At 71.9% G+C, this 101,347-nt stretch carries 93 protein-coding genes; 56 read left to right on the top strand and 37 right to left on the bottom strand.

Annotated features, from left to right (window positions below):
* Positions 1 to 216: transposase (locus AB0M08_RS19615; RefSeq protein ID WP_364494872.1), on the bottom strand; the 216-nt coding region annotated here is incomplete at its 3' end.
* Between the two features lie 412 nt (positions 217 to 628).
* Here AB0M08_RS19615 and AB0M08_RS19610 point away from each other — a divergent pair.
* The 4 genes from AB0M08_RS19610 (at position 629) to AB0M08_RS19595 (ending at position 7,821) form a co-directional block, all read left to right on the top strand.
* The gene (locus AB0M08_RS19610; RefSeq protein ID WP_364494870.1) at positions 629 to 1,144 is read left to right on the top strand and encodes a sigma-70 family RNA polymerase sigma factor; all 516 of its coding nucleotides are present in this window, start codon (positions 629 to 631) and stop codon (positions 1,142 to 1,144) included.
* Positions 1,141 to 3,087: a hypothetical protein gene (locus AB0M08_RS19605; protein WP_364494867.1), complete on the top strand. Its 1,947-nt coding sequence runs from the start codon at positions 1,141 to 1,143 to the stop codon at positions 3,085 to 3,087. The genes AB0M08_RS19610 and AB0M08_RS19605 overlap by 4 nt, the downstream gene beginning before the upstream one ends.
* A 54-nt stretch (positions 3,088 to 3,141) precedes the next feature.
* On the top strand, positions 3,142 to 3,435 hold the full coding sequence (locus AB0M08_RS19600; RefSeq protein WP_364494865.1) for a WXG100 family type VII secretion target: 294 nt from the start codon (positions 3,142 to 3,144) through the stop codon (positions 3,433 to 3,435).
* Positions 3,436 to 3,510: 75 nt separating this feature from the next.
* Positions 3,511 to 7,821: an FtsK/SpoIIIE domain-containing protein gene (locus AB0M08_RS19595; protein WP_364494863.1), complete on the top strand. Its 4,311-nt coding sequence runs from the start codon at positions 3,511 to 3,513 to the stop codon at positions 7,819 to 7,821.
* A gap of 43 nt (positions 7,822 to 7,864) precedes the next feature.
* On the opposite strand, the gene AB0M08_RS19590 is transcribed toward AB0M08_RS19595, so the two are convergent.
* Together AB0M08_RS19590 and AB0M08_RS19585 are read right to left on the bottom strand one after the other, a co-directional pair.
* The gene (locus tag AB0M08_RS19590) at positions 7,865 to 8,452 is read right to left on the bottom strand and encodes a hypothetical protein (RefSeq protein WP_364494860.1); all 588 of its coding nucleotides are present in this window, start codon (positions 8,450 to 8,452) and stop codon (positions 7,865 to 7,867) included.
* Positions 8,449 to 8,733, bottom strand: coding sequence for a hypothetical protein (locus tag AB0M08_RS19585; protein ID WP_364494858.1), 285 nt, complete (start codon positions 8,731 to 8,733; stop codon positions 8,449 to 8,451). The genes AB0M08_RS19590 and AB0M08_RS19585 overlap by 4 nt, the downstream gene beginning before the upstream one ends.
* A gap of 132 nt (positions 8,734 to 8,865) precedes the next feature.
* Between AB0M08_RS19585 and AB0M08_RS19580 the strand changes: the two genes are divergently transcribed.
* From AB0M08_RS19580 to AB0M08_RS19570, 3 genes are read left to right on the top strand one after another with little or no spacing between them, the layout of a single operon-like run.
* Positions 8,866 to 9,843, top strand: a complete 978-nt coding sequence (locus AB0M08_RS19580) for a hypothetical protein (RefSeq protein ID WP_364494855.1) — start codon at positions 8,866 to 8,868, stop codon at positions 9,841 to 9,843.
* Positions 9,840 to 11,114 (top strand): hypothetical protein, encoded by a 1,275-nt coding sequence (locus AB0M08_RS19575; RefSeq protein ID WP_364494853.1) that lies wholly within the window; start codon positions 9,840 to 9,842, stop codon positions 11,112 to 11,114. The genes AB0M08_RS19580 and AB0M08_RS19575 overlap by 4 nt, the downstream gene beginning before the upstream one ends.
* A gap of 26 nt (positions 11,115 to 11,140) precedes the next feature.
* Positions 11,141 to 12,487: a ferredoxin reductase family protein gene (locus tag AB0M08_RS19570; protein ID WP_364494850.1), complete on the top strand. Its 1,347-nt coding sequence runs from the start codon at positions 11,141 to 11,143 to the stop codon at positions 12,485 to 12,487.
* 67 nt (positions 12,488 to 12,554) lie between these two features.
* Here AB0M08_RS19570 and AB0M08_RS19565 read toward each other — a convergent pair whose 3' ends face one another.
* A complete protein-coding gene (locus tag AB0M08_RS19565) occupies positions 12,555 to 13,544 on the bottom strand; it encodes a hypothetical protein (RefSeq protein ID WP_364494848.1) in 990 nt (329 codons plus the stop codon).
* Here AB0M08_RS19565 and AB0M08_RS19560 point away from each other — a divergent pair.
* Together AB0M08_RS19560 and AB0M08_RS19555 are read left to right on the top strand one after the other, a co-directional pair.
* On the top strand, positions 13,543 to 16,464 hold the full coding sequence (locus tag AB0M08_RS19560) for an AAA family ATPase (RefSeq protein WP_364494845.1): 2,922 nt from the start codon (positions 13,543 to 13,545) through the stop codon (positions 16,462 to 16,464). The genes AB0M08_RS19565 and AB0M08_RS19560 overlap by 2 nt on opposite strands.
* An 84-nt stretch (positions 16,465 to 16,548) precedes the next feature.
* Positions 16,549 to 16,785 carry a hypothetical protein gene (locus tag AB0M08_RS19555; RefSeq protein ID WP_364494842.1) on the top strand — a complete coding sequence of 79 codons (237 nt, stop codon included), beginning with the start codon at positions 16,549 to 16,551 and terminating at the stop codon, positions 16,783 to 16,785.
* On the opposite strand, the gene AB0M08_RS19550 is transcribed toward AB0M08_RS19555, so the two are convergent.
* Positions 16,764 to 16,991, bottom strand: a complete 228-nt coding sequence (locus AB0M08_RS19550) for a hypothetical protein (RefSeq protein ID WP_364494839.1) — start codon at positions 16,989 to 16,991, stop codon at positions 16,764 to 16,766. The two genes, AB0M08_RS19555 and AB0M08_RS19550, sit on opposite strands and share 22 nt — an antisense overlap.
* Before the next feature lie 63 nt (positions 16,992 to 17,054).
* Between AB0M08_RS19550 and AB0M08_RS19545 the strand changes: the two genes are divergently transcribed.
* Positions 17,055 to 17,714: a TetR/AcrR family transcriptional regulator C-terminal domain-containing protein gene (locus AB0M08_RS19545; protein ID WP_364494836.1), complete on the top strand. Its 660-nt coding sequence runs from the start codon at positions 17,055 to 17,057 to the stop codon at positions 17,712 to 17,714.
* Positions 17,715 to 17,741: 27 nt separating this feature from the next.
* On the opposite strand, the gene AB0M08_RS19540 is transcribed toward AB0M08_RS19545, so the two are convergent.
* Positions 17,742 to 18,749: a LacI family DNA-binding transcriptional regulator gene (locus AB0M08_RS19540; protein WP_364494834.1), complete on the bottom strand. Its 1,008-nt coding sequence runs from the start codon at positions 18,747 to 18,749 to the stop codon at positions 17,742 to 17,744.
* Between the two features lie 236 nt (positions 18,750 to 18,985).
* Here AB0M08_RS19540 and AB0M08_RS19535 point away from each other — a divergent pair, with 236 nt between their 5' ends.
* Genes AB0M08_RS19535 through AB0M08_RS19505 form a run of 7 tightly spaced genes read left to right on the top strand, consistent with a single transcriptional unit; the run spans position 18,986 to position 27,524 of the window.
* Positions 18,986 to 19,993, top strand: a complete 1,008-nt coding sequence (locus AB0M08_RS19535) for an ABC transporter substrate-binding protein (RefSeq protein ID WP_364494832.1) — start codon at positions 18,986 to 18,988, stop codon at positions 19,991 to 19,993.
* 5 nt (positions 19,994 to 19,998) lie between these two features.
* On the top strand, positions 19,999 to 20,820 hold the full coding sequence (locus AB0M08_RS19530) for an ABC transporter permease (RefSeq protein ID WP_364494829.1): 822 nt from the start codon (positions 19,999 to 20,001) through the stop codon (positions 20,818 to 20,820).
* Positions 20,817 to 21,590 (top strand): ABC transporter ATP-binding protein, encoded by a 774-nt coding sequence (locus tag AB0M08_RS19525; RefSeq protein ID WP_364494826.1) that lies wholly within the window; start codon positions 20,817 to 20,819, stop codon positions 21,588 to 21,590. The genes AB0M08_RS19530 and AB0M08_RS19525 overlap by 4 nt, the downstream gene beginning before the upstream one ends.
* A gap of 30 nt (positions 21,591 to 21,620) precedes the next feature.
* The gene (locus tag AB0M08_RS19520; RefSeq protein ID WP_364494823.1) at positions 21,621 to 23,687 is read left to right on the top strand and encodes a hydantoinase/oxoprolinase family protein; all 2,067 of its coding nucleotides are present in this window, start codon (positions 21,621 to 21,623) and stop codon (positions 23,685 to 23,687) included.
* On the top strand, positions 23,684 to 25,432 hold the full coding sequence (locus AB0M08_RS19515; protein WP_364494821.1) for a hydantoinase B/oxoprolinase family protein: 1,749 nt from the start codon (positions 23,684 to 23,686) through the stop codon (positions 25,430 to 25,432). Before AB0M08_RS19520 ends, AB0M08_RS19515 begins: the two co-directional genes overlap by 4 nt.
* Positions 25,429 to 26,289, top strand: a complete 861-nt coding sequence (locus AB0M08_RS19510; RefSeq protein WP_364494818.1) for an ornithine cyclodeaminase family protein — start codon at positions 25,429 to 25,431, stop codon at positions 26,287 to 26,289. Before AB0M08_RS19515 ends, AB0M08_RS19510 begins: the two co-directional genes overlap by 4 nt.
* On the top strand, positions 26,289 to 27,524 hold the full coding sequence (locus AB0M08_RS19505) for an amidohydrolase family protein (RefSeq protein WP_364494816.1): 1,236 nt from the start codon (positions 26,289 to 26,291) through the stop codon (positions 27,522 to 27,524). Before AB0M08_RS19510 ends, AB0M08_RS19505 begins: the two co-directional genes overlap by 1 nt.
* Positions 27,525 to 27,692: 168 nt before the next feature.
* Here AB0M08_RS19505 and AB0M08_RS19500 read toward each other — a convergent pair whose 3' ends face one another.
* From AB0M08_RS19500 to AB0M08_RS19425, 16 genes are all read right to left on the bottom strand, one after another.
* Positions 27,693 to 29,168 carry an FAD-dependent oxidoreductase gene (locus AB0M08_RS19500; protein ID WP_364494813.1) on the bottom strand — a complete coding sequence of 492 codons (1,476 nt, stop codon included), beginning with the start codon at positions 29,166 to 29,168 and terminating at the stop codon, positions 27,693 to 27,695.
* Positions 29,165 to 30,673, bottom strand: coding sequence for a GMC oxidoreductase (locus AB0M08_RS19495; RefSeq protein WP_364494810.1), 1,509 nt, complete (start codon positions 30,671 to 30,673; stop codon positions 29,165 to 29,167). The genes AB0M08_RS19500 and AB0M08_RS19495 overlap by 4 nt, the downstream gene beginning before the upstream one ends.
* Positions 30,673 to 31,893: an MFS transporter gene (locus AB0M08_RS19490; protein ID WP_364494807.1), complete on the bottom strand. Its 1,221-nt coding sequence runs from the start codon at positions 31,891 to 31,893 to the stop codon at positions 30,673 to 30,675. Before AB0M08_RS19490 ends, AB0M08_RS19495 begins: the two co-directional genes overlap by 1 nt.
* Positions 31,890 to 33,446: a GMC oxidoreductase gene (locus AB0M08_RS19485; protein ID WP_364494805.1), complete on the bottom strand. Its 1,557-nt coding sequence runs from the start codon at positions 33,444 to 33,446 to the stop codon at positions 31,890 to 31,892. Before AB0M08_RS19485 ends, AB0M08_RS19490 begins: the two co-directional genes overlap by 4 nt.
* Complete coding sequence (locus AB0M08_RS19480) at positions 33,443 to 34,450, bottom strand: TIM barrel protein (protein WP_364494802.1); 1,008 nt, start codon at positions 34,448 to 34,450, stop codon at positions 33,443 to 33,445. Before AB0M08_RS19480 ends, AB0M08_RS19485 begins: the two co-directional genes overlap by 4 nt.
* Positions 34,447 to 34,830, bottom strand: coding sequence for a DUF6379 domain-containing protein (locus AB0M08_RS19475; protein WP_364494800.1), 384 nt, complete (start codon positions 34,828 to 34,830; stop codon positions 34,447 to 34,449). The genes AB0M08_RS19480 and AB0M08_RS19475 overlap by 4 nt, the downstream gene beginning before the upstream one ends.
* Positions 34,830 to 35,222: a DUF6379 domain-containing protein gene (locus AB0M08_RS19470; RefSeq protein WP_364494797.1), complete on the bottom strand. Its 393-nt coding sequence runs from the start codon at positions 35,220 to 35,222 to the stop codon at positions 34,830 to 34,832. Before AB0M08_RS19470 ends, AB0M08_RS19475 begins: the two co-directional genes overlap by 1 nt.
* An 11-nt stretch (positions 35,223 to 35,233) precedes the next feature.
* Positions 35,234 to 36,217 carry a TIM barrel protein gene (locus AB0M08_RS19465; RefSeq protein WP_364494795.1) on the bottom strand — a complete coding sequence of 328 codons (984 nt, stop codon included), beginning with the start codon at positions 36,215 to 36,217 and terminating at the stop codon, positions 35,234 to 35,236.
* Complete coding sequence (locus AB0M08_RS19460) at positions 36,214 to 37,182, bottom strand: oligopeptide/dipeptide ABC transporter ATP-binding protein (RefSeq protein ID WP_364494793.1); 969 nt, start codon at positions 37,180 to 37,182, stop codon at positions 36,214 to 36,216. The genes AB0M08_RS19465 and AB0M08_RS19460 overlap by 4 nt, the downstream gene beginning before the upstream one ends.
* Positions 37,179 to 39,164, bottom strand: coding sequence for a dipeptide/oligopeptide/nickel ABC transporter permease/ATP-binding protein (locus AB0M08_RS19455; RefSeq protein ID WP_364494790.1), 1,986 nt, complete (start codon positions 39,162 to 39,164; stop codon positions 37,179 to 37,181). The genes AB0M08_RS19460 and AB0M08_RS19455 overlap by 4 nt, the downstream gene beginning before the upstream one ends.
* Positions 39,161 to 40,102, bottom strand: coding sequence for an ABC transporter permease (locus AB0M08_RS19450; protein ID WP_364494787.1), 942 nt, complete (start codon positions 40,100 to 40,102; stop codon positions 39,161 to 39,163). Before AB0M08_RS19450 ends, AB0M08_RS19455 begins: the two co-directional genes overlap by 4 nt.
* A gap of 120 nt (positions 40,103 to 40,222) precedes the next feature.
* Positions 40,223 to 41,758: an ABC transporter substrate-binding protein gene (locus AB0M08_RS19445; RefSeq protein ID WP_364494785.1), complete on the bottom strand. Its 1,536-nt coding sequence runs from the start codon at positions 41,756 to 41,758 to the stop codon at positions 40,223 to 40,225.
* Positions 41,759 to 41,889: 131 nt separating this feature from the next.
* Positions 41,890 to 42,912: a TIM barrel protein gene (locus AB0M08_RS19440; RefSeq protein WP_364494782.1), complete on the bottom strand. Its 1,023-nt coding sequence runs from the start codon at positions 42,910 to 42,912 to the stop codon at positions 41,890 to 41,892.
* A complete protein-coding gene (locus AB0M08_RS19435; RefSeq protein ID WP_364494780.1) occupies positions 42,909 to 43,295 on the bottom strand; it encodes a DUF6379 domain-containing protein in 387 nt (128 codons plus the stop codon). Before AB0M08_RS19435 ends, AB0M08_RS19440 begins: the two co-directional genes overlap by 4 nt.
* Before the next feature lie 16 nt (positions 43,296 to 43,311).
* Positions 43,312 to 44,223: a sugar phosphate isomerase/epimerase gene (locus AB0M08_RS19430; protein ID WP_364494778.1), complete on the bottom strand. Its 912-nt coding sequence runs from the start codon at positions 44,221 to 44,223 to the stop codon at positions 43,312 to 43,314.
* Position 44,224: 1 nt separating this feature from the next.
* Positions 44,225 to 45,325 (bottom strand): Gfo/Idh/MocA family oxidoreductase, encoded by a 1,101-nt coding sequence (locus AB0M08_RS19425; protein ID WP_364494776.1) that lies wholly within the window; start codon positions 45,323 to 45,325, stop codon positions 44,225 to 44,227.
* 245 nt (positions 45,326 to 45,570) lie between these two features.
* Between AB0M08_RS19425 and AB0M08_RS19420 the strand changes: the two genes are divergently transcribed.
* Together AB0M08_RS19420 and AB0M08_RS19415 are read left to right on the top strand one after the other, a co-directional pair.
* Positions 45,571 to 46,857 (top strand): ROK family protein, encoded by a 1,287-nt coding sequence (locus tag AB0M08_RS19420; protein WP_364494773.1) that lies wholly within the window; start codon positions 45,571 to 45,573, stop codon positions 46,855 to 46,857.
* A 753-nt stretch (positions 46,858 to 47,610) separates the two neighbouring features.
* Positions 47,611 to 49,224 carry a hypothetical protein gene (locus tag AB0M08_RS19415; RefSeq protein WP_364494770.1) on the top strand — a complete coding sequence of 538 codons (1,614 nt, stop codon included), beginning with the start codon at positions 47,611 to 47,613 and terminating at the stop codon, positions 49,222 to 49,224.
* A 474-nt stretch (positions 49,225 to 49,698) separates the two neighbouring features.
* Here AB0M08_RS19415 and AB0M08_RS19410 read toward each other — a convergent pair whose 3' ends face one another.
* Entirely contained in the window at positions 49,699 to 50,388 is a 690-nt protein-coding gene (locus tag AB0M08_RS19410; protein ID WP_364494768.1) for a nuclear transport factor 2 family protein, read from the bottom strand.
* A 71-nt stretch (positions 50,389 to 50,459) separates the two neighbouring features.
* Between AB0M08_RS19410 and AB0M08_RS19405 the strand changes: the two genes are divergently transcribed.
* Positions 50,460 to 51,005 (top strand): helix-turn-helix domain-containing protein, encoded by a 546-nt coding sequence (locus AB0M08_RS19405; RefSeq protein WP_364494765.1) that lies wholly within the window; start codon positions 50,460 to 50,462, stop codon positions 51,003 to 51,005.
* A 140-nt stretch (positions 51,006 to 51,145) separates the two neighbouring features.
* Here the strand turns inward: AB0M08_RS19405 and AB0M08_RS19400 are convergent, their stop codons facing one another.
* Together AB0M08_RS19400 and AB0M08_RS19395 are read right to left on the bottom strand one after the other, a co-directional pair.
* On the bottom strand, positions 51,146 to 51,952 hold the full coding sequence (locus AB0M08_RS19400) for an SAM-dependent methyltransferase (protein WP_364494763.1): 807 nt from the start codon (positions 51,950 to 51,952) through the stop codon (positions 51,146 to 51,148).
* A 154-nt stretch (positions 51,953 to 52,106) separates the two neighbouring features.
* Positions 52,107 to 52,565 carry a MarR family transcriptional regulator gene (locus AB0M08_RS19395; RefSeq protein ID WP_364494760.1) on the bottom strand — a complete coding sequence of 153 codons (459 nt, stop codon included), beginning with the start codon at positions 52,563 to 52,565 and terminating at the stop codon, positions 52,107 to 52,109.
* 192 nt (positions 52,566 to 52,757) lie between these two features.
* On the opposite strand from AB0M08_RS19395, the gene AB0M08_RS19390 reads away from it, so the two are divergent.
* Together AB0M08_RS19390 and AB0M08_RS19385 are read left to right on the top strand one after the other, a co-directional pair.
* The gene (locus AB0M08_RS19390; RefSeq protein ID WP_364494758.1) at positions 52,758 to 53,810 is read left to right on the top strand and encodes a DHA2 family efflux MFS transporter permease subunit; all 1,053 of its coding nucleotides are present in this window, start codon (positions 52,758 to 52,760) and stop codon (positions 53,808 to 53,810) included.
* 85 nt (positions 53,811 to 53,895) lie between these two features.
* Positions 53,896 to 54,717, top strand: a complete 822-nt coding sequence (locus AB0M08_RS19385; protein ID WP_364494755.1) for a YwqG family protein — start codon at positions 53,896 to 53,898, stop codon at positions 54,715 to 54,717.
* A 6-nt stretch (positions 54,718 to 54,723) separates the two neighbouring features.
* On the opposite strand, the gene AB0M08_RS19380 is transcribed toward AB0M08_RS19385, so the two are convergent.
* The 3 genes from AB0M08_RS19380 to AB0M08_RS19370 are packed head-to-tail and all read right to left on the bottom strand — an operon-like array spanning position 54,724 to position 57,025.
* Positions 54,724 to 55,101 carry a RidA family protein gene (locus tag AB0M08_RS19380; protein WP_364494752.1) on the bottom strand — a complete coding sequence of 126 codons (378 nt, stop codon included), beginning with the start codon at positions 55,099 to 55,101 and terminating at the stop codon, positions 54,724 to 54,726.
* A complete protein-coding gene (locus tag AB0M08_RS19375; protein ID WP_364494750.1) occupies positions 55,098 to 55,784 on the bottom strand; it encodes a response regulator transcription factor in 687 nt (228 codons plus the stop codon). Before AB0M08_RS19375 ends, AB0M08_RS19380 begins: the two co-directional genes overlap by 4 nt.
* Positions 55,781 to 57,025: a histidine kinase gene (locus tag AB0M08_RS19370; protein ID WP_364494748.1), complete on the bottom strand. Its 1,245-nt coding sequence runs from the start codon at positions 57,023 to 57,025 to the stop codon at positions 55,781 to 55,783. The genes AB0M08_RS19375 and AB0M08_RS19370 overlap by 4 nt, the downstream gene beginning before the upstream one ends.
* A gap of 61 nt (positions 57,026 to 57,086) precedes the next feature.
* Between AB0M08_RS19370 and AB0M08_RS19365 the strand changes: the two genes are divergently transcribed.
* The 10 genes from AB0M08_RS19365 to AB0M08_RS19320 all read left to right on the top strand — a co-directional run bounded on the left by AB0M08_RS19365 (position 57,087) and on the right by AB0M08_RS19320 (position 67,561).
* Positions 57,087 to 58,202, top strand: coding sequence for a pectin acetylesterase-family hydrolase (locus AB0M08_RS19365; RefSeq protein WP_364494746.1), 1,116 nt, complete (start codon positions 57,087 to 57,089; stop codon positions 58,200 to 58,202).
* A 112-nt stretch (positions 58,203 to 58,314) separates the two neighbouring features.
* Positions 58,315 to 58,842, top strand: coding sequence for a hypothetical protein (locus AB0M08_RS19360; protein ID WP_364494744.1), 528 nt, complete (start codon positions 58,315 to 58,317; stop codon positions 58,840 to 58,842).
* Between the two features lie 27 nt (positions 58,843 to 58,869).
* Positions 58,870 to 59,715 carry a DUF4097 family beta strand repeat-containing protein gene (locus AB0M08_RS19355; protein WP_364494741.1) on the top strand — a complete coding sequence of 282 codons (846 nt, stop codon included), beginning with the start codon at positions 58,870 to 58,872 and terminating at the stop codon, positions 59,713 to 59,715.
* A 677-nt stretch (positions 59,716 to 60,392) separates the two neighbouring features.
* On the top strand, positions 60,393 to 61,388 hold the full coding sequence (locus AB0M08_RS19350) for an ATP-binding cassette domain-containing protein (protein WP_364494738.1): 996 nt from the start codon (positions 60,393 to 60,395) through the stop codon (positions 61,386 to 61,388).
* Positions 61,385 to 62,146: an ABC transporter permease gene (locus AB0M08_RS19345; protein WP_364494735.1), complete on the top strand. Its 762-nt coding sequence runs from the start codon at positions 61,385 to 61,387 to the stop codon at positions 62,144 to 62,146. Before AB0M08_RS19350 ends, AB0M08_RS19345 begins: the two co-directional genes overlap by 4 nt.
* A gap of 30 nt (positions 62,147 to 62,176) precedes the next feature.
* Positions 62,177 to 62,851 carry a hypothetical protein gene (locus tag AB0M08_RS19340; protein ID WP_364494733.1) on the top strand — a complete coding sequence of 225 codons (675 nt, stop codon included), beginning with the start codon at positions 62,177 to 62,179 and terminating at the stop codon, positions 62,849 to 62,851.
* A gap of 135 nt (positions 62,852 to 62,986) precedes the next feature.
* Complete coding sequence (locus tag AB0M08_RS19335; RefSeq protein ID WP_364494730.1) at positions 62,987 to 63,382, top strand: hypothetical protein; 396 nt, start codon at positions 62,987 to 62,989, stop codon at positions 63,380 to 63,382.
* Position 63,383: 1 nt separating this feature from the next.
* Complete coding sequence (locus AB0M08_RS19330; RefSeq protein WP_364494727.1) at positions 63,384 to 65,999, top strand: caspase family protein; 2,616 nt, start codon at positions 63,384 to 63,386, stop codon at positions 65,997 to 65,999.
* A 7-nt stretch (positions 66,000 to 66,006) separates the two neighbouring features.
* Entirely contained in the window at positions 66,007 to 67,359 is a 1,353-nt protein-coding gene (locus AB0M08_RS19325; protein WP_364494725.1) for an extracellular solute-binding protein, read from the top strand.
* Positions 67,360 to 67,411: 52 nt separating this feature from the next.
* Complete coding sequence (locus AB0M08_RS19320; protein ID WP_364494722.1) at positions 67,412 to 67,561, top strand: hypothetical protein; 150 nt, start codon at positions 67,412 to 67,414, stop codon at positions 67,559 to 67,561.
* Positions 67,562 to 67,586: 25 nt separating this feature from the next.
* Here AB0M08_RS19320 and AB0M08_RS19315 read toward each other — a convergent pair whose 3' ends face one another.
* Positions 67,587 to 67,883 carry a hypothetical protein gene (locus AB0M08_RS19315; RefSeq protein WP_364494720.1) on the bottom strand — a complete coding sequence of 99 codons (297 nt, stop codon included), beginning with the start codon at positions 67,881 to 67,883 and terminating at the stop codon, positions 67,587 to 67,589.
* Positions 67,884 to 68,149: 266 nt separating this feature from the next.
* Between AB0M08_RS19315 and AB0M08_RS19310 the strand changes: the two genes are divergently transcribed.
* Positions 68,150 to 69,268, top strand: coding sequence for a TetR/AcrR family transcriptional regulator (locus AB0M08_RS19310; protein WP_364494717.1), 1,119 nt, complete (start codon positions 68,150 to 68,152; stop codon positions 69,266 to 69,268).
* Here AB0M08_RS19310 and AB0M08_RS19305 read toward each other — a convergent pair.
* Positions 69,240 to 70,448 (bottom strand): oxygenase MpaB family protein, encoded by a 1,209-nt coding sequence (locus tag AB0M08_RS19305; protein ID WP_364494714.1) that lies wholly within the window; start codon positions 70,446 to 70,448, stop codon positions 69,240 to 69,242. The two genes, AB0M08_RS19310 and AB0M08_RS19305, sit on opposite strands and share 29 nt — an antisense overlap.
* Before the next feature lie 233 nt (positions 70,449 to 70,681).
* Between AB0M08_RS19305 and AB0M08_RS19300 the strand changes: the two genes are divergently transcribed.
* The 5 genes from AB0M08_RS19300 to AB0M08_RS19280 all read left to right on the top strand — a co-directional run bounded on the left by AB0M08_RS19300 (position 70,682) and on the right by AB0M08_RS19280 (position 74,494).
* On the top strand, positions 70,682 to 72,136 hold the full coding sequence (locus tag AB0M08_RS19300) for an FAD-dependent monooxygenase (protein WP_364494711.1): 1,455 nt from the start codon (positions 70,682 to 70,684) through the stop codon (positions 72,134 to 72,136).
* Positions 72,137 to 72,626: 490 nt separating this feature from the next.
* Positions 72,627 to 73,160: a hypothetical protein gene (locus AB0M08_RS19295; RefSeq protein WP_364494708.1), complete on the top strand. Its 534-nt coding sequence runs from the start codon at positions 72,627 to 72,629 to the stop codon at positions 73,158 to 73,160.
* A 33-nt stretch (positions 73,161 to 73,193) separates the two neighbouring features.
* Entirely contained in the window at positions 73,194 to 73,958 is a 765-nt protein-coding gene (locus AB0M08_RS19290; protein WP_364494705.1) for an arginase family protein, read from the top strand.
* 23 nt (positions 73,959 to 73,981) lie between these two features.
* The gene (locus tag AB0M08_RS19285) at positions 73,982 to 74,200 is read left to right on the top strand and encodes a hypothetical protein (protein WP_364494702.1); all 219 of its coding nucleotides are present in this window, start codon (positions 73,982 to 73,984) and stop codon (positions 74,198 to 74,200) included.
* Between the two features lie 12 nt (positions 74,201 to 74,212).
* Entirely contained in the window at positions 74,213 to 74,494 is a 282-nt protein-coding gene (locus tag AB0M08_RS19280) for a hypothetical protein (RefSeq protein WP_364494700.1), read from the top strand.
* Here AB0M08_RS19280 and AB0M08_RS19275 read toward each other — a convergent pair.
* On the bottom strand, positions 74,480 to 75,346 hold the full coding sequence (locus AB0M08_RS19275) for an alpha/beta hydrolase (RefSeq protein WP_364494697.1): 867 nt from the start codon (positions 75,344 to 75,346) through the stop codon (positions 74,480 to 74,482). The genes AB0M08_RS19280 and AB0M08_RS19275 overlap by 15 nt on opposite strands.
* Before the next feature lie 131 nt (positions 75,347 to 75,477).
* Between AB0M08_RS19275 and AB0M08_RS19270 the strand changes: the two genes are divergently transcribed.
* The 4 genes from AB0M08_RS19270 (at position 75,478) to AB0M08_RS19255 (ending at position 79,766) form a co-directional block, all read left to right on the top strand.
* The gene (locus tag AB0M08_RS19270; RefSeq protein WP_364494694.1) at positions 75,478 to 75,822 is read left to right on the top strand and encodes a hypothetical protein; all 345 of its coding nucleotides are present in this window, start codon (positions 75,478 to 75,480) and stop codon (positions 75,820 to 75,822) included.
* A gap of 213 nt (positions 75,823 to 76,035) precedes the next feature.
* A complete protein-coding gene (locus tag AB0M08_RS19265) occupies positions 76,036 to 78,141 on the top strand; it encodes a glycosyl hydrolase (RefSeq protein WP_364494691.1) in 2,106 nt (701 codons plus the stop codon).
* A 22-nt stretch (positions 78,142 to 78,163) separates the two neighbouring features.
* The gene (locus AB0M08_RS19260) at positions 78,164 to 78,583 is read left to right on the top strand and encodes a hypothetical protein (RefSeq protein ID WP_364494688.1); all 420 of its coding nucleotides are present in this window, start codon (positions 78,164 to 78,166) and stop codon (positions 78,581 to 78,583) included.
* Between the two features lie 181 nt (positions 78,584 to 78,764).
* Complete coding sequence (locus AB0M08_RS19255) at positions 78,765 to 79,766, top strand: carbon-nitrogen hydrolase family protein (protein ID WP_364494685.1); 1,002 nt, start codon at positions 78,765 to 78,767, stop codon at positions 79,764 to 79,766.
* Positions 79,767 to 79,814: 48 nt separating this feature from the next.
* On the opposite strand, the gene AB0M08_RS19250 is transcribed toward AB0M08_RS19255, so the two are convergent.
* A complete protein-coding gene (locus tag AB0M08_RS19250; protein ID WP_364494682.1) occupies positions 79,815 to 80,306 on the bottom strand; it encodes a hypothetical protein in 492 nt (163 codons plus the stop codon).
* 135 nt (positions 80,307 to 80,441) lie between these two features.
* Between AB0M08_RS19250 and AB0M08_RS19245 the strand changes: the two genes are divergently transcribed.
* On the top strand, positions 80,442 to 81,689 hold the full coding sequence (locus AB0M08_RS19245) for an FAD-dependent monooxygenase (RefSeq protein ID WP_364494679.1): 1,248 nt from the start codon (positions 80,442 to 80,444) through the stop codon (positions 81,687 to 81,689).
* Complete coding sequence (locus AB0M08_RS19240; RefSeq protein WP_364494676.1) at positions 81,682 to 82,347, top strand: helix-turn-helix domain-containing protein; 666 nt, start codon at positions 81,682 to 81,684, stop codon at positions 82,345 to 82,347. Before AB0M08_RS19245 ends, AB0M08_RS19240 begins: the two co-directional genes overlap by 8 nt.
* Here AB0M08_RS19240 and AB0M08_RS19235 read toward each other — a convergent pair.
* From AB0M08_RS19235 to AB0M08_RS19225, 3 genes are read right to left on the bottom strand one after another with little or no spacing between them, the layout of a single operon-like run.
* On the bottom strand, positions 82,294 to 83,145 hold the full coding sequence (locus AB0M08_RS19235) for an SDR family NAD(P)-dependent oxidoreductase (RefSeq protein ID WP_364494673.1): 852 nt from the start codon (positions 83,143 to 83,145) through the stop codon (positions 82,294 to 82,296). The two genes, AB0M08_RS19240 and AB0M08_RS19235, sit on opposite strands and share 54 nt — an antisense overlap.
* Positions 83,142 to 83,882 (bottom strand): SDR family NAD(P)-dependent oxidoreductase, encoded by a 741-nt coding sequence (locus tag AB0M08_RS19230; RefSeq protein ID WP_364494670.1) that lies wholly within the window; start codon positions 83,880 to 83,882, stop codon positions 83,142 to 83,144. Before AB0M08_RS19230 ends, AB0M08_RS19235 begins: the two co-directional genes overlap by 4 nt.
* A complete protein-coding gene (locus tag AB0M08_RS19225) occupies positions 83,879 to 85,540 on the bottom strand; it encodes an amidohydrolase (RefSeq protein WP_364494667.1) in 1,662 nt (553 codons plus the stop codon). Before AB0M08_RS19225 ends, AB0M08_RS19230 begins: the two co-directional genes overlap by 4 nt.
* 212 nt (positions 85,541 to 85,752) lie before the next feature.
* Here AB0M08_RS19225 and AB0M08_RS19220 point away from each other — a divergent pair, with 212 nt between their 5' ends.
* The 3 genes from AB0M08_RS19220 to AB0M08_RS19210 are packed head-to-tail and all read left to right on the top strand — an operon-like array spanning position 85,753 to position 89,236.
* Positions 85,753 to 87,099 carry an aspartate aminotransferase family protein gene (locus tag AB0M08_RS19220; RefSeq protein WP_364494875.1) on the top strand — a complete coding sequence of 449 codons (1,347 nt, stop codon included), beginning with the start codon at positions 85,753 to 85,755 and terminating at the stop codon, positions 87,097 to 87,099.
* A complete protein-coding gene (locus AB0M08_RS19215; RefSeq protein WP_364494665.1) occupies positions 87,096 to 87,821 on the top strand; it encodes a sulfite exporter TauE/SafE family protein in 726 nt (241 codons plus the stop codon). Before AB0M08_RS19220 ends, AB0M08_RS19215 begins: the two co-directional genes overlap by 4 nt.
* Positions 87,818 to 89,236, top strand: a complete 1,419-nt coding sequence (locus AB0M08_RS19210) for a PLP-dependent aminotransferase family protein (protein WP_364494662.1) — start codon at positions 87,818 to 87,820, stop codon at positions 89,234 to 89,236. The genes AB0M08_RS19215 and AB0M08_RS19210 overlap by 4 nt, the downstream gene beginning before the upstream one ends.
* Positions 89,237 to 89,244: 8 nt before the next feature.
* Here the strand turns inward: AB0M08_RS19210 and AB0M08_RS19205 are convergent, their stop codons facing one another.
* The gene (locus tag AB0M08_RS19205) at positions 89,245 to 90,648 is read right to left on the bottom strand and encodes an MFS transporter (RefSeq protein WP_364494659.1); all 1,404 of its coding nucleotides are present in this window, start codon (positions 90,646 to 90,648) and stop codon (positions 89,245 to 89,247) included.
* 101 nt (positions 90,649 to 90,749) lie between these two features.
* Here AB0M08_RS19205 and AB0M08_RS19200 point away from each other — a divergent pair, with 101 nt between their 5' ends.
* The 8 genes from AB0M08_RS19200 (at position 90,750) to AB0M08_RS19165 (ending at position 97,766) form a co-directional block, all read left to right on the top strand.
* A complete protein-coding gene (locus AB0M08_RS19200; RefSeq protein WP_364494656.1) occupies positions 90,750 to 91,700 on the top strand; it encodes an Lrp/AsnC family transcriptional regulator in 951 nt (316 codons plus the stop codon).
* Positions 91,701 to 91,760: 60 nt separating this feature from the next.
* Positions 91,761 to 92,996: an amino acid ABC transporter substrate-binding protein gene (locus AB0M08_RS19195; protein ID WP_364494653.1), complete on the top strand. Its 1,236-nt coding sequence runs from the start codon at positions 91,761 to 91,763 to the stop codon at positions 92,994 to 92,996.
* The gene (locus tag AB0M08_RS19190; RefSeq protein ID WP_364494650.1) at positions 92,989 to 93,864 is read left to right on the top strand and encodes a branched-chain amino acid ABC transporter permease; all 876 of its coding nucleotides are present in this window, start codon (positions 92,989 to 92,991) and stop codon (positions 93,862 to 93,864) included. Before AB0M08_RS19195 ends, AB0M08_RS19190 begins: the two co-directional genes overlap by 8 nt.
* A 17-nt stretch (positions 93,865 to 93,881) precedes the next feature.
* Positions 93,882 to 94,847 (top strand): branched-chain amino acid ABC transporter permease, encoded by a 966-nt coding sequence (locus AB0M08_RS19185; RefSeq protein ID WP_364494647.1) that lies wholly within the window; start codon positions 93,882 to 93,884, stop codon positions 94,845 to 94,847.
* A 22-nt stretch (positions 94,848 to 94,869) separates the two neighbouring features.
* Positions 94,870 to 95,610: an ABC transporter ATP-binding protein gene (locus tag AB0M08_RS19180; RefSeq protein ID WP_364494644.1), complete on the top strand. Its 741-nt coding sequence runs from the start codon at positions 94,870 to 94,872 to the stop codon at positions 95,608 to 95,610.
* Positions 95,594 to 96,298: an ABC transporter ATP-binding protein gene (locus AB0M08_RS19175; RefSeq protein ID WP_364494641.1), complete on the top strand. Its 705-nt coding sequence runs from the start codon at positions 95,594 to 95,596 to the stop codon at positions 96,296 to 96,298. The genes AB0M08_RS19180 and AB0M08_RS19175 overlap by 17 nt, the downstream gene beginning before the upstream one ends.
* A 126-nt stretch (positions 96,299 to 96,424) precedes the next feature.
* On the top strand, positions 96,425 to 97,147 hold the full coding sequence (locus AB0M08_RS19170) for an isochorismatase family cysteine hydrolase (protein WP_364494639.1): 723 nt from the start codon (positions 96,425 to 96,427) through the stop codon (positions 97,145 to 97,147).
* Positions 97,140 to 97,766 carry a GNAT family protein gene (locus AB0M08_RS19165; RefSeq protein WP_364494636.1) on the top strand — a complete coding sequence of 209 codons (627 nt, stop codon included), beginning with the start codon at positions 97,140 to 97,142 and terminating at the stop codon, positions 97,764 to 97,766. The genes AB0M08_RS19170 and AB0M08_RS19165 overlap by 8 nt, the downstream gene beginning before the upstream one ends.
* A 142-nt stretch (positions 97,767 to 97,908) precedes the next feature.
* Here AB0M08_RS19165 and AB0M08_RS19160 read toward each other — a convergent pair whose 3' ends face one another.
* Complete coding sequence (locus tag AB0M08_RS19160) at positions 97,909 to 99,039, bottom strand: class I SAM-dependent methyltransferase (RefSeq protein WP_364494633.1); 1,131 nt, start codon at positions 99,037 to 99,039, stop codon at positions 97,909 to 97,911.
* A 136-nt stretch (positions 99,040 to 99,175) separates the two neighbouring features.
* Here AB0M08_RS19160 and AB0M08_RS19155 point away from each other — a divergent pair, with 136 nt between their 5' ends.
* Positions 99,176 to 101,125: a hypothetical protein gene (locus tag AB0M08_RS19155; protein WP_364494630.1), complete on the top strand. Its 1,950-nt coding sequence runs from the start codon at positions 99,176 to 99,178 to the stop codon at positions 101,123 to 101,125.
* The last annotated feature ends 222 nt before the right edge of the window (positions 101,126 to 101,347 follow it).

Raw genomic sequence — 101,347 nt, 5'->3', positions numbered from 1 at the left:
GGTGCCCTCGACCCCGGCACGACACCACGCGCCGTGGGCCCGGGCCCACGCCACGAGCTGCCGGTAGCCGTCCGTGGTGGTCACGAACGCGGCGTCGTCCAGGACCCGGCCCGTCATCGACAACGCGACCGCGACGTGACGGTCTTTATGGGTGTCGACGCCGATCACGGCTTCCTCGGCCGGGCCGGGCTGTTGCTGGATATGAGGGTCAGGCATCCTGGTCACGGTCATGTTCGCTGCTTCCTTTCCGGGGGGGGCACGGGATGGCCGGCCCCGGACCGGCAGCAGCAGTCAGAACTGTGACGGTGCCCTTGTTCACGGCAAGGCCCCTATCGGGACACACTGCACCGGTCCGGGATCAGCACGCACCGTTCCAAGCCGTAGTCGACAGATCCAGCTCAGGACATCGACGTCAGCGTTCAGGCGAGTCAAACCACGACTCAGAACAGCACCCCATCATCCTCACAGTGTTCAGGGGTGTCTCGGGGCCTTGAGGGACCTCTCAGTACCAGCCAGGAGAGTCCTCACAACTTCCTCAGATCTTCCTCAGGTGTCGACCCGGTGGTGGCCCGCATTCTCATCACCGGGTCCGAATGGCGGGCCCGGATCGAGGAAAGGGCCGCCGCGCATGGGTACGGGCCAACATGCTGTCGCCGAAGACGCCGACGAGGCGTACTCCGAACTGGTCGCACAGCATCGCGAAGCCGTCCGGGCCTACGCCCGGCGGCTGACCGGTAGCTACGGCCTGGCCGACGACGTTCTCCAGGAGACCCTGCTGCGCGCCTGGCGGCACCGGCACTCCCTGCACGAGCGGGACGGGTCGCTGCGCGGGTGGCTGCTGACCGTCGCGCACAACATCGCCGTCGACCAGATGCGCCGCCGCCGGCCCTGCCCGGTCACCGACGAGGTGTGGAGCAGCTTCCAGCCTCCGGTGCCGGACCACGCCGACGCGGCTGCCACCAACGCCCTGCTGCGCCCGGCGCTGCGCCGGCTCACCGCCGAGCACCGGCTGGTGCTCTTCGAGCTGTACTACCGGTGCAGCACCGTCGCGGAGACGGCGAAGAGGTTCGGGGTGCCGCCCGGAACCGTCAAGTCCCGCGCCCACTACGCGGTCCGGGCCCTGCGCGCGGAGCTGGCCGCATGACCAGGCGGTTCACGTCGGGGTTCGGCATTCTGGGGATGAGCGCGGATCCGACACCCGGCGACCCGGAGCAGATCGAGCGACTCGCCCGCGACTACGAGGAGATCCGGGACGACGCGCAGACCGCGCTCACGGTACTCGGCCGGGGCGGTTCGCTGTCCCAGGCCCGCGGTGACGCGATGACCGCGCTGCGCGGCATGCTCGACAAGCTGCCCGGCAAGCTGCAGCGCACGGTCGACTCGTTCGACACGGCCGCGAACGCCTACCGGACGTACGCCCAGGCGTTGCGCGATCAGCAGACGCGCGTGGACACCGCGATGGACCAGGCCGGCGAGGTCGCGTCGATCGCGCGTACCGCACCACCCCGGCCGGCCCCGGATGCCACCCCGGAGGAGTTCGCCGACGCACGGAAGGCGGCCAGCGACATCCTCGACGCGAAGGCCGGCCTCTCGGCGGCGCGGCAGCTCGCCGAGGACGCCCGGCGGCTGCGCGAGGCCGCCTCCGCGCGCTGCAACCGGGAACTCGACGACGCCGCCGCCCAGGCGATCAAGCCACCGCCGAAGCGGAACTTCTTCCAGCGCATCGGGGACTTCTTCCGGAACAATCCGATCGCCCGCCTGATCGTCGACATCATCATCGCGGTGGTCGGGGTGGTGCTGCCGGTCGTCGGCCTCGTGCTGGCCGCCGTGTCGATCGTGGTGACGGCGGCCGTCCAGGCGGCGAACCACACATTCGAACTGGGCACCCTTCTCGTCGGGCTGGTGAGCCTGGTCCCGGCCGGGGTGCTCTTCGGACCGGTGGTCAAGTTCGCGGACGGGGTGGCGCCCACACTGGTGCGCTCGCTGAAGAGCACGGCGAAGGCGTTCGGCGAGCTCGGCGAGGGGAACACCGTCCTCAAGGGCCTGATCAACACGACGGCCGAGTTCGGCCGGAACTCCGCGGAGGAGCTCGCCACCGCGGGCCTGAACCGGGCCGCCGACCCGAACGCCGGCTTCAACGCCGCCGCGATCTTCGCGGGGGCGGCGGCGGGGACCGCGGTCTCGGGCGGGGTCGACGCCTTCCGCAAGGTCGCACCCAGCCGCTCCGACCTCGGCTTCTCCTCCGCCGGCAAGCAGACCGGGGGCACCTCCGCCGACGCCGCAACGCCGGACACCGGTGGCAGCACGCCCACGGCGTCTCCCGACGCGTCGCCGTCGGCCGCCAAGGCTCCGGACGCCCCGCCACCGGCCACCACCGATCCCTCCCCGGCGGGATCGACGGACGGCACCGCACCTTCGGGCACCGCTGCCGCGGACTCGGCGGCTTCGCCGCCATCGGCCGATCCTCCGGGAACGCCGGGTTCTGCCACGCCATCTTCGCCGCCTCCGCCGGCCGATTCTTCAAGCCCGGCAGTTTCCGGTACGCCCTCCGCCCCCGAGACGTCGCCCGCCCCGCAGGTTCCGGACGCGCCCACCGCTCCGGAGGCTCCGGCGGCACCGGTCGTCCCGCAGGCTCCCGACATCCCTCCCGCGTCGTCTGCTCCGGATGCATCGACGGCCCCGCCCGCACCCGCCGACACCGCCGCCACCAGCACGCCGACCGCGGCGCCGGAGAGCGGCACGACGAACGCAGCGCCGGAGAACAGTGCGGCGACCGTTGCGCCCGAAGATGGCGCGGCGACGGCCGTACCGGAAAAGGATCTGTCGGAGGTGGAGGCGGACGCCGAGGCTGAGCCGCAGCCGTCCTTCGCCGACGGGGTGAGCGAGCGCGCGAAGGACGCGGTGGGCGGTGCGCTCGCCGGCGCGGCGCAGGGAGCCGCCAAGGGGGCCGTCGCCGGCAAGGAGGACGACGAACTCGGCCGGGCCACGCTCACCGGCGCGGCGCAGGGAGCCTTCAAGGCCGCCGTGAAGGGCGAGGAGAAGAAGGACCCGCCGGCGACCGGGATCCCCCGCAAGTCGCGCGGATAGAACCGGCGCCGGCGACCCGCCGGTGTCGCCACAAGGAACAGAGGAGTCATCACCATGCCCGATTTCGCCGTCAACAGCGACGAGACCGCGCGGACCTCGGCGGCCCTGCTCAACGACTTCGCCCAGCTCCAGGACAAGCTGACCGAGGTACGCGGCAAGGTGCAGAACCTGCTCGCCCAGGGCTACCGCACGCCCGCCGCGCAGCAGAAGTTCCAGCCGTTCTTCGACGAGTTCGCCAAGGGCTTCGACCAGGTCAACCAGGGCCTGCAGGGCATCGGCACCTACGTGCGCACCGTCGGCGAGGCGTTCAGCTCCACCGACCAGGACCTCGGGTCCCGCCTCGGCTGACCGGCCGGCGACAGGAGAACGCACGCCCGGGGCCGGCAGGCGCCGGGCGTGTTCCGTGAAGGAAGGAGAATCGCAGTGCGTATCAACGTCAGCCTGACGTCCGATGTCGCGACGGCCGCGGAGCCGTTGATCGTGGACGCGGATCCGGGCGCCTCGGTGGGTGCGCTCACCGCCGAGGTGGCGGCCGCGCTCGGCCGGCGACCGGGCACGCTGTTCCACGGCCGTACCCCGCTGGATCCCCGGATGTCACTGGCGGACGCCCGGCTCGGCGCGGGGGCGGAGCTCGGCCTGGACCGTCCGGTGCGCCCGGCCGCCGGTCAGGTCGGCGCCGTCGAGGTCCGGCTGGTCGGCGGCTCCGGTGCCGGGGGCATCGTGCTGCTGCCGCCCGGCGAGTACGACGTCGGCGGCGCGCCCCGGTGCCGTGTCCGCCTCGTCGGTGACGCGCCCCCGGTCGCCGCCCGGCTGCTGGTCACCGCCGACCGTACCGTCGAGGTGACCGCCTCGTCGCCGGCGGAGATCGACGGGGTGGCGCTGGACGGCCCGGCGGACTGGCCGGCCGGGCGACAGCTGTCGATCGCCGGCAACCTGCTGGAGCTCGCCGTCGGGGTGCCGGTGCGCGCACCGCTGACCCGGTCCGCGAACGGGTTCACCTGGGAGTTCAACCGGCCGCCCCGGTTCTTCCCGCAGATCCCGGGTGGACGGTTCCGGCTGCCGACCGCTCCGGCCGTGCCCGAGAGGAACACCCTGCCGCTGGCGTCCCTGCTGCTGGCCCCGGCGGTCGGTGCGCTGGTCGGCATCCTCACCACCGGCAACTGGCAGTTCCTGTTCCTCGCCCTGGTCTCCCCGGCGGCGGCGCTGTTCACCCAGTTCGGTGCCGGGCGCCGGAAGCGGCAGGACTACGACGAGCAGGTCCAGGCGTACGAGGAGACGTCCGCCCGGGTGCGGGAGGAGATCGACGAGGCGGTTCTCGAGGAGCAGCGGGCCCGGCGGTACGCGTACCCGGATCCGGCGTTCATCGGGCGGATCGCCACGCTTCCCGGCGAGCGGCTGTGGGAGCGCCGTCCGGGCGACGACGACTTCCTCGCCCTCCGCGTCGGTACCAGCTCGGTGCCGTCCGCGGTACGGGTGGAGGACCCGGCGCTGGAGGAGCACCGGCGGATCGTCGTCCCCGAACTCGGCCAGGTGCCGGTCGCGGTGGACGTACGGGAGAGCGGTGTGGTGGGTGTGGCCGGCGACCGGCTCGACCGGCTCGCGCCGTGGCTGGTCGCCCAGGCGGCCGCCCTGCACAGCCCGGACGATCTGCGCATCCGGGTGCTCACCGATGCCTCCGGTGAGCGCCGCTGGTCGTGGCTGCGCTGGCTGCCGCATGTGCGCGCGGAGGGGGAGGAGGCGTACGCCCTGATCGGTACCAGCGCGGAGTCGGTGTCGCGGCGGATCGCCGAGCTGAACCGCCTGATCGCCAACCGGTCCGAGGGCGAACCGGCCGTCCTGGTCGTCTTCGACGGCGCGCGCCGCCTGCGCTCCCTGCCCGGTGCGGTCTCCGTCCTGCGCGACGGCCCGGCGGCCGGCGTCTACGTCCTCTGCCTGGACGCGGAGGAACGACTGCTGCCGGAGGAGTGCAAGGCCGTGGTGGTCTCCAGCGCCGCCGGTGCCTCGCTGCGGACCTCCGGCGCGGCCCGGACGAGCGGCATCCGGGCCGACGAGCCGGACCCGGGCTGGTACGAGCGGGTGGCCCGGGGCCTGGCGCCGCTGGACGTGACCGGTGACGGCGACGAGGCCGTGCTGCCCACGTCGGCCCGGCTGCTCGACGTGCTCGGCATCGAACCACCGGCACCGGGCACGATCGAGGCGGGCTGGTCGATCCGTCCGCGCAGTACGCACGCGGTGCTCGGCGTGGGGCTGGACGGCCCGTTCGCGGTCGACCTGGTCCGCGACGGCCCGCACGCACTGATCGCGGGCACCACCGGGGCGGGCAAGTCGGAGCTGCTGCAGACCCTGGTGGCGACGCTGGCGGTGGCGAACCGGCCGGACGAGATGACCTTCGTGCTCGTCGACTACAAGGGCGGCAGCGCGTTCGCCGAGTGCGCCGACCTGCCGCACACCGTCGGCATGGTCACCGACCTGGACACCCACCTGGTCGAGCGGGCGCTGACCTCGCTCGGCGCCGAACTGCGCCGCCGCGAGCACGAACTGGCCGCCGCCGGTGCCTCCGACATCATCCGTTACCAGGAGCGGCGCGCCCGGGACGCCGCGCTGTCGCCGATGCCGCGGCTGGTCCTGGTGATCGACGAGTTCGCGTCCATGGTCCGGGAGCTGCCCGACTTCGTCACCGGCCTGGTCAACATCGCGCAGCGGGGCCGGTCGCTCGGCATCCACCTGGTGCTCGCCACGCAGCGGCCGTCGGGCGCGGTGACCGCGGACATCCGGGCCAACACCAACCTGCGGATCGCGCTGCGCACCACCGACCAGGGCGAGAGCCGGGACATCATCGACGCGCCGGACGCGGGGGAGCTGTCGCCGCGGACGCCGGGTCGCGCCTACGCCCGGTTGAGCGCCTCGGCGCTGCTGCCGTTCCAGGCGGGACGGATCGGCGGGAAGCGGCCGGTGGCCGGTGCACGGTCCGACGAGACGACCGTCGAGGTGACCCGGGTCGACTGGATGCGCCTGGGCGAGCCCGTTCCGGCGCGCGCCCGGACGGCAACGGCGAGCGGCCCGGCCGAGACCGACCTGAAGGAGCTGGTCCGGGCGATCGTCGCGGCCGGAGAGCGGCTCGGCGTGCCGCGTCAGCCGAGCCCGTGGCTGCCGCCGCTGGCCGAGGTGGTGCAGTGGGCCGACCTCGCGCAGCCGCCCGCGCCCGAGGCGCCCGGTGATCTCGGCCGGGTCGCGTACGGCGTCGTGGACCTGCCCGCCCGGCAGAGCCGTGAGCCGTTGACGTTCGACCTGGACCGGACCGGGCACACCTTCGTCATCGGGTCGAGCCGCAGCGGCCGGTCGCAGGCGTTGCGGACGCTCGCGGCCGCGCTGGCCGTACGGTGTTCCACCGCCGACGTCCACCTGTACGCGATCGACTGCGGTAACGGCGCGCTGCTCCCGCTCGCCGGTCTGCCGCACTGTGGTGCGGTGGTGGACCGGTCGCAGCTGGAGCGGCTGGACCGGATGCTGACCTGGCTCGTCGCCGAGCTGTCCCGGCGGCAGTCGCTCCTCGGCGAGCAGGGGGCCGCGGACCTGGCCGAGCAGCGCCGGGCGGCTCCGGCGGAACGGCGGCTGCCGCATCTGGTGGTGATGGTGGACCGGTTCGAGGTGTTCGAACGGGACTTCGCCACCCACGACAACGGCAGCTACGTGGAGCGCCTGGCCCGGCTGCTGCGCGACGGTGCCGGGGTGGGGATCCACGTCCTGCTCGCCGGTGACCGGGTGCTGGCGGCGAGCCGGTTCGCCGGCGCCACCGAGGAGAAGCTGGTGCTGCGGCTCAACGACCGGTCCGACTACTCGCTGGTCGGCCTGAACCACCGGAACGTGCCGCCGGAGCAGGCGCCCGGACGGGCGATCCGGCTCGCCGACGGCGCCGAGGCGCAGATCGCCGTGCTGGGCCCGGAGACCTCCGGGCAGGGGCAGGCGGCGGCCCTGGCCGAGGGCGCCCGGCAGATCACCGAACGCGACGCCGGGATCGCCGGGTACGCCCGGCCGCGCCGGTTCGCCGCGCTGCCGGACCTGATCACGTACACGGAGACGCGCCGGCTCGCCGGCGAGAGCGGACGTCCGCTGACCGCCTTCGTCGGCGTGGGCGGCGACGAGGTGCTGCCCCTCGGGCCGGACCTCGCCGACATCCCGACCTTCGCGATCGGGGGACCACCGCGTTCCGGCCGCAGCACCGCGCTGCTCACGGTGGCGCGTTCCCTGCTGGATCGCGGCACCGGGCTGCTGGTCGTCGCGCCGCGGCGCTCGCCGCTGCGCGATCTGGCCGGGCTACCCGGGGTGTGCTCGGTGATCCAGGACGCCGGGGTGGCCGCCGTGGACTTCCGGAAGATGTTGCAGAGCATGCCGGAGGAGACCGGCGCGGTGGTGATCGACGACGCCGAGCTGATGGCCCAGTCGGACATCGACGGCGACCTGAACACCCTCGCCCGGGGTGCGGCGGACAACGGCTGGGGCCTCGTGGTCGCGGGCAACGCGGAGGCGCTCAGCCTTGGCATGGCCGGCTGGCTGACGCAGCTCAAGCGCAACCGGGCGGGCCTGCTCATCGCGCCGCAGAGCATCACCGACGGTGAGCTGATCGGGATGCGGATCCCGCGGGGCATCGTCGGCCAGGCCGCCGCGCCGGGGCGGGCCCACCTGCACCTGGGCGACGGGACGCTGACCGCGGTGCAGGTGCCCGTGGCGGGCTGATCCGGGGATCCGGGGTGACGCCGACGGCGTCACCCCGGGCCACTCACGCGAACCGGAAGGTGCCGGTGATGGCATCGAAGATGTCGTACAGGGCGTCGGCGAGCGGCAGGTTCGGGCTCATCCCGGTCACCACGAGGTACGACCCGGGCTGTCCGGGGATCGGGACGACGGTGTGCATGGCGACCATCACCGCCGAGGTGTCCCCGGTCAGCTCGACCACCTCGGTGCCGGTGATCCGGGCGACGGTCCCGACGCCGGTCAGGTCCACCGAGGTGACCACCCGATCGCCGTGACCGTCGGTGCCGGCCGGCCGGGACAGCTGCTGGGAGAGTTCGGCGAGGGACAGTTCCACACCCTCCGGTACGGTCACCCCGAACACCGCCACGAAGGCCATCAGCAGGCCGTCGCCGTCCCGGGAGATGGTGCCGGCCGCCGAGACGGCACCCCGCCGCCGTGCGGTGCGCAGCAGCCGCCGGGCCTGGCTCACCACGTCGTCGACGGCCCGCCGCTGCTCGGGAGTGGTCGTCCGGGCGCGCAGCTCGTCCTGTTGCCGGGCCAGGTCCTGGCGGGCCAGGTCGTAGTCGAACCAGGTGTCCGGCACCTGGAGGGTGAACGATCCGGGTACGGTCACCGGTCGCCCCCGAGGCTGTCGCCGCTCTGCTCGTCGACCGCGGTGAACGCGTCCAGGATGGTGTCGATCGCCTGCACGATGTCGTCGCACTCCTGGCGCAACTGCTTGCGGCCGGCGTCCCAGCGATCCTCGAAGTTCTCCGCCGACCCCCGGACCGGGGCGCCGACCACCTGGGTGAAATCCGCGGAGCTGCGTTTCACATTGATGTGCTGGAGCACGCGGCGCATCGAGGCCGCCGCCTCCTGAAGGTCCTCGCCGGGAACCACGATTGAACTGGCCATGGGTCCATCACGCGCGGGCCTCCCGGAGGGGTTCACATCATGTGACGTGCGGCACATTCGATGAACTCGATGTCGGGGCCGGAGCGTGCAGACCGCATCTGTCGATCCCGCTCGAACCCCGGAGGTGCCATCGTGGCCCGCGCCCTGGCCGCATCACTCGCCACCGTCGCGGCGTTGCTCGCCGCGACCGCCTGTGCCGCTCAGCAACCGGCCGGCTCCGTGGCCGCCCCGGCCGCCGGGCAGATCCAGCTGGTGGACGCCCCGGCGAAGAGCGCCGGCCTCACCGGCGACGGGCGTGCCGACACGCCCGCCACCGCGTCCCCCGCCGTCTCCGCGTCCGCGCCCGTCTCCGCGCCCGTCTCCGCGTCCGCCAAATGGGTGCAGCTCTCGGTCAACAAGGCGTCGATCGGGGAGACCGTCACCGAGGTACGCGGCTTCACGCTCTACACCTTCACCAAGGACGACACCGACCCGCCCGCCTCCCAGTGCACCGGCGACTGCGCGACGCGGTGGCCGCCGGTGCTCATCCAGGCCGGCGGACGGGTCTTCGTCGACGGGCTCGAGAACCCGGCGGTGAGCGCGATCCGCCGGCCGGACGGCACCGTCCAGGTGACCCTCGCCGGCCGGCCCGTCTACCGGTTCGCCGGCGACACGGTCCCCGGCGAGTTCAACGGCCAGGGCGTCGACGGCGCCTGGTTCGCCGTCAAGCCCGACGGCACGGCCAACGACGCGCTGATCGGCACTGAGGTCGCCGAACCCGCGGAACCGGACCGCACCGCCACGCTGACGGCGGCGACGACCGCCGACGGCGCCGTGGTCGTCGACGACGACGGCGCGACCCTCTACCGCAGCGACGCGGACGGCACTGACCCCGCCGTCAGCCGGTGCGACGACGCCTGCGCCCTGCTCTGGCGACCGGTGGTCGCCACGAACGGATCCACGGTGAAGGTCGACGGCATCAAGCAGAAACGGGTCTGGTGGATGCGGCGTTCCGACGGTACGAAGCAGGTCACGCTCGACGGCTCCCCGCTGTACCGCAACGCCGCCGACAGGAGCACGGCGACGATCATCGCCAGCGCCGCCGAGCAGGGCTGGACGGCGGCCCGATGACCCGCCGGATCCTGCTGCTGCTCGCGATGCTCCTGGTCGCCGCCGGCATCGCGCCCCCGGCCGCGGTCGCGGCACCGGACGGCGACGTGAAGGTCACCGTCGTGCGTACCGCCGAGGAGAACGGCGGCAACCCCGACTCACTGAGCCAGATCGCCGAACGGACCCTCGGGGACGCCGCCCGGGCCGACGAGATCCTCCGGTCGAACCTGGGCCGTCCGCAGAGCGACGGGGGAGCGCTGACCAGCTCCGGCGAGATCCGTCCGGGGTGGATCCTGCTGCTGCCCGGCGATGCCACCGGCGCGGACGTCCGCGCCGGCCGGATCGGTTCGGGCTCGGCCGATAACGCCCAGCCGTACCTCACCTGGCGGCTCATCCTGTCGGTGCTCGGCGCGCTGGCGCTGGCCCTGCTGACCGTCCTGGTCTTCTTCCGGCGCAGGATCCTGCGATGGGTGCGCGAGCGCCGCCGGGTGCGCGCCGAGAACGCCCGGCTGCACCGCGAGATCAAGCAACGGCTGCGCGAGCGAGCCGGGCTCGTCCACCAGTTCGCCGCCGACGGTTCCGGCCCCCGGCTGGCCCGGGACCTGATCGAGGAGCTGAGCGCCGACCGGGTCGAGGTCTACGCGCTGCGCCTCGGGGACCACGAGGTCAGCGCGTGGGTGACGGCCGGTGGGCAGCCGCGGCCGCCGTGGCGGGCCACGTCGGTCGGCTGCTGGACCCGCCCGATCGATGCGCCGCGGGGACAGGTCCCGCCCCAGCCGGTGCCGCCCTGCCCGGTCCGGATCGGTGGCGGCGAGGCAGGCTCGCTCTTCGTGGACCTCACCTGGCTCAACGGGGTGCTCGCGGTCGGCGGTTCGCTCGGCGTCGCCGCGGACGTGGTACGCACCCTGCTCACCGACCTGACCCGGTTCCGCCCGGACATCGCGGTGGTGTCGGTGCCGGGGCTCGGCGGCGAACCGGTCGGCGTACCGGCGAACGCCACCCGGCTGCGATCGATCACCGAACTGCGCCCGCCAGCGGTGCCCGCGGGGATCGACGACGGCATGCTGCTGCTGGCCGCCCGCCGCTGCGCGGTCACCACGGTGATCGTCGTCGGCGAGCCGCCGTCCGCCGAGGACGCGGAGCACCTGTTCGCCGTCTGCGGGCCGGGGAGCGGGCAGGTGGCGCTGGTGCTCGGCGATCTCCCCGGTGCCCACTGGCGGTGGCGGACCGGGGTGGACGGGGCCCTGCGCCTGCCCGCCATCGGCGTCACGGTGACCGCCCCGGCACGGTAGTGCCGACCCCGATCTCTGAGAGGCTCATGATGGACACCGCAACCCTGCCGCGCGCCGGCCGCGCCGGCTCGACCCGGGCGGCGCACCTGCTGCTCTGGGCGTTCCTCCTGGTCAACCTGGCGATCGTCCAGGTCCTGTCGGCCCACCCGGCGACACCGGCGTACAACACGCTCGGCGTCGTGGGCCGCTACCTCGGCCTGCACCTGGGCTTCGCGATGGCCGTCCAGGTACTGCTGATCGCCCGGCTGCCCTTCCTCGAACGCCGGATCGGCATGGACCGGATGACCAACTGGCACCGCTGGACCGGGTTCGCGGTGTTCTGGCTGGTCGTGCTCCACCCGACCTTCGTACTGCTGGGCTTCGCCGAACTGGACCGGATCTCGTTCCTCGCCGAGATCCCCAACCTGGCCGGGCAGACGCCGGTGCTGCTCGGCATGATCGCCGCGGGACTGGTCTGCCTGATGGCGGTCACCTCGGTGCGCGCCGCCCGCCGCCGGTTGTCGTACGAGACCTGGCACGGCGTACACCTGCTGGTCTACGTGATGCTCGTGCTCGCGGTGATCCACCAGGTCTACGAGGGGAGCTCGTTCACCGCGAGCACGCTCGGCCGGGTCTACTGGTGGGGGCTGTGGGCGTTCGCGATCGGCACCCTGCTGACGAACCGGCTCCTGGTCCCGCTGGTCCGCAACCGGCGCCACCGGCTGCGGGTCGTGGCGGTCGTACCCGAGACCGACGAGGCGGTCTCGGTCTACGTCGGCGGCCGCGACATGGAGCGGCTCCGCGCCCGGCCGGGCCAGTTCTTCTGGTGGCGGTTCCCCGGTCACGCCTCCTGGTGGCAGGTGAACCCGTGGTCGCTGTCGGCGGCGCCGGACGGCCGTACGCTCCGGCTGACCGCGAAGGCGATCGGCAGTACCAGCGCGGGGCTGCGGCGGCTGGAGGTCGGCACCCGGGTGTACGCCGAGGGCCCGTACGGCGCGCTCACCACGGTCCGCCGGACCCGGCACGACGCCCTGCTGATCGCCGGCGGCATCGGCGTCACCCCGATCCGCGCGCTGCTCGAGGACCCGAACCTGACCGGCGACATCGTGGTGCTCTACCGGGCCCGGACGCCGGCCGAGGCGGTGCTGCTCGGCGAGATGCGCGACCTGGCCCGGCGCCGGGGTGCGCGCCTGCACGTGCTGACCGGCCGCACCAGCCGGGAGAACCAGCCGTTCAGCCCGGAGAGCCTACGCGGCCTGGTACCCGACATCGCCGAACGGGACGTCTACATGTGCGGCCCGGCCCCGATGGCGGACGCCGTGCTCAGCAGCCTGCGTGCCCTGCGCGTGCCCCCGCGCCAGCGCCACGTCGAGGCGTTCCGGCTGGCGGTCTGAGCCCCGCACCGGGCGTCGGGCCGGACCGCCGTGGTGGCGGTCCGGCCCGGGTGGGTCCGGCCCGGGGTCAGCCCAGGGCCGGCGCGAGGTCGGTGCGGCGGTCGTTGAGCGATCGCTGCTGGGACCACTTCTTGTCGTCGAACTGGGACCACCAGACGTGGTTGTCGGTACCGGTACCCCGCCACGCCATGATCAGACGGCCGGTGGCGCTGCGGCTGAGGGCGGGAGCCGCGTCGGTGCGGCGGTCGCCCAGCACCTGCTGCTTCGTCCACTTGCTGCCGGTGAACGGGGACCACCAGATGTGGTTGTCATCGCCGGTGCCCCGCCACGCCATGACCACCCGCCCGGACCTGCTGACGCCGAGCGCCGGGGCGGCGTCGGTGCGGCGGTCGTCGAGGGACTTCTGCTCGCTCCACGCGCCGTCGTCGAACTGGGACCACCAGAGGTGGTTGTCGGTGTCCGCGCCGCGCCACGCCATCATCAACCGGCCCTTGCCGCTGCGGACGAGTGCGGGGGCGGCGTCGGTGCGGCGGTCGTCGAGTTGCTCCTGCTCGGTCCACGCGCCGTCCTCGAACCGGGACCACCAGATGTGGTTGTCGGCACCGGTACCCCGCCACGCCATCACCACCGACCCGTCGCCGTCGTAGCCGAGGGCCGGCGCCAGGTCGGTCCGGCGGTCGTCGAGGACCTCGGGGTCGGTCCACGTGCCGTCGTCGAGTTGGGACCACCAGATGTGGTTGTCGTCCTCGGCGCCGCGCCACGCCATGATCTGCTGCCCGTCGTCGTAGCGGGTGATCGCGGGAGCGGCCTCGGTGCGGCGGTCGTCGAGCACCTGCTGCTTCGTCCACTTGCCGCCGTTGAGCTGGGACCACCAGAGGCGGTTGTCGTCGCCGGTGCCCCGCCACACCATCGGAGGGTCGGTCGCCGTCGCCGTCGCCGCCGGCGTGACGGCCCCGGCAGGGGAGCCGATCAGACTGGCCGCGGCGCTCGCGACCAGCAGAAGCGTACCGAGAACGGTGCCTTTTGCTTTTCCGCTGTGCATTCTTCTCCTCCTCATGGGGGTCCTCCTCGCCGGTGACCGCCCTCGCTGCGGTCTCGCCGGTGGCCTCATCCTGGGTGGACTCGCACGGGCAGACATCCGGGCCTTCCCGGAGGCTCAACCTTCGGGGGGATCAGGCGTGGGAACTCCGTTTCGGCTTTTCGGGCGTCAGGCGGAGCGGGATCTCGTGGGGGCCCTCGTGGACCGGGTGCACGAGGGCCGCGGCGGCGTCGGCTTCATCTCCGGCGAGGCCGGTATCGGTAAGACGACGCTGCTGGACGCGGTGCTCGGCGGTTCGCCGGTGCGCGTGCTCCGGGGCGCGGCGGGTGAGTTGTCCGCGGGCCGCCCTTTCGGGGCGCTCATCGACGCCCTCTCCGGTTCCGCGGGCGCCGAGTCGCTGACCGGGAGACCGGACATGGCGCCGCCCCCGCACTCCGAGGGCCTTCACCACCGGCTGATCGACCGGTGCGTCGCCTTTCTGGAGCGGGAGGCGCTGCGAGCACCGCTCCTCCTCGTCCTCGAGGATCTCCACTGGGCTGATCCGTCGACGATCCAGGCCGTCTACGACGTCGGCCGGCGGCTCGCCCACGTGCCCCTGGCCGTCCTGGTGACGTTCCGGCCCTTTCCCAGCCCTTCTCCGTTGAGCCGTGTCGTCAGCGACCTGGCGGCCAGGGGCGCGGTGCGTGTCCCGCTCGGGCCGCTCGGCGCGGAGGCAGTCGCCGCGCTCCTGAGCCATCTCGTCGGCGCGACCCCGTCACCCGGTTTCCTCGCGCGCCTGGCGGGAGCCGGCGGTAACCCTCTGTACATCCGGGAGCTGGTCCGGGCCCTGGCGGCCGATGACGCCCTGCGGCTGATCGACGGCCGGGCCGAGATCGACGACCGGGCGGTCGTGCCGCCGTCGTTCCAGCTCTCGGTCGATCAGCAGCTGGGGGCGCTCTCCGACGGTACGCGTCACCTGCTCCGGGTCGCCGCCGTCCTCGGTGAGTCGTTCCCCCTCGCCGACCTGGCCACCGTGCTCGGCCGGCCGGCGAGCGCGGTGCTGGCGGAGATCGACGAGGCGGTGTGCTCCGAGGTTCTGCGGGTCGACCCGGACGGGCTGACCTTCCGTCACGCGCTCGTGCGGGAGGCCGTCTACCTGGCCCTGCCCGAGACCGTCCGGCGTGCCCTCCACGTGCAGGCCGGCCGGGCGCTGGGGGACCGGGGAGCGTCGGCGATCGCGGTCGCCGCGCATCTGGTCCGGGGTGCCTCGCCCGGCGACGACGACGCGGCCGCGTGGTTGCGGCGGGCCGCGAACGAGGCCGCCCCGAGGATGCTGGGCGCGGCGGTCGAACTGTTCGAGGGTGCCCTGGCGATCGCCTCGGCGGAGTACCCGTACCGGTTCGCGCTGATGGCGGAGCTGGTGGACGCGCTGATCTGGTCGGGCCGCCACACCGAGGCCGCCGACCGGACCCACGTGCTCCTGGCCCTCGACGGGGACACGGCACGCCGGCACCGGGTCCAGCGTGTGGTGGTGCGGGCCCTGGCGATCGCCGGGCGCATCGACGACGCGAGCCGGGAGATGGCCGCGGCGGCGGAGTCCTTCGAGGGCGACGACGCCGAGCGTCTCCGATTCGACGCCGACGCGGCCATGATCGCCGTCCTCACCGGAGACACGGAGACGGCGCTGCGATCGGCCGAGGACACGCTGCGGCGGGCCGGGGAACAGGAGAACGACGAGGTCCGGCAGTGCGCGAGCGCCACGATCTGCCTCGCGGCGACCTACACCGGCGAACTCTCGCGCGCGGTAGCGGCAGGCCAGACCGCCGTACGGCTCGGCGGCGCCTCCGCGAGCCCCGCGCAACGGTACTGCGCGCACATCTTCCTGGGCACCGCCCTGATGGAGGCCGACCAGCCGCAGGACGCGGACCGGGTGTTCCGCGCGGGCCGCCGCATCGCGGAGAACGCCGGCACGTTGTGGCAGACGGTGTGCTACCTGACCGAGACCGGCGTGCTGAAGTTCGACACCGGCCAGTGGGACGACGCGGTCGCCGAATTGGAGGCCGGTTCGGCGCTGGCGCAGGAGTCCGGGGCCTCGCCGTGGATCCTCCAGGAGGGGCTTCTCGCGGTGATCGCGCTCCGCCGGGGCGATCTCGCCCAGGCGTCCGAGCACGTCGGCCGCGCGCAGCACGCCTACGCCGGTGGACAGCGATTCGGCGCGGAGTTCGCCTTCTGGGCGACGGCGCTGCACGCGGAGGCCCAGGGGGACCCCGGCGCGGCGCTGGCGATCCTGTCGCGGACCTGGGAGCACTACGCGGCGCTGGGCTTCCTGCCGCACAGCGCCCGTGTCGCCCTCGACCTCACCCGGCTCGCGACGGCCGCCGGTGACCGTCGCCGGGCACGGGACGTCGCCGCCACCATGGACCTCCTCGCGAAGCGGGCGGACACGCCGGCCCGGCGCGCCCTCGCCGAGGCGTCCCGCGGGCTCGCCGAGGACGATCTGGACCGGGCGACGGAGGCCGTGGCGGCGTACGAGCCGACGCCGCGCCGCGCCGAACACCTGCACTGTGCCGTCGTGGTCGGGCACGCGTCGGCGGCGGCCACCGGCCACCGGGACCAGGCGATCGCCACGCTGACCCGGGCGCACGCCCTCGGCACCGCGATGGGCGCCGGCGCGCAGGTCACCGCGGCCGCCGCCACGTTGCGCCGGCTCGGGGTACGCCTCGGCCCACGAGGCCGCCATGTCACCGCCGCCACGGGATGGGACAGCCTGACACCGACAGAGCTGCGGGTGGCACTGCTCGCGCGCGACGGTCTGACCAACAACGAGATCGGTGCCCGGTTGCACATCTCCGGACGTACGGTGGAAACGCACTTCGCCCATCTCTTCGCCAAGCTCGGCATGTCCTCCCGGGTTCAGGTCGCCGCCGAGGTGGTGCGCCGCTTTCCGCGCGACCGCTGACCCGGCGTCTATGTCCCAGGGCATAGACCCGGGTCTGACCGCGGCCCGATCCGCCGGGGCCCGCCGGGCAGCAGACTTACCGGCATGGATGACACCAGCCTCCGGACCTGGCTCCGCCCCCTGATCATCGGCGTCTCGTGTGCCCCGCTCGCGGCGATCACCGTGCTGCACACGATGGGCCGCTCGGGCGACTTCGGCCTGCTGGGGAAGTGGTACGTGATGGTCCCGCTCGCCGTCGCGGGCTACTTCGCGTGGACGCTGATCGAGAAGGCGATCGCGTGGTCCACCCGCGAGAAGGGTCAGGACGCGGCGCCGGAGTAGACCTCGACGTCGTACAGCAGCCGGACCGGCTCGCCGTTGGTGACCCCGACGAAGACCGGCTCCCCGGCCGGCGTCCACCCCCGCCGCTCGGCCTCGGCGCGGGCCGCCTCCCGCGACGCGCGATGCGGCTTGTCCACCTGATGCAGCTCCATGACCCGGCGAGCGGTCCCGCGATCGCTCGCCACCTGAACCCGTAGCAACGGCATGACCTCAACTTAACGCCGTGCAGCTGCCTTAACAACGTAAAATGGGGGAGTAGGATCGGCGGTGTGGAGACCACCTCGATCTGGTTGCGGGACGACGCGCCGCCGACGCGCCCCTCGCCGCTGACCAGGGAACGCATCGTGGACGCGGCGGTGGTGCTCCTCGACCGGGACGGGGTCACCGGCCTGACCATGCGGCGTCTCGCGCAGGCGCTGGGCGTCACCGCGACCGCGCTGTACTGGCACGTCAAGGTCAAGGAGGACGTCCTCGACCTGGCGTTCGATCACATCTTCGACGAGGTGCCGCTGCCGGATCCGACGCCGGACTGGCGGGCGGACGTCCGTGCCCTGATCCGGGCCTGGCGCGACGTCATGCTCCGCCATCCCTGGTCACCGGGGCTGGCCGGACGTCCGGTGCCGGGGCCGCGCGTCCTCACCCGTACCGAATACTTGCAAGCGGCGTTGACCCGCGGTGGCCTCGCGGACCGCGACCTGGCGGTGACCACCCGCCTGCTGGCGAACTACGTGATCGGTGCGGCGCTGACCGAGTCGACCTACCACCGGAGCGCTGACCCGGGAGCGCGGGCCGACACGCGGCGGCACATCACGGTGAACGCGGCTGCCTATCCGGTGCTGACCGCTTCCGGTCATCTCGACGCCGATCGGTGGGACTCCGACGAGCTTTTCGGGCGCGGCCTCGACACCATCCTCGGCGCCGCGGGGTGACAGGGCGCAGAGATGGGGCGGGCGGTCTCACCGGGCCGTGGAGCCCCGGAGGTGGAGCTCGGGACGGACGTGGACCGGGGTTCGTGGTTTCGGGGCGCCGCTGAGGAGTTCGAGCATCAGGCGGACCGCGGTGGCGGCCATGCCCTCGTGGTTGAGGTCGATCGCGGTGATCGGGACGAGGGCCGACCGGGAGCCCTCGGTGTCGCTGAGCGAGGCGACCATCAGGTCGTCCGGCACCCGGATGCCGAGTTCGGCGGCGGCCGAGACGGCGAGCGCCGCGAAATCGCTGACGTGGACGACCAGGGTGTCGGGGCGGGCCGGGGCGGCGAGTAGGCGCCGGATGCGCTCACGGGCGTCGGTCAGGGTCAGGCCCTCACTCAGCACGTGGGTGCGGGACTCGTGGCCGTGGTCGGCGCACCAGGTCTCGACGAGCTCCCGCGTGCGTACGTTCCACGCGTTCTCCTCGGTGCCCGTCAGCAGGGCGAAGTTCCGGGCTCCCCGGTCGCCGAGCTCGGTCATCAGGGCGTTGACGCCGGTGGTGTAGTCCAGCCGCACGGTCCAGGGGTAGTCGGGAAGCGCCAGGTCCTCCTCGATCGCGACGGTGGGCATGCGGCGGGCGAGGAGTCCGTTGAGCACCGCGTCCTCGCGGTACGGGTGCGCGACGATGCAACCGTCCATCGGGACGGGCTGGATCCGGGGGTGGTCGAGGCTCGGCACGTGGACCACGCCGATGCCCTCACGCAGCACCTCCGTGGTGACGGTGCCCAGGAGGCGGTTGTAGGTCTCGACCCGTCCGGAGCCGCCGCTGACCGCGAACTTGGGCCGTAGCACCAGGCCGATCAGCCCGTGCCGGCCGATGCGCAGCGCGCGGGCCGCGGGGTTGGGGTCGTACCCGAGGTCCTGTGTCGCCTGGAGCACGCGCTCGCGGGTGGCCTCGGAGATGGTCCGCGCCCCGGAGAAGGTGTGCGAGACGGTGCTGATCGACACTCCGGCCCGCTCGGCAACGTCCCTGATGGTCACCTTGCGTGCGGCCATGGAGGCGTGGTCCCCGTTCTTCGCGCTCGTCGAGCCGCCATTGTCGCATCGGCCGGCCCCGGCAGGCCCCGCAGTCGCCCGCTGTTAACAGCGTGTGTCCCCTCTTGACGGTGGGAGCCGGGGCAAGTTTCATGATGTGCACTCTATCAAAACCTTTTGACAGAGGTCAGAGCCTTGCAGAGGCCCGTAGAGTTCGAGCGTGGTGCCCGGATTCTCCTGGAAAGGACCTTTTGGGGATGAAGTCGATAAGATCACTGGCCGTTGCCCTCGGGCTGGCCGGCGTGCTGACGCTGTCGGCCTGTTCGGGCGGCGCGGCGGAGAGCCCGGCCGGCGCCGGCAGCGCGTCCGGCCCGTCGCTGACGATGGCCGTCTCCCCCTGGATCGGGTACGGCCCCTGGTACATCGCCCAGGAGAAGGGCTACTTCGCCGAGGCCGGGCTGAACGTGACGCTGCAGAACTTCAGCGACTACAGCGCCGAGCTCGCGGCGATCTCGTCCAGCAAGGTCGACGCCGTGTCGTTCCCGGTCAACGGCGTGCTGCAGAACTTCGCCGACCTGCCGGTCACGGCGACCCTGCTGCTGGACTCCAGCACGAAGGCCGACGCCATCCTCGCCAAGGACGCCGTCGCCTCGGTGGCGGACCTGCGCGGCCGCAAGGTCGCCGTGGAGAAGGGCACGACCTCCGAGCTGCTGCTCTCCTCGGCGCTGGAGAAGAACGGCATGACCTTCGCCGACGTGACGGTCGTGCCGACCGCGTCCGACCAGGTGGCCGGGGTACTGGCCTCCGGGAGCGTGGACGCGGCGGTCGCCTACGAGCCGTACGTCTCGACCGCCCTCAAGAGCGACGGCGTCAAGGAGCTGTACACGGCACAGCAGAGCCCCGGCCTGATCAGCGACGCGCTCTACCTGGACAAGGCGTACCTGGCGGCGAACCCCGGCGCGGCGGCCGCGATGGCGCGGGTCTGGGAGAAGGCCGTCGCCGCCTACGAGGCCGACCCCGCGGCCGGGCAGAAGATCATCGCCACGGCGATCGGCGCCGACCCCGCCTCGCTGACCGCGGCCTTCGACGGCGTCCAGTTCTACGACCTGGCGGCCAACGCCGAGCAGCTCGGCGACGTCTTCGCCACCGAGACGCTGCCCGGTATCGCGAGCACGATGAAGCTCGCGGGGATGATCGACGCGGTGCCGGACCTGACCGGGGCCGTCGACGCCACCGGCGTCGCGACCGCGGCGAAGAGCGGCTGACCCGGGTGACACGATCCAAGGGCCGGCCGTTACGGCCCGAACTGCTGCGCATCGACGGCCGGGCGGGCCGGGGCGTCCACCTGCTCCTGAGCGCGCTCGCCTTCGGGGCGGTGCTCGCCGCCTGGGCGCTGACCACGGCCGTCGGCAGCGTCCCCGACATCTACCTCCCGTCGATCGGCGCGGTGGCCGGGGCGCTGCGGGACGCGGCCGCCGACGGCACCCTCGCCGGTGACCTGGGGATCTCGCTGACCCGGATCCTGGTGGCGTTCGCCCTGGCCGCGGTCGTGGCGGTGCCCCTGGGGCTGCTGGCCGGGCGGATCCGGCTCGCGGACGCGCTGATCACCCCGCTGGCCGAGTTCGCCCGCTACCTGCCGGTGGTGGCGTTCGTGCCGCTGACGATCATCTGGGCCGGCACCGAGGAGAGCCAGAAGTATCTGGTGATCTGGATCGGCACGTTCTTCCCGCTGCTGCTCATGGTCATCGACGACGTACGGCGGGTGGGCGCGGACCTGGTGGACTTCGGCCGGACGCTGGGCATGACCGACGGCCGGATCCTGCGGCGGATCGTGATGCGCGGCGCCCTGCCCGGCATCGTGGACTCGCTGCGCATCTCGCTGGGCTGGTGCTGGACCTGGCTCGTGGTCGGTGAGCTCGTCGCCGCCACCTCCGGCCTCGGATACCGGATCACGATCGGTCAGCGCTACCTGGAGACCGAACTGATCTTCGCGTACATCCTCGTCCTGGGCGTCGTCGGCCTGCTCAGCGACCAGGCGCTGCGGCTGCTGCACCGCACGCTCTTCCCCTATCTGAGAGAGAGTGGCCGGTGAAGCTCGAACTGGACCGGGTGACCAAGCGGTACACCCACCGCAAACGCGACGTGACCGCGCTGCGGGAGACCACCTTCGGTGTCGCCGAGAACGAGTTCGTCTCGCTCGTCGGCATCTCCGGCTGCGGCAAGAGCACGCTGCTCTCGCTGGTGGCCGGGCTGCACCGGCCCAGCGGCGGGACGATCCTGTTGGACGGCAGCGAGGTCCGCGGGCCCGGCGCCGACCGCGGCGTGGTGTTCCAGACCTACACGCTGCTGCCGTGGCTGACCGCCCGGCAGAACATCGAGTTCGCGCTGAAGGAGACCCGGTCGGGGGAGAGCCGCCCGGCCGAACGCGCCCGCGACCTGCTCCACGAGGTCGGGCTCGGCGACTTCACCGACGCCTACCCGCACCAGCTCTCCGGCGGGATGCGCCAGCGCGTCGCGATCGCCCGGGTGCTCGCCTACCGGCCCGAGGTGCTGCTGATGGACGAGCCGTTCGGCGCCCTCGACGCGCTGACCCGCACGCTCATGCAGGAGCTGCTGATGAAGGTCTGGGAGGAGCACAAACTCACCGTCCTCTTCGTCACCCACGACATCAACGAGGCGGTCTTCCTCTCCGACCGGGCGATCGTCATGTCCCGCAACGAGGACCGGTTCCTCACCGACGTCCGCATCGACCTGCCCCGGCCGCGCACCACCGACGTCCTGCAGACCCCCCGATTCAGGGAGCTGAGCGCCGAACTACTCGGCCTCGTCCGCGACGAGGCCCGCGCCGCCAGCCACTTCTGACACCTGAGTCCTCTCCGGAACGGAAAGCACATGTCCCACAACACCCCTCCCAAGTGGCGGCTGGCGGTCGACGTCGGCGGCACCTTCATCGACTACATCCTGTTGGAGGAGAACACCGGCGCCGTCGTCATCGAGAAGCAGTCGGCGACCGCCGGAACCCTGGCCGACGAGTTCATCGCCGGGGTGGAGCGGCTGCCGGCCGGGCTGCCCGAGGTCGACATGCTCATCCACGGCACCACGGTGGCGCTGAACACCCTGGTCCAGGAGCGCGGCGCCACCACGGGCCTGCTGACCACCGCGGGGTTCCGCGACGTCCTGGAGCTCGGCCGGGGCGGGCGCCCCGAGCTGTACAACCTGCGCTACCTGCCCGCCACCCCGCTGGTGCCCCGCTATCTGCGGCGGGAGCTGGACGAACGGGTGCTGGCCGACGGGACGGTACGGCGGCCGCTGGACCTGGACCAGGTACGCCGGGAGGTCGAGTACCTGATCGAGCACGGCGTCGAGGCGATCGGCGTGGTGCTGCTGCACAGCTACGCCCGCCCCGAGCACGAGGAGCGGATCGCGGCCCTGATCCGCGCGGAGTACCCGCAGCTGGCGGTGAGCATCTCCAGCGAGCTGATCCGGGAGTGGCGCGAGTACGAGCGCACCTCCACCACCGTGATCAACGCCTTCACCTCGCCGGTCTTCCAGGAGTACGCCGCCAAGATCGAGAGCCGGACGCAGGAGGCCGGCCTGCGCCACCCGATCGCGTTCATGCGCTCCAACGGCGGCGTCATCCCGATCGCGCAGGCGCAGATCCGTCCGGTCGAGACGCTCGGCTCCGGCCCGGCGGGCGGCGTGGTCGGCGCCAAGCGGCTGATGGGCCACGCCGGGTACCCGAACGTGATCTGCGCGGACGTCGGCGGCACCACGTACGACGTCGCGCTCATCGTGGACGGCGAGATCGTCGAGCGGGCCGACACCATCGTCGAGAAGCGGCCCATCATGGGCCAGGTCATCGACATCGTCTCGGTCGGCGCCGGCGGCGGCTCCATCGCCCGGCTGGACCCGATGACCGGCAGCCTGCGGGTCGGACCGGAGAGCGCGGGCGCCTTCCCCGGACCGGCCTGCTTCGGCCGCGGCGGCACGCTGCCGACCGTCACCGACGCCCAGGTGGTCCTCGGCCTGCTGGACCCGGAGAACTTCCTCGGCGGACGCCTGAGCCTGCGCGCCGACCTGGCGGAGACCGCGATCCGGGAGCAGTTCGGCGCGGATCGCGACCTCGTCGAGGCCGCCTCCGGGATCATCGCGGTCGCCCAGGCCAACATGGCCAACGCGATCCGCCAGATCACCACCCAGCGGGGCCTGGACCCGCGCGGGTTCGTGATGCTCTCGTACGGCGGCGGTGGCGGGCTCTTCGCCGCCGGGGTGAGCGAGGAGCTCGGCGTCGACACGGTCGTGGTCCCGCAGTCCGCGGCCGGGTTCTCGGCCTGGGGCATGCTGAGCGCCGACTACCGCGACGACACGTCCCGGACCGTGCGCTGTCCGCTCGACCTCGCCGGGATCGCCGACATCCGCGTCCGGCTCGCCGAGCTCGCCGCCGAGGCGTCCCGGACCCTGGTCGGCTACGGCTTCGACGCCGGCACGCTGAAGCCCGCGTACTCCCTGGAGGCCCGGTACCGGGGCCAGGAACACACGATCAGCACCCCGATCGACCCCGCCTGGCTGGACCTGACCGACGAGGACCTGCTGGCCGAGCTGCGCAGCGCGTTCGTGCTGCGGCACCGGCGGCGCTACGGCCACGGCGAGCAGGACGTGCCGATGGAGGCCGTGGTGCTGCGCTGCCGTGCCGTCGCCCCGGTGGTGGCGCCGCGGATCGCCGCGGCACACGCCGAGACCCCGCTCTCGTCCTCCGGCAGCCGGCGCATCCTCTTCCCCGGCGCCGGCTGGTGCGACGAGGTCCCGGTCTACCAGCGGCAGGCGTTCGGCGCCGACGACCGGGTCACCGGGCCCGCGGTGATCGACGAGTGGACCACCACCGTCATCGTGCCCCCGCTGTGGACGGCGCACGTGGACGGCGTCGGCAACCTCGTACTCGAGAAAGGATCTTCGAAGTGAGCGCCACCATCGACATCGTGAAGGCGGAGATCACCCGCAACGCGCTCGGCTCGGCGGCCGAGGAGATGCATGACACCCTCGTGCGCAGCGCCTACAACCCGCTGATCTTCGACGTGAAGGACTTCGGCGTGGCGATCTGCTCCGCCGACGGCAAGCTCTGGGCGGAGGCGCCGGGTCTGCCGGTCTTCCTCGGCACGCTGCCCGCCACGGTCCGCACCATCAACGACAAGTGGGGGCCGGACGGGCTGCGCGACGGTGACGTGATCATCTGCAACGACCCGTACCTGACCGGGACGCACCTCTCCGACGTCGCGATCTCGCTGCCCGTCTTCCACCGGGGGCGGCTGGTCGCGTTCACCACCTGCATGGCCCACTGGGCCGACATCGGCAGCGCCAGCGCCGGCGGCTGGTCCACCGCCTCCACCGAGATCTTCCAGGAGGGGCTGCGCTTCACCAACCAGCGGATCTTCCTCGCCGGTGAGGCCAACCGCGACCTGCTCGACCTGATCGAGGCGAACGTCCGGGTCCCGGAGACCGTGCTCGGCGACCTGCACGCGCAGGTCGCCACCTGCCGCACCGGCGCCGAACGGGTCCGGTCGATCTGCGAGCGGTACGGCGCCGACACCGTCGTCGAGCTGATGGACCACGTGATCGCCAGCACCGAGAGGTCGCTGCGCGCGGCGATCACCGCGCTGCCCGACGGCGTCTACCACCGTGCCGCCCGGCTGGACTTCGACGGCGTCGACCGCGACTACGAGCCGGTGATCTCGACCCATGTCACCGTCGCCGGCGACCGGCTGTCGGTCTCGTTCACCGGCACCTCCGGGCAGGCGCCCGGTCCTATCAACATCGGCCGTCCCGCCGTGCTCAGCTCGGTGGCGACCGCGGTCAAGGGCATCCTCGACCCGCTGGGCCGCACCAACGACGCGCACATGCTGATCAGTGACATCGAATGGCCCGCCGAGCCGACGATCGTCACCCCCGAGGAGCCCGCGCCGTGCGACTCCTACGGGTACGCCAACGTCACCATCACCGAGCTCGTCGCGTACGTCCTCGGCCGGCTCACCCCCGACCGGGGCCGGGCCAGCAGCTACCAGATGTGGGCACAGTACTTCCTCTGCACCAACGCGCCCGCCGAGAGGCGTTTCGTGCTCGCCGAACCCGTACAGGGCGGCCACGGCGCCTTCCCCGGCCACGACGGTGCGACCCTGGTCTACATGGGCGACGGCGACACCTGGAACACCCCGGTCGAACTGCTCGAGGCCCGCTATCCGCTGATCTGCGAGCAGTTCTCGCTCAACGCGGGCAGCGCGGGGGCGGGGGAGTTCCGCGGAGGCATGGGCGTACGCCGTGACTTCCGGGTCCTCCAGGAGAACAGCATGATCAAGACGGCGCTGGAGAGCACGAAGGACCCGCTCTCGCTCGGCCTCGCCGGGGGCGGTACGGGCCGGGCCTCGCACGGCGAGATCACCTACCCAGACGGTCACGTCGACGTGCACCACGAACGGCTCGGCGATTATCCCGTCCCGGTCGGCGCGGTGGTCGGCGTCCGGACCGGTGGAGGCGGCGGCTACGGCCGGCCCTTCGACCGGGATCCGGAGCGGGTCGCCGCCGACGTCCGCGACGAGCTGGTCACCCCGCTGGAGGCCAGGGAGGTGTACGGCGTCGCCCTGCTGCCCGGCCGGCTGCGCGACGCCTGGCTGGTGGACCACGAGGAGACGGCGCGGCTGCGGGGCCGGGAATGAGCCTGCCGCACCTGACGGCCGCCGACGTGCTAGCCACGGCGCCGATGGACGCGGTCGGCGCCCTGCGGGACGCGCTGACCGCGGGCCTCGACCCGTCGGCGGGACCGCCACGGGTCGGGGTGGACCTCACGCACGGGCAGGTGCTGCTGATGCCCGCCGAGTTCGGCGACCGTGCCGGTGTCAAGATCGCCGCGGTGGCGCCCGGCAACCCGGCCGCGGGCCTGCCCCGCATCCAGGGCGTCTACCTGCTCATGGAGGCCACCACGTTCACCCCGCTGGCCACCCTGGACGGACCGGCGCTGACCGCGGTGCGGACCGCCGCGGTGACGGTCACCGCCCTGGAGCCCGTGCTGCGCGGCCGTCGGGTGGCGATCATCGGAAGCGGCCCGCAGGGCGTCGCCCACGCCCGGGCGCTGCAGGCCCATCTCCACCCGGAGAGCCTCGTCCACCTCACCCGCCGGGACCTGCCGGACTCCGGTCACCTGCGCGCCGCCGACGTGATCGTCTGCGCCACCACGGCGGCCGAGCCGCTGTTCGACTCGGCGATCCTGCGTCCCGGCGCCGTGGTCGCCGCGATCGGCTCGCACGAACCGGACAAGCGCGAGCTGGACACGGCCCTGCTGACCCGCGCCCAGGTCGTGGTCGAGGATCGGGACACCGCCCTGCGGGAAGCCGGCGACGTCGTCCTCGCCGGGTTGCCGCGCGACCGGCTGATCCCGATGGCGGACGTGGTGACCGGGAGGGTCCGGCTCGCCCCGGACCGCCCGGTGGTCTTCAAGGGCACCGGGATGGCGTGGCAGGACGTCGTCGTCGCCGACCTGGTGCACCGCCGCTGGTCGCGGCGGGTGATCCGGTAGTGGACCCGGACGGCTACTGGCTCACCGGAGCCGACGTCTTCGACGCCACCGGCACGGCGAGCAGGCGCGCCGACGTGCACGTCGTCGGCGAGCGGATCGCCGCGGTGGAACCCGTCGACCCGGCGTCCCGCGGCGTCGACCGGCGCGCGCCCACGATCGACGTCACCGGCGGCACGCTGCTGCCCGGCTTCATCGACGCGCACGCCCACGTGGGGATCCTGCGCCTGCACGACCAGGGCCGGATGGCGCCGGCCGTGCAGGCCGGCGCCGTGTTCGCGAACCTGCGTTCGGCGCTGGACCAGGGCTTCACCACCCTGCGCGACCTCGGCGGCGTCGACGGCGGGCTGGTCGAGGCGATCGAGCGGGGACTGGTCGCCGGCCCGCGGTTGCTGCCCAGCGGCCAGATACTCTCGCAGACCGGCGGCCACGGCGACCACCGCGGCCGGTGGTCGCCCGACGCGGAGAACCCGCCCACCGGGTGCGGCATCAGCCTGCCGATGCGCCTCGTGGACGGGCCCGACGCGGCCCGGCGCGCCGCCCGCGAGCAGTTCCACCGGGGCGCGACCCAGCTCAAGGTCTTCGCCACCGGCGGGGTGCTCTCCGACGGCGATCCCCTCGACGCGCCCCAGTTCTCCCTCGCCGAGTTGCGCGCCGTCGTCGAGGTGGCCGAGGACCGGGGCAGCTACGTCACCGCCCACGCACACACGTCCCGGGGGTTGCTGCGCGCGCTCGACGCGGGCGTGCGGTGCATCGAGCACGCCAGCGACATCGACGAGGCAGTCGCCGCCCGGATCGCCGAGTGCGGGGCGTCGGTGGTGGCCACCCTGACCGTGCACGAGGTCATGCGCGCCGAGCCGGGCTGGGACGCCGCCTCCGCGCGCCTGCACGAGACCACGCTGGCGTCCCTGGCGATGCTGGACCGCGCCGGGGTGCGGCTGGGCTGCGGCGCCGACCTGATCGGCGAACGGCAGGACCGCCGGGCGTGGGAGCCGTTCCTGCACGCGGAGCTCTTCGGCGCCGCCCAGGCCTTGCAGACCGCGACCCGGGTCAACGCCGAGATCCTCGGCATCGACGACCTGGTCGGCACGGTGGAGCCCGGCAAGCTGGCAGACCTGGTGGTCCTCGACGGCGATCCGCTGCGCTACCCGGCGTCGCTGCGCGACATCCCGCCCCGCCTCGTCGTCCAGTCCGGCCGCGTAGTGCGCCGATCGTCGTCAGGTCCGCCGGTGCGGTGACCCGGTCGACCGCCGGCGAGGGCAGTGGGCCGGGCCACCTGCCGCCCGCATCCTGTCCCGTGCCGAACGTCTACAGACGGCCACGACCCGTGCAGAAGGGCGCCGCCTGCCGGCTGGGGCTGGGGCAGGCGGTGAGGCCGAGGCCGGTGATCCGGATCGTGCTCTTGATCATCGCGGAACGGCGCCGCGGGTCGAGCGATGGCCGGCGGGCCAGACGCCCTGTTTGCCCGGCGACAGGACGCCCGCCGGGTCGAGGGCGTCCTTGATGCGCTCGACCGTGTGCCGGTGCGCCGAATCGTACGCGTCGTACCGGTCGGCGATCAGGTCCATGTAGGCCACGTGGGCGCGGTACGGCGCATATCCGGCCGCGGCCGCGTCGGCGATCAGCTCGGGGAAGAGCGCCGCGACCGCCGCTGCCTCTGCCGGATCGTCGCGGTCGAAGCTGACCAGGGCGAGGGCGATGGCATGTCGAGGGTTGAGCGTGAAGCCGCCCGCATAGTCGAAGCCGTGGGCTTCGACCTTTCTTTCGATCAATTCCTTCTGCCGTACGGCGTCCCGGCCGGTCGGCGGGCAGACCAGTGAGAAGTCGGTGTGCGCGGGGGTGCCGCCGCGCCACTCGGCCATCCGGATCAGGTCGGTGCTGGGGATGCCGAGCTGTGCCCGGTCGGCGGGGTGGACGTCGGCCGGGTCCACGTCGCCGGGGTAGGTGGTGACCTTGAGGTCGAAAGCGGACACCGCCCCGCGCAGGACGTCGAGCCGGGCCGCGACCAGCGCGGGCGGCCCGTAGAACGCGCAGCGGGCGTTCCACCGGCCGATGCCCAGAGCCGCGGTGATCCGGTCGACCGCCGCGGCCGGCATCGGGCCCGCACCGGTCCACCACGCGGCGCGGGGGCTGACCATCGAGGCGATCACCGGTGCGTTGCCGATCACCACGTTGCTCTGGATCGTGCCGTCGAGCAGCAGCGGCCGCAGTGTGTCGATCAGTGGGGCGAGGTCGTCGTCGGAGGGCGCGCCGATCTGGCAGACGCTGATCGTCTCCGGTCGTGGCATCAGCCAGACGCCCATCTTGGTGACGATGCCGAGGTTGGACTGGACGAAGAGCCCGTCGAGCGAGGGCCCGTACCCGCCCTTGTACAGCGCCCACGCACTGCTGTCCGGGAACGCCCCCATCCCGGTGCGCAGCAGGGTTCCGTCGGCGAGGACCACTTCGAGGCCGCACATGTACGCCGAGTGATCGCCGTGCGGGGTGTACCCGAAGCCGCGCTCCAGGGCGTTCCCGATGACGCTGCCCCAGCCGATGTCCGGAACCGACGGCATCAGCCGGGACCCGGTCGCGCGCAGGTGCTCGTCGAGCGCGAGGAACGTGACACCGGGCTCGACGACGCAGTACCCGCTCTCGTCGTCGACCTCGAGGATCCGATCCATCCCGGACAGGTCGAGGAGCGTGCTGCCGGGCACGCGTGGGGCGGCGCCGCCGTACCCCAGGTTCTTGCCTCGGGAGACGGTCCAGAGTGGCGTCCCGGACGCCGCGGCGGCACGGACCGCGGCCTGCACCTCCTCGACCGAGGTGGGCCGGACGATCTCCGCCGGGTTGACGGCCGCGCTGCCGAGGAAGGAGAAGGGGTCGCCCTCCACAACGCTCATGACAGGTCCTCGACGATCGCGGCGGCGCCCAGGACGGCGAAGGCGACGCTGGTCAGAGTGGGGTTGCAGGCCGTTCCGGTGGGGATCAGGCCGTTGCCGCCGGCGAAGAGGTTCGAGGTTCCCCACACCCTGCTCTCCGTGGAGCAGACCGAGGTGCCGTCGTCGGCCGGGCCCATTCGCAGCGTGCCCTGGTAGTGCAGCGAACTTCCCGGCGGCATGATCCGCGGCTGGGCGTCGGGCAGGAACGTGCCGAGCGCGGCGGCGGCGCGGTCCAGATTGGCGCGCGCCCGGATCAGCTCGTCGCGATCACGTTCGGACAGTGACCAGTGGATGGTCATCGCGGGCAGCCCGGTCTCGTCGACGTCGACGGGGGAGAACTCGATGCGGTTCTCCGGTCGCGGCTCCTGGCGGCACCCCCAGCCGACGGCGGCGAAACCGGTGGCGGGGGAACCGGTGGCGGGGGAAGGAGCCGGGACAGGCGGCGTGCGGTAGTACATGATCTGGCCCTGGAACGGGTGTGCCTCGTCGGCGAAGGGCACGGTCAGCGCGCCGCGGACCGGGTCGGCGAGCAGCGCCGCCGGTGCGTCGCCGCTGTCGTCGCCGGCCAGCGCGCGCAGGTGCGGTGCGAGCGCGACCACGCCCATCATCAGCGGGTGTTCGTTGAGGTATCGGCCGAGCGCGTGCGGCCGGATCCCGGAGGCCCAGAGCAGCTGCGGTGTCCGTAAGGCATCAGCGGCGACCACCACGGCGCGCGGGCGGACGGTGTAGCGGCGCCCGGTCGCGACCTCCTCCAGTTCGGCGGCGGTCACCCGGCCGTCCTCGTGGTCGAGGCGGACGCAGGCGGTCCCGGCGCGCAGTTCGAATTGATCGTTGCCGGTCAGCGGCGCGAGGATGGTCCCGGTCCCGGTCCACTCCACGGTGCCGTCCGGGTTCTCCGTGCAGGCGACCGGCAGCAGCCCGACCTTGCGCCCCGCGGGCAGCTCGTCGTCGAAGACCCCGGCGAGGGCGGAGCGCAGCGCCTTGGTGATCGGCCGCTCGCCGAAGGCCTCGGCGGTGGTGTGCAGCAGGCCTTCGGCCGTCTCGACGGCGGCGTTCCACTCCAGGTCAGGGATGAAGTCCGCCCGTTCGCTGCCGTACGGCCGGGGCGTCGCGCACGTCCAGTGAGCACCCTGCCCGCCGACGCAGGTGCTGACCGCCGCCGCCGGGAAGTCCCCGGTGCCCATGTCCGCGATCAGGTGCGTGCCGGGCCGCGCGGTGATCGTCTCCCCGGTCGAGTACGGCGTGCCGGTGGCCCGTGCGGCGTGCGAGCCCTGTGATCGTTCCCGGGCAGTGGCCTGCGCGTCCGGGTCGCCGAGGTTGCGCACGTTGCGGCCGGGCGGCTCGGTGACCAGCGGACCGCGTTCGACCATCAGGACGCGCGCACCGGGCAGCCGCTCCGACACCAGCCGGGCATAGGTCGCACCGACCGGTCCACTACCCACGATCAACAGATCAACTTCAGACATCAGAAAACCTCTTCCTGTGTACGACGGAGAGCCCGCCACCCCGACAGGGCGGCCACCGTGGCGGCGCCCCCGGCAACGGCGTAGGCGGCGCGTGGCCCGGCGGTGCCGGCGAGCCCGCCGACGAGCAGGCCGGTGACCGGGTTCATGCCGGGTAGCGCGGCGGTCCAGACGCCCATCACCCGGCCCCGCAGGCGCGGTTCGGCGCTGATCAGCACGAGTGCGTTGGCCCGGGCGATGAACCAGATGGAGACCGCGCCGACCACGGCGAGGGCGACCATCATCAGGGGCAGGGTGGGCGCCAGGGCGCAGAGGACGACCGCGACGCCGGTGGCCAGGGCGAGGCGGCGTACCTCGGGTCCGGTCGGTTCGCGCCCGGCGGCGGCCGACAGGATCGCGCCGGGCACCGCGCCGACCCCGAACATCGCGGTGAGTACGCCGAGCGCCCCGCCACCGGCGTGGAACACCCGGGTCACCATCAGCGGCATCACGACGCTGATGTTGTAGACCGCCCCGGCCGTGACCGCCAGGAGCAGGCAGGCCCGGATGGCCGGGGTGCGCCGGCAGTAGCGCAGCCCGGCCCGGATGTCGCCCCGGCCCGCGGCGGCGGTCACCGGGGTGGTGGCGGCCGGGCGGGTGATCAGCAGGACGATCAGGGCGGGTACGTAGGTGAGCCCGTTGACCAGGAAGCACACCCACGTGCCGGAGATCGCGAGCACCGCGCCGCCGAGCGCCGGCCCGAGGATCCGGGACGCGTTGATCACCACCTCGTTGAGGCTGATCGCGCTCGCCACCCGGTCCCGGCCGACCAGGTCGAGCACGTAGAGCTGGCGGGCCGGCTGGTCGACGGCGAACGCGACGCCGGTGGCGAGCGAGAACGCGACGAGGGACCACATCCGGGCGGTGCCGGTGGCGGCCAGTACGGTCAGCCCGAGGCAGAGCACGATCTGCGCCGCCTGGGTGAGGATCAGCAGGCGGCGGCGGTCGTGGCGGTCGGCCAGCCCGCCGAGCGCCGCGCCGAGCAACAGGGTGGGCAGGAACAGCACCCCGGTGACCAGGGCCAGCTCCAGCCCGCCGCCGCCCAGCTGGACGACGAGCCAGGCCATGCCGACCGCCTGGGTGGAGCCGCCCGAGGCGGAGAGGATCTGGGCCAGGAACCACCGCCGGTAGTCCCTGGCCCGGAGCACTCCGGCAGCCTCGGCCAGCCCCGCGAGAGCGGTCATGCCCCCGGCTCGGACGCGATCCGCTCGGCGTCCGCGAGCGCCCCCAGCTCGGCGGCGATCTGCTCGGCGGCCAGCACGGCCAGGGCCACCGCGGTCAGCGTGGGGTTGCACGCGGTCGCGGTCGGGATGACCCCGTTCCCGGCGACGAAGACGTTCGCCGTACCCCAGATCTTGGAAGTGGAATCGCAGGTGGAGGTGCCGTCGTCGGCCGGGCCCATCCGGACGCTGCCCTGGTAGTGCATGCTGCTGCCGGCCGGGAGGAGCTTCGGTTCGCCGCCGGGGACGAAGCGGCCGAGGGCGGCGGCCATCCGGGAGATCTCGCCCCGCGCCCGGGAGACGCCCGCTCGATCCTTCTCGGTCAGCCCGTAGTGGATCGTCGGCGCGGGCAGGCCGTAGCCGTCGAGCCGGTCCTCGTCGAAGGTGACCCGGTCCTCGGCGCGCGGCTCCTTGGCGCCGAACGTGCCGATGCCGACCACCGACGCGTTCGGATCGGCGTCCTCGCCGACCAGGATCGGGGAGGCGTCGAGCTGCATGATCTGGCCGTGGAACGGGAAGCTCGCGTCGTCGAACGGCACCCACATGACGCCGGTCAGCAGGTCCCGCTGGTCGAGGACGTCGGTGTACGCGGCGCCCGAGCCGGGGACGTCCAGGATCACCGCGGAGATCACCTGGGGCTGGTCGTTCAGGTAGCGGCCCAGCGCCCCGGGACGGATCCCGGAGGCCCAGAGCAGCTGCGGGGTGCGGATCGCGTCCCCGGCGACCACCACGACGCGAGCCGTCACGGTCTCCGTTTGACCGTTCCGGATCAGCTCGGCGCCGGTGGCCACGCCGTCGGTGTGCAGGATGCGGCGGCAGACCGTCTCGGGGGAGAGGGTGAAGCCGTCGGCCGGGCCGGTCAGCGGGCCGAGCACCTCGGCGGCGCCGGACCAGGTCGGCATGCCCCGGTCGCTGGGTCCCTGGTTGCTGGGCGCACACGCGAGCGGCATCGGCTGCACCCGGCGGTCCGGTTCGCGGCCCTGGTCGTAGAGCGCGCCGAGGGTCTCGATCACGTACTCGCTGGACGGGCTGGGCCGGAACGCCTTCTGGGTGACGGTGAGCAGCTCCTCGGCCCGGTCGAACGCGGACGCGAGGGCGTTCTGCGGGAGGAAGCCGATCCGCTCGGTGCCGCCGGGGCGGGGACACGCGCAGGTCCAGTGTGCGGACATGCCGCCCACGTTGCTGGACATCGCCGCGGCGGGCATCCCGTCCTGGTCGTCGTCTCCGTCGACGGGTTCGCGGAGCAGGAACGTGCCGGGCCGGGCGGCGAGCCTGCCGCCCGGGACCCGGCCGGTGGCGGAGGCGGCCCCGTCGGCGTTCGGGCCCTGCGAGCGGGCCTGGGCGACGGCGCGCTCGTCGGGGGCCAGGTTGCGGGTATTGCGGCCGGGTACCTCGGTGACCTGGGGGCCGGCGTCGACCATCAGGATCCGGGTGCCGGGGCGGCGTTCGGACACCTCGCGGGCGATCGCCGACCCGGCCGGGCCGCTGCCCACGATGAGAAGGTCCACGTCGGTCATCGCTGTCCCCCTCCGGACGTAGCCGCGGCCAGCAGTGTGCGGCACATCTCCTGGTGCTCGCCGACCAGCGCGAAGGCGTCCACGTCGTGCTCGGTGGCGAACGCGTGTCCCTCCCACTCGCTGGAGATGACGCCGTCGTAGCCGCCCTCGACGAGCAGGCCGAGCAGTTCGGCGTACGGGATCGACGGCTCGGTCCCGTCCTCGATCTCGTAGAACTTGCCGTGCACGTGGACGACCCGGTCCAGGATCTCCCGCCAGCCCTGCGGGTCGGCGTGGCCGAACATCGTGTACGCCAGCCGGGTCTGGTCCACGACCGGGCCCTCGGCACCCTGCTCCTTGGCGAGCGCGGCGAACCGGTTGAACCGCACGTGCGGCAGCTCGTCCCCGGACCAGATCTCCACCAGCGCGGGCAGCAGCGAAGCGGGGAGGCCGTCGCGGACGAACTGGTCGAGCATCCCCCGGGGCACTGCGGTCATCGTCGCGCTGAAGTCCGGGATGAAGCCGAGGTACTCCGATCCGATCCGGTCATAGCACTCGCGGACCGCGACGATCGCGGGCGTGGTGGCGGCCTCCGGGGCGTGCAGCTCCATGCCGAGCTTCACGCCGGCCTTCTCGGCGACCGGGGCGATCCGCTCGATCACGCCCGGGGTGGCGCCGATCTGGATCCGGGCCACCGGGTATCCGAGCAGCCGGGCGACCTTCACCTGGGCGGCCAGGTAGTCGACCATCTCGTCCTCGGTGAGGAACCGGTCGCTGCGCAGCGCCACGTCGATGTTGGTCCCGAGACACGACGGCTCCAGGCCGTTGCTCTCCAGTGCGTTCCGGAAATTCCGGATCTGATCCGGGGTGAGGTGCGGGAAGCCCTTGAAGCTCTGGAAGCCGACGACCTCCAGGCCCGGCCCCAGGTTCAGCGCCGCGACCTTGGCGATCATCTCGTCGAGCGTGTACTGACCCGCTCGCCACTCGTTCGTGTAGGCGTAGAGCGTGGATCCGGTCTTGATCATGCCGCCACCTCCAGCTCCATGTCGACGTGGGCGCGCTGCACGAGGGCGGTCTCCGGCCCGATGACGATGTAGGGGATCCGCCAGCCGATCTCGAGTTCGACCCGGACCGCGCTCTTCGCGGTGCTCACCGGCAGATGGAGCGTGGCCGGATCCTGGACGAACCACCACTTATCGTGAAATGCCGGAAGTTCGTCCAGCGTGTAGGTCGCGCCGTCCAGCTCGAACGTGGGCGTCACCGCCGCTCCGTCGACCTCGAGTGCGAAGACCCGCACCGAGGAGAGCGGCAGGCTCCGATACCAGCCCACCCGAACATCGAGATCAAGACCGTTTACGGTACGGCGCAGAGCACCCGGCCGGACCACGCCGTCGCTGAGCCCCATCAGGCCACCACCGCGGTCTTGCGGCACCGGGCCTCGGAGAGCACCGGCATGTAGGAGATCCGCAGCCGCTCGATCACGTCGAGGGTGTGCTCCCCGGCAGCCAGTCCACCCGGCTTGCGTACCGTGAGAAGCGCCCTCTCCCCGAACTCCCACCGGTCGCCGATCTCGTCGGCCATCTCGGCGAACGTGTAGGTGCGGGCGCCGCCGAGGGTGAACCGCAGGTCCTCGACCGGGACCGGCGCGCCGTCGACGACCACCTCGAACGGCTCGACCATGGAGAGCCGCAGCCCCCGGTAGTAGGTGATGCGGACCTCGAACGCGTAGCCGGTCACCGCGCCGTCCTCGACGACGTTGTGCAGCGTCTCCTCGCAGACCATGTACTTGTCGAACATGTGATGACTCCTCAGCCGAGCAGACGGGTGAACATGGCGTGCTGACGCCGGACCTGGTCGACGCTCTCCACCTCGAACGCGTCCTGGATGTGCCGGTTCCCCTCGTACTCGCTGGAGAGGTAGCCGTCCCAGTCGCCGCGCTTCAGGATCGCGATGATCTCCGGGTACGGGATGCTGTACTCCTCGTCGAGGCCGTCGACCGTGGTCATCTCGTAGAACTTGGCCTGGATGTGGTGCACGGCCGGCAGGTGGTCGAGCAGCAGCTTCGGGTCCGAGCAGATGAAGTGGGTGCTGGTCCGGGCCAGGTTCACGTCGGCCGGGTTGCCGCCGAGCCTCTCGACGTCCTCGACGATCGTGGCGGTGTCCCGGTTGTCGTAGCGCTCGACGATCTGGTCGACGATCGCCGGGGTGGCGCCGTCGCGCAGCGCCCGCTGCCAGATCACCCGGGGGAAGCGGCGCACGTAGATGCCCATGTCCGGCATCACGCCGACGTGCTCGACACCGACCCGGTCGGCGACCTCCAGGTGCCGCTGGATGTGCTCGTCGTCCCAGTCCCACGGCGAGTGGATCTCCAGGGCGAGCGTGATGCCGTGGTCGATCGCGTACGGCGCGGCCGCCTCGACCACCTCCGGCGGGGTGGTGACCAGCACCCGGATCACGAAGCAGCCCAGCTTCGCGGCGTGCCGGATGTCCACCTTGAGCGACTCGACCGACTCCTCCAGGCTCAGCGGCCGGTCCCGGTGCAGCTTGGTGTCCAGGAACATGTCGTGCGCGGTGGGGACGGTGCCGTACTGCTTCATCCAGCCGTGCCACTGCTCGTAGAAGCCGTCCGGCAGGTTCGGGTAGCCCGGCATCATCTGCTCGGCGATCGTCTCGATGCCCCGGATGTCGAGCCGGGACATCTCCGCGATGCACTGCTCCAGGGTGAGCTTGCGCAGGAAGAACTCCTCCTGCAACGAGTAGAGGCTGACGCCTCGCTTGATCTTCGTGGTCATGCGATACCTCCGTTAGGGGCGAAGAGGTGACAGGCGACGAGCCGGTTGCCGACCGCGACGTCGGCGGGCCGGGTGGACCAGCAGACGTCGGTGGCCGACGGGCAGCGCGGCGCGAAGGGGCAGCCCTCGACGGGCGCGGGTTCGGCGGTGGCGGTGCTGACGGTGCCGGCCGCGACCCGGGCCGCGCGACGGCGCCGCTGCTCCGCCGGGTCCGGCACCGGGACCGCCGCCATCAGGGCTTTCGTGTACGGGTGGGCCGGGCTGTCGTGGATCTCCGCGGCCGGCCCCTGCTCCATGATCCGGCCGCGGTACAGGACCACGACCCGGTGCGACAGGTGCGCGACGATCGGCAGGTCGTGTGCGATGAACAGCAGCGAGAGCTCCCTCTCCCGCTGCAGGTCGCCGAGCAGGTTGAGCACCTGGGCCCGGGTGACCAGGTCGAGCGCGCTGACCGCCTCGTCGCAGATGATCAGCCGGGGCTCGGTGGAGAGCGACCGGGCCAGCGCGATCCGCTGCCGCTGCCCGCCGGAGAAGCTGTGCGGGTAGCGCAGCGCCGCGTCCTTCGGCAGTCCCACGCTCCCGAGCAGCCGGTTCACCTCGGCGAGCGCCGCCGTCGGGTCGAGCTTGCGCTGCACTTCGAGGGGCTCGGTCAGCGTGCGGCCGACCTGCCGGGACGGGTTGAGCGAGCTGTACGGGTCCTGGAAGACGACCTGCCGGAGCCGGGCGAGCCCGCGCTTCTTCGCCGAGTCGCGGGTGGTCACGTCGGTCCCGTCCACGGTGACCGTGCCCGAGGTGGGCGCCTGCAGGCCGAGCGCGACCCGCCCGATCGTGGACTTGCCGGACCCGGACTCGCCGACCAGGCCGACGGTCTCGCCGGGCCCGACGGTGAACGAGACGCCGTCGACCGCGCGGACCCCGCCGCGGAACCGGACGTGCAGGTCGTCGACCGCGAGGAGCTGTGTCATTCCACCTTCTCCAGTTCGTGCGTGCGGCGGCAGCGGCTGGCGTGCTCGTGCTCGCCGCGCCCGGCGGCCGGGTTCGGTCCGGCCGCCGGCCCGTCCGGGGTGCTCGTCACCAGCTCCAGCAGGATCGGGCCGGTGGTGCAGCCGTCCTGCGCGTGCGGGCAGCGGTTGGCGAACCGGCAGTGCGCGGGCCACTCGGCCGGGACCGGGACGGTGCCGGCGATGGTGCGCAGCCGCTCGCCGGGCACCCGCAGGTCGGGCGTGGCGGCCAGCAGCCCCCGGGTGTACGGGTGTGCCGGATCGGCGAGCACCTGGTCGACCGTGCCGGACTCGATGACCTGGCCGGCGTACATCACCGCGACGTCGGTGCAGAGGTCGGCGACCACGCCCAGGTCGTGCGTGACGATGATGATCGTGGTGCCGAACTCGTCCTGGACCGCGCGGAGCAGATCCAGGATCTCCGCCTGGATGGTCACGTCCAGCGCGGTGGTGGGCTCGTCGGCGATGAGCAGTTTCGGTCGCCCGGTCAGCGCGAGGGCGATGCAGACCCGCTGCGCCATGCCGCCGGAGAGTTGGTGCGGGTACGAGCCGTAGACGGTCTCGGCGGCCGCGATGCCGACCTGCCGGAGCAGGGTGAGGGCCTCGGTGCGCGCGTCCGAGCGGGACAGCCTCCGGTGCAGCCGCAGCGCCTCGACCAGGGTCGCGCCGACCGTGAAGCACGGGTCGAGGGCGACCATGGGCTCCTGGGAGACCAGTCCGATCTCCCGGCCGCGCAGTCGTTCGCGCTGCACCGGGGTGAGCGCCCGGACGTCGGTGCCGTCGAAGCGCATGCTCCGCGAGCCGACCCGGACCGGCGGGGGGACGAGTCCGGCGAGGGCGAGAGCGGTCATCGTCTTGCCGCAGCCGGACTCGCCGACCAGGCCCAGCACGCCGCCGCGCCGCAGGGTCAGGCTCACCCCGTCGACCAGCGTGAGGTCGCCGACCGAGACGGTGAGTCCGTCCACCGCGAGCAGCACGTCGGCGGCGGCGGATCGCTCTCCGGTCGCCTCGGCCCGGTCCGCCTTTTGAGCGCGGGGTTCGGCCCGATTGCGCGTACGGGAAGAAGGTCGTGGAAGGAGGAGGGAGGAGCGTTCAGCCTGGGGGAGGGCGTCGCGCAGGGCGGAGCCGAGGTGGTTGAGCGCCAGGACGGTGAAGATCAGCACGCCGCCGATCGGGACCATCAGCCAGGGTGACGTGCCCAGTCGCTGGGTCGCCTCCAGGACCATCTGGCCCCAGTTCGGGGTCTCCGGGGAGAAGCCGAGGCCGAGGAAGCTCAGCGAGGTGAGGATCACGAACGCGACGCTGAACAGGAAGAACGTCTGCACCAGCAGGGGACCGGTGACGTTCGGCAGGATGTGCCGGCGCAGGATCCGGGTCCGCGGCAGGTCGGCGACCCGGGCGGCGTCCACGTAGAGCAGGTCGCGGGCCGACTGGGTGGACGCCCGGATCAGCCGGGTCAGGCCGCCGGACATCATCACGCCGAGCACGCCCATGATCGCCGGGATGTCGTTCTCGGTGATGAACGCGACGGTCAGCAGCACCACGAAGGCGGGCACCGCGAACATCACGTTGGTGACGAAGTTCCCGAGCCGGTCGGCGATCCCGCCGACGTAGCCGATGAAGAGCCCGGCCGGTACGCCGATCACGACGGCCACCACGACCGCTTCCAGGGCGCCGGCCAGCACGCCCCCGCCACCGTGCAGCAGCCGGGAGAGCAGGTCGCGGCCGAGGTCGTCGGTGCCGAGCCAGTGCGCTCCGGAGGGGAGCGCCAGGGTGGCGTTGAGGTCCTGATCGAGCGGGTCGTAGGGGGCGAGGAAGCCGGCGCCGGCGGTGCCGGCGGTGATCAGGAACAGCCAGCCGAGCGAGATCAGCACGCTGGGGCGGCGGAGTACACGCAGCAGGGCGGCGCGCAGCGGCGAGCCCAGCCCTTCGGGGGTCGCGCTCATGACAGCCGGATCCGTGGGTCGAGCCAGGCGGCCACCAGGTCGCTGACGAAGTTGACGCCGATCACCAGCACGGCGAAGAGCAGCACGACGCCCTGGACCACCGGCAGGTCGTGCGACTGCACCGAGGTGAGCAGCAGGTTGCCCATGCCGGGCGTGTTGAAGATGGCCTCGATCACCACCACGCCGGAGAGCGTGAAGATGAACGCCAGGCCGGTCACGGTGACCACCGGGATGGCCGCGTTGCGCAGCACGTGCCGGTAGATGATCCGCCGCCGGGGCAGCCCGGTGGCCTGCAGCGTCCGGACGAAGTCGCGGCTGAGCACGTCCAGCACGCTGGCCCGGGTCTGCATCACGACCTGGCAGAAGTTGTTGATGCCGATCGCGGTCGCCGGCAGGATCAGCCCGACGAACCAGAGCCAGGGCGACTCGTTGATCGGCGTGTACCCGGTGGCCGGGAAGATCGCCAGCTTGAGGGCGAAGAGGAGCACCAGCAGGGCGGCGAGCCAGAAGCTCGGGATCGCCAGGCCGATGCCGGCCAGGGCCTGCACCGCGGTGTCCCAGCGTCCGCCGCGGACCGCGATCCAGCCGCCGATGACCAGGCCGAGCACGAGCGCGATCAGGGTGGAGAGCACCGCGAGGGAGATCGTCGGCGCGAACGCGATCTGCACCGCCTGGCCGACGGTGAGGCCGGTGACGTACGAGGTGCCGAGGTCGCCGTGCAGCGCGCCGCCGAGCCAGGAGAGGTACTGGGTCAGCGCGGGCCGGTCCAGGCCGAGGTCGGTGTGGAGTGCGGCGATCTGCTCGGCGGTGGCGTTGCGGCCGAGGATGTAGTTGGCGGGGTCGCCCGGGACCAGCCGGACGAGCAGGAACGACAGGGTGGCGACGACGAAGAGCGTCGGCACGGCTACGAGCAGCTGGTTCAAGAGGCGGCGCGCCATCTTCCTCCTTTGCGGGGTGGCTAGGAGCCGTTGTTCCTTTTTAGGGCGGCGGGTGGGGCGGTCGGATGGGGATGCCGGGCGGCGGCGGGTGTCTGGCCTACCGCCGCCCGGCACCGGCTCTTAGGAGGCGGGCTGGATGTTGTAGAGGAACGGCACGGCCGAGCCCTTGGTGGCCGCCATGGTGACCTTCTTGTCGTTGTAGGCGGTGGCGCTCTTGACCACGGCCGGGACCAGGAACCAGGCCTGCTCGGCGATGGTCGTGGCGAGCTGCTCGTAGAGCGTCTTCTGCTGCGCCGCGTCGGTGGTCGCCGCGATCTGGTCGAGCAGCTTGTCGAAGTCCGCGTTGGTGTTCTTGCGGGCGTTGAAGAAGCCGTTCGCGGTGATCATGCCCTGCAGGTTGTGGTACTGGGCGGTGCTCAGCGTGTAGTTGCCGGTCACGATCGGCCAGTCACCGGTGGCGAGCTGGGTGAGGAAGTCGTTGCCGTGGTCGCTGATGTCCAGGTTCACGCCGACCTCGCGCAGCTGGCCGGCGACCGCCTGGGCGAGCTGGCCGGAGAGGCCCGGGTAGTTCAGCACCTTGATGGTCAGGCCGCTGGCGTAGCCCGCGTCGGCGAGCAACTGCTTGGCCTTCGCCGGGTCGTAGCTGTAGTACGAGTTCAGCGCGCTGGTGAACCCGGTGATCCCGTCGACGAACGGCGACGACGAGTAGTTCGCCACCGCGGTGTCCCCGAAGACCGCCTTGACCAGGGTGTCCCGGTCCAGCGCGTAGTTGAGCGCCTGCCGCACCCGGACGTCGCCGAGCGCCTTGTTGACGTCGCCGGTCACGTCGTCGAAGAAGAAGCCGCGGAACTCCTGCGGGTTCGACAGCAGCAGCGTCTGCCCGGACGTGTCGGTCTTCGCGTCCACCGACTGGATCACGTCGACCTGGCCGCTCTTCGCCGCGTTCGCCGCCGCCGTGGTGTCCGAGAAGAACTTCATCACGAGCTTGTCGTACTTGTAGGTGTCCTTCGCCCAGTAGCTCGCGTTCCGGGTGAACGTCCAGGTCTGGCCCTGCACGGTCCCCTCGGTCGCGAGGGTGTACGGGCCGCTGCCGGACGGCGTCGTCTTCAGCGTGGTCGCGTCGCCGAGCGCCGTCGGGCTGACCATGAACCCGGCGCAGGTGCCCAGGTCGGTGAGGATGTCCGGGTTCGGGGTGGCGAGCGTCAGGGTGACCTGGGTGGCGCTGTCCACCGCGGTGGTCACCCCCTTGACGTACGCGTTGCACTCGCCGGGCTGCTCGACCGACTGGGCGTAGTCCAGGTTCGCCTTCACGACACTGCCGTCGAAGGCCGTACCGTCGCTGAACTTGACGTCGTCGCGCAGCTGAAGCGTCAGGTGCGTGCTGTCGGCCTGCGTCCACGAGGTGGCGAGCCACGGCTGGACCGTGCCGTCGGAGGCGACGTGGGTGAGCGAGTCGTAGACCGCGCCCATGCTCCAGACCGAGCCGTTCAGGCCGTTCGGCGAGCCCCACGGGTCGAAGTTGAGGATCTGGCCCTGCAGGGCCATGGTCAGGGTCTTGCTGGTGGCGGCGCCCGTGCCGGCCGTGTTGGTGCCACCGCACGCGGCGGTGACGGTCAGCGACGCGGCGAGGGCCGCGGCACCGGCGAGTCGGGTCACACTGGCTCGCGAGCGAGCCGATCGTCCTCTATACATTGAGGGAACCTCCTGGCGATACACCGGGTGGGAGAGAAATGCGGTGATATGGCCTCTGCTGCCGTTGCGAGCGACAGCAGAGGCGAAAGAGTTCGTCAGGGACGGCTCAGGTCGGCCAGCAGCCGCTTCTCGAGCCGGTGATGTGCGGCGATCATCTCCACCGGGTCGGACTCGGTGTTCCAGTGCCAGCCCTCCCACTCGCTGGAGATGAAGCCGTGGTAGCCGGACTCGACGAAGACCCGCAGGATGTCCCGGATCGGAACGGCGGGCTCGTCACCTTCGGCGTCGATGTCGTAGAACTTGCCGTGCATGTGCACGGTCCACGGGGCGACGATCGCCCAGTCCGCCGGATCCGCGTGACCGAACAGGCCCACGGCGGAGACGGCGAGCATGTTGCCGGCCTCGCCGGCGCCCATCTCGTCGGCGAGCCGCATGAACATCCCGAACTGCTCGCCCATCAGCCGGTCGTCGAGCACCGGACCGTCGGCGTGCAGCCGGTTCCAGAGCTCCTCGACCCGGCTGAGCACCTCCTCGGCGACACCCCGCTTGCGGTACGTCGAGAGCAGGCTCGGCGGGACCCGGCGCATCGAGGTGCCCCAGTCCGGGATGAAGCCGAGCAGCGGGGAGCCGAGCTTCTCGTACCGCTCCAGCAGCGCCTGCATCACCGGGTGACGCGGGGAGTGGTGGCAGTGGATCTCGATGCCGAGTGCGACGTTCTCCCGCTCGGCGATCGGCAGCAGCCGCTCCATGTCGTCGGGGGTGACCGAGTACTGCACGCGTACCGTCGGGAAGCCCAGCCGCCGGGCGGCGACGATCTGCGCCTCCATGTACTCGACCAGCTCGTCCGGGGTGAGCATCCGGTCGCGGCGCAGCGCGGCGTCCGAGTTGGCGCCCATGCAGGAGGGCGTCAGCCCGGTCTCGTCGACCAGCCGGCGGAAGCGGCGGACCTGACCCTCGGTGATGTTCGGCCAGTTGCGGAAGCTCTGGAAGCCGACCACCTCCAGGCCCGGCCCGAGTCCGTTCTCGGCCACCCGGCGGACCAGGTCCTCGAAGCTCGCCGTGCGGCCGTGGAAGTCGCGGGTGAAGCTGTAGACGGTGGTTCCCAGCCGCGGGCTCACGCCGCCACCTCCAGGGTCTTGGTGCAGCGCTCGACGATGCTCAGAGGTGCGCCCTCGACGGGCAGGTAGGGGATGAGCAGCGCGACGCTGACGCTCAGGGTGTGCTCGTCCTCGACCGATGCGGCCGGGATGCGCAGGCGGGCACTATCGGTCACGTACCACCAGACGTCGTGCCGTGCGGGCAGCTCGGAGAGGAGGTAGGGCACGTCGTTGACGGTCAGCTCCAGGTCGTCCGCCGCGATCGGCGTGCCGTTCAGGGTGACGTCGACGGCGCTGACGCTGGAGAGCGGCAGGGCGCGGTACCAGGGCAGCCGGATCTCGACGGAGACGGCGCCGGGCTCGGCCCGCAGCGTGCCGTCGGCGATGACGCGTTCGGGAAACATGGGTCCTCCGGGAGGCTCAGGCGACGATCAGCGGGCGGAGCGTGCGGTGGGCGACCTGGAGACCGGTCTTGATCTTCTCCTCGGTGCCGCCCCAGACCGGGTCCTCGTGCTCGACGCTCAGCACGCCGTCGAAGCCGCCCTCGTAGAGCGTGTCGACCACGGCGGACCAGTCGACCTGGCCGAGGCCCGGCACCCGGTAGCGCCACCAGCCGACGTCCCACGGGTCCTCGCGGACCACGGCCCTGCCCGGCCAGCCGTACCGGTTGCGCTTCTCCGGGAAGAGCTGGATGTCCTTCGCCTGGGCGTGGGCGACCCTGCCGACGTACGGCGTGAGCGCCTCGATCGGGTCGATGCCCATCCAGACCAGGTGGGAGGGGTCGTAGTTGAGGTAGAGGCCCAGGTCGAACATCCACTCCCAGAGCTCGGGGGAGTAGGCGAGGTTGCCGGGGTACCCGTCCGGGTGCCAGCCCTCCATCACGCAGTTCTCGATGACGATCTTGACGCCCTTCTCGCCGGCCCGGTCGACCAGCGGGGCGAAGACCTTCTCGGCCTCGGCCAGGTTCTCGGCGACGCTCCTACCGGGGTCGCGGCCGACGAACGTGCCGACGGTGGGGACCTTCAACGCGGCCGCCGCGTCGATCAGCTTCAGCACGTGCTCGTTGACTGCGGCGCGTTCGGTGGGGTCCGGGTGCAGGTTGTTGTCGTAGAACGCCAGCGAGCTCAGGGCCAGCCCGTGCCGCTGGAAGAGCTCCCCGATCTCGTCCGGGTTCAGCGTGCCGGGGTCGATGTGGGTCGCGGTGAACGGCCGGTCGCCGAGGGCCGGCCAGGCCGCCACCTCGAGCGCCTCGTAGCCGTTCTCCGCCGCCCACTGCGCAATCTCGGTCAGCGAACGGTCCGGCAGGCACGCGGTCAGGAATCCGAGCTTCATGTCAGAGCACCTCCACCCAGGAGCCGGTCTTCGCCGCGTCGAGGACGGCGGCGGTGAGCGCGGCGGCTCGCCTGCCGTCCGCAAACGTCGGCAGGCCGTCCGGCGGGTCGCCGGCGACGGCGGCATACACATCATTCACAAAAGCCGTAAAACAGTCCTGGTATCCCTGCGGGTGGCCGGTCGGCAGGACGTCGTACCTGCTCGCCCTCGTCGCGCCGCGGAAGACCGTCGCGTTCTGATCCCTTCCCCCGACCCAGAGCGTGTCCGGGAGTTCCTGGTCGAAGGAGAGCGAGGCTTCCGAACCGTCCAGGGAGAACCACAGGCGGTTCTTCCTCCCGTGGGTGATCTGGCTGATCACCACCGAGCCGAGCGCGCCCCGGTCCGTCTCGAAGAGCACCGTCGCCACGTCCTCGGTCCCCACTCGCTCCCGGATGCCGGTTCGGGTGCCGCTGTCGGCCGGGGCGGGGCGCCGGTCGTGGGTGGTGAGCACCCGGGCGCAGAGGCGGGCGATCCGGTGGCCCGAGGCGAACTCCACCAGGTCGCACCAGTGCACGCCGATGTCGCCGAAGGCCCGGGACGCGCCGCCGAGTGCCGCGTCGACCCGCCAGTTGGTGTCGTCCGGCGCGGCCAGCCAGTCCTGCAGGTAGGAACCGTGCAGCAGGCGGAGCTCGCCGGCGTCGCCGCGCTGCACCCGGGTGCGGGCGTCGCGAACGGTCGGGTAGAAGCGGTAGACGAACGGAACGGCGGCGATCACACCGGCGGCCGCGGCGGCGTCGGTGAGCCGGGCGGCGTCGGCGGCGTCGATCGCGAGCGGCTTCTCGCAGATCACGTGCTTACCGGCCTCGATCGCGGCCAGCGCCAGGGGGACGTGCAGGTGGTTCGGCGTGCAGATGTGCACGATGTCGACGTCCTCGGCGGCGATCAGCTCCTCGGCCGACGCCGCCGCCCGCCCGGCGTGCAGGCGGTCGACCGCGGCGCGGGCCGAGCCGGGGCTGGCCGCCGCGACGACCGTGACCTCACCCCCGGCGGCGCGGACGGCCCGGGAGTGCACCTCCCCCATGAAGCCGGCCCCGATGACGCCGGAGCGCTGACGACGTGTCATGCGGGCTCCTCACAGTGATGGCGAAAACGGACCTCGCCGGACATCAGCCCAGGTAAAGGCCAGATTTCACAAGATGACGCTGGTGTTTCGCGTCGGTGAGGCGACGTTATGCATGTCACAAACGAAAGTCAACAGGCTATGCTCATAACTCTTCCGCCCATCGAGCCACTACGTTCTTCACGAGACGTCGGCGAGACTGTTCCGGCAGCCGAGATGCTCTTCAGGGAGATGAGAGGAGATGCCCCGTGAGTCAGCCTGGAGCGCGCCCGGTGGTGCCGGACGATCAGTTGGACGGCCTGGTCGCCGTGCTCGACCTGGTCCGCGCGGGCACGTCCACGCGCCCCGAACTGCAGCGGATCTCCGGTCTCGGCCGCACCGTGGTGGCCCAGCGCGTCACCCAGCTGATCGCCACCGGCCTCGTCGCCGAGGAGGCCACCCGCTCCACCGGCGGCCGCCCCGCCCGTGAGCTGCGCTTCCGCTCCGAGGCCGGCCACGTGCTGGTCGCCGAACTCGGCGCCACCAGCATCGCCGTCGGCGTCTCCGACCTGGCCGGCCGGATCGAGCACACCCACGAGGAGCCGGCCGACATCGCCGCCGGCCCCGAGCGCGTGCTCAGCCGCATCGAGGAGCTCTTCGACAAGCTGGTCGGCGCCCGCACCCCCCAGGACCCGGCGATCTGGGGCGTCGGCATCGGCCTCCCCGGCCCGGTCGAGTACGCCGTGGGCCGCCCCATCGCCCCGCCGATCATGCCAGGCTGGGACGCGTACCCGGTCCGGGACCGTTTCGCCGCCCGCTACGGCGCCCCCGCCTGGATCGACAACGAGGTCAACCTGATGGCCCTCGGCGAGATCCGCGCCGGCCACGCCCGCGGCCAGCAGGACGTCGTCTTCGTCAAGATCGGCACCGGTATCGGCGCGGGCCTGGTCTCACACGGCCGCCTCCACCGCGGCGCCCAGGGCGTCGCCGGCGACGTCGGCCACGTGGCCATCACCGAGGACCGCTCCGTCGTCTGCCGCTGCGGCAACATCGGCTGCCTGGAGGCGGTGGCCGGCGGCGCCGCCCTGGCCCGCCAGGCCACCGCCGCCGCTCAGGACGGCCGCAGCCCGTTCCTGGCCACCCGCCTGCGCGACAAGAACCCCCTGGAGGCCTCCGACCTGGCCGACGCCATGGCCCACGGCGACCCCTTCGCCGTCGAACTCCTCAGCTCCGCCGGCCGCCACGTCGGCAGCATGCTCGCCAGCCTGGTCAACTTCTACAACCCGTCTCTGATCATCATCGGCGGCGGCGTCTCCGGCGCCGGCGACCAGCTCCTGGCCGCCCTCCGCGAGACGGTCTACCGCCGCTCCCTCCCGCTGGCCACCCGCGACCTCCGCATCACCCGCTCCATGCTCGCCGACCAGGCCGGCCTCCACGGCGCCGCCTTCATGGTCATCGACGAACTCCTCTCCCTGGACCGCCTGCCCCACTGGATCGACTACGGCTCCCCAGCCGGCCACCCCGAGCTGGCCGCCCCAAGCCTCGCCACCCGCTAACCACCCACGACCCGCCACTCGCCACTCGCCACTCGTCACCCGCGTCGCCCGTCGCCCGGCGTCTGTTGCCCGCCGCTACCCGCTACCCGCTACCCGCCACGCGCCACGCGCCACCCGCGTCGCCCGGCGTCTGTTGCCCACCGTCGCCCGTTACCCGTCTCCTGCTGCCCGCCGTCGCTCGGCGCTTGTTGCCCGCGGGGCTGCGGGGGTCGCTGGCCACCGTCCGGCGTCGCACCGGTCCGGGTCACCCGCCCTGCGGCGATACCGCTCGGCCACCCCGGGGCGGTACGCGTACCCGGACGGTGCGAGCGGGGCGGTACGCGTACCCGGACGCGGTGCGAGCGGGGCGGCACGCGCGCACGAACGACGCGAGCGGGGCGCCGGGCGCACACGATCAACCGCGGGCAGGGGCGGCAGGCGCTCACGATCCGCGACCGTGTACTCGCACGGCCCCCATCGGGGCGCCAGAACGACTCAACCAGCGATCGCGGACTCCCGCCTCCCCGAAAAGCCATGATCGTGAACTCGGGCCGCCCACAGCGCCGCCGCGCACCGACCGAAATCGCGAATCGGTGCACGTCTCGCAGGTCACTCGCGAAGAAACCCGCCCTCGACCCGGCCGGACTGCCCGCCTCGACTCGACCGGACTGCCCGGCCGCGACGGCCCGCCCCGATCGTCCATCGTCGATTGGATGATCAGCCGTCCCCCGCGCCGCATCGATAGATAAGAATGCTTCGCGGGGGGAGATAAAAATGATCAAAGAAGCTCTGGCCGCCACCGTTCTGGTGCTCGCCACGACGGCCGTACCGGCGTCCGCCGCACCGGCCGACGAGTACACCTACCAACTGCTCGGCAAGGCCGCCGCCGACGAGTGCTTCGCCGGCATCGGCGTCCCCTACCCGTCCCGGCCGCCCTGCACCGAGGGCCAGCCCAAGGTCAACCAGTCCTACGTATGGGGCCTGACCCGCGTCGGCGACCAGGTCTGGTTCGGTACCGGCGCCAACGTGCACTGCCTGACCAGCGGCGGCTCGCTCGGCGAGGACACCCCGGTGGTCAACGACGACTACGTCTGTGAGTACGGCGAATCCCAGATCGCCGATAAGTACCCCACCGTCCCCGACGAACTCGGCGACGTCCGCCCGCCACAGTTCTGGCTCTATGACGCGGCGACCGGTGCGCTCACCAACGAGTCCGGCGCCCTGACCGGCGACGACCTGACCCGCTTGCGTAACACGCTCGGACTCCGCTCGGCCGGCAACCTCAACGGCGTCGTGCTCTTCGCGGGCCCCTCGCTCAGCAACACCCTCAACGTCTTCGCATTCGATGCCTCCACTCGTCAGTTCCTCGGTTCACAGACGCTCGCCCTCTACAGCAATGCGCGCACCTTCCTGGTCGCCGAGGAGTCCCTCTACCTCGGTGTCGGCACCGGCCTGGGCGGCGGCCGCGGCGGCGCCGTACTCCGCTGGATCGGCACCCGCGCCGCCCCCTTCCTCTTCGACAAGGTCGCCGACCTGCCCACACAGGCCGCCGACCTGGCCTATCTCGACGGTCACCTCTACGCGACCACGTGGAGCTCGACGGACGCCACCACCACCGCCCAACTGGGCGGCGTCTGGAAGAGCCCCGTACTCCCGATCCGCGCCTGGCAGACCCACCAGTGGACGCAGGTCTTCGACGCGAGCCGCTACGAGACCGACCCGCTGATCCGCACCACCTACGGCTTCGGCGGCGTCGCGGCCTACGGCGGCTACCTCTATTGGGGCAGCATGCACGTCCCGCTCCAGGCCACCCTCGTCCACCAGGCCACATACCCGCAGCCCACCGACGACCTGGTCAAACTGCAGGCCCGCAACACGCAGCGCGGCCTGAGCATCTGGCGCGGCAAAGACCTCGGAACCCCCAATCAAAAGATCGAGCTCCTGTACGGCGAAAGCGCCCTACCCGCCTACGACCCCACCACCTCCACCTGGTCGGCACCCGCTACTGGTTGGACTCCGCTCTACGGCCGCTCCGGTTTCAACAACGTCCTCAACAACTACACGTGGCGGATGACCGTGGCCGGCGACCGCCTCTTCGTCGGCACCATGGACTGGAGCTACCTGGTCCACGACCTGCTCCCCCAGGCCCCGCCCACCGACCCGGCCCTCTGGGGCAGCGACCTCTGGGTCTTCACCTCCACCACCGCCCCGGCCCAGCCCATCAACACGATCGGTCAGGGCAACTACCTCAACTACGGCATCCGCAACATGGCCCCCGACGGTGACGACCTCTACCTCGGCATGGCCAATCCGATGAACCTCCGCGCCGACCCCACTGACGACATCCCCGAGGGCGGCTGGGAGCTGATCAAACTCAACCGTTCCTGACCGCTCCGGTGTATCGCGGCCGGCCCGGGTGACGACAGCCCGGACCGGCCGCGAGTCTGGCGTCCGCTCAGGGCCCGGTCAGCACCGATCCCAGAGCATGCGATCGCTGGTACCGGCGCCGTCACCGGCACAGACCATGTCGGCGACGGCGACGGCCGTATCAGCCGCTCGTTTCTCCGTCCGAATCCATCCCCTCCACATGCGTGCACTCACGCGACGATCAAAAGGGAGGGAGCTTCCCGCCCTCGGCTTCCATGACGTCCAGCATCCGCGCCACGGCGCCCCGGGCGAATCAGTCCGTGGGCTACACCTCGGCATACCACGGTAGTGGGCCCACGGAACGATGCGCCGTGGCGCTCCGAGTGATGACATGAGTGGTGTCGCCTCCGCGGTGTCCGGACGCCGCGGAGGAGGACCGGGACTTGACCCGGCGCGGCGGCCCGGGCTGCTGCTCGTTCGAGAAGAAGCGCGCCCTCAGGCTGATGAGGCCAGGGCCCGCGCCAGCGCGGGGAGGTGGCCGAAGACGCGGGCGCCGGTCAGGTGGTCGGCGTAGTCGCGGGACTCGATGATCTGGCCGTTGCGGACGCGTACCACGAAGATGCAGGGGAGGGTGAAGTCGCGGCCGTGGACCGTGCCGGTGTAGCGGAATTCGAAGATCACCACCTCGGGGTCCTGGGTCGTGTGCACCTGGTCGTCGATGACGTCGTAGCGCTCGATCCCGGGCGGGCGGCCGCCGTCGGCGAAATGCTCCCGCAACGCGTCCCGGGTGAGCAGTGGGGTGTCGCCGAGTGGGCGGAACGGGTGGCGGACGTCGGTGTGCTCGGCGTAGTACGAGGCCAACTCGTCGAACTGGGCGGCCTCCTCTTCGCCGGTGAGGCCGCCGCGCATGATGCGGCAGACGCCGGCCGCGACGGCGCGGACAGTCTCCTCCGGGGTGCGCACGGGATCGACGGGAGCGGGAGCGGTACCGGTGTCAGGAGTGGTGGCGGGAGCGGTACCGGTGGCGGGAGCGGTACCGGTGGCGGGAGCGGGAGCGGGAGCGGGAGCGGTGCCGGGAGCGGGAGCGGGAGCGGTGCCGGGAGCGGGAGCGGGAGCGGTGGGAGCGGGCGTGGGGACGGTGGCGGCAGGCGTGGCGGGGTTGGGGGTGTCGGTGGGTGTGGGCATGTCGTTTCCTCCTAGCGGAGTCTGGACTTCGGTTAGGGTATCGAAGTCGGGACTCCGGTTAAAGTGGTGGCATGCGTCAGGATGCTCGGGAGAACCGGGAGCGGATTCTCGCCGCGGCGGAACGGGTCTTCGGGGCGCAGGGGGAGGCCGGGTCGACCGAGGAGGTGGCGCGGCTGGCGGGTGTCGGGGTCGCCACCGTGTTCCGGCACTTCCCGGTCAAGGAGGCACTGGTCGAGGCCACGCTGGTGCGACACTTCGCCGGGCTGCTCGAACGGGCCCGGGCGGCGGCGGACGCGGCCGATCCGACCGAAGCGCTGTCGGCGCTGATCCGGGCGATGATCGAGCGCGGGGGGACCAAGCTGACGCTCGCCTCGATGCTGGGGGCCGCGCCCCCGGCGCTGGTGGCCGCGGCAGGCGAGGTGAAGGCCGAGGTCGACGTGGCGCTTCGGCGTGCTCAGGCCGCCGGCACGATTCGGCCCGACGTCGGTGTCGAGGAGCTTTACCTGCTGATTCGCGGCCTGACCCAGACGACCGCCGCCACCCCGGTCGACCCGGCGGTCCTCGACCGGGCAATCGGCGTCATCCTCGCCGGCTTCGGTCACCGCCCGCGGGGATGAGGGTCACCGCCCGCGGGGATGAGGGTCGCCGTGTGCGGGGGGAGGGTCACCGGCCGCGGGGGTAAGGGCCGCTGCCTGCGGGGATGAGGGTCACCGGCCGGGCTACGGTCTCGGGGCGGGGATGGGGGCTGCCGGCCGGGCTACGGCTTCCGGGCGACGCCGCAGTAGGCGGAGAGGATCAGGGTCGGGTCGACCTCCTCGTCCGGGCGCCACTGCGGGAGCTGGACCAGGCCGGGCTCGACCAGGTCCAGGCCCGCGTAGTACGTCGCCAGCCGGGTGGTCGTGCGCAGGTTCTGGGTGGTGGGCATGCGCTCGTTGAGCTTGTCGGCGGAGCGGACCACGTTGGCGTCGGCGCTCACGTCGAGAGCGGTGTCGGAGTGGGCCAGGTAGCTGCCGGGTGGCATCGCCTGCATGATGTCGTGGACGATGCCGGTCGGGTCGTCGGCGTCCGGGATGTACTGGAGGATCATCAGGAACAGCACCGCGACCGGCTTGTCGAAGTCGAGCGTACGGGAGGCCTGTTCCAGGATCTTGCCGGTGTCGCGGGCGTCTGCGTCGACGTAGTCGGTGGTGCCCGCCTCGCCGGTCAGCAGGGCACGGGCGTGGGCGAGAACGATCGGGTCGTTGTCGACGTAGACCACCCGGCTCTCCGGCGCCACCTCCTGCGCGACCTGATGGGTGTTGCCGGCGCTCGGCAGGCCGGTGCCGATGTCCAGGAACTGGCGGATGCCCGCCTCGCCGGCCAGGTGGCGCACGGCCCGGCGCAGGAAGGCACGGTTCGCCCGGACGCCGGGAAGGATCTTCGCGCCCGCGGTCACCGCACGCTCGCCGGCCTCCCGGTCGGCCGCGAAGTTGTCCTTGCCGCCGAGCCAGTAGTTGTAGACGCGCGCCGGATGGGCCACGGTCGTGTCGAAGGGGTAGTGACGCTCCCCGGAACCGGTTGACACGCTGGCCTCCTCGTACGTGGAAAAGCGTTCGTATCCTTCCGCAGTGATCGCTTTCTGTCACGTATCCCTGCTGTCCGATGTCGACGGACGGGAAGCGGAGACGAGGTCCGTGCAGCTCAGCCGCGGGGTGATGGGTGGCTCCCTCGTTCGGGTCTCAGGTGTCGGCGGGCGCGGTGATCGGCCGGGTGAGGCGCGCGATCAGGGATGCCAGCCGGTCGTCGAAGGCGGCCGCGTCCAGGGCGGCGCCGAGTTCGGCCCTGCTGATCCTGGTGGCCGCGGCGTGCCTTTCGGAACCGAGATCGGTGATCTGGCAGTAGACCCCCCGGCGGTCGTGGTCACAGGTGACCCGGGCGGCGAGCCGTTTCGTGGTGAGACGGGTGACCAGGCGGCTCATCGAGGACTGGTCGAGGGCGACCGCGTCGCTCAGGTCCTGGATGCGCGTGCCGCGCGGGTTGCCGCGGGTCAGTTCGTCGAGCACGAGCAGCTCGGTGAGGGTGAGGTCGAACTCGCGCACGAGCCGCTTGTCGAGCGACTGGCCGAGGCGCCCGGTGAGGACCGTCAACTGCCGCCACAGGTCGAGCACGTCCGGCTGTCCACCGCGTCGTTCCGCCATCACACCGTCCTCCGGGTCATCGGAGTACACCCTACACGTCCGTGCAAAGTCAATGTTCATACATGCAATCCGGTGGCGATGTTTCGGCTGATCCGTTGGTAGAAAACGGATATCGCTCCAAAAAATGTCTGTACGTACATGTATTCTGTGCGCGTCATCCGACCTGAAACGCCGCTCGGAGGTAATGACCACATGTCCAGCGACACCAGCTCGGCCCGGCGCGCACCCGGCGAGACACCCGCCGGACCGGAGCCCGAGAGCCTCGATCCCGCCTTCCTCAGGATGGCCGGCGTCCTGCTGCTGGCCCTGCTGATGGCCCTGCTCGACGAGACCATCGTCAATGTCGGTGTGGACTGTCTCGTCACGGTCTTCGGCGCGCCGCTCTCCACCATCCAGTGGGTCACCGCCGGCTATCTGCTCGCCGTCGCCGTTGCCACCCCGGTCTCCGGCTGGGGCGTTGACCGGTTCGGCGTACGTCGCATCTGGATGCTCGCCGTCCTGCTGTTCACCGTCGGCTCGCTGCTCTCCGGGCTCGCCTGGTCGGCCGGTAGCCTGATCGCCTTCCGGGTGCTCCAGGGCCTCGGCGGCGGCATGATCTTCCCGGTCGTCCAGGCGGCGATCGCCCAGGCCGCCGGCCCGGCCCGGGTCGCCAAGGCGATGGGCCTGATCTCGATCCCGCTGACCGTCGGCCCGGTGCTCGGCCCGATCCTCGGCGGCTTCTTCGTGGACGACATCAGCTGGCGCTGGATGTTCCTGATCAACCTGCCGGTCGGCGCGGTCGCCCTGCTGCTCGCCCGCACGGCGCTACCGGCCGGCGGACCGGAGCGGGGCGCCTCCCGTCCGCGCCTCGACCTGCTCGGCCTGGCCCTGCTCTCGCCCGGCTTCGCGGTCCTCATCTACGGCCTCACCACGGCCGCGCACCGCGGTGACTTCGGTGACCCGGCCGCGGTGGTGGCGTTCGCCGCCGGCGTGGTGCTGCTCGTGGCATACGTCCTGCACGCCCTCCGGGCCGCCGCTCCGCTGATCGACGTCCGGCTCTTCACCCGCCGCGGGTTCACCATGTCGGTGGTCACCATGCTGCTCGTCGGTGCGGTCGCCAACACCCGGCTCACCGCCACCACCGGCTTTCCCTCATCCGCGTACGCCCGGACGTATTGGTTCGTGGCCGCTTTCGCCGTGGTGGCCGGTCTCGCCGCGGCGCTGCTACCCGGTCCCTGGCGGGCACCGAGGCAGCAGCCCACCTGACGCTGGGGCTCCCCTCGACCCGGCCGCCGGCGCGATCGGGCGATGCGGGGCGACCCGTGTGGCGGCGTCCGGCACACTGTCCGCCGTGACTGATTTCGATGACTTCCGGGCCGCGGCCGCCGCCGAGGGCTTCGCCGCCGAGACGATCGACGCCTGGCTGGAGTTGGCCCGCCCGTACGTGGTCCTCTCCACCGACGCCAGGCACGGCGGCCCGGTCGCCGGCCGCCTCGGTGGCCTGCCGACCCTGACCGGTATCGGCCAGTGGCCGACCTTCGGTGACGACCGCCGCCTGCTGCCACTTTCGGTCACCGTCGACTGCGCGGCCCTGCCGCGACACGGCCTCGCCGCCGATCTGCCCGCTTCCGGCCTGCTGCAGTTCTTCATCGAGTACGACGATCTGTACGGCGACCCCGACCCGTTCGGTGACGAGGCCCGGGTGCTGCACGTCGACGACCCGTCCGCCGCCGAGCGCAAGGCCGGCCCGGACGAGGTCGACGTCTACGAGTCCCGCGACCTGTACATCTGGACCGGCTACGACTTCCCGCACTTCTCCCACGAGGAGTTCGACGTGTTCGAGGAGCGGGAGCCGCGCGCCGAGGCCCTGTTCGCGCTCGCCACCCGCACGCTGGGCGTCCTCGAGGGTGGCGACAGCATCCAGATCGGCGGCTACCCGGCCGCGGCGCACGGCGAGCCGACGTACGACCTGGCCCGCCTCACGGCGGAGGAGACCGGCGCGAGCGACGCCGACCTGGACGCCCGGTACCGCCGCGACTACCGCTTCCTGGCCCAGTTCGATCTCCTGGACGACATCAACGACGCGGTCACCGCCCGTTTCCTGATCCGCCACGACGACCTCGCGGCCGCCCGCTTCGACCGGGTGGCGTCCCTGCCCGAGTTCGGCGAGTGACGAGCCTCAGTCGATGACGGCGACCATCGCGATCGAGACCAGGATCCCCGGGCGGTCGACGCCGATCTTGCTGACGCAGCGCGGCGGTTTGACGCCGGGGAAGAACTCGTCGAAGACCTCGATCACCCCGTCGGCGTCCTCGGGGCGCATCAGCAGGGTGTGGACCATGACGGCGTCGGAGAGCTGAGCGCCGGCGGCCCGCAGGATCGTCTGGCAGTTGAGCAGGGACTGCCGGGTCTGCTCCTCGACGGTGTCGCCGGCCATCGTCCCGGTGGTCACGTCCATGCCGATGGTGCCGGCAACGTAGACCGTGTCGCCGGCCTTCACCGCCTGGCTGTAGCCGGGGAACTCGGGAGCGTCGGGAGTGGAGATCACCTGTTTCACGACGGGGGCTCCTTGCTGACGGAGGAGTGGGGGCGGACCAGGCCGCACTCGTACGAGAAGACCACGGCCTGGACCCGATCGCGCAGGCCGAGCTTTGTCAGAATTCTGCTCACGTGGCCCTTCACCGTCCCCTCGGTGAGGAAGAGCCGCCCGCCGATCTCGGCGTTCGACAGCCCCTGGGCGATCAGCTCCAGCACCTCGCGCTCCCGGGCGGTGAGGACGTCGATCTCGTCGAAGCGGCGGGGGAGGGGATCGCCGGCGGTGCCGATGTGGCGTTCGATCAGGCGGCGCGTCACCGATGGCGCCACGATGGCATCACCGCGCGCCACCACCCGGATCGCCGAGAGCAGGTCCGCCGCGAGGGTGTCCTTCAGCAGGAAGCCACTGGCGCCCGCACGCAGCGCCGCATACACGTACTCATCGAGGTCAAAAGTGGTCAGAACCAGGATGCGCGGTCCTTCCGGCATCGTTGCCCGGATGCGCCGGGTGGCTTCAAGACCATCAATTCCTTCCATGCGTACGTCCATCAGAATGACGTCCGGGGCGGCCGTGACCGCCAGGTCGATCGCCGCGGCGCCGTCGTCGGCCTCGCCGACCACCTTCATGCCCTCGGCGTTCTCCACGATCATCCGCAACCCGGCCCGGAGCAGCACCTGATCGTCGACGAGCAGCACCCGGATCACGACGCCACCACCACGGTGACGGGGATGGTGGCCCGCACGGCGTAGCCGCCGCCGGGGGACGAACCGGCCGAGACCGAGCCGCCCAGCACGGCGAGACGCTCGCGCATGCCCCGCAGCCCGTTCCCGGAGCCGCCCCGGTCGCCGACGCCGTCGTCCGTGACCGATATCTCCACCTGAGTAGCGCGGTAAGCCAGCAAAACCTCGGCGGACGCGCCCGAACCCGCGTGTTTCATGACGTTGGTCAGGGCCTCCTGGACCACCCGGTACGCCGACACGTCCACCGCGCTCGGCAGTCCCCGCGGCTCCCCGTCCACGTGCAACCGCACCTCGGTGCCCGCCTGCCGGACCTGCTCGACCAGCCCCGGCAGCTGGGCCACCCCGGGGAGCGGCCGGGTCGGGGCGTCGATGGTGGAGAGGACCTGCCGCATGTCCGCGAGCGACGCGCGCCCGGTCTCCACGATGGTCTCCAGCGCGGCGAGCGTGTCCGACGGCTTGTTCGCGAACGCGGCCGCCCCGCCCTGCGCCTGCATGACGATCACCGCCAGGCCGTGCGCGACCACGTCGTGCAGCTCGCGGGTGATCCGGGCCCGTTCCGCGGCGACGGCGAGCGCGGCCCGCTGGTCCCGCTCGCGTTCCAGGTCGCGGGTGCGGGAGAGGAGCTCGCCGAGGTACGCCCGGCGGCTGCGCATCCCCCAGCCGACCGCCCACGCGACGAGCAGCGGCGACCCGAGGACCGGGATCCCGCCCCAGTCGGTCGGCCCGAACCGGGTGGTACCCGCGGGTGCCGGTCCCTGCCGGTCACCGGAGAGTGCGGCCAACTCGTCGGGCTTCCCGTCCAGCGCCACGTACGCCGACCAGCCGACCGCCGCGGCGAGCAGCGCGCCGAGCACCCCGAGCGAGACTGCCCGCCGCCGGTGCGCCGCGACGGTGTAGAGCAGGATCGGCACGGCCAGGTCGGTCGGTACCGGCCCGTTCGCGGCCGCCATCTGCGCGACGGTGACCGCCGTGGCCAGCGCGAGTGCCGGGATCGGCCAGGCGCGGCGCGCCGCGACGGCGAGCGCGCCGGCCAGGATCAGGAGCAGCCGGATCCGCGGCCATGCGATGGCGAGCTGCCCGGTCAGCACCGGCTCGATGCCCGCGGCCCGGCCACCGCGCACCGTGGTGATCATCGGGACGGTGCCGATCAGCAGCAGGACGGCGAGCCCGGCATCCTGCAGGAGGGGGTGGTTCCATCGGGGCACATGAGTCTTCATACCTGCCCGGCGGCCTGCCCGATACCCGTCGGAAGTCATGGTTGCGGTCATGACCATGGCCAGGCGCGCGCCGATGGGGGAGGCGCGCAGGCTGGGCCGCATGAGGAGAGCACTGCTGGCCGTACTGGCCACCGTGCTGCTGGCGGGCTGTCACGCCACCACGCTGACCAGCAGCAGCAATCACACGGCGCTGGAATGGACGAAGGTCGTACCGACCGGGGACTGCCACTGCGCGGACGGTAGCCGGTTCAACTTCTGGGAACGCAAGGCGGACCCGACGCGGGTGGTCTTCTTCCTGAACGGCGGCAACGTCTGCTGGGACGCGACGACGTGCGCCATGGACGGCGGCTCGGGCCGGGACCAGAGCTGGGCGTTCAACCTGGCGCACGTCGACCCGTCGAACCGGGACGGGATCTTCGACACCACCCGGGAAGACAACCCGTTCGCCGGGTTCTCGTACTTCTACGTCAGCTCGTGCACCGGTGACTCGCACCTCGGCAGTGCCGTCCGGGAGTACTCCGCGGACCTGACCGTCGACCATCACGGGTACGCCAACGGTACGGCGGCGGTCGACTATCTCGCGGCGAACTACCCCGACGCCACCGAGGTCGTCGTGATCGGCAAGACCGCGGGATCGCCGGCCGCCCCGATCTACGGTGCGCTGATCGCGGACCGGCTGCCGAACGCCCACGTGATCGCCCTCGGCACCCAGTCCGGCTCGTGGCCGGACAGCGCGGCGTTCGGTGACACGGTGCTGAACACCGAGTGGGGCGCCTACCGGGCCGTACCGGAATGGGCTCGTCATGGTGTCGCGGCGGCGCAGTGGAGCGTGACGGATCTCTGGATCGCGGCCGGAAAGCACGATCCGAACCTCACCCTCGCCCGATTCGATTTCGCGTACGACCCCCACGCCACCTCGGAGTTCACCGCGTGGCTGCCGAACCCGCCGGACCTGCTCGCCGAGATCGACGCCAACGACGCCATCATCGCGGCCGCCGGTGTCACCGTGCACACCTACACGGCCGCCGGCGCCCTGCACCAGACGTTCGACGACGGCAAGCTCTACACCACCACGGTCGGCGGCACGAAGCTGATCGACTGGGTGACCGCGCTGGTCACGGGCGATCCGCCGGCGAACGTCCACTGCACCGAGTGCGGTCCCTGACGGGGTGACGCGACGAGGAGCCCGTGCCCTTTTCGGGTGCGGGCTTCCATCGTACGCAAGAAGTGGTGTCATGGGGTTGATTGTGGCATCACCGTGGTGTCATAGTGGTGTCATGGAATTGCGCCCCTACATCGACGCGCTGCGGCACGAGCTCGCTCTCGCCGCGGCGGCCGGTGGTGACGATGCCCGTGAGCTGGCCGAACGGCTGACGGCGCCGCTGGAGTCGGCGACCCGGCTCGCCCTGCTGGACGCCCTCTCCGAAGCGGCCGCCGAGATCACCCGGGACCTCGCGCCCGGGTCGGTGGACCTGCGGCTGCGTAATCGGGAGCCGACCTTCGTGGTGACGCCCGCGTCGGCCGACCCGTGGTCTGACCAGGCGCCTGCGCCTTCTGCTTCCCCCGCGTCCTCGACGTCGACGTCCGCGTCCTCCACGGGGGAGGACGAGGCGATGGTGCGGATCAGTCTGCGCCTGCCGGAGCACCTCAAGGGGCGGGTCGAGCGGGCGGCCTCGGCGGCGGGTGTCTCGATCAACACCTGGCTGATCCGGGCCGCGGCCGCCTCGGTCGACAACGAGCCCGCCCGGCCGAGCACCAGCACCAGCGTCACCGGCGGCCAGCGCTACACCGGCTGGGTCCGCTGACCCGTTACCCCCGGAGAGGAGAACGTCATGCCCACCTTCGACACCCCCGGCACCATCGACGTGACCGTCGACGTGATCGCCGGTGACCTGCGCGTGGTCGCCACCGAGCGGCCGGACACCGTGGTCACCGTCCGGCCCGGGCACGGCGCCGACGACAAGGACGTACGGGCGGCCGAGGAGACCCGCGTCGACTTCGCCGGCGGCGTACTGACCGTGCGCGGACCGCGCCAGCCGCGGCTCGGGATGTTCGGCAAGATCGGCAGCGTGGACGTGCTGATCGAGCTGCCGTCCGGCTCCGGGCTGGACGTCAAGCTCGGGGTCGGTGCCGTGCAGTGCACCGGCGACCTGGGTGGTACCAAGCTGCGCAGCGGAGCCGGTGACCTGCGCGTGGAGAACGTCGGCGACCTGTCGATGAAGACCGGGATGGGGCTGGCCGCAGCCGAGGAGGTGGCGGGCCGGGCCGAGCTGACCACCGGGTCCGGGAAGCTCCAGGTACGGTCGGTCAGCGGGCCGGCGGTGCTCAAGAACGGCAACGGCGAGGTCTGGGTCGGGTGCGCGGGCAGTGAGCTGCGAATCAACTCGGCCAACGGGGACATCGGGGCGGATCAGGCCGGTGGCTCGATCACGGCGAACACCGCGAACGGGAACATCCGGGTGCGCGAGATGATCCGCGGGGTTGCCACGTTGCGCAGTGCGGCCGGGCGGATCGAGGTCGGCGTGCGGAGCGGAACGGCGGCGCGGCTCGACGTGCATACGCATTACGGGAAGGTCCGCAACGAGTTGACCGCGGCTGACGGGCCGGCCGAGAGCGATGAGCGTGCCGAGGTCCGGGCGCGAACGGCGTTCGGCGACATCCTGATCCATCGTTCGTGATGCATCAGGAGTGATGCATCACTCCTGATGTAGTGCCGTGGCATTGTGGAGGCGGCCTCCCGCGCCTTTGTGTCCTGTGCGCCCGCCGCCCTCTGATCCGGGTTGATCGTGTGCACGCACCGCCCGACCCCGCGCCGTCCGTGGACGCGTGCCGCCCCGCCTACGCCGTCCGTGGACACGTGCCGCCCGACCTGCGGCGTTCGTGGACACGTGCCGCCTCGGGATTGCGGGTCCGCGGTTCCGCAGACCACCCGAAACGGAGCGCCGCGGCGCAGAGAACCCGGGCAGTGCGGGAAACGGGCACCCGCACCGAATAAGCCGGCAGGGTCACCCTTGCGGGCCAGCCGAACTCCCGTGGCTGGCGTGTATGGGTGTCTCGGACCGCCTGAGGCACCCATACGGCCCAGCTGAGCGGTCCCGGCTGGTCGCCAGGGGTGTCTCGCGGCGTCTGAGACACCCCTGGCAACCAGCCAGGAAGATCCGCTTCCTCCCGGACGCCGATGCATCAATCACGATGCATCAGAAGTGATGCATCACTCCTGAATCATCGGCGACCCACCTCGACAACTCTCGAAGCACCGACAACCCCCAACAAGGGCCGCTTCACCCTGCCCGAAAACCCCTGAAAACCCCTGAAAACCCCTGAAACCGAACCCCGGAATTGAGGCGCAAAAACGATGACCGCGACAGTCACCACCCGCCCCGCCATCTCGCTCGCCGGACTGCGTAAATCCTTCGGCGACACCACGGTCCTCGACGGCATCGACCTCACCGTCACCGAGGGCACCGTCTTCGCCCTGCTCGGCCCGAACGGCGCCGGCAAGACCACCATGGTCCGGATCCTCGCGACCCTCATCCCGCCCGACGCCGGCTCGATCCGGGTCGCCGGCCACGATCTCACCCGCGAACCCGACCGGATCCGTGCGGCGATCGGCCTGACCGGACAGTTCGCCGCGGTCGACAGGCTGATGACCGTACGGGAGAACCTGCAGTTGATGGCCGATCTGAATCACCTCGGCCGCACCGAGTCGCGCCGTCGAGTCGCCCGGCTGATCGAGCGGTTCGACCTCGGCGCCTCGGCGGGCAAGCCCGTGTCCCTGCTCTCCGGTGGGCAACAGCGCCGTCTCGACCTGGCGATGACGCTGACCGGTGACCCGCGGCTGATCTTCCTGGACGAGCCGACCACCGGACTCGACCCGCGCAGCCGGCACGACATGTGGCAGATCGTCCGGGAGATGGTCGCCGAGGGGGTGACCGTCTTTCTCACCACGCAGTACCTCGAGGAGGCGGATCAGCTCGCCGACCGGATCGCGCTGCTCGACCACGGCCGGATCGTCGCCGAGGGCACCCCGGAGGAGCTCAAGCGCCGGATCCCCGGCGGTCACCTGCTGCTGCGCTTCCTCGACCCGGGTGCCCTGAACGCCGCGGCGGCCGTCCTGGACGTGACCCACCGCGACGACGGCGCGCTGACCCTGCAGGTGCCCGGCGACGGCAGTGTGAACTCCATTCGCGAGGTGCTCGACCGCATTCACGAACCCGCCGAACTGAGCATTCACACACCCGACCTGGACGACGTGTTCTTCACCTTTACCAACAAGAGGCCGGATACCGACAAGAGGCCGGATACCAACAAGAGGCCGGATACCGACAAGAAGCCGGAGGAGAAGCGATGACCGACTCCTGGATCATGTTCCGCCGCCAGCTGATCCATCTGAAACGCTATCCGTCGCTCACGATCATGCTGATCGGCCTGCCGGTCATCTTCCTGCTGCTCTTCGTGTACGTCTTCGGCGGCGCGGTCGGTGCCGGCCTCGGCGGCGGGCGGCACGCGTACGTGAACTACCTGACCCCGGGCATCCTGCTGTTCACCGTGGCCGGGGCGGTCGCCGGCACCGCGATCTCGGTCGCGATGGACATGACCGAGGGCATCGTCGACCGGTTCCGCAGCATGGCGATCACCCGTTCCTCGCTGCTGACCGGGCACGTCCTCGGCAGCCTGGTGCAGAACTTCCTCGCGATCGCCGCGGTGCTGGCCGTCGCTCTGCTGATCGGTTTCCGCCCGAACGCCGGCCCTCTCGAATGGCTCGCGCTGCTCGGCCTGCTGACCGCGGTCGCGTTCGCGCTGACCTGGCTCGCGGTGGCCCTCGGCATCGCCGCGGACAGCGTCGAGACGGCCAGCAACACCCCGATGTTCCTCAGCCTCCTGCCCTTCCTGGGCAGCGGCTTCGTACCCACCGACACGATGCCGTCCGCGCTGCGCGCCTTCGCCGAGAACCAGCCCTTCACCCCGATCATCGAGACCATCCGCGGGCTGCTGCTCGGCACCGGAATCGGTCACAGCGGGTATATCGCCCTGGCATGGTGTGCCGGTATCTCCCTGGTGTCCTACCTGTGGGCCAGACGGGGGTTCAAGCGCCGAGCCGCTCGCTGACCACTTTCGGTAACCCTTACCATGATCACCGTGGTCAGCGAGCGTTCCACCACGTTGAAGGCGTGGGCACTGGTGACGTACTTGCTGCGCGCGAATCCCGGCCTGCTGGTGACCGAGACCCGCTCCGCTCCGGGACATCCCACCTGCCTGACCCTGATCCGCGGCGGCGAGCACCTCATCGACATCGACGAGGCGGGTACCGTGACCGTGCCGGGAAGCCCGGCATTCGGCACGGTGCCCGTCTCCGACTTCTTCGAACGGGTGGACTCCGCCGCGTTCCGGGAGGCCTTGGAGGAGTCGGTCGGCCTGCGCGGCATCTCCAGCCCCTCACCGGAGGGCTCGGCCCGGCCGCTGACGTTCCAGGTTCTGACCGCGGTACTCTCCAGCACCCGCGCCGGCGACCAGGTCTGGGAGGCGCACAACGAGGTCCTCGACACGTCCGGCCGGGAACCGTACGTCCGCGGCTACCTCGAGTGCTTCCCGACCGCCGCCGAGCACGGCCCGCGCATCCCCGGCCTCACGCACCCCCGCCAGCGCTTCTGGGCACTGCTCCGGGACGGCGCCCCGGTCGCCCTCCTCGACATCGACGGCCACATCCACGTCGCCGGCGAGGTCCTGCACCTCCCCACCCTGCACGAGGAGTCCGGCTTCCGCCTCACCCGCACGGTCGCCGTCGCTCTCGGCCCTGTCGTCGATTCTTTCTAAAACCTTTTCCGGTACGCCGTAGGAGTACACCCCGCGCTCAAAAGGCACTCTTCCGGTGTCTTCCGTATCCCGCGAACAACTATTCCCGGCACCCCGCCGTCGCAATGATCCGAGCGCGGTGACTACCGTGTCGGAATGCCTTTCAGCCGTGATTCCGGTGGCATGATCGAAATGGAGATCAGCCTCGGCGGCGACGATTCCGATCATTGTCTCAACGACCTGCGCCGGTGGGTCCGGGCCGACGACGACCTCGCGGCCGTGCGCTGGCGGGTGCTGACCACGGCACCCGCGCCGGGCGAGATGTCGGGCGGCGCCGCGACCGGTCTGGTCGCCACGTTCCTGCAGCCGGAGCTGGCCGTCGCGCTCGTCAGCGCGCTGGGCGGCTGGGCCGCCGCCCGCGTGGCCGCCCGCCGTACCCGGATCCGGGTCCGCATCGGCGATCATGAGGTCGAGGTGGAGGGGCCCGGTTCGCGCAGCGCCCTGGAGCGGCTGGTCCGCGACCTCTGGGCGGATCCGGGCGAGGCAGCGTGACATGCGGCTCCCCGACTTCGCCCGATCGTGGGCGGTGCTCATCGGCACGGCCACCTACGACGAGGGCGACCTGCCCGACCTGCCCGCGGTGGCCCGCAACGTCCTCGCCCTGCACGAGCGCCTGACCGATCCGGGTCTCTCCGGCTTCCACCCCGCGCACTGCGGCACCGTCCTGGACCCGGACCACCCGGGCGAGGTGCTGGACAGCGTACGGTCGACGGCCGACCACGCCGACGACGTGCTGTTCGTCTACTTCGCCGGCCACGGCCTGCTCGACCGGGACGGCGAGCTCCACCTCGGACTGCGCCGCTCGCACGCCGAGCGGCCGTGGACGAGCGTCCGGTTCGCCCAGTTCGCCGAGCAGATCCTGGAGAGTCCCGCCCGCTCCAAGATCGTCGTCCTGGACTGCTGCTACAGCGGCCGCGCGCTCGATCACCTGCACATGTCCCCGGACGGCCTGGTCCAGCGCGCCACCGCCCAGCTCGACATCGACGGCCTGTACGTGCTGACGTCGAGCTCGGCCTCCCAGACGTCCTGGGCTCCGGAGGGCGCCGAGTTCACCGCGTTCACCGGCTGGATGCTGACCACGATCGACAGCGGTGTCCCGAACTCCCGGGAGTTGCTGACGATGCGCGCCCTGTACGCCGCCGTCCGCGACGAGATGCAGCGCCGCAGGATGCCCCGCCCCCAGCAGCACTGCCGCAACATGGCGGGCGAGGCCGCCCTCTTCCGCAACACCCCTCCCGTGCCCGGCACCCCGCCGGCGGGCGGCACTCCGCCGGTGCCCGTCACTCCGCCGGTGGGCAGCACTCCGCTCGCTCGCGGCATCCCGTCCCCCTACGTCGCGCCACCAGCCGAGCCGATCCGGCCTCAACTCCTGTCGCCTTCGCCGCCCGTAGCCCGCGAGCCGCCCCTCGTTTCCCGCCCGCGAAGAAGGCGCAACGACGACCCCCGCAACGACGACCCCCGCAACCCCGGCCCCCGCTGGCGCAGGATCGCCGGTGCTCTGCTCTGCCTGCTCGTCCTCACCGGCGGGACGAGAGCCTCGGCCGCCGCCCCACCGTCCCCGCCGCTCTGCGCGCCCCCGGACGAGATCCGCATGCTGGTCCCGCTCGACGCCGCCGGCATGTTCGGCGAGATCGCCGACGACTACGAGTACGCCACCCGTGGCGGCGGAGACTGCCAGCGCGTCACCGTGACGGTCGTCGGCGCCTCCCGTGAGGACGCCGCCCGGGCGTTCACACTCTCCTGGCGGCTCCCGCGCGACGCCTCCGCCGCCGACGCCCGGCTGCTGGCCCGCGTCGGCCTCCCCCCGGACGTGTGGATCGCCGACCTCGGCGCCGACATGGAGAGGGTCCGGGACACCCTGCGCACGGACACCGGCACGACCGTCCGTATCCCCGGCGTCCCGGAGGACTGGTCGATCGCGGTCTCCCCACTGGTCCTCGCGACGACGGGTCAGCCGGGTGCCCCGCCGGTCGCGAGCAGCGTCGGGCTCTGGCGCGATCGTCTCACCGATCGGGAGGGGATGGTCCGCCCGGACCCGGACACCACGACGATCGGCCGCCTGGTCGACGTGCCTCTCTACCCGTGGGCGCCACCGCCCACGTTCGACGGCCGAAGCGACGTGGAGTTGCCGCTGGACGCCGCCGCGCTCCGGGCCGGGCAGGGGATCGGCGCGCCCGACGTCGCCGGGCTGCTCGGCGCCACGGACGGCACCCGGCCGATCGTCGCGGAGTGGCGGGTGTTCCGGTACAACGCGGAGCGCGCCACCGCCACGCGGGCCCGCCTGATCCACCCGCTCTACCCCGGAGACACCCGGTGGCTGGACTACCCGATGGTCGAGCCGCGCTGGCCGGCGCCGCAGAGCGGCCGCGTGCTCCGTACCGTCCACGGTTTCACCGCCTGGCTCCGCTCCCGCCGGGGCGCTGTCGCGCTCGCCGGGCACGGCTTGCGCCCGCGGTCCACCATGATGCTCAGCGGCAATGGGGTGCTGGACGACTGGCGGCCGTGGACCGGGTTCACGGCCACCGTCGCTGACCTCGAGCGGGCCGAGGCGGCGTACCGGAAGGCTCGCAAGCCCGCGACGATCCTGGTCGCCATCGACGGCTCGGGCTCGATGGCGGCGATGAACGGCGACCGGACCCGGTTCGCGACCGCGCTCGACGGCATCGACGCGGCGTTGAAGGAGATGGGCCCCCGGGACACCTTCGGCCTGACCGTCTTCTCGACGGCGATCCCCGGCGACGTCGACGAGGTGGTGGCGCCCCCGATCGATGCCGGTCACGCCCGGAAGGCGGCCGCCCGGGCACGGACCCACCTGCCCGGCGGTGACACACCCCTGTACCGGGCCATCGCCGACGGGGTGAAGGCCCTGCGCGAGGAGGGCGGCGGCACCGACCGGCACCGCATCCTCGTGGTGCTCACCGACGGCGACGACACCGTCGGGGGCGAGCTTCCGCGGCTGACCGGCGGCGATGTACGGCTGGTGATCGTCAACGTGGGCTCGCAGGGCTGCCCGGACCCCGACCTCGCCACGCTGACCAGGGTGTACGGCGACTGCCTCGGCCTGCCCCCGGAGAGTGTCGGCGAGCAGATCAAGCGACTCTGGCAATAGGAGGACCATGAGCGTCCGTCGATTCACCCTGACCTGGCGCAGTCCGTGGCTGCTGATCCCGATCGGACTCACGGCCGGCGCGCTGCTCGGCACCACGGTCCCGGCCACGATGGACCCGGAGGAGACCCCGGCCACGCTGGTGATCGTCAGCGGTGCCGAGGAGGGCGCCGCGGGTGCCCGGCAGGCCCTCCTCGACCTGTGGAACGAGTCCCATCCCGCCACACCGGCCCGGATCCAGCAGGTCCCCGGCGACGCCGACGCGCAGCACGACGAGATGGTGCGGTACGCCAGGGGCGAGAAGCCGGTCACGGCGGACATCGTCAACCTGGACGTGACCGCCCTCGCCGAGTTCGCCGAGTTCCACTACATCGCCCCGTGGCCCGCCGACCGGATCCCGACGACCGAGTACGAGGCGCTGATGGCGCAACCCCGGGCCAGTTGCTCGTACCACGGCACGCTCTACGGCCTGCCGTTCAACACCGACGCCGGTATGCTCTTCGCCCGCAACAGCCTGCTCGGCCGCAAGCCCACGAGCACGCCCACCACCTACACCTGGAATCAGATCAAAACCGTCAAAAGCAGTCCCTTCGCGTACGGCGGACAACTGGCGACCTACGAGGGCTTGACGGTGAACGCCCTCGAAGCCCTCTGGGCGGTGGCCGACGAGCGCCGCGCCCCGCTGTCACCGCTCGGCGTCCCGACCGACCCGGCCGTCTGGCGCGAGGCGGTGACCCGCCTGTTCGGCCTGAACGACACCGACCGGGCGAACGACACCGACCGGGCGAACGACACCGACCGGGCGAACGACACCGACCGGGTGATCGACCCGGCGTCCACCACCTACCACGAGGGGCAGACTACCGCCGCGTTCGGCGCCGAGCGGATTGCGTTCATGCGCAACTGGCCCACCGCGTTCCGCACCCTCTACGAGAACGCCGACCAGCACCCGTCGGCCGCCGCCGCCGACATCGTGATGACCCCGCTGCCCGGCCCGGCCGTCCTGGGCGGCCAGAACCTCGCCGTCCTCACCACCTCCACGCACGGCGACGCGGCCCGCGAGCTGATCACGTTCCTCGCCTCCGAGCCGTCCCAGCGCCTCCTCATGCAGCTCGGCGGCTACGCGGCCGCCACCACCCGGACCTACACCCGCCGCGAGATCACCAACGCCCGCCCGTACGCCACGAACATCCGCACCGCGATCCAGACCAGTCGCCCACGCCCCCAGACCCCGCACTACGCCCGCTTCAGCGACGAGCTCCGCAAACTGATCCTGGAAACCCGCGCCGCCCACGGCAAACCGCCCGCCAACCTGTCCCAGCGCCTCACCGCCGCCGCCGAGGGCCGCCTCCCACCCCGCTGACCTTGCACGGAGGGAGTACGGCGAACCCCTTTACGGGTGTCAGGCGTTTCCGTTGTCAGACGGCCCGGAGGGCGACAATGGTGGATTCGCCCAAGCGCTGGACGACGATCGACATGCGCCGCTTGCGGAGAAGGCCACGACCGAGCGGCTGCGGATCGAGGCGGAGCTCGAACCGATCGTGGGCGTGATCGTCGAGCGGTAGGTCGCGGGCGGTCGAACGGGCGGTGTCAGGCGCTGGCGGCGTAGAGCAGGTCCCGTACCCGGGGGTCCTGCTCGCGAGCGGACTGCCAGACCAGGCGCAGGGTGAGGGACGGCAGGGGGAGGCCGAGGACGGCGAGGGTTCCGGTGCGGACCGCGTCGGTGACGGCGAACTCCGGGAGCAGGGCGAGCCGGTCGGTGGAGGGATGGATGCCGGTACGCAGTTCGGGGCGCCGCTCGGCGAGCCGGGCCAGCACGGCGGGTACCAGCGTGGCGACCAGGGTCTCCAGCGCACCGAGCCGTACGTCCGGGCGCCCGCTCGCCATGCCTAGCCTTGACTTTGAGTCATCGATCAACGCCTGTCCCGTAATCTGAGAGAGACTGATATCACTGAATGTGTGAGCTGGGGAAACGTCGCGGATGTCTGTCGGATTCCGGGCCGGACGTGGCCGCGTGGCGAGCTCGCGGGTCTGCGGCGCGCCTGTGATTGACTAGTGCTCATGGTTCTGTGCCCGCCCGTGTCCGCTCAAGGGACCCGGTGACCGCCGGGCCGACCGCGGCCACGCGGCCGCGTAACCGCAGGCAGCTCATCGTGGAGGCGGCCGGTCAGGTCTTCAGCGGGCGGGGTTATCACGCCGCCTCGATGGAGGAGATCGCCGCCCGGGTGGGTATCAGCGCGGCGGCGCTCTATCGGCACTTCCCCAACAAGTACGCACTCTTCGCCGAGTGCGCCACCGTGATGGTGGACCGCCTGGTCGCCGCCCTGGACGAGGCGCCAGCCGACGCGGCGCTGCCGGACGTGCTCGGCGCGCTCACCCGGGTGACCATCGCGCACCGTACCTCCGGCGGACTGTACCGCTGGGAGGCGCGCTACCTCGACCGGGACGACCGGCGGCTGCTGGGGGCGAAGTTCGAGCAGGTGGTGACCCGGGTGACCGAGGTGGTGCGCCGGGAGCGCCCGCTGCCGGACGAGCGGCTGCGGGCCGTCGCGGCGCTCGGCGCGATCGGGTCGATCACCATGCACCACACCACCGTGGCGCAGCGGCGGATCGAGGAGATGCTGGTGGCGTCCGCGATGCGGGTGGCCGCGACCGAACCGGGCTCGGCGGCGGGCAGCGCGGGCCTGGTCGAGCTGCCCGCGCAGCCGGTGCCGCGGACCCGCCGGGCGGAGATCCTGGCGGCGGCGATCCCGCTGTTCGCGCGGGACGGGTTCGCGAACGTCACCAACGGGCAGATCGCGCAGGCGGTCGGGCTCGCGCCGTCGGCGATCTACCGGCACTACCCCGGCAAGGTGGACATCCTGGTGGCGGCGTGTCTCCAGGCGGCCGGGCTGCTGGCCCAGGCGGTCGAGCGCAGCCAGCGAGACGGACAGAGCCTGGTCGCGCTCGCGGCGGCGTACGTGGCGTACAGCTTCGAGCAGAACGCGCTGACCAGCATCGCCGAGGCGGAGATCGCCGGGTTGCCGGACGACCTGCGGCGGCCGCTGATCCTCGCGCAGCGCGAGCACATCGCCGTCTGGGAGCAGCAGCTGCGCGCGGTACGGCCGGAGCTGGACCCGCGGCAGGCCCGGCTGCTGGTGCACGCGGGCTTCGGCGTGGTGGTCGAGGCCGGGCGCGCCCTGCGCTGGCAGGACACCCCCGGCCACCGGGAGGCGGTCACCGCGATGGTGCTCGAAGCGCTGACTAGGGACGATTCCCCGTCGGGATCGTGATCGGCGTGTACGACGTCGACGTCCCGTTGTTCAGGAAGAGCATGGCGAGTGCCCGGACGAACTGGTCGAAGATCGAGAACGTGGTCGGGATGATCGGCGAGAGCCCCTCGCGGAACGCCACGTAGGCCGGCCAGCCCAGCTCGATCACGCTGCGGGAGATCAGGTCGCGCGGCAGCTTCAACCAGTCGCCGATCTTGTCGCTGAGGACGTACCGGACGAACTCGCGCTGGAAGCCCTGGGTGACGCCGAGGTCCACCTCGGAGGTGAGGCTGAGCAGGATGTCGGCCAGGTCGATGCCCTCCGGGGTGGGCGCCATCAGCGGCGTCAGCACGTAGGCCGACTGCTGGTTCGCGGCCGACCAGCTCGCCGGGATGAAGTCGTCGCGGACGCCGAGCAGGTGCAGCGCGACCTGCCACATGTGCAGGTACGCCTCCTCCTCGGCGGCCGACATCCGGATGCCCCAGGACTGCAGTTTGCTGTGCACGTACGTACCGAGGCTGTGGAAGGTGACCAGGATGTCGCCGTTGCTGATCGGGATGAAGTCCTGGTCGTCGGTGACCGCGCGCCAGGCCGCGGACTGCGGGAGCAGGTGGCGCACCGCGGCGTGGGTGAGCCGCGTCTTGTTCGAGGTGACGATGAAGTGCCCGGTGGACTGGAAGGCATCGGCGGCGCTGAGGTCGTACCCGTACGTGAAGGTCTTGGCCGCCCGGGACTTCATGTCGGCGCCGCCCGCCGAGTGGTAGACGTTGCGCGCCTCGCGCGGGATGACCGTGCTCATGATCCCGCTGCCCAGCCCGTAGAGCAGGAACAGGTACATGCTCATCCGCTTGTTGAACTGCGCACCGCGGGCCAGCTTGGTCTGGTCCGCCCAGGCCGGCAGTCTGTTGTACGTCTGCAGGTAGGTGACGAGCTCGGCGGGGAACGCGCTCGGCAGCGCGTCGCCGTTGTTCACCCAGGACTCGAACGCCGTGTTGATCGCCGGGATCTGCCCGTTCTCCAGGAAGGACGCGACCATCGGGTCGGTGGCGTCGTCCCAGACGCTCCACGGGTCGGTGACGGTGTCGGTCGCCGCGATCGAGTCCTTCGAGGACCACGCCCACGCCGCGCCCGGATCCGCCACGGACGCCAGGCCGAGCGCCGCTCCGAGGGTCAGGACGCGTCTCCTGCTGAGATTCTGCATTCGCTTACCTCCTTGCCGAGAGGCCCGGCGCTGCCACAGGCAAGCAGCTTGCGGCGGCGCTACAAGCATGTTTCAACTGTGTCCCGTGTGTGATTTCTCATTAACATAGCGGCGCGCCCCACCATCGGCAAGGCTGGATGTCTCGCCTTTTCAAGACCCTTTTTGGGTACGCCGTGCGCACCGTGACAGCGCCGTGTGCGCACCGTGCGAGCGGCCACCGCCACGCTGCACCCATGCATGATGTCGTCATCGCCGGCGCCGGGCCGGTCGGACTCCTCCTCGCCGGCGAACTCGCCCTGGCCGGCTGCGACGTGCTCGTCCTGGAACGCGAGCCCGCCGCCGCCACCCCCGTCAAGGCCATGCCGCTCGGCATGCGCGGACTCTCCGCCGCCTCGGTCGAGGCGCTCTACCGCCGCGGCATGCTCGCGGACATGGGCGTCGCCGATGTGGACGCCCCGATACGCCCCCGGCACGTCGGCCACTTCGCCGGGATGATGCTGAACGCCACGCTCGTCGGCGACCTCCCGTACCGGCTGCCCAGCCCGGCCCTCGAGGGCATGATGACCAGCCTCGAACAGGTCGAGTCGGTGCTCGCGGCCCGTGCCGTCGACTTCGGCGCCGAGATCCGGTACGGCATCGAGGTGTCCGAGATCGATCCGCGCGACGACGGGGTCCTCGTGAACGGCGCGATCCCGGCCCGCTGGCTCGTCGGCTGCGACGGCGGGCGCGGGGCGGTCCGGCGTCTCGCGGGCTTCTCCCGCGTCGGCACCGCGCCGCGGTTCACCGGCTACATCGCCCTGGCCACCATTCCCGACCTGGATAAACTGCGCCCCGGCTTCAACCTGACGCCGACCGGCATGTACCTCCGGATGCACGTCGACGGCCACGTCGGCATGATGGACTTCGACGGCGGCGCGTTCGACCGGTCCCGCCCGCCGACCCGCGAGCACCTCCAGTCGGTGCTTCGCCACGTCTCCGGGACGGATGTCACGCTGACCGAGCTTCATCAGGTGTCCACCTTCACCGATCGGTCGGTGCAGGCGACGGCGTACCGTAAAGGAAGGATCCTGCTCGCCGGCGACGCCGCGCACATCCACTCACCGCTCGGCGGTCAGGGTCTGAACCTCGGCATCGGCGACGCGATGAACCTGGGCTGGAAGCTCGCCGCGACGGTCCGCGGACACGCCCCCGACGGCCTGCTCGACACCTACGAGAGCGAGCGCCACCCGGTCGGCGCCCGGGTGCTGAACTGGTCCCGCGCGCAGGTCGAGACGATGAGCCCCGGACCGCACGCGGCCGCGCTCCAGGCCTTCGTCGGCGACCTGCTCGCGACCGGCGACGGCGTCACCTACGCCTACGAGCGGCTCTCCGGCCAGGCGAACCGCTACGACCTGGGCAGCGACGACCCCCTCGTCGGCCGCAACGCCCCGGACTTCCGCCTCAAGGACGGCACCCGCCTCGGCGACCTGCTCCACAGCGGCCACGGCGTCCTGCTCGACTTCACCCCTTCCGCCCTCTTCCGCGACGCCGCCGAGCCCTGGTCGGCGCGCATCCGCTACGCCTGCGGCCCGGCCGTCGACGACCTCGGTCTCCGCGCAGTCCTGGTCCGCCCGGACGGCGTCGTCGCCTGGACCGACGCCCGCGACGACGTCGGGACGGCGGCGGCCCGCTGGTTCGGCCGGGAGTAGCCCTCCCGCCGTTTCCGCGATCCCGGATCCGTTCGTTCAGCTGCCCGGGGGTTGCGTGTAGCCGGTAGAGGACCGTCGCGGCGGCGGGAAGCGCCTCGGCGTAGCGGCGTACCTGGTCGTGCCGCTCCACCGAGCCGACCACCACCAGGCGCTGCGCCCCGTGCCGGTGGAACTCGGCCCAGAGCGCGGCGAGGTTCGCCGCCTTGAGCCGATGACCGCCGGGATCCCGGGCACCGGCCACCCGACCGTCGACTTGCCCACCGCGGTCGCGCCACACAGCCAGAGGATCTCGCCGTGCGTCCGAGGCGGCTCCGGCCACGGCGGGCTCCCCATCCTCACCCGGGCGTGCCCTGACCTCCAGGCGCCGGCGCAGCTCCGGCAGGTCGCTATCGCCACCAGACCCGTCACCATCGCCCGCATCCCGGCATCAGCCCAGCCCTGCGCCGACACCCTGTCGACGCCGCCCCACACCGGGTAGGTTGTCCGCACGATGTGGATCGGTGACGAGTCGTTCCAGGAGCTCGCCGAGCTGGACCCTGCCGGGATGCGCGAGTGGATCCGGCGGCACGAGCCGGAGGAGGAGTCGTCGTACTACTGGTGGGGCATCGCCAGTCGTGCGCAGCTGGGCCTCTACGAGTCCCGCGGTGCGTCCTACGGGGCCGCGTTCGCCCAGCTCGCGGTTATCGCGACGGAGGAGGCGGCCGAGCACGGAGCGCTGAGCGAGCACGACGCGGCGATCGGGATCGCCTACGTGATCGCGGTCCACCTCGCGGGCGGCGGGGAGGCCGGCCCCTTCGACGTGGATGCCGTCGTCGGGCGGTGCCTGGATCTGATCGAGGTCCCGTTCGCGGTGGCCGCGGCACGGGCGCCGCACTGGCGTGAACTGCCGATGCCGGAGATCCGAGCACTCCGATCGGCGAGAAACCTGACCGGACCCTGCGACATGCTCGCCGACCGGGTGTCCGACCCGGAAATCGCCGAGCGCCTGGCGCGGTGGCTGCGGCTCCGGGCGGATCTGCCGTAGCCCCTGGCATCGTCGTCTTGTTACGGTCGCGGGATGTCAGTGATCGGCGTTCCGTATCACCTCGACGAATACCTACCCGATCTGGACTTCGTGCTGCGCCCCGACGTGGTGGTGACCGCGGAGACGGCCGGCGGCGATCCGTGGGAGCGGCTCGCCCCGCTGTACTCGGCGGTCGCCGAGGCGGTCGCCGAGGCCGTCGCCGACGCGGTGGCGGGCGACGGTGGCGCCCCGACGGTGGTCGTGACCGGTGACTGTCTCACCGCGCTGGGCACCGTGGCCGGGCTCCAGCGGGCGGGCACCGATCCGGGCATCGTCTGGTTCGACGCGCACGGCGACGTGCAGACGCCGGAGACCAGCACGTCCGGCTATCCGGCCGGCATGTCGCTGCGCCTGCTGACCGGCCACCGGCCCGAGCTGATCGCCGGGCGGCTCGGCCTGCGCGCCGTACCGGAGCGGGAGATGCTGCTGGTCGGGGCGCGGGATCTGGACCCGCCCGAGGCCGCCTACCTGGACACCGCGGCCATCCGCCGCTGCGAGGTCGCGGATCTGACCGCGGCCGGGCTGCCGGACGGTCCGCTCTACGTCCACATCGACATGGACGTCATCCGGCCGGCCGACGTGCCGGGCATACGTTTTCCGACCCCGGGCGGCCCCTCCGCCGCGCGGGTCGGCGCCGCGCTGCGGTCGCTGCTGGACACCGGCCGGGTCGCGGCCGTGGGCCTCGCCTGCTCCTGGCTGCCCGGCCACGGCGCCGCGGCGGCGATCGCCCCGCACCTGGCGAATCGGCTGACCCGGTAGGAGCCGGTCCGGTGCTGGTGTGGGTGACGGGCAATTCCGGGGCCGGCAAGTCGACCGTGTGCGGGATGCTGCGCGCGCGGGGCCACGCCGCGGTCGACGCCGACGAGGACGGGTTCAGCCGCTGGTTCGATCGGGGTAGTGGTGAGCCGGTGGTGGATCCGCCGGATCCGGTTCCGCAGGGGTGGCTCCACCGGTACGGGTGGGCGATCGACCGGGACCGGGTCGCGGCACTCGCCCGGTAGCACCGATCCGGTGTGGCCTTCCTCTGCGGCTCGGCGGAGAACGAGGCGGCGGTCCTCGATCTCGTCGACCGCGTCGTGTGCCTGGTGATCGACGAGGAGACCCTCCGGCACCGGCTCGCGACGCGGACGACGAACAGCTTCGGCCGGCACCCGGAGGAGCTCGCCGCAGCGCTGGAGTGGAATCCCCGGACCCGGGAGCTCTACGCGGCCCGGGGCGCCACGATCATCGACGCGTCCGGGCCGCTGGACGCGGTCGCCGCCGCCGTGCTCGACGTGGGATCACGGCTGCGGTAGCAGGCCGGCGAGGATGTCGTCGAGGTGGTTCCAGAGGGAGAGGTGGCCCTCGGCGGGTTCGAAACGGAGCGTCGCGCCCGGGATGTGCGCGCCGAGCCAGCGGCCGTGCGCGGGCGGGACCATCGCGTCCCGGGCGCCCTGCCAGACCGTGACCGGCACCCGGATGTCGCCGGGCGAGAATCCCCAATCGCGGACGAAGGCCAGGTCGTCGTCGCGCCATCCGGCGATGCCCGCCGCGAGCGCGTGGTGGAAGGTGCGCACCAGATGGTCCAGGTTCTCGCCGGTCAGGGCGGCCCTGTCCACGTCGGTGACCAGCTCGCCCATCGCAGCGACGATCTCCTCGGGCCGCACCCGGGCCAGCCCCGCGGCCTCCGGGACGAGGAACGCGCTCAGCTCCTCCGGCCCGGTCAGCGCCGCACCGAACTCGGTCACGTTCTCCGGGGCCATGCCGTCGAGAAAATCAAGATCCGGTTTCCCGTACGGTGCGACGCCCGCGATCGTCGCCGCGCCCAGGCAGCGCTCGGGCAGCAGGGCGGCGCAGGCGAGCGCGTGCGGGCCGCCGCCGGAGTGCCCGGCGGTGACGAAGGTGCCGGCACCGAGCGCGTCGAGCAGCGCGGCGGTGTCGGCGGCCACGTCACCGACGGTGCGCCCGGGGTGCGCTGTGGACGGCCCGTATCCGGCACGGGTGGCGACGATCAGTCGCAGCCCGTGTTTCGCGGCGGCCCGCGAGAGCGGCGCGAGCGGTTCGGCGCTGCCCGGCGTGCCGTGGTGGTAGACCAGCGGCAGACCGGTGTCCGGTCCCTCGACCACGTATTCGAGGACCCGGCCGTCAGGCAGTGAGATGTGGTTCATGCCGAGATCCTAGGCGCCGCCGGGGCAGGCATCGAACACTATTGACGGGACGGCACTCTAAAACGTTTCATTAGAGCAGCTGCCTGCGTCGACTTAGTTCATGTAGAAGCCGAATCCTGCCTGGAGGCTGTGTGAAGCGCCGGACCGTCCTCTCCTTCGCCGCGGCGGCCGCCCTGCCCTGGCCCGCGATGCCCGCCGAAGCCGCCACCGCCACCGAAGCCGCGGCCACCACCGAAGCCGCCGCCACCACCAGCGGCGCCGGCGCGGCGACCGGGGCGAAGTTCCGCTGGTGGTGGCCGCACGGGCTCGTCGACCCCGCCGAGATCGCCCGGGAGATCGACCAGATCGCGGATGCCGGATTCGCCGGGGTGGAGATCCAGGACGTGCACCACAGCGTGCGCGAGGGTCTCGACCCGGCCGGTCACGGGTGGGGGACCGCTCCGTGGCGGGATGCGGTCGAGTCCGCGCTGCGGTAGGCCCGAAAAAGGGGGATAAAGGTCGATATAGCGGTAGGCCCGAGCTGGCCCGCCGCCGTCCCGGGGATCACCCCGGACGACCCGGCCGCCGCGAAGGAGCTGGTCCACACGGTCACCGCGTTCACCGGCGGGATCACCGCGCCGATCGCGGCGGACGTCTTCGCGGTCCAGATCGCCCGGCTCGTCGCGACCGGTGTGCTCGACCCGGCCTCGGTGCGGACACTGACCCCGGTGGGTGGCCGGGTCGAGGTCACCGTGCCGGAGGGCGACTGGCTGCTCCTCACCTACCGTGTCCAGGGCTCGGGCCAGCAGCCGGAGGGCGGCCCGCACACCGACCCCGCCTCCTACGTGGTCGACCACTTCGGCCCCGACGGCGTCCGGGCGATCGTCGGCACCTGGCACGACCTCGTCCTGACCCCGTCGATCCGGCGGCTTCTGCACACCGCGGGCGGTGATCTGTTCGAGGACTCCCTGGAGATCGAGTCGGACTGGACGATCTGGACGCCCGCGCTGCCCGCCGCGTTCGCCCGCCGGACCGGCACCGACATCCTGCCGTTGCTGCCGATCCTTCTCCAGCCCAAAGGCAAATTCCTTTTCGCGTACGACGGTGACGCCACGAACCACGCGCGCGACAGTTTCAACCAGGTGCTGTCCGATCTGTACCACGAGCACCACCTGATTCCGCTGCGCGACTTCGCCCACGGCATCGGGCTCCGGTTGCGCGCACAGCCCTACGGGCTCGCGACCGACGCGATCCGCAGCGCGACGGTGCTGGACGTGCCGGAAGGGGAGTCGCTCGGTTTCAAGAACCTGGACGATTTCCGCGTGCTGGCCGCCGCCCGCGACATGGCCGGGAAACGGATCCTGTCGTGCGAGGCGGCCGCCTATGCGAACGGCGCCTACAGCACGACCTGGAACAAGGTGCTGCAGACGATGGGCAGCGTCTTCGCCGGCGGGGTCAATCAGGCGGTGCTGCACGGATTCGCCTACCGGGACGCACCGGGAGCCGCGTGGCCCGGTTTCGCGCCGTTCTCGCCCTACAACGGCACCGGTATCGGGTACGCGGAAGCCTGGGGCCCACGGCAACCCACGTGGCGGCATGTGCCCGACGTCGCGGCCTTCTTCCGGCGTACCCAAGAACTGCTCCAAAGCGGAACCGCCCGTGCTGACCTGGCCTTCTTCCGGCAGAAGGGTTGGACCGCGACCGGTATCGGCGCCCCCTGGGCGACGAATGACGGCATCCCGATCGGCTGGACCCACGGTTTCGTCGACGAGGCGTCCTTATCGCTACCCGCGGCGAAGATCCGTGGCGGACGCCTGGGCCCGCCGCGCTACAAGGCGCTGATCCTCGACGGCGACGCGTTCCGGAACAAGGACCACACGCTCTCCCCGAAAGCGGCCCGGCTCCTGCTGGAATTCGCCGAATCGGGCCTGCCGACGATCGTGATCGGTGATTGGTCGGACGTCCATCCCGCTCCGCTGAAACCCATCATCGAGGCGTTGCTGGCGCAGCCGTCCGTGCGTGTCGTCACCGACCAGACCGGCATCCCGGCGGCCCTGGAATCGCTCGGCGTGCGGCGCGACGTGGAATACGAGCGCTCGTCCTTGATGACGGTCCGCCGCGTCGAGGGCGACGTCGACCACTACTACCTGGCCAATGCCCGCCACGCGGAGAACCGCACGATTGCCGCGATCGATCAGGAGATCCGCCTGACGACGACATCCCGCACCACCATTCCGACGGTTCTCAACGCCTGGACCGGCGCGCGCCAGGGAATCGCTTTCACCCGCGACGGCGACCGGGTCTCCCTCCGGGTCACGCTCCAGCCCGGCCAGTCCCAGCTCCTCACTTTCGGCCACGACAGCCTCGACCTCCCTGACTGGACACCGGGCGACTCGCTGACGTTGACCGATTGGGATCTCGACGTCGAGGACTGGCGCCCGGACGGCGTGACCACCCACCACCTCTCGTTGACCGGACTGCCGCCCTGGTCCGCCGTACCCGAGCTGGAAGACGTCTCCGGAATCGGCCGTTATCGCACCACGGTGGTCTCCACCCACGCGGCTCGCGCCCTGCTCACGCTCGGAAAGGTCGTCGACACCTGCCGCGTCCGGCTGAACGGCCACCCGCTGCCCCCGATCGACGTCCTCCAGCCGACCGCCGACCTGCACCTGTGCCCGGGCCCCAACACCATCGAGGTCGAGGTGGCGACGACGCTGCTCAACCGCCTGCGCACCACGAACCCCACGGTCTTCGGCATCGCCACCCGCCAGGCTTACGGCCTCCTCGGCCCGGTCACCCTGACGTATCTCCATTGACGTTCCGGTCCGTTGATCACATGTGCTTTCATCGGCGGCTACCGCACCACGACACCGGGAGCCGACGATCTTCTTCTTCGAGGGCGAGCGCCCCACCCGATCCGAGCGCCGATCCCGCCTGGCGGGCTTCCGGGCGCTGCTGCTGGGCGGCGTCCTGATCGCGTTGTTGACGGTGATACTCCACCCCGCGACCGACCGGACGGGCTGTTCCAACTACGGCGGCAACGGCAACGGCACCGCGTTCAGTGACGACCGGTGGGACCTGTTCTACCCGCTGATCCTGCTCCTCTGGCTCTCCACGGTGATCGTGGAGCAGTTCCTCCCGAGCACCCGGAGCGGCCGCGGTACGGGCTGGACCGTCGCCCGCGGCTTCCTCGCCATCATGCTCACCATCTCGACCTGCTGCGTCGCCGAACTGAAGGTGCTCGCCCTCTGTCACTAGAAGAACGCCGTCTGATACCGTGCGTTCGGCGTGGCCCACGCCGAACCTCCACGACCGTCCCCGCCGCACGGTCTTCCACGGAGGCAAAGGGACTCCTCGTCTCGGGTCGCTGTCGCTGTTCGCTGGTTCCGGACGTCCTGATCGCGCGGGGGATCGACGCACGGGACAAGCGGAGGGCCTGATGACAGCCAACAGGAATCTCAAACGGCGGGTGCGTGCGCGCGCCGCCAAGACCGGTGAGTCCTACACCGCTGCGCTGCGGCACTTCCGCACGACTCCGCGAGGAGAACCGATGCCGGAGCACACCACCCTGCGACTCGCCGTCGCCCAGCTCACTGTCGTCCCCGACCCGGGCGACACCGCCGCGTTGCGGGAGAGCGGCCACCGGATCCGCGCCCTGATGCGCGAGGCCCACCGGGCCGGGGCGCGCCTGCTGCACCTGCCCGAGGGGGCGCTGGCCTGCCCCGACAAGCGCATCATGTCGTCCACCGGCCCGGACGAGATCGGCCCGGCGGACTGGTCCCGCGCCGACTGGCCGACGCTCGCCGCGGAGCTGAGGTCCATCGCCACCCTCGCCGCCGAGCTGCGGCTCTGGACGGTCCTCGGCTCGATCCACCCGCTGACCGCCCCGCGCCGCCCGCACCTGAGCCTCTTCGTCATCGCCGACGACGGCACCGTCACCACCCGCTACGACGAGCGGATGCTCTCGAACACCAAGGTCAGCCACATGTACACCCCCGGCTCGTCGCCGGTCACCTTCACCGTCGACGGCATCCGCCTCGGCTGCGCCATCGGCATGGAGGCCGCTTTCCCCGAGCTCTTTCTGGAGTACGAACGTCTCGACGTCGACGTCGTGCTCTTCTCCACGCACGGCCCCGGCACACCGGTGAACAACGCCCCGTTCGCGCTGCAGGCCCAGGCTCTCGCCGCCGCCAACAGCTTCTGGGTGAGCTACGCGACCACCGCCCAGGACGCCCCGAACGCCCCGTCCGGCATCGTCACCCCGCACGGCGACTGGCTGACCCGCTGCCCGTCGTCACCGGCCTCCGCCATCGCCGTCGCCGACCTGGACCTGACCGCCGAGAACCTCGCCCGCCCCTGGCGTCGGGCGGCGCGTGGCGACCTGTACGCCCGCTATCAGGCGCACGATGATCCTCGAAGCCTGGATCGGGCCGCACTCTGACACTGTGGGCGGTGCCGGGATGGAGTGCCCGGCACCGCCCACGTCGCGTCAGCCGGCGAAGCCATTGATCAGGTCCGGGAGCTCGTGGTGCCAGCACGGTTCGCCGGTGCGGGTCCGCAGGCGGGTGAAGTCGGCGTAGGTGGCGCCCGGTGGCTTCAGCTCCAGTGTCCAGACGCCGAGGACGCACTGGTAGCGGACCTCCCACCCGTCGTCGCGGGCGAACCAGCGGCTGCCGTTGCCGCCGGTGCTCGACGTGGACTGGACGTGGGTGAAACCGTTCGCGGTGAGCCATGATGTGGTGAGGGCGACGTCCTCCGTCTCGGCGAAGTCGCCGGTGGCGTTGTCGTCCAGCGCGGTGAGCGTGAAACCGCCGTCGTCGCCGGGCCGCCCGACGACAACCTCGATCGTGCTGTCGTCCGCGAAACGCAGGGTGAACGCCGGATCGAGGTCGTGGGTCTGCCGGAGGTCCTCCAGCTGCGCCGGATCGCACAGCTTTCCGGACGCGACGTCCGCGATGACCACGCGGAACGGGCCGATCATGAATGAGCTGTTCGCCCACCATTCCAGCCTGGCCACAACACCGTCGTCGATGCGGCCAACACTACCGCGACCTAACGGGCGGGCCGCATGCCGCCTGACTGACCAAATGACTGATTGGGTCAGTATGCTCGGGACATGAGTGGGAATCAGCGAGTGCTCGTGGTCGGGATGGGTGTCGCCGGGATCGCGGCGGCGGCGCGGCTGCGACGCGCCGGGTGGGCGCCGGTGATCGTGGAGCGGGCGGCGGAGCGGCGCACCGGTGGGTATTTCGTGGCGCTCTTCGGGGCCGGGCACGCCGCGGCGGAGCGTCTCGGGATCCTGGAGCACCTGCACGACCGGGCCTCGGTGCTGCCCGGCGTCGACATGGACCGGGACGGCACCACCCGGCCCGGGATGAGCTACGCCGACATGCCCGGCAAGCCCTGGCTGGTGCTGCGTGGTGACGTGGAGCAGGCGGCCTTCGCGACGCTCCCCGACGACGTGGAGGTGCGGTACTCGACCACGCCGACCGCGATCGAACAGGACGCCGGCGGGGTGGACGTCACGCTGCTGGACACGGGCACCGGAGAGACCGTGACCGAGCGGTTCGACCTGGTCGTGGGCGCGGACGGGCTGCGGTCCACCGTACGGGAACTGGCTTTTGGAAAGCATGAGCGATATCTCCGGCGTCTCGGCTACATGGTTGCGGCCTTCGGATTCCGGGGTACGCCGCCGGGGCTGGCGCCGGGGCAGGCGGCGACGCTGCTGGAGCCCGACCGGTCGATGTGGGTGTTCGCGTTCGCCGACCACGACCCGACGATCCTGCTCAGCTACCGGACCGACGACGTGGACGCCGAGTTCGGCCGGACGCCGGTGGAGAGCGTGCGCGCGGCGTTCGGGCCGCAGCCGGCCGGCAGCACGCTCGGCGCGGTCCTCGACGAGATGGAGAACGCCGACGCGCTGCTCTTCGACTCGGCGGAGCAGGCCCATGTGGAGAGCTGGCACCGGGGCAGGGTGGTGCTGCTCGGTGACGCCGCGTGGTGCGTGACGCTCTTCGCCGGGATGGGCGTCTCCTCGGCGCTGATGGCCGTCGACCTGCTCGGCACGCTGCTCGAACGCCGGCCCGGTGACCTGGAGGGCGTGCTGACCGAGTGGGAGGATGGTCTGCGGCCCTACATCGGGCACTACCAGGAGAACGCGCCCGGCGACCGGCGGATCTTCGTGGTCGACAACCGGGCGCAGATCATGCTGCGGAGGGTCATCCCGAAGCTGGGGCGCACCCGCCTCGGCAAGCGGCTGACCGACCGGATCATGCGGGTCGACGACGTGGTCAAGTACAAGACAGCGGACGTCGTGGGTGAGATCATGGGCCGCCCACCCCGTGAGGAGAGACGCGTTGCCTGAGACCGCCGCACCCAAGGCGACCCGGATCCTGGCCGCCGCGGGCGAGCTGTTGCTCGGCCGCGGCAGCCGGGGCGTGACCATCGCCGACGTGGCCCGCAGGGCGCACATCGGCAAGGGCACCGTCTACCTGTACTGGAAGACGAAGGAGGACCTGCTCCTCGACCTGGTCTGCCGCGACTTCCTGGCGCTGGCGGACGAGATCACGGCGGCGGTCACCGACGACCCGGAGCTGGCGCGACCGTCCCGCATGTGCCCGAACATGCTGCGGATGTCGGCCGAGCACCCGTATGTCAGCGCGCTGCAGGTCAACGACGCGGAGCTGCTCGGGGTCCTGATCGAGGATCCTCGGTCGGCGAGCCTCCTCGAAGCGCTCGGCCCGGTCGCGGTCATGCACCAGCTGCTGCCGATCTGGCGTGATCATGACCTGGCCGGGACGGACTGGGCGCTGCCGGATCAGGCTCTGGCGTTACAAGCCCTTATATCCGGATTTATCATTGTCAAACCGGACGCAGCGGATGTTCTGGCGGCTGCCGTGACCGCGCTGCTGGGCCCGGAACGAGCGACGTCCGATCAGGTCAGGGGCGCGGCGGAGCGAGGGCTCCGGTCACTCGACGAGCAGCGTGCCCTGGTCCGGGAGCTGATGTCCCGGCCCGTCTGACGCCGGTGGGAGCATGGCGCGCCGCCCGGCCGCGATCGGGGAGCGCATGGTCATGCCGCCGTCCACCACGAGGAGCTGGCCGGTGAGGTAGCGCGACTCGTCCGAGCCGAGGAAGACCATCGCGTGGGCGATGTCCTCGGGGGCGCCGAGGTAGGGCAGGGCGTTGCCGTCCCGCAGGCTGTCGACGACCGACGATGGCAGGTTCCGCTCCAGCGCGGGGGTCATGACCGCCCCGGGCGCGATGGCGTTACAGCGGATCCGGTCCGGCCCGTACTGGGTGGCGATCGACTTGGTGAGGTTGACGACGGCGGCCTTCACGGCGCCGTACGAGATCTGCGTGACGTCGCCGACGAGCGCGGCCACCGAGGCGGTGTTGACGATGGACCCGCCGCCGGCGCGGATCATGTGCGGGATCGCGTGCCGGCAGCCGAGCAGGGTGCTGCGCACGTTGAGGCCGACCGCGCGATCGAATTCGGCCATGTCCATCCGGAGCAGATCCAGGTCGGCGCGCGGATCGGTGCCGCCGACGTGGTTGCAGAGCACGTGCGGGCCACCGAACTCGCGGACCGTCGCGCCGATCATGTCGGCGATCGAGTCTTCGTTCATGACGTCGACGGTGACCGCCATCGCGACGCCCCCGGCGGCGGTGATCGCGGCGGCGGTCTCCTCGGCGGCCCGCGCGTCGTGGTCGGCGACCACGACCCGGGCGCCCTCGGCGCTCATCAGCTCGGCCGCGGCGCGGCCGATGCCGCTCCCGGCCCCGGTGATGACGGCGGTCTTGTCCCGCATGCGGTTCATAGGGTCTCTCCTCGGTGTACGACCTGCGCGGACGTCTGATCCCGCGCGAGGATGAGCATGGTGTCGATGTTGACGTGCGACGGCCGCCGGACGACCCAGGTCACCGCGTCGGCGATGTCCTCGGCCCGCAACGGCGTCATCCCGGCATAGACGCGGGCCGCCGCCTCGGTGTCGCCGCCGAACCGGTTGACGCTGAACTCGGTCTCCACCATGCCGGGGTCGATCTCCGAGACCCGGACGGGCTGTCCCAGCAGCTCGATGCGGAGCACCCGGGTCAGCGCGGCGACCGCGTGCTTGGCGGCGTTGTAGCCCCCGCCGCCGCGGTACGGCTCGCGGGCGGCGATCGAGCCGATCGTGACGACCTGCCCGTCGCCGGAGGCGATCAGCAGCGGCAGCAGCGCCTTGGTGAGGCGCAGCGTGCCGAGCACGTTGACGTCGTACATCGCCTGCCAGGCGCCGACGTCCGCCACGGCGATCGGGTCGGCGCCGATCGCGCCGCCGGCGTTGTTGACCAGGACGTCGCAGCGGTCCACGGCGGCGGCGAAGGCGTCCACCGAGCCCTGGTCGGTGACGTCGAGCGGGTGGCACTCGATGCCGTCGGTCGCGGCGAGCTCGTCGAGGAGCGTGCGGCGGCGGGCGCCGGCGATCACCCGGTAGCCGTCGGCGGCCAGGCGCAGCGCGGTCGCGCGGCCGATGCCGCTGGAGGCGCCGGTGACGACGGCGGTCGGTGAGGTCATGATGATCCTTCTCTGCGGGGGTGGACGCGGCCGCCGACCACGGTGGCGCGGACCGCGATGTGTTCGACGTCGGCGGGGTCCGCGACGTCCAGCGGGTCGGCGGCGAGCGCCACCAGGTCGGCGAGTTTGCCGGGTTCGAGGCTGCCGATCCGGTCCTCGGCCTTCAGCAGCCGGGCGGCCCCGAGGGTGACGGCTTCGAGTCCTTCGGCGACGGTGAGCGCCTCCTCGAGGCCGAGGACGCGCCCGGAGGCGGTGCGCCGGGTCGCCGCGATGGCGATGGTGGCGAGCGGGTTCATCGGGGTGACCGGGGTGTCCGAGTGCAGCGAGACGGTGACGCCCGCCCGCAGCGCGCTGGCGGCGGCGTTCATCCGGGCCGCCCGCTCCGGACCGACGGTCCGGTCGGCGTGCTGGTCGCCCCAGTAGCGGATGTGGTTGACGAACAGGTTGGCGCCGATCCCGAGCCGGGCCATCCGCCGGTACTGCTCCGGTGTGGTCAGCTGCGAGTGCTCCACGGTGAGGCGGTGATCGGCGGGCGGGAGATCGTCCAGGGCGCGTTCGGCGACGTCGAGCAGCAGCTCGGTGGCCTCGTCGCCGTTGCAGTGCACGTGGACCAGCGCCCCGGCGCCCAGGAAGATCCGCAGAAGCCGCTCGAACTCGTCCGGCGCGGTGAACCAGATCCCGTTCTCGTCGCGATCCAGGTAGCCGGGCGGCAGGAGGCGTGCGGTGAACCCCTGGATGGAGCCGTCCAGGATCAGCTTGACGCCGCCGAGCCACAGCCTGTCGCCGCTGCGTTTGCGGGCCTCCCGCAGCAGCTCGGCGGCCTCCTCGACGGTCCGCGCGCCGGCCAGCTGGCCGAGCTGGAACGGGACGATCCGCGCCGGGAACCCGTCCTCGTGCACGGTCCGGGAGTAGCGGGCGGCGCCGTCGGCGGTGAAGACGTCGAGGGCGGCCAGGTCGGTCACGGTGGTCACCCCGGCGCCGGCGGCGTCCGCGGCGTACAGGCGAAGCGAGGTCTCGTCGGCGGCGCCGATGCGCATGCCGTAGGCGCTGAGCGCGAGCTGCATGGCCGCCGACTCCCGCAGCTCACCGGTGAGCGCGCCGGTCCCGTCCCGGACGACGCCCTCGACGCCGGTGCCGGGCCCGATGCCGTCCGCGGTCATCAGTGCGCCGTTGACGGTGGCCGCGTGGTGGCTGGCGTGCAGCACGAAGATCGGCCGGGTCCGGGAGACCCGGTCGAGGTCGGCGGCGCTCAGCCGGGGGCCGTCGAGGAAGAGCGGGTCGAAGCCCCAGGCGTAGAGCGGCTCGCCCGGGTCGGTCATCGCCGCGTCGGCCTCGCTGAGCAGGGCGATGACCGCGTCGATCGTCGGGTAGCCGGGCAACCGGTCGCCGGTCGGGGAGCGCCGGGGGTAGAAGCCGGTGTAGGTGTACTGCCACAGGGCGCCGGTCATCACGTGGCCGTGCGCCTCGACGAAGCCGGGGCAGAGCACGTCGCCGGCGAACCGGGTGTCGACCCGGACGTCTGCGCCGGCCGGCATGTCGCCGGCGGATCCGACGGCGACGATCCGGTCGCCCCGGACCGCGAGGTGGGTCGCGGTGGGCCGGGCGGGGTTCATCGTGTGGATGACCCGCGCCGGATAGACGACGGTGTTCTCGGTCATGGTCGCTCCAAAAGGATCTTGTCGGTGTTCACTCTCGCCCCCGGACTGACCTGCTCACAGCGCCAGTACGCGACGTCTCGCCGGGTCCAGTGGTTACACGCCGGTAACCCGAACTGGTACCGGAAGAAGGGGGTCGGACTGGCCCTGTCGAGGGAGCCAGCCGGCGGCGCACGATGTGCCGCGCCACAGTGAAAGGGGGGCATGCCGTGCCCATGCCGCAGTCCGAGCGCGGACGCGCCATCTACGAGGCCGACCGCCGTTTCGTCTTCCACTCCTGGTCCGCGCAGGCCGCGCTGGACCCGATGGTGATCGTCGACGCCGACGGTTGCCGGGTGACCGACGCCGACGGCAGGAGTTACCTCGACTTCTCGTCGCAGCTCGTCTACACGAACCTCGGCCACCGCCATCCCGCGGTCGTCGAGGCGATCCGGCGGCAGGCCGCCGAGCTCGCCACGATCGCCCCGGCGCACGCCAACGAGGCCCGCTCCGAGGCCGCCCGGCTGATCGTCGAGAAGGCGCCCGCGAGCCTGGAGAAGGTCTTCTTCACCAACGGCGGCGCCGAGTCGGTGGAGAACGCGATCCGGATGGCCCGCCTGGTCACCGGCCGGTACAAGGTGCTGTCGCAGTACCGCTCCTACCACGGCGCGACGGCGCTGGCGATCAACGCGACGGGCGACCACCGGCGCTGGGCGAACGACTACGGCGCCGCCGGGACGGTGCACTTCTTCGGCCCGTTCCTCTACCGCACCGTCTTCCACGCCCGGAATGAGCGGGAGGAGTGCGAGCGCGCGCTGGAGCACCTCGAGGACGTGATCCGCTTCGAGGGGCCGGGCTCGTTCGCCGCCCTGATCCTGGAGACCATCCCCGGCACCGCCGGGATCATGCCGCCGCCACCCGGTTACCTGCGCGGCGTCCGCGAGCTCTGCGACCGGTACGGGATCGTGCTGATCCTCGACGAGGTGATGGTCGGTTTCGGTCGTACCGGCCGGTGGTTCGCCAGCGAGCACTACGACGTCGAGCCCGATCTGATGACCTTCGCGAAGGGCGTCAACTCCGGGTACGTGCCGCTCGGCGGGGTGCTGCTGAACGGCGCGACCGCGGGCTTCTTCGACACCCGCCCGTACCCCGGTGGAATGACCTATTCCGGGCATCCGCTGGCGTGTGCCGCCGCGGTCGCCACCATCACGGCGATGACCGAGCAGCACGTGGTCGAGAACGCCGCCCTGCTGGGCCGCGAGGTCTTCGCCTCCGGGCTGGCCGAATTGGCCGAGCGGCATCCGTGCGTCGGCGAGGTGCGCGGTCTCGGCGCGTTCTGGGCGCTGGACCTGGTCACCGACCGGGACACGCGGGAGCCGATCGCCCCGTACGGCGGCACCAGCGAGGCGATCACCCGGACGCTCGCCGCCGCCCGCGACGCCGGCCTGCTGCTCTTCCACCAGTATCACCGGGTGCATCTGGCGCCCCCGCTGACGATGACCCCCGAGGAGGCCCGGCACGGCCTGGCGCTGCTCGACGAGGTCCTGGAGGTCACCGACACGTACACGACGACCGGGGCGTGAGCGCCGGCATGGCGCTGGCGGTGACGCTGGCCGTGCTGGCCGGGGCGGCCGCGCAGTCGGCCACCGGCGTCGGCTTCGGGGTGCTGGCCGCCCCCGCGCTGCTGCTCGCGGCCCCGGCGGCCGGCCCGTTCCCGGTGCTGGCCGCCGGCGCCGCCGTGCTCGCGGTGACGCTGGCGGAGAACCGGGCGGGCCTGCGCCGCCGGGTGGTCGCCACCGTGGTCCTGGCCGCCCTCCCCGGTGCGGTGCTCGGTACGGCCCTGCGGCAAGCTGCGGATATGCGGGTTCTTCAGGCCGGGGTCGGCGGGCTGGTGGTGATCTCCGGGGCGCTGACCCTCGGCGCGGTCCGGATCCCGGCGTCCCGCCCGGCGCTCGCGGTCGCGGGGCTGCTCGGCGGGGCGCTCAACTCGGTCGCCTCGATGCCCGGCCCGCCGCTGGCGATGGTCTACCGCCCGGCGGACGCGGAGCAGTTCCGGGCCAACCTCTCGGCGGCCTTCCTCGGCATGACGGCGGTCTCGCTGGTCACGACGGTCCTGGCGCACGTCCCGTCGCCGGCCGACCTGGCGCTGACGCTGGCGGTCACGGTGACCGCGCTGGCCGGTCAACTCGCCGGTCGCCGCTGGGCGCGGCGCCTGCCGGTGCGGACGGTCCGCACGGCGGCCGTCCTGCTGAGCGTCCTCGCCGGCGCGGTGCTGGTGGCCACGTCGGCGGGCGTCCACCGGTGACCGGCGAACCCCTCTACCAGCAGGTTCGCCGGATCATCGAGAACCTGATCGCCACCCGTTCCGACGTGCGGCGGCCGCTGCCGTCGTCGCGGTACCTGGCCGCCTCCCTGGGGGTCTCCCGCAACACGGTGAACGCCGCCTACGAGGAGCTGATCGCGCTCGGCCTGGTCGAGTCGCGTCCCCGCAGCGGTCTCTACCCCAGCGAGATCGCGGCCCGGCCCAGCCCACCGCCGGACCGGGTGCCGACGGTGGGCTGGGCCGCACGTGCCCGCCGGCCCGCCTCCCGGATCGACGCGCCCCGGGTCCACCCGGACTGGACCCGGTACCCGTACCCGTTCCTGCCCGGACAGCCGGAGCTGGGCGCGTTCCCGGCCCGCGGCTGGACACGCGCGCTCACCGACGCGCTGTACGGCCCGCACCTCGCGTTCAGCGTCCGGGACAGCTCGGACCGGGACGACCCGCTGCTGGTCGAGATGATCCGTACCGAGATCCTCGCCTCGCGCGGCGTGCTCACCGCCGCCGACACGATCCTGGTCACCCACGGCGCGCAGGAGGCCCTCTCCCTCGTCGCGGACGTGCTGTTCGGGCCGGGCGTCACCGTCGCGGTGGAGGATCCCGGCTACCGCGACGCCGCGCACATCGTCACCGAGTCCGGGGCGGACCTGCTGCCCGTCCCGGTCGACGGCGCGGGCGCCCGGGTGCCGGAGGACGCCCGCTTCGACTACCTGCACCTGACGCCGAGCCACCAGCACCCCACCTCGGTGACGCTCGGCTACCCGCGGCGCCGGGAGATCCTGCGCCGCGCGCGGTCCGAGGACTTCGTCGTCATCGAGGACGACTACGACTCCGAGGTGCGCTTCCGGGGCCGGCCGACGCCGTCGCTGAAGTCCCTCGACACCGACGGCCGGGTCGTCTACGTCGGGACGTTCTCGAAGTTCGTCGCGCCGGGCATCCGGATGGGCTTCGTCGTCGCCCCGCCCGACCTGATCGCGCTGCTGCGGCGGCGCCGCCGGTACGCCAACCGGCACCCGAACGGCCACACCCAGCGCGCGCTCGCTCTGTTCATCCAGTCCGGCGACTACCACCGTGCGCTGCGCGGGCACCGCAACCACCTGCGGCGCAAGTGGCTGGCGCTCTCCGGTGCGCTGGCGGAGAGCCTGCCGTGGCCGCTCGAACCGCCGCCCGCGGGCGGCATGAGCATCTGGGTGACCGGCCCCGCGGACTTCGACGGTACGGCCGTCGCGTCCGCGGCGCTCGACCGCGGGGTGCTCATCGATCCGGGTTCGGCGTTCCACCTGACCCCGGACGCCGGGCGCGCCAGCATCCGGGTCGGCTTCAACGCGATCCCGCTCGCCGCGATCGCCCCCGGTGTCGCGGTGCTCGCCGACGTCATCCGCGCGGTGGAGAGCTCGTGACGCCCCGCTCATACGAGGACGTTCGCCGTCGTCCGCTCGCGGAGCGTGAACGCCAGCGCGATCATCGCGCCGCCGATGATCGCGCCGATCGCCCACACCGCCCGGAACGAGGCGATGGTCGACACCGACACCTGTGCCCCGGCGACCGTGGCGGGCATCGCGAACAGGGACATCACCAGGGCGAACAGCGCTCCGGCGATGGCGCCCGCCGCGGTACGGGAGGTGTTGTACAGGGCGGACGAGACGCCCACCACGTCGGCGTCCGCGCGGGCGACCACGACCGCCGGCAGCACCGTCACGACCAGGCCGTTGCCGATCGCCCCGACCACGCCCGCGCCGATGAACAGCGCCGCGCTGCCGCCCGCGAGGAGCATGCCGAGGTAGGAGAGCGCGGCGAGCAGCCCGCCGACCGCGAGCGCGCGGGGTGCCGTGATCGCCCGCGCGATCCGGTCGCCGGTCATCGAGGCGGCCACCATCACCAGGGTGGGCAGCAGCATCACCACCCCGGCCAGGCCGGCGGGGAAGCCGAGCCCGTACCCGTAGACCGCCGGATCGGCGAGGTAGTAGAAGGTGGTGGCCGTGGTGCTGCCGTAGAACTGCGCGCCGAAGAGCACCGCCATCAGCAGCGGCAGGCCGATGCCCGCCCCGGAGAGCACGGAGAGGTCGATCAGCGGATGCGCCACCTGGCGTGCGGCGAGGACCCAGCCGCCGAGCAGCACCGGCCCGCCGATCAGCCCGGCGAGGACGACCGGATCGGCCCAGCCCCAGGTCGCGCCGTTGGAGAGGGCGCCCAGCAACAGCAGCAGCCCGAGACCGAGCAGACCCGCGCCGAGCCAGTCGACGCGACCGGTGTTGCGGGTCGTGGTCTCCGGCACCAGGAAGGCGACGATCGGCACGCAGAGGGCCATGAAGAACACCGGGATCCAGAGCGTCACCGCCAGGCTGCCGACGACGCCGTAGAGCACGCCGGAGATCACCCCGCCGAGCGCCGCCCCGAAGGTCAGCGCGGCGACCAGTCTGCCGATGCTGCGCCCGGCGTCCTCGGGCCGCCGCTCCCGGACGATGGCGAACTCCAGCGGCAGGAACGCGGCGAGCGGCGCCTGCAGTGCCCGGCCGAGCAGGAACACCCCGAACGTCGGCGCCACCGCGACCACGATCGACCCGGCGGTGACCAGGGCGGCGGTGATCGCGAGCATCCGCTGATGGCCGTAGACGTCGCCGAGCTTGCCGAGCACCGGCACGAAGACCACCGTCATCAGCATGTAGATCGCGGTGACCCAGTTCAGCTGGGCGGTGTCCACGTGCCAGCGGGTGCCGATCGCCTCCACCAGCGGGATGAACCACCCCTGCAGGAAGCCGCTGGCCAACTCGGTCACGACGAGGAACCCGACGACGCCGTTCCGTATCTTCATCACGCACTTCCTTCGTTCCGCACGACGAGCGCGGCCAACGTAGGAAGCGGTTGTTTCTCCGGAATTTCCCTCGCGCCGAATCCGAATCCGGGCGGGCGGCGGTGAGCGAAATCGAACTCGACCCGCTGGATCGTGCGCTGATCGACAGCCTGGCGATCAGGCCGCGGGCGACCTGGTCGGCGCTGGCGGCGGTGCTCGGCTCGGACGCGGGGACGCTGGCCCGCCGCTGGCGCCGGCTCACCGGCGAGGGGCTGGCCCGGATCGCCGCCGAGCCGGGCCCGGCTCGGGCGCGGTCGGTGGCGGTGATCGAGATCGAGTGCGACCACCCGGAGGTGCGCGGCGTCGTCGGGCGGCTGGCGGCCGAGCCGGTGGTGGTGTCGGTGGACATCACCAGCGGCGGCCGGGACCTCGTCGTGGTGGCGGCCACCGTCGAGCACGACGACATCGTCGTCCTGCTGACCGGTCGGCTGACCGGGGTGCCCGGTGTCCGGTCGGTCCGCGCGGCCTTCGCCGACTCGCGGATCCGGGCCGACGTGGTCTCGTTCGGCGCGCTCACCGGCGCGCAGCGGGCGGCCCTGCGGGCGATCCCGGAGCCGGCGACCGTCGCGGCCCCGGTGGATCCCGGCGTCGAGCGGGCGCTCGGCGCGGTGTTGGCCCGGGACGCCCGTGCCTCCTGGAAAGAGCTGTCCGACGAGGCCGGGCTCTCCCCGCACCGGGCCCGCTCGGCCCTGGCCGCGCTGCTGGCCGGGTCCCGGCTCCAGCTGCGGATGCGGCTGTCGCCGCGGATCTCGCACACCGGTGTGCTGGTGTGGTTCTTCGGCAAGGCCGATCCGCTGCGGGCCGGCGCCGTCCTCGACGAGATCGCCCGTGCCGAGAGCGTCCGGTTCGCGGCCGCCGTGCACGGGCGCTACGACCTCGTCGCCTGCCTGCGCCTGCGGACGATGGACGACGTGCGGGACTTCCTGGAGCGCTGCGTGCGGCAGTTGCCGGGGGTGCGTTTCGTGGACCGGTCGGTGGTGTTGCGCAGTGATCCATTTATGCACTTCTATTGACAGGGGGTGTTGCGGCGGCCCCAAATGTAAGGCGTGAGTCCTGTTCGAGCAGTGATCTCCATGGCCGTCCTCTCCCTCGCCCTCACCGGCTGCATCCCCGGCCGGGACGGCGACGACTCCGATTCCGCCTCCGGCACCCCCGACAAGATCGTCATCGGCGCCACGCTGCCGCTGACCGGGACCGAGTCCAAGACCGGCGCCCGCTTCAAGCAGGGTTACGAGCTCGCCTTCGAGATGGAGAACGCCGACGGCGGCATCGACGTCGGCGGCACCAAGGTGCCGGTCGAACTCCAGCTGCTCGACGACACCACCGACCAGGCGAAAGCGGTCAACCTCGCCCAGCGCCTGATCACCCAGGACCGGGTGAACTTCTTCCTCGGTACGTACTCGACCGCGCTCGTCGAGGCGCAGAGCACGGTCGCCGAGCAGAACAAGATCCCGTACGTCACCGGTGGCGGCGCCGCGACCTCGATCTACGCCAAGGGCTACACCTGGGTCTTCGGCACCCTCGCCCCGGTCGCGAACCTGGCCACCACCGAGATGGAGTGGATCGCCGAGCAGCAGGCCGCCGGAGCGCTGCCGAAACCGGCCAAGGTCGCGCTGGTCTGGGAGAACACCTCGCACGGCAAGGACTTCCGCAAGGGCGTCCAGGACTTCGCGACGGCGCACCCCGGATCGTACGAGATAGTCACCGACGAATCCTTCGCGCTGGACGGCAAGGACTTCTCGGCGATCCTCAGCACCGTCCGGGCGGCGAAGGCGGACCTGTTCATGGTGGACGCGCACCTGCCGGACTTCATCACCATGCAGCGGCAGTACCTCAGCTCGAACATGTGCCATCAGCTGATCACGTACGGCGCCCGGGGTACCGAATCGGACGCGAAGACCGCGCTGGGCCAGACCGGCGTGGACTACATCCTCTCCGCGGTCTGGTGGAACAAGCAGCAGGGCAACGCCGGGCTCAACAAGGAGTTCGTCGAGAAGTTCACCGCCATGTTCGGCACCGCCCCGGAGTGGTACCAGGCGCTCGGCTACGAGGCCGCCCGCTCCCTGTTCACCGCGATCGCCAGGGCCGGGACCGTGGACAAGGCGGCCGTCCGTGATCAGCTCTCCGCGCTCGACATGGACTCGATCCTGCCCGGCGGCAAGCTGCGCTACCCGGCCGACAAGGGTGGCCAGGCCGACTACCCCTTCGTCGTCCAGCAGAACCTGCCGGACGGCAGCTCGCCGATCATCTACCCCGCGGAGGTGGCGACCGGCAAGGGGGTCGCGCCGAATCCCACCTGCCATGGGTGAGGCGTTCACCCTGGCGGTCTCGGCGGTGCTGCTCGCCGGTTTCTACTCCGCCATGGCGTACGGGCTCGGGCTGATCTACGGCGTGCTCCGGATCGTCAACCTGGCGCACGGCGGGATCATCATGGCCGCCGCGTACCTCGCCTGGCAGCTCTTCGACCGGTTCGCGATCGACCCGTTCCTCGCCATCCCGATCGCCCTGGTGGTCTTCTTCGCGGTCGGGGTGGCGATCTATCTCGGACTCGTGCGCTTCATCCCGCGTGGTCCGGCCGGCGGCGTCCAGTCGCTGCTGCTGCTCTTCGGCGTCTGGCTGGTCATCCGCAACGCCGCCTACCTGCTCTTCTCCGGCAACGAGCAGGTCATCCACACCACGTACGCGACCTCCTCGGTCTCCCTGCTCGGCGGGAGCTTCTCGGTCACCCGGGTGGCCGTCTTCGTGGTCGCCCTGGTCACCCTCCTCGCCCTTCACCTCCTTCTCTCCCGTACGTTCCTCGGCAGGTCCATCCGCGCGGTCGCCCAGAATCCGGAGAGCGCCACCCTCGTCGGCATCGACGTGCACCGGGTCTACGTGATCAGCTTCGGTCTCGGGACGGCCCTGGCCGGCCTCGCCGGGGTGCTCGCCTCGACCCTGTTCGCGTTCACGCCGTCGTTCGGCGCGAGCGAGCTGCTGAAGAGCTTCGTGATCATCGTGCTCGGCGGTCTGGGCAGCGTCGTCGGCATCGCGCTCGGCGCCCTGGTACTCGCCGCCGCCGAGGTCTTCGCGGTCTACGTGGTCCCGCCGTACCTGACCGCAGCCGTCGGGTTCGTCCTGCTCGTGGTGGTCCTCGTGCTCCGGCCGGGCGGTCTCTTCGGCCAGCGGGTGCTGCGGTGAGGATGGCGGGTACTCCGATGACCCGGTGGCGCCCGGTGGCCGGCGCGGCCGCCGCGTTCCTCGCGCTCTACCTCGCCCCGGTGCTGCTGCCGATCGACGAGTACACCCACGACATCGTCGGGCTCACCTTCGTGTTCATGGCCGCCGCGCTCGCCTGGAACTGGGTCGGCGGCTACGTGGGCCAGATCAGTTTCGGGCACTCGGCGATGTTCGGCGTCGGCGGTTTCGTGGCGGCCCGCGCGATGACCGCCCTGGACCTGCCGTTCGTGCTCGCCTGGCTGGCGGGTGGCCTGATCGCCGGGGGCTACGCGCTGCTCTGGGGGCACCCGACCCTGCGGCTGCGGGGACCGTACTTCTCCATCGCCACCATCGGCGTCGGCGAGGCGACCCGGCTGATCGCCACCTACTGGTCCGACTTCACCGGTGGGTCCTCCGGCGTCTCGCTCCCGCTCGCCGGCAACCCCTCCAAGTTCGAGCTCTACTGGTACGGCCTCTACCTGCTGGCCGCCGCCGTGGCGGTCTCGTACTGGCTGCGCGTCTCCCGGATCGGCCTCGGCCTGCTCGCGATCAAGGAGGACGTCGAGGCCGCCGGTGACCTGGGCGTCAACCCGACCCTGTACCAGGACGTGGTGCTCTTCCTCTCCGGCGTCATGGTCGGCGTCTGCGGCGGCTTCTACGCCTCCTACCAGGCGTTCATCGACCCGCAGGACATGTTCAGCTTCGACCGTTCGATCGGCCTGATCCTGATGGCGGTGATCGGCGGCATCGGCACCGTCCTCGGCCCGATCGGCGGCGCCGTGGTCTTCGTGATCATCCAGGAGTACCTGCTGGCCAACTACTCCGACCTCTACCTGGGCCTGTACGGCCTCCTGCTGATCCTGATCATCCTCTTCGAACCGCAGGGCCTGACCGGTCTCCTGCGCCGGCTCCTCCGCCTGCGCCCGCACAGGTTCCGCCGCGAGCGCCGCGAGGCGGCGACGTGAGCGGGCATCGCGAGGCGGCGACGTGAGCCCGCTCCTGGTCGGCGAGGCGGTCAGCCGGCACTTCGGCGGGCTGCGCGCCGTGGACGGGGTCGACTTCCACCTGGACGAGGGCGAGATCCTCGGGCTGATCGGCCCGAACGGCGCCGGCAAGACCACCCTCTTCGCGGTCGCCGCGGGCTCGATCCGCCCCACCGCGGGCCGGGTCCTGCTCGACGGAAAGCCGGTCAGCGGCCGTGCGGCACACCGCTGCGTGCACGCCGGCATCTGCCGGACCCACCAGATCGTCCGCCCGTTCGCTCACCTGACCGTCCTGGAGAACGTCCTGGTCGGCCACCACTTCGGTCGTCCCGTTCCGGCGGCGGGCCGCCCCGCTCCGTCGGCGGCGATGGAGATCCTCGACGTCATCGGGCTCGCCGACCGGGCCGCGGACCTCCCCGGGGAGCTCACCCTGGCCGGGCGGAAGCGTCTCGAGGTGGCCCGTGCGCTCGCCACCGGCCCGCGGGTGCTGCTGCTCGACGAGGTGATCGCCGGACTCAACCCGGTCGAGGCGGCCCGTTTCGTCGACCTGATCCGTGAGATCCGCTCCCGGGGCGTCGCCATCATCATGATCGAGCACGTCATGCACGCGCTGATGAGCCTCTCCGACCGCGTCGTCGTCCTCGACCACGGCCGCAAGATCGCCGAGGGCCTCCCGGACGAGGTGGCGAACGATCCGGTCGTCGTGGAGGCGTACCTCGGAGGGCCCGATGCTGGAACTGCGTGACATCGACGTCTTCTACGGCGACGCCCAGGCCCTCTTCGGTGCCTCCCTCGACGTACGCCGGGGCGAGCTGGTCACCCTGGTCGGCGCGAACGGCGCCGGCAAGACCACCGCGCTGCGCGCCGTCGCCGGGATCCGTCCGTGCACCGGCGGCGACATCCTCTTCGAGGGCGCCTCGCTCCGGAGGGTCCCCGCGCACCGCCGCCCCGGCATGGGCATCGCGCTGGTCCCCGAGGGCCGCGAGCTCTGGCCCCAGCTCAGCGTCCTGGAGAACCTTGAGCTCGGCGCCTTCGACCGGTCCGCCCGCGCTCACCGCGCCGCGAGCCTCGACCACGTCTTCACGCTCTTCCCCAAGCTCCGCGACCGCTCCCGGCAGCTGGCCGGCAGCATGTCCGGCGGAGAGCAGCAGATGGTCGCGATCGGCCGCGCCCTGATGAGCCGCCCCCGCCTGCTGATGATGGACGAGCCCAGTCTGGGCCTGGCCCCGGTCGTGGTGGCCCAGATGTTCGCCACCATCCAGCGCCTGCACGCGGAGGGCCTGACCGTCCTGCTGGTCGAGCAGAACCTGACCCGCGCCCTGCAGATCGCCGACCGCGGCTACGTCCTGGAGTCCGGCCACGTCACGCTCTCCGGCCCGGCCCCCGCGCTGCTCGCCGACCCCGCCATCCGGGCCGCCTACCTGGGCCTCTGACCGTTAGCCCCCGGGCAATCCCTGCCTGGCGCCAGCCGGGATGGACCAAGGGGACGCGGCGGCCTCGTCCACAGGGGAGTATTCCCGGGCGGTGCGGGTGGTGGACGTGGTAGGAACGGTCGCGTGATGTCCGAAAGGGAGTATCTGGCACCTCGGTGGGGGTCGTCGGGGCTGGTTGTCATCGACATGCAGGTGGACTTCGCCGAAGGGGGTGCGAGCCCGATTCCGGGTACGGCGGGTGTCGTGCCGGGCGTGGCGGAGCTGCTCGGGGCGTACCGGCGGGCCCGGCTGCCGATCGTGCACGCGATCCGGCTCTATGTGCCCGGGTCGGGAGATGTTGATCCGCCGCGGCGGGCGCTGATCGAGAGTGGGGCGAGCATCGTCGCGCCGGGGACGGCGGGGGCGGGGATCGTCACGGGGCTCACCCCGCCGACCGTGGAGCTCGACACGGAAGTGCTGCTCGATGGGCGTACCCAGGAAGTGGGTCCTGATGAAGTGGTGATGTTCAAGCCGCGGTGGGGTGCCTTCTATAGGACCGGGCTGGAGGGGTGGCTGCGGGGGCGCGGGGTGGACACCGTGGTGGTGGCCGGGTGCAATCTTCCGAATTGTCCTCGGGCGACGCTCTTCGAGGCGAGCGAGCGGGACTTCCGGACCGTGGTGGTGCCGGACGCGGTCTCGCAGAGCACGCCGGAGCGGGTGGCGGACCTGGAGCTGATCGGGGTGCGCGCGGTGCCGCTGGTGGAGGCGCTCGCCGCGCTGGCGGGAACGACGTCTGAGCGGGCGGTGCCGGAGCCGGCGTCGCGGGAACACGTACCGATGAGCGGGGCTACCGGGGGCGTCCGTGGATGATCTCTGGTACTCGTTGCCGACGCTGACCGGCGACCGGATCCGGCTGGAACCGCTGGCGGTCGAGCACGCCGAGGGCTACCTCGAAGCGGCCGCCACGTCGGCGGACATCTTCACCTGGCAGAGTCCGCCGGCCGGTGCGCTGGCACAGCCGGCGACGGTCGACGACGCGCGACGGCACATCATGAGCGCTCTCGCGGCACGTGCCAAGGGCATGCGTTTCCCGTACGCCGTGACGGAAGTGATCAGCGGGCGCTTCCTCGGCACGACGTCCTTCGCCGAGCCGGACCCACGCCTGCGCTGCCTGACGATCGGGTACACGTGGCTCGGCCGCCCGTGGTGGGGGAGCGGCGTGAACACCGAGGCCAAGCTGCTGATGCTGACCTTCGCGTTCGAGACGCTCGGCGCCGTCCGGGTGCAGCTGGTGACCGATATCCGCAACGTGCGCGCGCAGACGGCGATCGAACGGCTCGGCGCGGTCCGCGAGGGCGTGATGCGCAAACACCGGCGCCGCGCGGACGGCTCGTGGCGGGACACCGTGCTGTACTCGATCGTGGACGACGACTGGCCCGCGGTCCGGAAGGGCCTTCAGCGCACGGCGATCACCGCTGACCCGGCGTGACCGGCCTGCACTCGTACGCCAGGACCACCGCCCGGGTGCGCCTGGGCAGTGGGGGCGTCTGGGCACTGTGGTGCGCGATCGTGGGCAACGCGCTCGGGCCGCGCCTCAGGTCCAGACGGCGCTGAGACGGGTTCACACAGCGTCACGCTCGGGTGGCGGCGGCGAGGAAGCGGTGCTCGGCGTCGTCGTAAACGGTCAACCGCCAGCCCGTGTCGGCGGTGGTCGCCCGGAGGACGTGCTCGGCCAGCGGCTCGTCGGGGTGCAGCGTACGGCCGTGCCGGGCGGCCAGCGACGCGCGACCGGAGGGGTGGAACAGGACCAGGCGGGCGCCCGTACGCGCGATACGGGCGAGCTCGCGCAGGCCGGAGGCGGCCGACGGCAGGTGGTTGATCAGCCCGGCGGCGAAGATCGCGTCGACGCTGCCCGGCGCGAACGGCAGGTGACGGGCGTCGGCCTGCAGCAGCATCGCCCCGCATTCGCGGGCCCGGTCGCGCGCCGTGGCCAGCATCTGCGGCGTGTGGTCGACGCCGAACACCGTCCCGGCCGGGCCGACGGCGTCGCGCAGTGCGGGCAGCGCGCGGCCGGTCCCGCAGCCGACGTCGACCGCGACACCGCCGGTGAGCAGGTCGGACTCGGCGATCGCGGCGGCGTAGGCGGGCAGGTCGGCGCCGAACTTCGTGTCCCAGGTGGCGGCGCGGGCGGCGAAGAAGGCGCGTGACTCCGATCGGTACCAGACCTCGTTCGGGACCAGCTCAGGGTCGATGTGGCGGATCACCGGCCAGTCGACGTCGTGCAGGTCGAGCACGACATGCGCACTCTGCCCGCTCTCGCCCGGCGGCTCGGTGTGCGACGGCTCGGTGTGCGACGGCTCGGTGTGCGACGGCTCGGCGTTCGGCGGCTCGGTGTGCGGCGGTGTGGTGTGCGGCGGATCGGTGTGCCGCGTTCTCGCCCAGACGGTCAGGTGCCAGACGCCGTCGGGCACGCGATCACGCCACTCCGGCCCGGCCACCACCACGGCGGCGCTGGTCAGGGCGGGCCAGCCGCCGTCCTCGGGATCCGCACAGACGCCCGCGGTCAGCCGGATGCAGGGACGCCCGGTGTCACGCAGGTGCTCGGCGAGGCGATCGGCGAGCAGGTCGGGCCCGTTGATCAGAACCAGTCGTCCCTCGTAGGGCAGCGCGCCGACCAGGTGGTCCAGCACGGTCGTCCATCGGCTGGTGTTCGCCCCCATGGCCTCCATCATGCAGGTGCCGCTGCTATCACGCCACTTCAACAGCATTTGCTAGGTGTACGACCAAAGCTCGCTCGCAGTTGCAAGTTTCCTAAGGTCGGGTGCCCTCGGGGTCGATGCTGCTCTGTCGAAGCGGCGTCCCGGCCCGCTTCGCCGCCCCCCCCCGCAGGAGGACGTCTTGCTCAGCCGTACCCGCCGTGGTGTCGCCGTCGCCGCTGTCGCCGCGCTGGTCGTCGCGGCGACCCCCACCGTCGCGCATGCCGCGTCCGCCGACACGCAGGTATCGGGCGTTCTGCAGCGGGTGGTCAGCGACGATCTCGCCGGCGGGCACACCGACTCGGCGACCGTGGTGACCGCCTCGGGAACGCACTACGCGGTCGACGAGCAGGCGGTCGACGAGCAGGCGGTCGACGAGCGGGCGGTCGACGAGGACGCGGTCGCCGGGATCGCGTCCGGCACCCCGGTGAGCGCGACCGTCGTCGGCGACCGGATCGTGGCGGTGCGTGCGCGGCTCCGGGCCACCGCCGAGTCGTCGCAGTTGGGCACCCACCACCTCGTGATCGTCCCGATGTACTGGCAGACCGACGACGTACCCGCGGATCAGCCGACCGCGTCCGAGCTCCGGACCCGGGGCGCCGCGCTGGACGGCTACTACGACGCGGTGTCGGACGGGCAGGTCCGGGTCACCGTGGACGACGTGCTGCCGTGGCGCAGGGTCGACGCGACGACCACGCCGGACGGCTGCGTCGACACCGGTGCCATCGAGACGGCCGCCCGGGCCGCGGCGGACACCCCGGACGACGGGTTCCACCACGTGGTGGCGTACTTCCCGCCGGTCGACGGCTGTGGGTGGGCCGGGATGGCGTACGTCGGTGGGAACTTGATCTGGTTGAACGGCTGGTCGGACCTGCTGGTGTTCGGGCACGAGTTCGGCCACAACCTCGGCCTCGAACACGCCAACGGCTGGAGCTGCTGGTCGGACACCGCGCACACCCAGCGGGTGACCTGGTCCGACGACTGTTCGGTCAGCGAGTACGCGGACACCTACGACATCATGGGCAACGGCGCGCCCGGCAACCTGGACGCGCAGCACCTCGACCAGCTCGGGCTGCTCCCCGCGGACGCGACCACGGTGCAGGGCGGCACGGGCAGCGTCCGGGTCACGCTCTCGCCGCTGGCCTCGGGAACCGGGATGCGCCAGGTGTCGCTGCCGATGGGCGACCGCACCTACAGCCTGGAGTACCGGGTGGCCACCGGGGTGGACTCCTGGATGTCCGATTATGGTCTGCCGGACGGCCTGGCGGTGCACTTCACCGACACCGACGGGGACGTCGTGCACGGCGGCACCGGGCTGCTCGACTTCCACCCGGGTGACCAGCCGCTACTGCTTCCCGGGGAGTCCTGGACGGCGCCGGACGGGTCGTTCGCGATCCAGGTGGGCGAGGCGACCCCGGAGGGGTTGACCGTAACGGTCACCCGGGGGACCACTGCGGACACCACCGGGCCGGCGGTCGGTGCTCCGGTGGCGTCGTTGCGTACCGGGTCGGTGACCGCGACCGGAACGTTGCCGGTGACCGTGACCTGGGGCGTGGTCTCCGACCCGCAGGGCGTGGCCGGCCTCGGGTACGCCCGCGACGGCGGCGCGCTGGTCAGCGTCCCGACATCGGCGCGATCGGTCACCACGACGGCCGCCTCCGGCGCCCCGTCCACCTGGACGGTCCGGGCCGTCGACGGCGTGGGCAACTATCGTACGGTGACCGGGGCGCCGACGAACGCGGTGCTCGACCGGCAGTCGGCCCGCAGGGGCTACAGCGGCGCCTGGAAGTCGGTGAAACGCGCCGGAGCCCTGGGCGGAACCGAGCAGGTGACCACCCGCCGCGGCGCGAGGGTCAGTTGGTCGACGACGGCCCGCTCGGTCGGCTGGGTCGCGAGCCGGGGCCCGTCGATGGGCGCGGTGACCGTTTATGTCGACGGCCGGCGCGCCGGCACGGTCAACCTGCACAGCGGGTCGGCGACGGTGCGGCAGGCGGTGTTCACCCGTACCTGGACGACGGCCGGCCGGCACACGATCACCCTGGTCAACGCGGGCCGGGGGATGAACGTCGACGCGTTCACCAGCCTTTCCTGACCGTCCCGTGTCGTCGCCTTCCCGCTCGCCGCGCCGGTCTGTTCGTCTTCCGGCTCGTCGCGCCGGTCTGTTCGTCTTCCGGCTCGTCGCGCCGGTCCGTTCGCTGCCTGGTGAGATGGTGGAATGCGGTGGCGGGTGGTGTCCGCGGCCTCGCCAGGATGGCCCGTTCCGCCTCTTGGCTGGTCGTGAGGGGTGCCTCGAGAGGCTCGAGGCACCCCTCAC

Source organism: Actinoplanes sp. NPDC051851, assembly GCF_040681165.1.
Lineage (GTDB): Bacteria > Actinomycetota > Actinomycetes > Mycobacteriales > Micromonosporaceae > Actinoplanes.
This window is presented reverse-complemented; position numbering and strand designations above follow the sequence as displayed.

Coding starts and splice junctions, on each gene's coding strand:
- AB0M08_RS19610 (WP_364494870.1), top strand. CDS start 629: ATGGGTACGGGCCAACATGCTGTCGCCGAAGACGCCGACGAGGCGTAC.
- AB0M08_RS19605 (WP_364494867.1), top strand. CDS start 1,141: ATGACCAGGCGGTTCACGTCGGGGTTCGGCATTCTGGGGATGAGCGCG.
- AB0M08_RS19600 (WP_364494865.1), top strand. CDS start 3,142: ATGCCCGATTTCGCCGTCAACAGCGACGAGACCGCGCGGACCTCGGCG.
- AB0M08_RS19585 (WP_364494858.1), bottom strand. CDS start 8,733: ATGGCCAGTTCAATCGTGGTTCCCGGCGAGGACCTTCAGGAGGCGGCG.
- AB0M08_RS19575 (WP_364494853.1), top strand. CDS start 9,840: ATGACCCGCCGGATCCTGCTGCTGCTCGCGATGCTCCTGGTCGCCGCC.
- AB0M08_RS19570 (WP_364494850.1), top strand. CDS start 11,141: ATGATGGACACCGCAACCCTGCCGCGCGCCGGCCGCGCCGGCTCGACC.
- AB0M08_RS19560 (WP_364494845.1), top strand. CDS start 13,543: ATGGGGGTCCTCCTCGCCGGTGACCGCCCTCGCTGCGGTCTCGCCGGT.
- AB0M08_RS19565 (WP_364494848.1), bottom strand. CDS start 13,544: ATGAGGAGGAGAAGAATGCACAGCGGAAAAGCAAAAGGCACCGTTCTC.
- AB0M08_RS19555 (WP_364494842.1), top strand. CDS start 16,549: ATGGATGACACCAGCCTCCGGACCTGGCTCCGCCCCCTGATCATCGGC.
- AB0M08_RS19550 (WP_364494839.1), bottom strand. CDS start 16,991: ATGCCGTTGCTACGGGTTCAGGTGGCGAGCGATCGCGGGACCGCTCGC.
- AB0M08_RS19540 (WP_364494834.1), bottom strand. CDS start 18,749: ATGGCCGCACGCAAGGTGACCATCAGGGACGTTGCCGAGCGGGCCGGA.
- AB0M08_RS19535 (WP_364494832.1), top strand. CDS start 18,986: ATGAAGTCGATAAGATCACTGGCCGTTGCCCTCGGGCTGGCCGGCGTG.
- AB0M08_RS19520 (WP_364494823.1), top strand. CDS start 21,621: ATGTCCCACAACACCCCTCCCAAGTGGCGGCTGGCGGTCGACGTCGGC.
- AB0M08_RS19510 (WP_364494818.1), top strand. CDS start 25,429: ATGAGCCTGCCGCACCTGACGGCCGCCGACGTGCTAGCCACGGCGCCG.
- AB0M08_RS19500 (WP_364494813.1), bottom strand. CDS start 29,168: ATGAGCGTTGTGGAGGGCGACCCCTTCTCCTTCCTCGGCAGCGCGGCC.
- AB0M08_RS19495 (WP_364494810.1), bottom strand. CDS start 30,673: ATGTCTGAAGTTGATCTGTTGATCGTGGGTAGTGGACCGGTCGGTGCG.
- AB0M08_RS19490 (WP_364494807.1), bottom strand. CDS start 31,893: ATGACCGCTCTCGCGGGGCTGGCCGAGGCTGCCGGAGTGCTCCGGGCC.
- AB0M08_RS19485 (WP_364494805.1), bottom strand. CDS start 33,446: ATGACCGACGTGGACCTTCTCATCGTGGGCAGCGGCCCGGCCGGGTCG.
- AB0M08_RS19480 (WP_364494802.1), bottom strand. CDS start 34,450: ATGATCAAGACCGGATCCACGCTCTACGCCTACACGAACGAGTGGCGA.
- AB0M08_RS19475 (WP_364494800.1), bottom strand. CDS start 34,830: ATGGGGCTCAGCGACGGCGTGGTCCGGCCGGGTGCTCTGCGCCGTACC.
- AB0M08_RS19470 (WP_364494797.1), bottom strand. CDS start 35,222: ATGTTCGACAAGTACATGGTCTGCGAGGAGACGCTGCACAACGTCGTC.
- AB0M08_RS19465 (WP_364494795.1), bottom strand. CDS start 36,217: ATGACCACGAAGATCAAGCGAGGCGTCAGCCTCTACTCGTTGCAGGAG.
- AB0M08_RS19460 (WP_364494793.1), bottom strand. CDS start 37,182: ATGACACAGCTCCTCGCGGTCGACGACCTGCACGTCCGGTTCCGCGGC.
- AB0M08_RS19455 (WP_364494790.1), bottom strand. CDS start 39,164: ATGAGCGCGACCCCCGAAGGGCTGGGCTCGCCGCTGCGCGCCGCCCTG.
- AB0M08_RS19450 (WP_364494787.1), bottom strand. CDS start 40,102: ATGGCGCGCCGCCTCTTGAACCAGCTGCTCGTAGCCGTGCCGACGCTC.
- AB0M08_RS19435 (WP_364494780.1), bottom strand. CDS start 43,295: ATGTTTCCCGAACGCGTCATCGCCGACGGCACGCTGCGGGCCGAGCCC.
- AB0M08_RS19430 (WP_364494778.1), bottom strand. CDS start 44,223: ATGAAGCTCGGATTCCTGACCGCGTGCCTGCCGGACCGTTCGCTGACC.
- AB0M08_RS19425 (WP_364494776.1), bottom strand. CDS start 45,325: ATGACACGTCGTCAGCGCTCCGGCGTCATCGGGGCCGGCTTCATGGGG.
- AB0M08_RS19415 (WP_364494770.1), top strand. CDS start 47,611: ATGATCAAAGAAGCTCTGGCCGCCACCGTTCTGGTGCTCGCCACGACG.
- AB0M08_RS19410 (WP_364494768.1), bottom strand. CDS start 50,388: ATGCCCACACCCACCGACACCCCCAACCCCGCCACGCCTGCCGCCACC.
- AB0M08_RS19405 (WP_364494765.1), top strand. CDS start 50,460: ATGCGTCAGGATGCTCGGGAGAACCGGGAGCGGATTCTCGCCGCGGCG.
- AB0M08_RS19395 (WP_364494760.1), bottom strand. CDS start 52,565: ATGGCGGAACGACGCGGTGGACAGCCGGACGTGCTCGACCTGTGGCGG.
- AB0M08_RS19390 (WP_364494758.1), top strand. CDS start 52,758: ATGTCCAGCGACACCAGCTCGGCCCGGCGCGCACCCGGCGAGACACCC.
- AB0M08_RS19365 (WP_364494746.1), top strand. CDS start 57,087: ATGACCATGGCCAGGCGCGCGCCGATGGGGGAGGCGCGCAGGCTGGGC.
- AB0M08_RS19360 (WP_364494744.1), top strand. CDS start 58,315: ATGGAATTGCGCCCCTACATCGACGCGCTGCGGCACGAGCTCGCTCTC.
- AB0M08_RS19355 (WP_364494741.1), top strand. CDS start 58,870: ATGCCCACCTTCGACACCCCCGGCACCATCGACGTGACCGTCGACGTG.
- AB0M08_RS19350 (WP_364494738.1), top strand. CDS start 60,393: ATGACCGCGACAGTCACCACCCGCCCCGCCATCTCGCTCGCCGGACTG.
- AB0M08_RS19345 (WP_364494735.1), top strand. CDS start 61,385: ATGACCGACTCCTGGATCATGTTCCGCCGCCAGCTGATCCATCTGAAA.
- AB0M08_RS19335 (WP_364494730.1), top strand. CDS start 62,987: ATGCCTTTCAGCCGTGATTCCGGTGGCATGATCGAAATGGAGATCAGC.
- AB0M08_RS19330 (WP_364494727.1), top strand. CDS start 63,384: ATGCGGCTCCCCGACTTCGCCCGATCGTGGGCGGTGCTCATCGGCACG.
- AB0M08_RS19325 (WP_364494725.1), top strand. CDS start 66,007: ATGAGCGTCCGTCGATTCACCCTGACCTGGCGCAGTCCGTGGCTGCTG.
- AB0M08_RS19315 (WP_364494720.1), bottom strand. CDS start 67,883: ATGGCGAGCGGGCGCCCGGACGTACGGCTCGGTGCGCTGGAGACCCTG.
- AB0M08_RS19305 (WP_364494714.1), bottom strand. CDS start 70,448: ATGCAGAATCTCAGCAGGAGACGCGTCCTGACCCTCGGAGCGGCGCTC.
- AB0M08_RS19300 (WP_364494711.1), top strand. CDS start 70,682: ATGCATGATGTCGTCATCGCCGGCGCCGGGCCGGTCGGACTCCTCCTC.
- AB0M08_RS19295 (WP_364494708.1), top strand. CDS start 72,627: ATGTGGATCGGTGACGAGTCGTTCCAGGAGCTCGCCGAGCTGGACCCT.
- AB0M08_RS19290 (WP_364494705.1), top strand. CDS start 73,194: ATGTCAGTGATCGGCGTTCCGTATCACCTCGACGAATACCTACCCGAT.
- AB0M08_RS19275 (WP_364494697.1), bottom strand. CDS start 75,346: ATGAACCACATCTCACTGCCTGACGGCCGGGTCCTCGAATACGTGGTC.
- AB0M08_RS19255 (WP_364494685.1), top strand. CDS start 78,765: ATGACAGCCAACAGGAATCTCAAACGGCGGGTGCGTGCGCGCGCCGCC.
- AB0M08_RS19250 (WP_364494682.1), bottom strand. CDS start 80,306: ATGATCGGCCCGTTCCGCGTGGTCATCGCGGACGTCGCGTCCGGAAAG.
- AB0M08_RS19245 (WP_364494679.1), top strand. CDS start 80,442: ATGAGTGGGAATCAGCGAGTGCTCGTGGTCGGGATGGGTGTCGCCGGG.
- AB0M08_RS19235 (WP_364494673.1), bottom strand. CDS start 83,145: ATGAACCGCATGCGGGACAAGACCGCCGTCATCACCGGGGCCGGGAGC.
- AB0M08_RS19230 (WP_364494670.1), bottom strand. CDS start 83,882: ATGACCTCACCGACCGCCGTCGTCACCGGCGCCTCCAGCGGCATCGGC.
- AB0M08_RS19225 (WP_364494667.1), bottom strand. CDS start 85,540: ATGACCGAGAACACCGTCGTCTATCCGGCGCGGGTCATCCACACGATG.
- AB0M08_RS19220 (WP_364494875.1), top strand. CDS start 85,753: ATGCCGCAGTCCGAGCGCGGACGCGCCATCTACGAGGCCGACCGCCGT.
- AB0M08_RS19205 (WP_364494659.1), bottom strand. CDS start 90,648: ATGAAGATACGGAACGGCGTCGTCGGGTTCCTCGTCGTGACCGAGTTG.
- AB0M08_RS19195 (WP_364494653.1), top strand. CDS start 91,761: ATGGCCGTCCTCTCCCTCGCCCTCACCGGCTGCATCCCCGGCCGGGAC.
- AB0M08_RS19190 (WP_364494650.1), top strand. CDS start 92,989: ATGGGTGAGGCGTTCACCCTGGCGGTCTCGGCGGTGCTGCTCGCCGGT.
- AB0M08_RS19185 (WP_364494647.1), top strand. CDS start 93,882: ATGACCCGGTGGCGCCCGGTGGCCGGCGCGGCCGCCGCGTTCCTCGCG.
- AB0M08_RS19175 (WP_364494641.1), top strand. CDS start 95,594: ATGCTGGAACTGCGTGACATCGACGTCTTCTACGGCGACGCCCAGGCC.
- AB0M08_RS19170 (WP_364494639.1), top strand. CDS start 96,425: ATGTCCGAAAGGGAGTATCTGGCACCTCGGTGGGGGTCGTCGGGGCTG.